Origin of the sequence: Rhodovulum adriaticum (assembly GCF_004345735.1) — a bacterium.
Lineage (GTDB): Bacteria > Pseudomonadota > Alphaproteobacteria > Rhodobacterales > Rhodobacteraceae > Rhodovulum > Rhodovulum adriaticum.
In genome coordinates this window covers 223,927-339,269 of record NZ_SLXL01000002.1, presented here as the reverse complement: position 1 = coordinate 339,269, position 115,343 = coordinate 223,927, and the positions used below count along the sequence as shown (strand labels likewise).

Sequence of the window (115,343 nt, the reverse complement as noted above, 5' to 3'; positions counted from 1 at the left end):
TTTCGATCCGGGCCAGGCGTTTTATCAGCGCCTCGTTGCGGTCCCATGCGGCGCGGCCATGGGTGTCCAGTTCGGTATATAGCATGGGCACCTGCGCGCCGGCGGGCACGCGCATCTGCGCGCGGGCCGAGCGGACCTCCTCGATCAGCGAGATTACCCAGTTCATTTCGCGGTCGGCGTCGGCATCGATCAGTTCCGCGCCATAGGTGGGCCAGTCGGCGTGCACCAGCATCTTGGACCGCTGGCCCAGCGTGCCCCACAATTCCTCGGTGATGTAGGGCATGATCGGGTGCAGCAGGATCAGGCACTGGTCGATGACCCAGGCCATGGTGGCGCGGGTTTCGGCCTGTTGTTCGGGCGTGCCGTCCATCAGCAGGGGTTTCGAGAATTCCACGTACCAGTCGCAGACCTTGCCCCAGACAAAGGCATAAAGCGCGTTCGCCGCGTCATTGAAGCGGTAGGCGGCCAGCGCCTCGTCCACCTCGGCGCGGACACGGGCGGTTTCGCCGATGATCCAGGTGTTCACAGTCTCGGACGGCGTCGGAACGGTGCCATCAGACTTGTCGTTTTCGAACACGCCATTCATTTCGGCAAAGCGCGCGGCATTCCACAGCTTGGTGCCGAAATTGCGATACCCGGCAATGCGTTGCGTGGACAACTTCAGGTCGCGGCCCATCGCGGCCATGGCTGTCAAAGTAAAACGAACCGCATCTGCGCCGTATTCGTCGATCAGTTCCAGCGGGTCCAGCACATTGCCCAGGGATTTGGACATCTTCTTGCCCTTCTCGTCGCGGACAAGAGCGTGAACATAGACCGTGTGGAACGGGATCTGATCGACCACGGCCAGTTGCATCATCATCATCCGGGCAACCCAGAAGAAGATGATGTCGAACCCGGTAATCAGGACATCCGTGGGGAAGTATTTTTCCAGCTCTGGCGTCTTTTCAGGCCAGCCCAGCGTGCCGATGGGCCAGAGGCCGGAGGAGAACCAGGTGTCGAGGACGTCGGGGTCGCGACGCAGTTCAACAAAAAGCGTGCCAGGTTTCCCCGACTTATAATCGGCTACCCAACCAGCCTCGACATTCGAAACGAGCTCGATTTCACGCCCAGCATGATCTCGAACGCTGATATTCCCGCCGTTTTCAACCGCTACTTGAATCTCTTGGTCGGGTCGCTTCGCGGCGTAGCGTGAATGCGCCATTTTGACCGCTTCGCTTTCAGAAGCCGCACAATACTCGTTTCCTTCTTGATCATACCAAACCGGGATCTGATGCCCCCACCACAGCTGGCGGCTGATGCACCAGGGCTCGATATTTTCCAGCCAGTGGAAATAGACCTTGCGGTCGCGTTCGGGCAGGATCTGGGTGCGCCCGTCGCGCACGGCGTCCAGCGCGGGGCCGACGATGGCCGCGGCATCCACGAACCACTGGTCGGTCAGCATCGGCTCGATCACGACCTTGGACCGATCGCCAAAGGGCTGCATGATCGGTTTGTTTTCCACGAAGGGGATCAGGCCCGGTTCGCCCTCTTCGCCCGCCTTGGGGTTGGGCACCATCACGGCCAGCCCTTCGGCGGTGATATCGGCGACCACCTGCTTGCGCGCCTCGAAGCGGTCAAGGCCGCGGTATTTCTCGGGCACCAGGTTCACGGCGGTCGTGTCGATGGAGGACGCGTTTTGATGCCCCTCGGCGATGGCGCGGGCAAGGGCGGCCTCTTCGGCATAGGGTTTGCCGTCGGCGCGCATGTGGCCCTTGGTGTCCATCAGCACGTAAAGCGGGATCTGGTTGCGCAGCGCGACGCCGTAGTCGTTGAAATCATGCGCGCCGGTGATCTTGACCGCGCCGGAGCCGAAATTCGGGTCGGGGTATTCATCGGTGATGATCGGGATCAGGCGGCGGTGTTCCTTGGGGCCCACCGGGATTTCACACAGCTTGCCCACAATGGGCGCGTAACGTTCGTCACTGGGATGCACCGCGACCGCGCCGTCGCCCAGCATGGTTTCGGGCCGCGTCGTGGCGATGGAAATGTAATCGCGTTCCTCTTCGAGGATGACGTTTCCGTCCTCGTCCTTCTCGACGTAGGTGTAGGTTTCCCCCCCCGCCAGCGGGTACTTGAAATGCCACATGTGGCCCGCGACCTCGATATTCTCGACCTCCAGGTCGGAAATCGCGGTTTCGAAATGCGGGTCCCAGTTGACCAGCCGCTTGCCGCGATAGATCAGGCCCTTGTTGTACATCTCGACAAAGACGCGGATCACCGCGTCGTGGAAATTGCCGTCCTCGCCCGCGGGCGCGCCGGGGGCGCCAGACATGGTAAAGGCGTTGCGCGACCAGTCGCAGGACGCGCCCAGCCGTTTCAGCTGGTTGATGATCGTCCCGCCGGACTGCTGCTTCCACTCCCACACCTTTTCCAGGAATTTCTCGCGCCCCATCTCGCGGCGGGTGGCGTTGGATTTGTCCTTGGCCAGTTCCCGTTCCACGACCATCTGCGTGGCGATGCCCGCGTGGTCCTGCCCCGGCTGCCACAGCGTGTCAAAGCCCCGCATCCGGTGCCAGCGCACCAGAATATCCTGCAGCGTGTTGTTGAAGGCGTGCCCCATGTGCAGCGACCCCGTCACGTTGGGCGGCGGGATCATGATGCAGAACGTATCGGCGCCGGGTTTCGCGTTGGCACCGGCGGTAAAGCAGCCGGCGCTTTCCCAGGCGTCGTAAAGGCGCTGTTCGGCCTCGGCGGCGTTGAAGGTCTTTTCCATGGGCATGCGCGGGATCCTCGCGTGGGATGGGCTTGGCCGCTGACTTAGCGAAAGCCCGGGCCAAGGCCAACCCCCGGCGGGGCTGGACAGGGCGGCCAAGCCCGCTACCCTGCGCCGCGTCGGTTAGGGAGGGCGCGATGGAAACGAAATTCGGACAGGGCCAGACGGTCAAGCGGGTGGAGGATCTGCGCCTTTTGACGGGGCAGGGGCGGTACGTGGACGATATCGCGCCCCAGGGGGCGCTGTTCGCGTTGTTCCTGCGCTCGCCCGTGGCCCATGCTGATATCGCCGCACTGGATGTGGCGGCGGCACGGGCCGCGCCGGGGGTGCATCTGGTGCTGACCGCGCAGGATCTGCTGGATGCGGGCGTGGATCTGGACCTGAAGGGTACGCGGGTAAAAAACCGCGATGGCAGCCGGGGCGCAGGGCCCGAACGCCCGCTGCTGGCGCGCGGGCGCGTGCGCCATGTGGGCGAGGCCGTCGCCATGGTGGTGGCCGAGACGCTGGACCAGGCGCGTGACGCGGCCGAGTTGATCGAGTTCGACTTCGACGAGCTTGACCCGCACCTGGACCTGGCCCCCGGCGGCCCGGACCTGCACGCCGAGGCGCCGGAAAACGTCGCCTATGACTATGCCCTGGGGCAGGCCGACGCGGTGCAGGCGGCGTTCGATGCTGCCGCGCATGTCGTGGCGTTGCAGGTGCCCGACCACCGCGTGATGGCCAATTCGATGGAACCCCGCGGCGCCTATGCCGAATGGGACGGCCAGCGCCTGCACCTGTGCGTCAGCGGTCAGGGCGTCTGGGGTGACAAGACGCGGCTGTCGAAAATGCTGGGCCTGGCGCCAGAGGATGTGCGCGTGAGCACGCCCGATGTGGGCGGCGGCTTTGGCATGAAGGGGATGACCTACCCCGAGTATTACGTGATCTCCCACGCGGCGCGCGTGCTGACCCGGCCCGTGCGCTGGATGTCCGAGCGGGGCGAGGGGATGCAATCGGACAATGCCGGGCGCGACCTGACCTCGGCCGTGGAACTGGCATTTGACGGCGATTACCGCGTCACCGGCTACCGCGTCACGACGCTGTCCAACCTGGGTGCCTATAATTCGCAATACGCCCAGCCGATCCAGTCGGACCTGTTTTCCAAGGTGCTGACGGGGGTCTATGACATCCCGGCCGCGCTGTTGCAGGTGCGGGGTATCTACACCAACACAACGCCCGTGGATGCCTATCGCGGCGCCGGTCGGCCCGAGGCGATCTTTGCGCTGGAACGCACGATGGATCACGCCGCCCGCGTGCTGGGGGTCGATCCTTGGGAACTGCGGCGGCGCAATTTCATTTCGGCCGATGCGTTCCCCTATACCACACCCACGGGGCAAACCTATGACGTGGGCGATTTTGCCCGCGTGCTGGACCGGGTGCACCGGGTTGCCGATGTGGGCGGCTTTGCCGCGCGCAAGGCGGCCAGTGCCGCGCAGGGGCGGCTGCGGGGGCTGGGCCTGTGCTGTTACATCGAGTCGATCCTGGGCGACCCGACCGAGGGCGCAGAGGTCGAATTCTGCGCGGATGGCACGGTGAACCTGTATGTCGGGACGCAGTCGAACGGGCAGGGGCATGAAACGGTCTATGCGCAATTCCTGTCGGACCAGACCGGCATTCCCTTCGGCCAGATCCGCGTGGTGCAGGGCGACAGCGACCGCATCGCCAAGGGGGGCGGCACGGGCGGGTCGCGCTCTGTCACGGTGCAATCCAGCGCGACGCTGGCCACGGTAGACAAGATGGTTGCCGCCTTCACCCCCTTCCTGGCCGCCCAGATGGGGGTGGACCCGTCTGCTGTCGCCTTTGACGAGGGGGCGTTTCGCGCACCGGGGTCGAACCTGACCCCGACCTTGATCGAGGCTGCGGAACTGGCCCGGGCAGAGGGGTGCAGCGATCTGCTGCGCCATCACGCGGAATACAAGCTGCCCGCGCGGTCGTTTCCCAACGGCGCCCATGTGGCAGAGGTCGAGGTTGACCCAGAAACCGGGCAGGTGCGCGTGGTCGGCTACGCCGTCACCGACGATTTCGGCAACCTGATGCACCCGCAATTGGCCGAGGGGCAGGTGCATGGCGGCGTGGCCCAGGGGCTGGGCCAGGCGCTGTGTGAACATGTGGGTTATGACGAATACGGCCAGCTGCTGTCGGCCAGCTTCATGGACTATGCCATGCCACGGGCCGATGACATGCCGTTTGTCACCTTCACCACGGAACCCGTGCCCTCGACCGCCAATCCGCTGGGGATGAAGGGCTGTGGCGAGGCCGGCACCGTGGGCGCGATCGCTGCGGTCGCGAACGCGGTGCAGGATGCGCTGTGGGACCGGGGCGTGCGGGTCGCGGACATGCCGTTCACGCCGAACCGGGTGTGGGAGATGCTGCGCGCGGCGGGCTAGGGGTCAGCCGGCCATCCGTGCCTCGGCCCGCTGGCGGGCCAGCGCGCTGTCGCGGTCGTTGATTCCCAGCAGGCTGGCGGTCAGGCGCATCAGCGCATCCTCTTCGTGGTCGCGGATGCCATCGGCCAGAACGACCTCCCACAAGGCCTCCATCACGGCGGCGCGGTCCTCGTAGGGCACCGCGTCCTTGATCGCGCGGGTAAAGCGGACGGTGTCGGGGGCCTCGGCCTCCAGCGCCTCGGCGCGGTGGCGCAGGTCCAGCGCGGCATCTGCGTCCAGGCCATAGCGGGCGGCCAGGATACGGGCGATGCGCTCGGCCTCTTCGTGGGCGTATTCGCCGTCGGTGCGCGCGATGCGCACCAGCAGCGCCCCGAGCGCAAGCCGCGCATCGGCGTCGGGCAATGTCTCGGGCTGCGGCTGGATCAGCCGGTTCAGGAAATCGGCAAACATGTGATGGATATAGCGCCGCGTCAAAGCCATGAAAAGCGGCTGTTGCCCGGCCTGCGGCCACGATTGCGAGAGGCTAGCCCGTCAGCGGTACGCAGCCGAACCGGATGTCGTCCAGCGCGATCCCGCCCTTGTCCAGGTTGGTGACGGTGATCCCTGCAATATCGGCGGTCTGTCCGGCGCGCAGATAGCCATAGCCGGTAATCCCGCCGCCCGGGGCATGGCGCAGGCGGGCCAGTTTGCGCCCGTCGCGGGCGTAAAACGTGACGGTGACATCACCCACATGATCGGCGTTGCGGCCCAGGGCGTCGACATATTCCGTGTGCAACCGCAGGGCCACGGCGCAGGCATCGCGGGCCAGCCAGATCGCCAGCGCGCCCTCGCCCCGGCCCTCGGGCACGGGCCAGCGGCGGGGGCCCAGCGGATAGACGGCGTTGGATCGAAAGGCCCGGTGAAAGGACACGCTCAGCCCCGCATCCGGGGCGCCGGTTTCCAGGGTCAGCGGCGCGGTGGGCCGCCCTGTCACGCCGTCATGCAGGCCGTTTTCGGGGCCGGGCGCCATGCGCAGCGCCTGCCCGGCAAACCGTTCGCCCAGCCGGGCGCCCGCCGTTGCATAGCCGTGGTCCAGGTTGTGGCCCGGTTCGGGCAGGGCGGGCAGGTCGTCGAAATCGGCCCGGCCGCTTAGCAGTGGGGCCAGCGCGTCGTAGGGCAGCGTCTGCACCGCCTGCGCCCCGACCGGGACGGCCAGCGCAAGCCAGGCGATCAGCGCGCCCGCGCCCCTCACACCAACCGCGAGGTATCCACCGCCGCGCGCACGAAATCGGCGAACAGCGGATGCGGCGCGAAGGGTTTGGATTTCAGCTCGGGGTGGAACTGGACGCCGATGAACCAGCGGTGATCCTTCCATTCCACGATTTCGGGCAGGCGCCCGTCCGGGGACATACCGGAAAAGACCAGGCCCTTTTCCTCAAGCGCGTCGCGGTATTTCGTGTCCACCTCATAGCGGTGGCGGTGGCGTTCCTCGATCGTGGTGGTGCCGTAGATCTGCGCCACCTTGGACCCCTCTTTCAGATGGGCGGTGTAGCTGCCCAGGCGCATCGTGCCGCCCTTGTCGTCCTCGACCTTGCGGCGGACGGTGGCATTGCCCTGCACCCATTCCTTCAGGTGGTAAACAACGGGGGTAAAGCGTTTCTGCCCGGCCTCGTGGTCGAACTCCTCGGACCCGGCATCGGATAGTTCGGCAACGTTGCGCGCGGCCTCGATCACGGCCATCTGCATGCCCAGGCAGATGCCCAGGTAGGGCACGTCGCGTTCGCGGGCGAATTTGGCGGCCTTGATCTTGCCTTCGGTTCCGCGTTCGCCGAAACCGCCGGGCACAAGGATCGCGTGGAACCCCTCCAGCCAGGGGGCGGGATCTTCGCGTTCAAAGATTTCGGCGTCGATCCATTCGGATTTGACGCGGACGCGGTTGGCCATGCCGCCATGGGTCAGCGCCTCGGCGATGGATTTATAGGCGTCTTCCAGCTGGGTGTACTTGCCTACGATGGCGACGCGCACCTCGCCCTCGGCGTTGAAGATGCGGTCTGACACGTCCTCCCAGCGGCCGAGGTCGGGCTTGGGCGCGGGGCTGATCTGGAACGCGTCCAGCACCGCCTGGTCCAGCCCCTCGCGGTGATAGGCCAGCGGCACCTCGTAGATGGATTTCAGATCCTGCGCGGCGATCACGCTGTCGGGACGCACGTTGCAGAAGAGCGCCAGCTTTTCGCGCTCCTTCTCGGGGATCGGCCCCTCGGAGCGGCAGACCAGCACGTCGGGGGCAATGCCGATGGAGCGCAATTCCTTGACCGAGTGCTGGGTCGGCTTGGTCTTCAGCTCGCCGCTGGCGCGGATATAGGGCAGCAGGGTCAGGTGCATGAAGATGCACTGACCGCGCGGCTTGTCCTGAGAAAACTGGCGGATCGCCTCGAAGAAGGGCAGGCCCTCGATATCGCCGACGGTGCCGCCGATCTCGCACAGCATGAAATCGACCTCATCTTCGCCAATGGCGATGAAGTCTTTGATTTCATTGGTGACGTGGGGGATCACCTGGATCGTCTTGCCCAGATAGTCGCCGCGGCGTTCCTTTTCCAGCACGGTGGAATAGATGCGCCCCGAACTGACCGAGTCGGTCTGGCGTGCGGCAACCCCGGTAAAGCGTTCGTAATGGCCCAGATCCAGGTCGGTCTCGGCGCCGTCATCGGTGACGAAAACCTCGCCATGTTCAAAGGGGCTCATCGTGCCGGGATCGACGTTCAGGTAAGGGTCCAGCTTGCGCAGCCGCACGGTGAACCCGCGGGCCTGCAACAACGCGCCCAACGCGGCCGAGGCCAGCCCCTTGCCCAGGGACGAAACAACCCCACCCGTGATGAAAATGAACCGTGCCATGTGGCAGACGCCCCCGTGATTATGCGTGGTCTCAGGTCGATCCGGTGCGGGAAAGACCGCAGCATCACGGGATTAGAGATATAGCGGATTCGCCAATCCGCCGCAATATCGCCGCAAGATGCTGAGGCCGTCAGGCAACCGGAATCAAATTCTTGTGGTGATTGGGCCGATCATTCCGCACGCGGCGGCGGCAGCGGCGCATCGCTGGGCGCAACCGGCGCCGGCGGCAACAGGCCCATGGGGTCCTGCTCGGCGGGCTGGGGATCGGCGGGTTCCTCGGCGACAGGTTCGGGCGCGCTGCGGATGCGATCCACGACCGAGGTGCCGGCGGAATTCTTGGCGGCCAGGATGGTCAGGGTGATCGACGTGGCGATGAAGGCCGCGGCAAAGACCCAGGTCAGTTTACCCAGCGGCGTTGTCGGTGCACGGCCGGCGGCGGCACCGCCGCCACCCATGCCAAGGCCACCCCCCTCGTTCCGCTGCAACAGCACAATGCCGATAAGGCAAAGGGCAAGGATCAGATGAACGATGAGGATGACGTTTTCCATAGGGAGCGGCCCAATCTGCGTTTCGGGGCCTACCTAAGCCCAACGGACCGCCCCCGCAACCCCCGTCAGGCGTTCGCGGTCTTGCCGGCCTTGGCAGCCTTGGCGCGGGTTTCCTCTTGCGCGGCCTTGCGGCTGGCCTTGGCCGACTTGCGCCAGCTCATCGCCGCGCCCAGCACGAAGGACACCAGCACCAGACCGGCGTAGATGTTGAAGTCGCTCATCTCCATGATCAGCAGGCCGTTATCCACCAGGATATAGCCGGCAAGTGCGAAGATGATGATCAGCAGCAGCACGCCCAGTTTGCCCAGGGTGCCGAACAGAACCCCCAGCAGCAGCAGGTAGACGATGGCCACAAGCACGCCCAGGCCAATGACCAGTGGCTTTTGCGCATCGTAGTTTTCCTGTGCCCAGGTGACGAAGTTGTAGTCGGTAGTGTTGTAGGTCGCGGCGAGGATGATGAAGGCGATCAGCCAGCGAAAGATAAACCCGGACATATCGGCTCCTCCGTTACGGTTTCAATGATGAGTCGCGGGAAAGTGTAACGCCCTCAGCGGCTCATGCCTGCAAAAATGGCTGGCCTCATCGTCGCAGGGCCATTGCCGCCCCCGCCCGGCGGACGGGGGGCGGCAACGCGCCGCAACCGCGGCGCGGTTCACTCGTCCACGTCGTCAACGTCGGTCTGGCCTGTCAGGCGGCGGCGCACCCGGCTCCAGGACAGGCCGGTGCCCAGAACCAGGGACAGGGCGAACAGCCCGATCCAGGTATTCAGCCCCGGATCGTCCAGCCGCAGGATGCGGTAATCCATCAGCACCCACAGCAGCGCCGCCACCAGCGCGGTCACCAGCAGCATCCCGAACGTCCCGATCGAGCGCAGCGTGGCCCGCAGGTAGATCACGTAGACGGTCAGCAGAACCAGCCCGCACAGAACGATCAGCGGTGTCTGGTCGGCCCAGGCGGTCATCAGCCAATGGGTATAATTCCACTGGGTCGGGTTGAAGGTCAGGGCCAGCAGGGCGAATGCCCCCAGCCAGCGCAGCAGGAAGCCGGACATGTTTCCCTCCGTGTCATCTAGGTCTGAGTCGCGCCCGAGTGTAACGCCGCAGGGGCCGACGCGCGGCCAGTTTTGCCTTGCCTCGTCGTCGCACGTGACTATGAAGACGAGCGTTTGCAGATTGAAGTGAGGAAGGGCCATGGCCAACGTCGTCGTCGTCGGCGCCCAGTGGGGCGACGAAGGAAAAGGCAAGATCGTCGATTGGCTGTCGGAACGCGCCGATGTGGTCGCGCGCTTTCAGGGCGGTCACAATGCCGGGCACACGCTGGTCATCGACGGCAAGGTCTACAAGCTGCACGCGCTGCCCTCGGGTGTGGTGCGCGGCGGCAAGCTGTCGGTCATCGGCAACGGCATGGTGCTGGACCCCTGGCACGTCCTGAAAGAGATCGAGACCCTGCGCGGGCAGGGGGTCGAAATCACACCCGAAACCCTGATGATCGCGGAAAACACGCCGCTGATCCTGCCCTTCCACGGCGAATTGGACCGCGCCCGCGAAGGCCAGACGACGGTGGCCAAGATCGGCACCACCGGGCGCGGCATCGGCCCGTGTTACGAGGACAAGGTCGGCCGACGGGTGATCCGCGTGGCCGATCTGGGCGACCGCGCCACCCTGGAACTGCGCGTCGATCGCGCGCTGATCCACCACAACGCGTTGCGCGCGGGCCTGGGACTGGAGCCGGTGGACCGCGACGCGCTGATCGCAGAACTGGAAAAGATCGCCCCCGAGATCCTGCAATACGCCGCCCCCGTCTGGAAGGTGCTGAACGAAAAGCAGAAATCGGGCAAGCGTATCCTGTTCGAAGGCGCGCAAGGGGCGCTGCTGGATATTGATTTCGGCACCTATCCCTTTGTCACGTCGTCGAACGTGATCGCGGGGCAGGCGGCCACGGGTACCGGGCTGGGCCCGGACGCGGTGGATTTCGTGCTGGGCATCGTCAAGGCCTACACGACCCGCGTGGGCGAGGGGCCGTTCCCCACCGAACTGGACGACGCTGACGGCGAACGCCTGGGCACGCGCGGCCATGAATTCGGCACCACCACCGGCCGCAAGCGCCGCTGTGGGTGGTTCGACGCGGTGCTGGTGCGCCAGACCTGCGCGACCAGCGGCGTGTCGGGCATTGCGCTGACCAAGCTGGACGTGCTGGACGGGTTCGAAACGCTGAAGATCTGCGTCGGCTACGAACTGGACGGCAAGGTGCTGGACCACCTGCCCACCGCCGCCGATCAGCAGGCGCGCTGCACCCCGGTTTACGAGGAAATGCCGGGCTGGACGGAATCGACCGAGGGCGCGCGCAGCTGGGCCGACCTGCCGGCCGGCGCGATCAAGTATGTCCGCCGGGTGGAAGAGTTGATCCAGTGCCCGGTTGCGCTACTGTCCACCTCTCCCGAAAGGGAAGATACAATCCTTGTCACGGACCCGTTCGCAGACTGATGCCCCTGTCCTACAAAGCCCGCCGCCGCTGGTCCCTGGTCATCCTTCTGATCGGGCTGCCCGCCTATATCGTCATCGCGGTGACGATCATGAATCTGTTCGAGCGTCCCCCCTTCTGGGTGGAACTGCTGGTCTATGTGGCGCTGGGGATCGTCTGGGCGCTGCCGTTCAAATTCATCTTTCGCGGCATCGGCAAGGCCGATCCGGACGCAACGCCGCGCGACGGCGGGGAGTAGGCGTTCAGGCCTGGCGGCGTTCCGCGGAATCGTCGCCGCCATCCTCGGCCAGCCGGAAGCGTCCGCGCGCGATCTTTTGCAGCGCGCCCGAGCGGAGCATCTTGCCGATTGACAGCAACAGCTCTTCGCGGGTGGCCGCATCGCCCAGATGGTCCATGGCCAGGCGCATCACCTGCGGACGCGAAAAGTCGCCCTCGTCCTCGACCTCCGTCAGGTAGGCACAGGCCGCCGCGACCACGGTGTCGGCATCGTAGGCGCCGCGCGCCTCGGCAAAGCTGGCAAAGCTGTCCGCGCTGGCGGACTCGACAAAGATGTTGTTGTCCGCTTTCGCCGGTTCGTCCCTTTGCCCGGTGTCCTGGCGTTCGGCATCGCCGCGCATCACCCGGCGCGGGCGTACCGCGCGCGGTTCATCGCCGGGCGCGTGCGCCGGGGTGTCCACGCGCTGTTCCGAGACTAGCATGAGCGGGGCCAGCCGGTCGGACTTGCCCGGCCGCGGGGTGCGCGCGCCGGACGCGCCGCCGCGCACCACCTTGGCCAGCACTTCGCGATAGGGGTGGGTCTGGCGCTCGGCCTCGGTCCCGGCGTCGTTGCTGTCGGGGGCGATCTGGCGATCGGCGACGGTCGCCGCAACGGCCGCCTTGAGGTGCGAGATCGCGGCCAGCCTGCGTTTCTGTTCCGGCCCTTCCAGCTTGGTATTGGTTTCGTCGACCAGGCGCCGCAGGACGTTTTCCTGGGCTTCGCGCTCTTCGGGTGTTTTGGGCGGGCGCACCGCACCGGTAGAATGCGCGGCCTCGGTCGGGCGCTTCGGCACCTCTTGCGTGGCGGCCGCCAGTTCGGCCTGCAGCTCCGCTTCCAGATCGTCGGGCAGGCGCGCGGCCTCGTCCTCGGGCAGCGTGCTGTCCGCGGCGGGTTCGTCTTCGGCGGCAGGTTCTTCTGTGGCGGCGGGCGCGGGGTGCGCGTCCTGCGGTTCGGGCTGTTCGTCCGGCGTTTCCGGTTGTTCTTCCTGCGCTTCGGGCTGCGCGTCCAGAGCTTCCGGCTGCGCCTCTGCCGCGTCCGGTTGCACCAGGTCATCGCGCTTGATCCTCAACACGCGGGCACGGATGGCATCGGCGGTCTCGTTCGCCTCTTCGAGGATCAAGGCGCCCCGCTCGGCCTCTTCGGTGTTGGGGCGGTCGTCCTGCTCCTGCTGGCCGGTGGGGGTGTCCTGATCCGCCTGCTGCGGGGCCTCGGGCTCTTCCACGGGCTCGGGAGTGTCCTCAGCCTCAGCTTGCGCGGCCTCTGCGGTTTCGGTCGGCGTTTCCTCTTGCGGTGCTTCGGGTTCGTCCTCTGCGGTGTCCTCGGGGTGCGCCGCCTCTTCGATTTCAGCGTCTTCGCCGGTCTCGGGGGCAGTTTCGGGCATATCCGCCTGCGCGGGCGGTGTGTCGGGGGTCTCCGACACCGGCACTTCAGGCGTGTCAGCGGTTTCCGGTGCCACCTCTTCTGCCATCGGTTCATCGGCCGAAACGGCGGGCGCCTCGTCCAGTGCGGGGGCCGCATCCGCGTCGTCGCTGTGCGCTGCGTCGTCCTGGGCCGGCCCCTCGGCGCTGTCCGCGTCGATGATGTCGGCGTCGTCCGGTTCGGCGGCGGATTGTTGGACCGTTTGGCCGATGGCGCCCGGGGCCCATGCCGCAGGGGCGGTGTCGCGCGCGGTTTCCACGACCGCACGGATGCGCGCCAGCTTGGCGGCGACGGACTCCGCGCGCGGTGCGGGGGCAGTGTTGCTGCGGGCCGGTTCAGCCTGGCGTTGTTCGGGTTCGGGGCGGTCTTGCGGCACGTCCAGTTCAGCCGGGCGCAGCACGATGCCCTCTGCGCCGACATGGGCATCCACGCGCTTGCGGATCTCACGTTCGGCGATGCGCTGCAGCATCTCGGCGTCAGGCGTCGGCGGTTCGGCCCCGAAATAGCGGTCATCCGCAGCGAGGTCGCGGAAATACTCCGCGATGGCCTTCATCGTGCCAAAGGAATCCTCGAACCCTTCCAGGGTACAGGAAAAGGTCCCATAGGACACGGTCAGGATCTTACTCGTACCAACCATGTGTTCCTCGCTTTCTGCCCGCACCTTTCCACCATCTTTACCATAGGGGGAGGCGCCAAAATGAACAGAAACGGGCCTTTTGAGGGATTTTTCAGGCGAGAGATTGTGGTTAACCCCAGAATGCCGCATGAGGAACACGATGCCGACACAGATTTTGCAAAGTTCCGCCAGCGTCACCCTTCTGGGCGGCGGCGAGGTGTCCGACGCCCAGTTGGCGCGGGCCCTGGCCCATGCGCCCGTTGTGGCGGCGGCGGACGGGGGGGCCGATTCTGCCCTTGCGCGCGGTCACGTACCGCAAGCGGTGATCGGCGATTTCGACTCGATCTCGTCGGCTGCGCGCGCGGCAATTCCGCCAGATCGGCAGCATGTGGTGGCCGAGCAGGAAAGCACCGATTTCGAGAAATGCCTGCGCGCGATTACCGCGCCGCTGGTGCTGGGCCTGGGGTTCCTGGGGCCACGGATCGACCATCAACTGGCAGCGCTGAATACGCTGGTCCGTTTCCCCGACCGGCGTTGCATTCTGCTGGGGGACGAGGATTTGTGTTTCGCCTGTCCGCCTGACCTGGCGCTGGACCTGCCGGTGGGCACGCGGTTGTCGCTGTTTCCGATGGCTGGGCTGCAGGGGCACAGCACCGGGCTGCACTGGCCGATCGAGGGGCTGGATTTCGCGCCTGACGGGCGGGTCGGCACCTCGAACCGGGTTGCGGGGCCGGTGCGGTTGCGAATGGCGCGGGCGGGTATGCTGGTGATCCTGCCGCAACAGCAGCTGGATGCGGCCATCGCCGGGCTGATGGCTGCGCCGCCCCGCGGGTAGGGCGGAACCGGCCGCAGGCGCGCCAGCCCATATTTCGATCTATCCACAACATCTCGTGTACGGCCCGCACGGCGTCACAAAAATTCTGCTTTACAGCTGGTGTCTTTGCCAGCACGATATGTTGTGAGGGCCAAAGGGGGGGCGCCCCGGTCCTAGAGCAGGCACCAAAGCCTAGTGGGCTGCCACCCATTTCAGGCTACAACTCATGAGGCCGGGCATGTCACTTTCCGAAGATTTCCTTCAGACCGAGGAACTGCACCCGATCGACATCGTCGAGCATCTGGCCGAGCATCGGGAATGGGAATTCGACCGGGTCGCCGACGACCAGATCGCCATGGCGGTCGAGGGGCAGTGGCGCACCTACTCCATCACCCTGGCGTGGTCGGGCTATGACGAGATGCTGCGCCTGATCTGTACCTTCGAGATGGAGCCGCCCGAGGACAAGCTGCCCGCGCTTTATGAAACGCTGAACCGCACCAACGACATGTGCTGGGGCGGCGCGTTCACCTATTGGCACGAACAGCGGCTGATGGTCTGGCGCTATGGGCTGATGCTGTCGGGGGGGCAGATGGTCGCGCCCGAGCAGATCGAGCGGCTGATTTCCACGGCTGTCCTGACGGCGGAACGGTTCTACCCGGCGTTCCAACTGGTGTCCTGGGGGGACCATGCGCCGGAAACGGCAATGGATGTCGCCATTGCAGAGGCCTACGGCCGCGCCTAACCTGCCCCCGATCCGACAGGGGGACATATAATGAACATGGATGATCTGGCGGCCCGCGGGCTGGTTCTGCTGGGCTGTGGCAAGATGGGTTCCGCCATGCTGGAGGGCTGGCTGGAGGGGGGCTTGCCGCCCGCCTCGGTCTGGGTGATCGACCCGGGCGCATCGAACTGGCTGGCCGCCCGCGCGGCAGAGGGCCTGCATCTGAACGAAGAACTGCCAGAGGCGCCGGCCGCGGTGCTGTTGGCGGTCAAGCCGCAGATGATGGACCAGGCCTTGCCGCAGGTGGCGGGCTACGCGGACGGGCGCACGGTGTTCCTGTCCGTCGCGGCGGGCAAGACGCTGGCCTATTTCGCCGAACGGCTGGGGGTGGATGCCCCGGTTATCCGCGCCATGCCCAACACACCCGCCGCCGTGGGGCGGGGCATCACCGCGTTGATCGGCAACGCCCATGTGGACGATGCCGCACTGGCCCTGGCCGAACAATTGCTTTCCGCCGTGGGCCAGACCGTCCGGTTGCAGCACGAGGGCCAGATGGACGCGGTCACCGCCGTTTCCGGCTCTGGCCCGGCCTATGTGTTCCATCTGATCGAAACGCTGGCCGCCGCCGGGCAGGCGCAGGGCCTGCCGCCCGAGATGGCGATGAAACTGGCCAAGGCCACCGTTGGGGGGGCCGGGCAACTGGCCGAACAGGCGGATGAGGATCCCGCGCAGTTGCGGGTCAATGTCACCTCGCCGGGTGGCACGACGGCCGCCGCGCTGGCGGTGTTGATGGATGCGGAAACCGGCTTTCCGACCTTGCTGGACCGGGCCGTCACCGCCGCCGCCGAACGTTCGCGGGAGTTGGGGAAATGAGCGAGATCAGCTTTGACGAGTTCCTGAAGGTGGATATTCGCGTGGGTCAGATCACCCGCGCGGAACCCTACCCCGAGGCACGCAAGCCCGCGATCAAGCTGTGGGTGGATTTCGGCCCCGAGATCGGCGAGCGGAAAAGCTCGGCCCAGATCACGGCCCATTATGCGCCAGAGGAACTTCCGGGCAAGCGGGTGCTGGGGGTCGTCAATTTCCCCCCGCGCCAGATCGGCAAGTTTATGTCCGAGGTGCTGGTGCTGGGTCTGCCGGACGAAAACGGCGAGGTCGTGCTGATTACCCCGGACAAGGATGTGCCCCTGGGCGGGCGAATGTTCTGATGCGCCTGCTGATCACCCGCCCGCTGCCCGAGCGCGTGGTTGCCGCCGCCGGGGATCTGGCCCAGGTCGAGCTGCGCACCAGCACCGCGCCGCTGGACGATGCGGAATTGCGCCGTGCCCTGGCCGAATTCGACCTGCTGCTGCCCACGCTGGGGGATCGCTTCACGGCGGATGTGTTTGCCGATGTGCCCGCGCCGCGCGCGCGGCTGCTGGCCAATTTCGGGGTGGGCTACAACCATATCGACGTGGATGCGGCCCGTGCGGCGGGCGTGGCGGTGACGAACACGCCGGGCGCCGTGACCGATGCCACCGCCGATATTGCCCTGACACTGATGCTGATGACCTGCCGCCGCGCGGGCGAGGGCGAGCGGTTGCTGCGCGCGGGCCAGTGGACCGGCTGGCACCCGACCCAGATGCTGGGCCTGCACATGAGCGGCAAGCGCGTGGGCATCATCGGCATGGGCAATATCGGGCAGGCCATCGCGCGGCGCTGCCATTTCGGGTTCGGGATGCAGGTGTCCTATGTCACCCGCACGCCCCGTGATCTGGATTTCCCCGCGCAGGCGCTAAACGGCCTGACGGACCTGGCCGCCGCCGTTGATGTGCTGGTGTGCTGCGTGCCGGGCGGGGCGGAAACGCATCACCTGGTGGGGGCGGGGGTTTTCGCCGCGATGCGCCCGCATGCCCATTTCGTCAACATCTCGCGCGGCGATGTGGTGGACGAGGCCGCCCTGATCGCCGCGCTGAAGGCCGGACGGATCGCGGGCGCCGGGCTGGATGTCTATGAGTTCGAGCCGAAGGTGCCCGCCGCCCTGCGCGCGATGGAAAACGTGGCGCTGCTGCCCCATCTGGGCACCGCGGCGCTGGAGGTGCGCGAGGCGATGGGCATGATGGCGGTGGACAACATCCGCGCCCATCTGGCGGGGCAGACGCCGCCCAACCTGCTGTAGCGGAAATTTTGCCCGCCCCACGCAGAGGGGCGGGCCGGGTCAGCGGGGTTCAGCCTTCGCGGCCCTTGCGCAGGTCGGGGTGCAGCGAGGTGCCCAGGATGTGGTCGGTTTTGTGGATCACGTGTTCTGCCCGGCCCACGATCAGGGGATCGGGGTCACACGCGATCCTGGGGTTCTTGCCCGGATAGTCCAGTGAATGCAGGAAGTGCCGCATGCAGTTCAGCCGCGCGCGTTTCTTGTCGTCCGACTTGATGATCGTCCAGGGCGCATCGGCTGTGTCGGTATAGAAGAACATGGCCTCCTTGGCCTCGGTGTAGTCGTCCCACTTGTCCAAGCTGGCCTTGTCGATGGGCGACAGTTTCCACCGCTTCAGCGGGTCGGTTTCCCGCGCCTTGAACCGGCGTTTCTGTTCCTCTTGCGTGACCGAGAACCAGTATTTGTACAGCCGGATGCCCGAGTTCACCAACATACGCTCCAGCTCTGGTGTCTGGCGCATGAATTCCAGGTATTCGTTCGGCGTGCAGAACCCCATCACCCGTTCCACGCCCGCGCGGTTGTACCAGGAGCGGTCGTAGAAAACCATCTCGCCGACCGTGGGCAGCTCATTGATATAGCGTTGGAAAAACCACTGGCCCTTTTCTTCCCATGTGGGCTTGTTCAGCGCGACGACGCGGGCCAAGCGCGGGTTCAGGTGTTCCATGAACCGCTTGATCGTGCCGCCCTTGCCCGCCGCGTCGCGCCCCTCGAACAGGATCACGAATTTCTGGTCGGTTTCCTGCGCCCACAACTGCACCTTCAGCAGTTCAGCCTGCAACTTGGCCTTTTGCGCCTCGTAAGAGCGGCGGGACATCTTGGTGTCATAGGGGTATTCGCCCGACTCGAAGGCATGGGCGATATTGGCGGGCGACGCCAGCGGCGCGCGGCCCTTGCCGTTCGGTTTGGGCTGCGAGGCGGTGGGCGCGGCGGCGTCCGCCGCGGGCTGGGGATCGGCCATGCAAAAGTCCTTCTGTTTTCTGGAACCAGTCTAAGCCATTCCCGCGCAAGGTGCCTTGAGGGATGTCAATAAACCGTCACAAAGCGTGCTGGCCGCGCCGCAGGCTGGCCCCAGACCTTGCGGCCCATTGCGGTTGCCCCCCAAAACCTGCTCTAATACCGGAAACCACCCACAAGACATGAGCCGCCAATGCCCGCCGACGACCTTCTTTCAGGCGCCGCCCCGTCCGACAGCTACGATGCGTCCTCTATCGAGGTGCTGGAGGGGCTGGAACCCGTCCGCAAGCGCCCCGGCATGTATATCGGCGGCACCGACGAACGTGCACTGCACCACCTGGTCGCCGAGGTGCTGGACAACGCCATGGACGAGGCCGTGGCCGGACACGCCACCCGGATCGAGGTGGAGTTGCACGAGGATCATTCCGTCACGATCCGCGACAACGGCCGCGGCATCCCCGTGGACCCGCACCCCAAGTTTCCCGACAAATCCGCGCTGGAGGTGATCCTGTGTACCCTGCACGCGGGCGGCAAGTTCTCGGGCAAGGCGTACCAGACATCGGGCGGGTTGCACGGGGTGGGCGTGTCCGTGGTCAACGCCCTGTCCGACCGTCTGCGGGTCGAGGTCGCCCGCAACCGCGAACTCTTTGCGCAGGAGTTTTCCCGCGGCATCCCCCAGGGCAAGCTGGAGCGGATCGGCAGCGCCCCCAACCGGCGCGGCACGACTGTCACCTTTCATGCGGATGAACAGATATTTGGCAGCCACCGCTTCAAACCCGCGCGCCTGCTGAAGATGGCCCGCTCCAAGGCCTATCTGTTTTCCGGCGTTGAAATCCGCTGGAAATCGGCGTTGGCCGATGGCGACACCCCGCAAGAGGCCGTGTTCCACTTCCCCGGGGGCCTGTCGGACTACCTGAGCGAGACGCTGGGCGCGGCTGCCACCTATGCCGACCGGCCCTTTGCGGGCAAGGTCAGTTTCCAGGAAAAGTTCGGCCAGCCGGGCAGCGTGGAATGGGCGGTGAACTGGACGCCCGCGCGCGACGGGTTCATCAATTCCTACTGCAACACGGTGCCGACGCCCGAGGGCGGCACCCATGAGGCCGGGTTCTGGGCCGCGATCCTGAAGGGCATCCGCGCCTATGGCGAGCTGGCGAACAACCGCAAGGCCGCGCAGATCACCCGCGACGACCTGATGGGCGGGGCCTGCGCGATGGTGTCCACCTTTATCCGCGAACCCGAATTCGTGGGCCAGACCAAGGACCGCCTGGCCACGACCGAGGCGCAAAGAATGGTCGAGGGCGCGGTGCGCGACCATTTCGACCATTGGCTGGCGTCAGACCCGAAATCGGCGGGTGCGATCCTGGATTTCCTGGTCCTGCGGGCCGAGGAACGGCTGAAACGCCGCGCCGAAAAGGAAACCGCCCGGAAATCGGCCACGAAACGCCTGCGCCTGCCGGGCAAGCTGGTCGATTGCGCCACCACCGCGCGCGAGGGGACGGAACTGTTCATCGTCGAGGGCGACAGCGCGGGCGGGTCCGCGAAAATGGCGCGCGACCGCAAGACACAGGCGCTGCTGCCGCTGCGGGGCAAGATCCTGAACGTGCTGGGGGCGGCCTCGTCGAAACTGGGCAGCAATGCCGAGATCAACGACCTGACCCAGGCCCTGGGCACCGGGCTGGGCACCAAGTTCCGCATCGACGATCTGCGCTATGACAAGGTCATCATCATGACCGACGCGGATGTGGACGGGGCGCATATCGCCAGCCTGCTGATGACGTTCTTTTTCACCCAGATGCGGCCACTGATCGATCAGGGGCATCTGTACCTGGCCTGCCCGCCGCTGTTCCGCCTGACCCAAGGTGCCAAACGCGTCTATGCGCTGGACGAGGCGGAAAAGGCGATGTGGCTGGAAAAGGGACTGGGCGGCAAGGGCAAGATCGATGTCAGCCGGTTCAAGGGCCTGGGCGAAATGGACGCCAAGGATCTGAAGGAAACCACGATGGACCCGGCATCGCGCAAACTGATCCGCGTGTCCATCGACGAGGACGAACCGGGCGAAACGGCGGACCTGGTGGAACGGCTGATGGGTAAGAAACCGGAGTTGCGGTTCCAGTATATTCAGGAGAACGCGAGGTTTGTGGAGGAGGTGGATGTTTAGGGCATCCAATGCTTAAAGATGAGTCGAACTATTGGACAATGCGCTCTAACGCGAAAAAACGGCAAGTTTGTAAAGTGCCACATTATTCCCGAGTCACTAACCCGACCACGCGAAAGGGGCTCTCCGCTATTCCAAACATCGAAGGGAAATGGTCCAAAGCGACGCTGGACAAGCTGGTATGACCCCAAACTCGTTATTCGCGAAGGAGAAGATATACTCTCCGCAATAGATGACAAAGCAATAAAGATTCTGCGAAAACATCTTTTAATTTGGTCGAGCTGGATTGCTTTTAAGCCGCACTTCGAAATCTTGACTCGCGTTGAACCAGTGTGGGGATGCCGGCGAGTGAAAATCGAAGGTGCGCAAGATTTGCATCGTTTCTTCTTGAGTATTGTCTGGAGAGCCGCTGCATCTTCCCTTCCGGACATGTCAGAAGTGGCACTGAATGATGGTGTTCTCGCTCACCTGAGAGAAATCATTTTGGGAGAAAGAGAATTGAGCGTAAATTTTATGCCAGTTACGCTTACGCAGCTTTCCTCAAGGCAACAGCCACACAACATGTCACCAATACTTGATGTGAAAGTGCGACCTCCAATCTCCGGAATGCCTGAGCGTGTAATGCCGATTGTAAGACTATTCATGGATGGCCTTGTTGCACATTGCCACTTGAACAGTTCAGATTTTGACATTCTTGATGGAAATGAACTGCTAGTCGGCGGGGCTGACGAACTGTTCATATCTTCGGTGACATACGAAGGGTCATTCCAAGAGGAAAATCTTTTAATGAATATGTATGAAACCTATCTTGGTCCCCAGCAGCAACCGTAGGGTGGGTGCCAACCCACCACCCATCCTGGAAACCGAACACCACCACAGGGCCGCGACCGGCCGGGCGGTCTAAACCTCATAGGCGACTCCTCAGGCACCCACTGGGTACACGCCACCCACCATCCCGCTAGTCGCCCAACCGGCCCCACAGATCATACGCCCCGGCCTCGTCCACGGTCACGGTCACGATGTCCCCCGGCGCCAGTCCTTCGGCGCCGTCGTCGATGAACAGGCAGCCGTCGATTTCGGGCGCGTCGGCCTGGGTGCGGCAGGTGGCGATGCCGTCTTCGTCTACCTCGTCGACGATCACCAGCAGGCGCTGGCCGACCTTGGCGGCCAGTTTCGCCTCTGATATCGCCTGCGCCTTTTCCATGAAGCGGGTCCAGCGGTCTTGCTTGACCTCCTCCGGCACATGGTCGGGCAGGGCGTTCGACCGGGCGCCGGCGACGTTTTCGTATTGAAAGCATCCCACGCGATCCAGTTGCGCCGCGTCCAGCCAATCCAGCAGGGTCTGGAATTCCGCTTCCGTTTCGCCCGGATACCCCACGATGAAGGTCGAGCGCAGCGCGATATCCGGGCAGTCGCGCCGCCAGGCGGCGATCTCGTCCAGTGTTTTGGCCGCCGCCGCCGGGCGGGCCATGCGCCGCAGGGTGTCGGGGTGGGCGTGCTGGAACGGGATATCCAGATAGGGCAGCACCAGCCCCTCTGCCATCAGGGGGATCAGCTCGCGCACATGGGGGTAGGGATAGACGTAATGCAGCCGCACCCATGCGCCCAACTGCCCCAGGTCGCGCGCCAGGTCGGTGATATGGGCGCGGTGGCCGCGGTCGGTGGCATGTTTCAGGTCCACCCCATAGGCCGAGGTGTCCTGGCTGATGACCAGCAGTTCGCGCACCCCGGCCTCGACCAGCTTTTCGGCCTCTCGCACCACCGCGTGCGCGGGTCGGCTGGCCAGGCGCCCCCGCATGTCGGGAATGATGCAAAAGCGGCACTTGTGGTTACAGCCCTCTGAAATCTTCAGATAGCTGTAATGGCGCGGGGTCAGTTTCACGCCAGAGGCGGGCAACAGGTCCACGAACGGGTCGGGATCGGGGGGCACGACCCCATGCACCGCGTCCAGCACCTGTTCGTATTGATGCGGGCCGGTGACGGCCAGAACCGATGGATGCGCGCCGATGATATAGTCCGGCTCTGCCCCCAGGCAGCCGGTCACGATCACCCGTCCGTTTTCGGCCAACGCCTCGCCGATGGCCTGCAAGCTTTCGGCCTTGGCGCTGTCCAGGAACCCGCAGGTGTTCACGATCACCGCGTTGGCGCCTGCGTAATCGGGGCTGATCGCATAGCCCTCGGCCCGCAGGCGCGTCAGGATGCGTTCGCTGTCCACCAGCGCCTTGGGGCAGCCAAGGCTGACCATGCCGATGGTCGGCTGGCCGGGGCGGGCGGTGTCCGCGATGCGGGCACGCGGGGCGAGGTCGGGGCGCAGGTCGGGCGGGTTGGTGCTCATCCCCGCCATATAGGGCGGGTTGCGCCCCGGCGGAAGCGAAAGCCGCGCTTGGCGGGGGCGCGGCGGGGCCTTACGCTTGGGCCTGTCGAAGGTGAACGCGGGGGGCGCGATGCGCTGGTTGATTCGTCTGGTCCTGACCCTTGGGGTGTTCGTGGTTCTGGCCGTGGGGGCGCTGTTCCTGCTGCCCGCCGACCGCATCGCCGGGCTGGCAGCCGACCAGATCCGTGCCGCGACCGGGCGCGAGTTGACGATGACCGGGCGCCTGCGCCCGGCGATCTGGCCCGATATCGGGATTTCGACCGGGCCGGTGGCGCTGTCCAATGCCGACTGGTCCGATCAGGGGCCGCTGTTGCAGGCCAAGGGGCTGTCGGTCGGGTTGGATCTGCGCGCGCTGATCGGGGGCGACATCGTGATCCGCCAGATCACCGCCGAGGCGCCCCAGATCGTGCTAGAGCGGGCCGCCGACGGCCGGGTGAACTGGGCGTTGGGCGGAGAGGAGGCCACTGGCGGGGCCGCGCCGGGGGATGGCGGGGGCGGTGCGCCGCGTGCCTTTACCCTGGATACGGGGCGGATCACCGGGGCGCGGGTGACCTATATCGACCACGCCACCGGCCAGCGGACCGATCTGTCCGGGCTGGATGCAACGCTGGCCCTGCCGGACTATGCGGGGGCGGCCACGCTGGCCTTGTCGGCTACGCTGAACGGTGCCCCCCTGAGCGCCGATGTCACCATCGGCCAGGTTGCCGCGATGATGGAGGGCCGGGTTTCCACCGTCGCGGTGCAGGCCGCGCTGGCGGGGGCGAAGGCCGGGTTCGAGGGGCGCGCCGGTCTGCGCCCGCTGGCCGCCGAAGGCACGGTGCAGGCCGAGGCCACGGACCTGCCCGCCCTGTTCGCGGCCCTGGGGCAGCCCGCGCCGGACCTGCCGCCGGGCGTGGGCCAGCGTCTGGGCGTGAGCGGGCAACTGACCTACGCGCCCGAAGGGTCCGTTCACCTGCGAGAGGCGACCTTACGACAGGACGACAATGTCCTGAGCGGGGCCGCCGACCTGTTCTTGCAGGAAAAGCCGCGCCTGACCGGGCAGTTCCGGGCCGGGGCGCTGGATCTGTCCGCCTTTACCCTGGAAGAGCCGCAGGCCAACGGCGCGGCGGGCGGTGACACGGCGCGGGGCTGGTCCACCGCGCCCATCGACGTGGGCGCATTGGGTGCGCTGGACGCCGAACTGGCGCTGACCGCAGACAGTGTGAACCTGGGCAAGGGACAGCTTGGTCCGACGCAGATCCGGGCCACGCTGACCGACCGGCGGCTGGTGATCGACCTGCAACGGGTGCAGGGTTATGGCGGCACCGTCACCGGCGCGGTGGTGGTCAATGGCCGCGGGGGGCTGTCGGTGCGGGGCGATCTGGCCGTGGCGGGCATGCAGATGCAGCCGCTGCTGGGCGATCTGGCCGGGTTCGAGCGGCTGATCGGTCAAGGGGATGTCACGCTGTCGGTGCTGGGCTCGGGCGCGTCGCTGGCCGCGATCATGGACAGCCTGGATGGCACTGGCGCGGTCAGCTTTGGCAAGGGGGAAATCCTGGGTCTGGATATCACCGGGATGCTGCGCACGCTGGACACCTCTTATGTCGGCAAGGGGTCCAAGACGATCTTTGACGCGATCACGGCCAGTTTTACCATCGAGGACGGCGTGCTGCGCAACGATGACCTGTCCTTCGTCGCGCCCCTTCTGCGCGCGGTGGGCGAGGGGCGCGTGGGCCTGGGTGGGCAGACGGTGAAATACCGGCTGGTGCCCACCGCGCTGTCGGGAACGGATGGAAAGGGCGGGCTGAAGGTGCCGCTGCTGATCCGGGGGTCGTGGTCCGACCCGAAATTCCAGCTGGACCTGGAGGCGCTGGCCGAAGAAGAACTGGATCTGGAGGGACAGCGCGAGGCGCTGAAAGAGCAGGCCGAGGCAGTGGCGGAGAAGGCGCGTGAGGATCTGCGCACCCGCGCAGCCGAGGAATTGGGGGTCTCCTCGGACGAGGGTGAAAGCCTGGAAGATGCCGCCCGGCGCAAACTGCGCGAAGAGGCCGAGAAGGGGCTGAGGGGCCTCTTCGGGATCAAGTAGGCGGGGGCGCCCCGCCCGCCCGCGATCACGACAAGCGTAGCCGCGGTGGCCGTCAGCCTGACCCCCAACAGGAAGGCGACCATGGTCAGCGCCAGCGGTGATCCGACGCCAGCACACCGTGTGGATTGACAGGATGTCCAGACCCGCAGGCCCACCCGCACCAGCGGGGTGATGCGGGGCTGGCGGGTCAGCCGCCCCAGTGCATCCACAGCAAGGCTTGCCAGCCCCAGCCGCCGAGGGTCAGCATAAGCAGGCCCTCGAACATCGGGCGGCCATCTAGCGCTTGCGGTCGCGGCGCGCGCTCATCGGTTGGAAGGCGACGCCGACATGCGCCTCGCAATAGGGTTTGCCGGGCTGCACGGGCAGGCCGCAGAACCAGAAATCATCCGTTGCCGGGTCACCCACGGGCCATTTGCAGGTCCGCTCGGTCAGCTCCATCAGCGTCAGCTTCTTGGCGTTCTTTTCCACCTCGCGGGCCGAGGCCAGCGACTCGGGGCTGATCTCGTTGGCCGAAGGTTGCGGCGGCAGGGGTTGCCCGGCGGGGGTGACCGGCTTGCGCGTGGCGGGCACCGGGGCCGGTGCGGCGGCGGGCTTGGGCGGCTCGGCCTCGGTGGCCGGGGCCGTGGCGGGCGGCTCTTGCGGGGCGGGCTTGGGGGCCTCTGCTGCGGGTTTGGGCGCGGCTTCGGCCTTGGGGGCGGTCTTTTCCTTGGCCGGGGCGGACTGGGACTTGGCCGCGGCGGTGCCCGCGCGGTTCGACAGCCCCAGCCGGTGCACCTTGCCGATCACTGCGTTGCGGGTCACGCCGCCCAGCTCTTTCGCGATCTGGCTGGCAGACTGGCCCTCGGCCCACATGCGTTTCAGTGTTTCGACGCGCTCTTCGGTCCAGGACATTCGTGTTTCCTTGGCTGACGGCGGGCAGGTGGCGATGATCGTCCGGTCCCGCCGGCTTGAGAATTCCGGTGAGCGGCTATTTTAATCCGGGCATAAACCGGGATACAAGCCACGGACTGGAAGATGGGGACAGGACCGATGAAGGCAAGTGCGATGGGCGTGCGCCGTTTCGGGCGCGTGAACTGGCTGGGGCTCGCCACGCTGAGCAGGCGGGAAATCCAGCGCTTCATGGCGGTCTGGACCCAGACCCTGGCCGCGCCGCTGGTCACGGCGGGGCTGTTCCTGGGGGTCTTTTCGCTGGCCATCGGCCCCACGCGGGGCGAGGTGATGGGCGTGCCCTTCATCCAGTTCCTGGCGCCGGGCATCCTGATGATGACGGTGATCCAGAACGCCTTTGCCAATACCTCGTCCTCGATCCTGATTTCCAAGATCCAGGGCAATATCGTCGACACCCTGATGCCGCCCCTGTCGGCGGCGGAACTGCTGGTCGGCTACACGATCGGCGGGGTGGCGCGCGGTGTGCTGGTGGCGGTTGCCATCGGCGCGCTGATGACGCTGGTTCTGGGTACCGGGGTGGCGCATCCGGTCTGGGCGGCGGTGTTCGTGCTGCTCGGGTCGACCTTCCTGGCGGGGCTGGGGATCGTGGCGGCGATCCTGGCGAACAAGTTCGACCAGATGGCGGCGATCACGAATTTCATCGTCACGCCGCTGAGCTTTCTGTCCGGCACCTTTTATTCCATCGAGCGGCTGCCGTTGGCGATGCAGGTCATCACCCATGTGAACCCTGTTTTCTACCTGATCGACGGGGTGCGATACGGGATGATCGGGAAATCCGACAGCTCGCCCTGGCTGGGGCTGGTCGTCTGCACGATCAGCACCGGGGTCGTGATGGCGCTGTGCTGGCGCTGGCTGAAATCGGGCTATCGGATGAAGGCGTGATCCGCCGGGGCGATCAGCCCCGGTGCGCACCCGCGGCCAGGCCCGCGACGTAATCCAGAATTTCCGGCACCGGGCGGCCCTCTTCGATCTGCTTGACGATGGCAGAGCCGACCACCGCGCCATCGGCCACGCTGGCAATCGCCTGGGCGGTTTCGGGGGTCTTGATGCCAAAGCCCACGATCACCGGTAGGTCGGTCTGGCCCTTGATCCGCGCCACCTCGGGGGCGACATCGGTGGCCTGCGCCTCGGCCGCGCCGGTGATCCCGGTGATCGAGACATAGTAGACGAACCCGCTGGTATTCTGCAGCACACGCGGCAGGCGCTTGTCGTCGGTCGTGGGCGTGGCCAGCCGGATAAAGTTCAGCCCCGCCTTTTGCGCGGGGATGCACAGTTCGTCATCCTCTTCGGGGGGCAGGTCCACGACGATCAGACCATCCACCCCGGCGGCCTTGGTATCGGCCAGGAAGGTGTCCACACCCCGGTTATAGATCGGGTTGTAATAGCCCATCATCACGATCGGCGTGGTGTCATCGGTTTCGCGAAACGCCCGCGCCATGGCCAGGGTCTTTTCCAGGGTCTGGCCCCCCTCCAGCGCGCGCTGCCCGGCCAGCTGGATGGTCGGGCCGTCGGCCATCGGGTCGGTGAACGGAATGCCCAGTTCGATGATGTCCACGCCCGCGCCGGGCAGACCCTTCACGATCTGCAGCGAGGTGTCGTAATCGGGGTCGCCCGCCATGACATAGGCGACGAAGGCCTTGCGGCCTGCGGCTTGCAGTTCTGCGAACTTGGCGTCGATGCGCGTCATGGTGTCCTCCCGGCTGTGGTCCATGGCGGTTTGCGGCAGGGCGCGGGGAAAATCAATGGGCGGTTTGCGCGCTGCCCCGCCTTGACGCCGCGCCCGCCCGCCCCCTACATGCGCGCGGACCAGCCAAGGAGAGGGACATGGGCTTCAAGACCGGCATCGTCGGCCTGCCGAACGTGGGCAAATCGACGCTTTTCAACGCGCTGACCCGCACCGCGGCGGCGCAGGCGGCGAATTTCCCCTTCTGCACCATCGAACCCAACGTGGGCGAGGTGGCCGTGCCCGACCCGCGCCTGGACAAGCTGGCCGAGATTGCTGGTTCCAAACAGATCATCCCCACCCGGATGACCTTTGTCGACATCGCGGGGCTGGTGAAGGGCGCCTCCAAGGGCGAGGGGCTGGGCAACCAGTTCCTGGCCAATATCCGCGAATGCGACGCCATCGCCCATGTCCTGCGCTGTTTCGAGGATGGCGATGTTACCCATGTCGAGGGGCGGGTGAACCCCGTGGCCGATGCAGAGGTGATCGAGACCGAGTTGATGCTGGCCGACATGGAAAGCATCGAAAAGCGCCTGCAGGGGCTGGTCCGCAAGGTGCGCGGCGGCGACAAGGAGGCCGTCCAGCAGGAACGCCTGCTGAAAGAGGCGCTGGCCGCCCTGGAAAACGGCCAACCCGCCCGCACCGTCGAGGTGGCCGAGGATGACGCCAAGGCCTGGGACATGCTGCAACTGCTGACCGCCAAGCCGGTCCTATACGTATGCAACGTGTCCGAGGACGAGGCGGCGCAGGGCAACGCGCATTCCGCCGCCGTGGCCGCGATGGCCGCCGAACAGGGCGCCGCCAGCGTTGTGATTTCCGCCAAGATCGAGGAAGAGATCAGCCAGCTGGACGCCGAAGAGGCCGAGATGTTCCTGTCCGAACTGGGCCTGGAAGAGGCGGGGCTGGATCGCCTTATCAAGGCGGGGCACAAGCTGTTGGGGCTGCAGACCTATTTCACCGTCGGCCCGAAAGAGGCCCGCGCCTGGACCATCCCCGAGGGCACCTCAGCGCCCAAGGCCGCCGGCGTCATCCACGGCGATTTCGAACGCGGCTTTATTCGGGCCGAAACCATCGCCTATGACGATTTCATCGCTTGCGGGGGCGAGCAGGGGGCCAAGGATGCCGGCAAGATGCGGGCCGAGGGCAAGGGATACGTTGTGCAGGACGGCGACGTGATGCACTTCCTGTTCAACACCTGATCGGGCGTCTAGCCGTCCTCGGCCCAGCGGTGGGTGTAGTCGCTTTGTTGCACGCCGCTGCGGGCCTTGGCGCGCTTGGGGCGGTGGACGACATAGGCCAGATAGGTGCGCTGCGCGGGCATCTTGCCTGCGACGCGCACACGGTGGCCGGTTTCGTGCGGATCGAATATCTGCCACGGCTTGTCGCGCGGCCGTTCGGGCAGCACCCAGCATTCCGGCACCTCGCAGCCCATGCCGCGTTTCCAGAAGGAAAACACCAGGTCCGGCGAGAATTGGTAGAACCCGTGGGCAAAGAAATTGTTGCCCGGTGAAATGCCGATGAAACTGCCCCCCGGTGCAAGCAAGTCATAGGCGTTGGTCAGGGCCGTCTTCACGTCGAACACATGCTCCAGCGTGCCGCCATCGAACACCAGATCGTATTTGCGGTGCAGTTTCTTGGGCAGCGGCGTGTTCAGGTCGTGGACCAGCGTCGCGCCCTCGAAATCGGAATAATCCAGGCTGTCCACCTGATCGAACCCCAGCCGCTGGAAAAAGGGTTCGGCATAGCCGCCATTGGCGTTTTCCAGCGCTTCCAGGGTCAGGCCGGGGCAATAGGCATCCAGCAGGCGGTCCGCGCGGTTGCGCAGGCGCGGGATGGCGACATGCAGGCTTTGCCGGCCCAGCATGACCATCCTGTCCTTGCGTTCCAGCGCCGGGACGATCCGCAGCAAGAAGTCGAAAGCGGCAAGATCAATTCCCATGGCGGCCTGTCTTCACTGTTTTTTCTGCCCTTTGCGGGCAGCGTGTCCTGCCCGATCGCCGCTTCACATGGCGCTGTGTATCTCTTACCGTCGGCGGCAACATCCGTGAAGCGTGGAGTCAGGCTGGTTGAAAATCGCCCTCGTTGCAACAGCGAAGGATGAAGGCCCGTTCCTGCTGGAATGGGTCGCGTATCATCGGCTTGCGGGGTTCGACCCGATCATCGTTTTTCAGAACGACAGCACGGATGGCACCGCGGCGATCCTGACCGAGTTGGACCGGATCGGTGCGATTTCCTATTTCGACAACCCGGCCAAGCGCGGGCGCCACCAGATACGCGCCTATACGCGCGCCGCAAAGCTGGACAGCTACCGCGCGGCGGACTGGGCCATGGCGCTGGACCTGGATGAATTCCTGTGCGTGAAATGCGGGGCGGGCCGGGTGCAGGATCTGTTGGCCGCCGTGCCCGATACGGACCAGGTGCTGGTCAACTGGCGGTTCTTCGGCGCGGGGGGCTATGCCTCGCTTTCGGATCGGCTGGTCACGGAACGGTTTACCCTTTGCGACCGGGCCGCCGACATGTCGGGCGAGTTGAAGGCCTACAAGACGCTGTTTCGCACCGCGCTGTTCGAACGTCCGGGCGTGCACAGGGTCCATCCCCGCGATGACGCGGGCGGCCCGTTGCGCACGGTCAATGGCTCGGGCTTGGTCGAGGGGGCGTTCGAGATCAAGAATTTCCGATCGACCGATCCGGGGCTTTTGTCGTTGGCGCAGGTGAACCACTACGTGTTGCGGGATGCCTCCAGCTTTTTGATCAAGGCCACGCGGGGCAGCGCCCACCAGCCCGATCGCGACCTGCGCGAGAATTTTTGGAACCGCCGGCAAAAGCGGGCGAACGTGGACCAGGACAGGACGCTGCACGACCGCGCCGCCGATATCGCGGCCGAGATGGCCGTGCTGGATGACCAAAGCGGCGGGCGGCTGGGGCGGTTGCGGCAAAAGGCGCTGCGCCACTACGCGGCGCGGCTGGAAAGCTTGCTGGAAGATCCCGCCAACCGCGACCTGTTCGTGCATTGCGCGCGCACGGCCTGAGGATCAGCCGCGGAACAACCGCGCCCGGTTGCGGCGTTCGATCCGTCCGATCGCAGCGGCGATCCGTTCCTGCGCCTGGGCATATAGCGCCAGTTCCTCTTGCGGGGGGGGATAGCGGTCGGGCGCGTCTGGCGCGAGATCGGCCATGTCGAACAGCGGCCCGTCATCGTCCTTGATGAAGCGTTTGCAAACGGCGGCGTTCCCGTCGGCGAAATGTGCCATGATCTGCAAGCATTGGCCCTTGGTAAAGACATCGCGCGACCGGCGTGGGGCGCCGTCGGGGTCCAGGATCATTTCGCGTGCCAGTTCGCGCACGTTGATTTTCGTGTGGCGGGCCAGGGCGCCCATCTGCTCGGTCACGGCGCGCGACAGGGTCTGGTTGGCGTCGCGTTCCGGCTGAACGAAATCCGCATCTGCCATGTTCAGCCCCAGCACCCCCAGGAAATCGGCGATGACATCGCCGTTTTTCAGCGCGCGGCGTTCGAATCGGCGCAGGATGACGGCATCGTCGCCGATCACATCGGCAAAGGCCCCCAGGATCGCCCGGTAATCGGCGATCTCGTCGCCGACCTTTGCGACGAAATCCAGGGGGGACAGGTGTTCGCGGCCGTTCTTGGTCTTCTGCTTGTACATCGCTTCCAGGTAGGCGTCCTGCCGTCGGGCATAGGCCACAACCCGGCAGGCGCCGCGCAGCCCGGCGGGCATGTGCCTGGCCATCGCCGCGGCGATGTCGCGGTCGAAGAAATTCTCGCTAGACATGATCGACAGCGTGTCCGGGTGGGCGGCGACCTCGGCTGCGACATCGGCCCATATGGCGGCTGCATCCGGGCCGCGCAGGGGCCGGAACAGGCTGTTATGCGAGATGTTGCGCCGCCCCGTCGCCAGAAAACGCAGGCCGCGCCCGGCCAGGGCCGTTTCGTTCGCGCTGAGAAAGTTCTGCAACGCAGTGCTACCCGTCTTTTGCGAGCCGATATGGATCAACAGGCCGCCGGGGCCAGGGGCGGACGGGTCCGCGCTGTCGGTCATGGGCATGCGCGGCTCCTGCCTGGTTCAGGTTTCATAGTCCAGAACGGCGGGCGGGGCGGCCCGCAGCTTGTTGTCCACCAGCCATTGGCGGAAATCGGTCCAGTCCTCGCGGGCCTTCAATTCGGCGATCTTGGCGCGGTGCCAGCCTACGGCGGCGTCATGCAGCTCTTTCAGGATCGGGTCCGATTTCAACTCGTCCAGCACCGGGCGCATGCGCTCGGCCAGCGGCAGGATTGATCGGTCCTCGGCCTCGTTCACGTTCATGTCGGCCCAGTAATGCTGGCTCTGGTCGCGCTTGATATGGTTGGTGCGCCCGCGCGCGCGCTTGACCAGGAAGCTTTCGATAGAGCGGACCGAGTAGTGATGCAGCCGTGCGTATTCGTGGCTGAACCCGAACCATGACCGCCAGCCGACCTTGTCCATTGCGCGCAGGTTGCCGCCGCAATCGGACCAGCGCACATTCGCGCTGGATTTGCCGGGCATCAGGTTCTTGGGCCGGTGCGGGTTGAAGCGCATGAAGGTGCCGTTGTTGCGAAACATCGTCTTGAACCCGTGCGCCCGCCCCGAGGACGGCTTGTCCTCGTGATCGGCCAGGAAGAACTGTTCCGTGACCGGGCGGTCCTCGTAGAACTCGACCCCGCCGCAGCCGAACAGCTTCCACGTCGGCGATACCGCGTCGACATCGCCGATTGCGTCGATGAAATCGTCCAGCGTCCGGTTGCCGACGCGAATGTTCAGGAATTCGTCCACATCGATCCCGAACAGCCAGTCCGCGTCCTGCACCCAAGGGTGGACCCGGATACGGCCCAGGGCCTTGTGCTGGGGGTTGTCGCCCGGGCGGATGCGGTTGGGGCGGTGGCTGGCGACTCCCAGTTCCTCCAACCGGTCGATGATCAGGTCGGTGCCATCGTCGCAGTCATTGGTGCAAATGACAAAGCCGGTGAACCCCAGCGACAGGTAGTAGGCCACCCATTCAAGGATGAACGGCCCTTCGTTCTTCATCGTGGTAAAGATCACGCGGCTGGGCGTCTGTTGCGAAAGGCTGGCCATGTTCACGCCTCCTCGCGCGTGCGCTGCTGGCGCACGCGCTGAAAGGCCGGGCCGATGCGCGCGGCCAGCCGGTCGTGCCCGCGGGCGATGGCGCGTTCCTCCATCGCCTTGCGATACCAGGCCAGCGCCCGGCGGTCCCGCAACAGCCGGTAATACGATTGTTCCGTCAGGGTTTCGTCTATGACCATCTGGAACAGCGGCTTGATGATGTTGGCCCGCCGGATGAATACTGCGGAGAAATGCCCGGCGAACCAGCATTTCAGCAGGGTGATGTTGTCGCCCTCCAGCCGCTGGATATGGCGCGTGTCAGGCTCGAAGAAGGGGTCGTAGATCACAAAGACCCGTTTCGCCCCCTGGATTTCGAAGGCGGCGTCGGAATGGGGCAGCGCCCAGTTGCGTTCCCGCCCCATGCCAAAGCGATCCTCCCACGGGACCAGATCCTGATCCAGCGTGGTTTGCGGCGAGTAGGCCAGCACGATGCAGCCCGGCACCAGCGAGGCAAAAGCCATCGCCGCGAACCCGCCCATAGAGGTGCCGGCCAGCACGACCTTCTTGTAGCGGGCAAAGACGCCGCGTTCGGTCAGCCGGTGCAATTCGTCGATCAACTGCGTGTCGCGATACCAGTCCTTGCGCCGCGCGATGATGGCGAAATGCGAATACCCGCCCCCGCGCACGAAGCGATAGGCCCATGGCTCGCGCCCGAAAGAGATGTCGTGCACGTTCGAGATGTTGTCGAAGGTGACGATCAACGTGTCGGGCGACCGTTCGATATGCAGCAGCGCATGGTTTTCCAGCTTTACGAACGACCCCTGCCGATCGCCGCCGGGATAGATTTCGGCGAACCAGGCGGGGGGCGGGGCGGTCGCGATGCGGGCAAAGGCGTCGGGAACGTGAGGGTGTTCCTTGACCGGCTTGGCCGGCGCAGGCGCTGCGGCCTGCGGCGCGGCGGTTGGTGCGGGCTTTGCGGCGGGTTTGTCCAGCGGTGCGGTCGGCACCGTCGCGGCGCCGCGCACCGGCGGGTCTGGGGGCAGCGGCGCGCCATCCACATAGCCCAGGATCGCCTTCCACAGCGGGTGGCGTTTCGTCTGGACGGTGATGCGGGCCTCTTCCTCCTCGCACTGGTCGCGATAGGCCTGGGCGACCTCGGGCAGGGCCAGCAGGTGCGCGATCTGTTCGGCGCGAAGCTGTGCGGCGCGTTCAAGCCCATTGTCCGGCAAGTGGTCGTTGGCGCGGGCGGCGTCGATCAGCGGCGCCAGATCGCTGGGCATCGCCTGCGCCTTGCCTGGCTGCACATACGCGGCGCGCAACAGCAGTGTTTCGACACGCGGCACCGGCACCCGCGCGATACAGATCAGCGCGTCCTCGAACGCTGCTGCGTCCCGCTGCCAGGTCCGGTTGCCGCGCGGTGTTGGCATCGGCGCGCCCGCCCCGTTCAGCCACCGCAAGCGGCTGAGATCGCGCTTTACCGGCCCTACGGGATAGCCGGGCAGGCGCGCCGTCCACAGGCCGCGCTTGACCACCGTGCGCCATTCGCGCCCGCCGCTGCCGTCCGCCGGGGCGTCGGGCGCGCGATGGTCGATATCCGCCAGAACCGCCCCGGGCTGGTGGGGGCGTTCCAGCCCGTCGGCGAAGAAGAGGCGCACCGGGGCGGACAGTGCATGCACCCCCTTCAAGGTGCGCATCAGCCCCGCCAGGCTGTCATGGCGGGGCAGCAAAAGGTATTCGTCCTGCGCCAGGAACAGGCCCCAGCCGTTATCCTCGGCTGCCTCCAGCTGTGCGGCGCGGATGGCGGCGTTGCGGATCTGTTCCGCCGCCTCTGCGGCATCGAAGGGGATGGGGGTTATCTCGATCACCCCGGCCCGTTCCAGCGCCGCGGCCAGCGGCGGCGGGCCCTCTTGCGTATCGCGCAGAAAAACGTGAATCCGGTCGATCCCCAGGGCGCGATGATGCGCGACCCATTCCACGAAGGCAGAGGTCGGATGATCCAGCCAGGTCGTCAGCAGGGCTTGCGCGGGTTGGGCCATGGGATGCCGCTATGGTTGCTCGAGGGTTGCTTTCCGGTATGTTCTTGCTTTTTCTCCGAAGTGTAAACGTCAGGGATAGGCATGGCCAGTTCGCACCATCGGGGACGCGGGTTTTTTTTCGGACAGCGGCGCGACCAGTTGGGCGCGCGTCTGTTGATGATGCTGACGGTGATCCGCCTGTCGCGGGATTACCAGACCGACTTTCGCATCAACTGGTTTCCCCCCGGTGCAGAAGCCCCGACGCTGGACAATCCGGCCGAGCTGTTTTCACGATCTTTCATCGACCGGCATTTTATCGACAACGACGCCTTCGCCGATGTTCAGGATCGGGTGGCACCGATCTGGAAATTCCTTGACGATCCGACGCCCGATGCGCTGCAAACGCATCTGGAGGCCGGTGGGCATGTGCTGTTGGACGAAGGTTTCGATATCGTCGCCTTCCCGTGGGAGGATGCCGAAAGCCTGCGCCAGCGTTTCCCCGACCTGATCCGCGAAATCGATTTCGACCCGGCGGTGGCCGCGCAGATCGCGCGTATCGATGCGGTGCTGTCGGGCAAGGGCGGGCGCAGCGTGGCCTATCACATCCGGCGCGGCGACATCCTGAATGCCGATCCCTGGATGCACAAACAGTGGCCCTCCAAGATCGAACCGGACGAGTTGTATTCGGTGCATCTGCAAAAAGAGAACCCCGATGTCGCGCTGGTGTTTTCCGACCAGCCCGAAAGCCGCGCCCGCTTCCAGACGGCGCACCCGGCGGTGCGGGGCCTGGATGAGATTGTCCAGCTTGAGGGTTGCACCGTAGCGCAGCGCGATTTCCTGGAACTGTACGCCATGTCGCGGGCGGACCGGATCGTCGCGCCCGCGATCAGCGCCTTCAGCCGGGCGGCGGCACTTGTCAGCGGGCGCGAGCGGATGCGCTTTGTCGATGTGCTGGACAGCGCGGAACGCGACGCCGCCTACGAGGCGCTGCTGGCCCGTTTCAAGACCGGCATCGACAGTTTCGTTACCCCCAGCGAGGCCGCGCATCTCTATGCCAAGCTGGCCGCCCGCCTGCCCGTGCAGGGGCGCGAGGAGGAAGCCTGGGAAATCGGCCGTATCGTTCTGGACAGTGGGGCAAACAACGCGTTCGTGCCGCTTCTGCACGCGGTCAATTGCCTCTACCTGAAACGCTGGGACGAGGCGAAAGAGAATATCGAGCGGGCGTTGAACGATCCCAACCTCTGGCAGGAATCCCATGCTGCGGCTACCGCGATCCACGCGCTGATTCTGGGCGCGCTTGGCAAGGCGGTCCGCTGTCACCGGACCTATTTGCGCGCCTTCTGGCAGAAACCTTTCCTGCCGGACGTGGCGCTGGTGGGCAGTTTCATGATCAACCGTCGGCGTTTGAAACCCGATCATCCGCTGCCCTTCAGCATGCCGGTCTTGCAGGCCATGCGCGTGCCCTACATGCGGGCGAACATGTTGCTGGTACAGAACAAGCTGATCCGGCGCCGCGCTTTCGATTTTTCCACCATCGTGGTGGAGTGGCCCTATTTCGTGATGGACGGCAAGGCCGAGCGGGTGGTCGAGAACGCCAAGGCGTTGCAGGATATCCACGACGCGGTGATGGCCGCAGGCGATGAGAGCGACCGCGAGGAACGCGCCAGCTATGGCGCGCTGGTGCAGGCCCGCATGGGCGATGCGGCGGGGGCATTGTCCAGCCATGGCGCCAGCCTTGCCGCGCGGCCCGACGATCCGCTGGTCATCAAGCGCCAGGCCGAGATCCTGGCCCTGTCGGGCGACCCCGAGGCAGCGGTCGATCTGATCCGCCCGCTGGCCGAACGCAGCACCAATCAGCCCTATTGGGCCTATCTGCTGGGCTATTTCCTGCGCCAGGCGGGGCAGCTGAATGCAGCCCGCATCGCTTGGGAGGATGCCGCGCGGATCGACACCACCACCGCGCTGATTCACGCCGACCTGGCCGAGTTGTGCCGCGACCTGGGCGATGTGCAGGCTGCGGCCGCGGCACTGGACCGGGCCGCCGAACTGGCGCCCACGCAGCAGAAATTCGTCAACCGCAAGGCGCGCTACCTGGAAAAGGCCCGGTAGCGGCGGGGGTCAGCTGCGCTTGCGCATCACCACCACATGGGCGGGGTAGTCGGGATTGGCCTGGGTGAAATCCAGCGCCTCCATCGGGTCGGCGATCTCGCCGAATTCCGCCCTCAGCAGGCGTTGCAGCCGTCCGCGCTTGATCCCGAAGGCGTCCAGCTGATTGGCCTTGCGTGCGATGTGGCCCTCGGTGTGGTCCAGCAGCAGCAGACCGCCGGGCCGCAGGCTGTCCAGCCAGCTGGCAAAGGCGCGCAGCGGTTCAAAGGCGTGATCCCACGAGTTTGAGTAGACGAAATCCGCCCGTTCGTGCCAATCGGGGTTGGTGTCGTGGAAATCCCATTGCACCGTGTCGGGGATATCCTTGGCGGTGTCCGAAATCTCGGTCCCGATGACCCGCGGCTGGCCGGGCAGCGCCTCGGCAAACCAGCGCTGTTCGGCGCCGGACCGGGTGCCGTGGCAGATGCCGAACCGAACCTGGCCAAGGGTGCGCTCGACAAACCCGGCGCATAGCGCGATATGGCTTTGCGGCACGAACTGCCAGTCGATCTTGCGGCGGTTGCCCTCTTGCTGGATCGCCCGGTAGGTATCGTAATCAGGGTATTGGAACAGGCTGAATCCGTCCCCTTGCAGCCTGTGGATTTCCCCGTCCGATGCAAAGCCCGGTTGGCGCAGCGGATCGTTGGATGTCATGGTGCGGGTTCCCTTGTTCCTGTCTGTGCCGGGGCCAGTGCCCCGCGTGATACCAGCCGTCCGATGACCTCGGTGCCATAGGCTGTCGTGCCGTGAAAGCCGTCCTCTTCGACCCAGTCCCAGGGCAGCAATTCGCCGGGACCGGCGAATTCCGCGTTCGGATCGTAGACCGCCAGGCCCATGTCGCGCATCCGTTCGGCAATGGTGGCGGTCAGGACATCGATGTTGTGACGAAAGCGGATCTTGTGTGCGTTCTTGGGCGCGCGCGGGGGCAGGATGACCGTCAGCGGGCATTTGCGCGCGATGTATTTCAGCAGGGCGAAATGCGGCGCCCGTTGGTTTTCGACAAAGGCCGCGACCAGCGCGCCCGAGGCGAACAGGCTTTCCTGCCGTTCCGCGTCGCTCAGGTCCTCGGGCGGGGGCCAGGCGATGTGGCCCTCGGCCCCGAAGGCACGGGCCAAATGCCCGCAGTGAAACCCGACAGAGGCAATCACCGGCAACCCGCTGTCGAAGATGTCGCTATGCCCCAGGGTCTGTTCCAGCGTCCGAATGTCCGGGGTCAGGGCGGGCAGAACCGGGCTGCGGGCCCGCCGGGGGGCGAAAACGCGGATCTTGCCCGCGTTCCAGTGAATTCCGCCGCTTTTCAGCATGGCCGCCGGAATGCCGTGGGCCATGCAGCCTGCGTGCAGGGCCTTGACGTGGCTGTCGCCAACCAGGATGAGCTGCGGGCCCTGTCCGTCTGGCGGCGCCGTGTTGGACATGCCGTCATGCGCCATCGGATGCCTCCAGGGATTGTTCCTCGCAAACCAGGTCTTCGGCGGCCAGGCTGGCGTCCACTGCGGCGGCGTCCTGCGGGCGGGCCGTTTGCCGACCGCGGGCTGGGGCGGACAGGTCCAGCCCGGCAAAGAAATGCTGCATGACCAGGGTGACGCCCGCCTCCTCGACCGAGCGCAGGTTGGGCGCAAAGAAGGCCGCGCGCGCAGGCGGTGCGGCGATGATCTCGTAGGAGGGGAAGTAATCGACATGCGCTGCGCTGCCGGCCAGATCGCCCGCAACCGCGCGCAGGGTGGATTTGGAATAGGTGGTGGCGGGCAGCACGTGATCGCCCGAGGCGGTGGCCGTCAGCGGCACCGGGGAAACCGTCAGCAGGATGTGCAGGTCGGGATTGGCCGCGCGCATCAGGGCGAAGGCGTTTTCCAGATCCGCCCGGATCGCGGGGTAGGCGGCGTTTTCGAACAGGTGCCGGTCGGCGTCGAACTGGCCTGCGATGGTGCCGGGGCACAGCGCGTAGGGGGCACCGCTGTCGCGGTTCACCCAGCCCTCTGTCAGGCCCAGGGTAAAGACGAACACATCGGTTTCGGTAAACGCCCGGCGAAAGGCACGGGCCGTTCCGGCCAGGGCGCCGCGCGCCTCTGCCTCGGTGGGAAAGCCGTCAGGTTCTATCACCGGGCAAAGCGCGGGCCGGTAGCACGTGCCCTTGCGCGTGACCTCGTCCCAGATTTCCTGCCGGTCGATCAGGGCGGGGTCCAGCGCCAGCCGCGTCCAGTGCAGCAATTGCCGCGCGGTATAGATGTTGCCCGTCCGCGCCGAGAAGACGCCGTAATTGAACATCCGCGCGACCTCGTCCGGCAGGCCGGGCGGTGCCGGTTCGCAGTTCAGCCAGTTGAAGCCCCGGGACCGCAGCGCCCGGCTGATATGCTGGGCAAAGCAGGAACCGAAGGTTGTGAACCGGGCATCCGCCGGCAGCGTCCATGGCGAGCGCCATAGCGCATCCATGCCGTGAATGCCGACATCGGCCACGGCACTGCGCCAGAAGGCCCGGGCCGGAAGGCGCGCATATGGGGAAGCTCTGCTCATGCCCTGGGTCTTTGCGTTTCGTCCAGTATAATGGTGCTGCGGTCGGCTGTCATGCGCCTTGTTCGGCAGCGGGAATCGGGCTAGCGATCTTGCTGTATCGGGATGTGATCCCACCCATCCGGGCCACCACAGGCCCCGGCCAAGGACGCGCAGCGTGAGCCAGGATTTCCAGATTGCCATGCTTTGGGTCGAGGGGCCGCTGTCCTACATGGAACAGCTTTGCGCCGTCTCGTTTCGCGATGCCGGTCACGCGGTGCGGCTGTATCACTACGGCCCCGTCGCCAATGTGCCCGAGGGGATCGAACTGGCCGACGGGCGGCAGGTGCTGGATCCGCAGACCTTCCTGACCCATGGCCGCACCGGCAGCCCGGCGCTGTTTTCCGACGTGTTCCGTTATCACCTGCTGCGGCAGGGCGACAGGGTGATCTGGGCGGATACCGATGCCTATTGCCTGCGCCCCTTTGACAGCGAAACGGGTCATTTTTTCGGCTGGGAATCGGAAAAGCATATCAATGGCGGGGTGCTGGGCCTGCCTGCCGACAGCCCGGCACTGGACGCGCTGTTGCACATGACCCGGGACGAATACGCGATCCCCGACTGGTATACGGCCAAGGAGCGCGCCCCGCTGGAGGCCCGCGCCGCGGCGGGCGATCCGGTGCATGTGGCGGACATGCCCTGGGGTGTTTGGGGCCCGCATGCGATCACCCATTACCTGCAAAAGACCGGCGAGGCGCAATACGCGCTGCCGGTTCACGGTCTTTACCCCGTGCCGTTCCTGCACCGGCGCAAGATGGGCTTTGCCTCGAAACGCGCCCGGATAGAAGGGTTTATCAAGCCCGATACCTACTCGGTCCATTTCTATGGACGGCGGATCAAGCGGTTCCTGGCCGGTATGGGCGGGCTGCCAGAGACGGGCAGCTATATTCATCACTTGCTGGACAAGCACGGGATCGACCCAGCCGCCGCACCGCTGCCCCGCTACGAAGACGCGCCCGGCGCGGACTGATCCGCCGCCCCCAGCCATGCGGGGGGCACCGGGATATCGGGTTGATGCAGCCGGTGCCGTCGGTCCAACGGGTGGGGCAGGGTCGTGACCGGCCCTGTGACGGTTACCCGATCCTTGCGCAGCAGCGTGACCTCGACCACCCGCGGGATCTGGGTGCCGTCCAGTTCGACCGTGCCGGACGCGTTGTTCGTGTGCAGATGCACCGCCTGAAAGCGCGACCGCAGCTTGTCGATCGCGCGCCGGGCCCGCTGGAACGAGATGTCCTTGGACAGGATCGAGGGCAGGCGATGCAGTTCCAGCACGATGATGCGAAAGCGGTCCAGCAGGTCGTCGGGCACGGCCGCCAGCGTGGTGTATTCATCGCCCTCGATATCCATCTGCAACAGCAGGTCGGCGCCGGGCGCGGGGTCGGTCTGGGCCACCCATGTGGCGATCGACATCCGGTCGGGTGTATCCTCGGGGCCGACGAAGCGACGGGTAAAGGTGCTGCCGGGGATGTCGATGGCCGGACCGTCGATGGACCCGTCGGCCATGAAGGACGGGATGCCATGCTTGGCCAGGTCCAGTTCAAACGTCGATTGCCGCGACACACCGGGGGAATAGCAGGCGGCGATACCGTTCAGATCGTTGGGCAGCAGATAACCGCCATCGCCAAAGGCCCCCACGCGGATCAGCGGTGTGGCGATCGCGGCGGGGCGCAGGAAATCGGCGATGTAGCGGGCTTTGGGCGCGGTGTCTGTCATCTGCATTTTCCGTTGTGGCCGGGGGCCTTGCACCGGGGCGCCGACGAAAAAACCGCAGACAATACCCCGCCTGCCAACTATGGTCTCCGGGCGGTGGCATGACAAGAACGGCAGATGCATGGCGGTGCGATCCCCCCCGGATCATTACATCCGGCACGACGATCTGGAATACGGGCGCGCGATCTGCCGCGGTGCCGAGGTGGCGCTGACCCTGGACCTGAGCCTGCCCAAGGCCGTGGCGGGACCGGTCCCGCTGGTGATGTGGATGCATCCGGGCGGGTTTCACGGCGGCGACAAGGGCTGGGCCGGGCATCGCACCGATGCGCGCTGGCTGACCAAGGCGGGCTATGCTTACGCCGTCATCAACTATCGCCTGCGTGCGGTGGCGGACGACCTGTCGCCGCCCGTGGCCCGTCGCATGGGGGCCTTGCAGCGCCACCGCGATCCGGCCTTTCGCAAGAACCTGTCCGGGGCCGCCGCCCTTGCCGCGCTGGAGGATGCGCTGACCGCCCTGAATTGGCTGGCAGGCCAGCGCGAACGGTTCAACCTGTCCGACTGGGTCGCGCTCGGGGGCAATTCCGCCGGTGCGATCACGGCCTTCAATGTGGTGCATCTGGCGGGATTTTTTGGTCTGCCACGCCCGGCGATACGCGCGTTGGTCAGCATTTCGGGCGGCTTTGCCTATCCGGGCCTTTATGCACCGGCGCTGGTGCCGGTCCATGCGCTGCACAGCCCCGCCGACCCGCGCGTGGATATCGCCGCGATCCGTCAGGTGGCGCGGATCGGCGGCGCCGCGGTAGAGTTGATCGAGTCCGAGGCCCAGCAGCACGGGCGCGTGCGCCTGTCGCCGGATGAACCGGCGCGCGACGCCTATCGCCGGATCATCGGGTTCCTGGATCGGGTGCGCGCGAAAGACCCGTGAGCGGCGCGACGCTCAGTGCGGCCGGGCCGGGCGGAACTTCTTGAACAGAACCACCCCGTGGCTCGAGGCCTGCTGGTGGTAGAAAAACCCGTGGCGGTGCATGGCCTCGAACAGGTTGACCACGCCTGCGGGTTTGATCCGGTTGGTGTGCAATTCCACCAGGACGTGGCGAACGGGGCCAAGGTCGAGATCGTCGAACAGCGTACCCTCGCCGCCCTCGATATCACAGATCAGCGCGTCCGCCTGCGCATCGGCCAGCACTTGGTCCAGCGAAACGGTGGCGACATCGACACGTTCGCTGGGCAGATTCTTCGGCGGTTCCATCGCCGAGGACCAGAACGGGTCGGCCACGTAAAAGGGCAGGGTCGCGGGCAGGTCGGATGGCTGGCCGGGCAGGGCGATGGCGTTGATGACCGTGCTGTCGGTCACGCCATTCAGCCGGTGCACCCGGCGGATGTAGTCGCACAAAAGCGGATTTGCCTCGATGCAGGTGACCTTGCGGGCCTTGTGGTGGCGGATTGCGCTGGTCGAGATGAAGCCGATCCCCGCGCCAAGCTCCACGATTGATGAATTGGCCCCGATGAAGGTTTTCAGCGCGCGGGCCTCGCTGTCCTCGTAGTGGCCGCGGGTCAGCAAGGTGCGCAGCCGATCGGTCATGATCGCCGGATCGTCGGGGAAGAGCAGGCCATGGGACTGGATCATGTCCATTTCGGTGTCGTCAGGCATTCGAAGGGCGCCGTTGCGGCGGTTGGGTTGTCATTGGGTCGCTCTCATGCTGTCGGCCATGGGGGCAGGGATCGTTGATCTGTCCACAAGCGGATTGCATGGTCACGTCTCTTGCGCCGGGCTGTCGGCGTCGTGGCGGGCAACGGCCTCTTCGATCTGGGCGCGCCGCCACAGGAAGGACGCGCGGTGGCGCGGCCCGTCGTTTTCCTGGGCCATGTCCTCCAGCGTCAGATCGTCGGCGGTTTCGGGAATGATTTCCACCGGCTTGGGGAAATTGTAGGGGGGCAGCATCGGATTGAACGCGGCAAAGCCACCGTTCTGGCGCAGGTTCCGGTTCCGGGGCGTCTGTACGACCGTTGTCAGCAGGTACTTGTTGCCCGATTTGACGAAGTTGCGGAAAAATTCCCACCGCAGCCACGTCTTGAGGTGGAACAGGCAGTCCCGGCACATGAACAGGTCGCCTTCGGGCAGCGGGTCCGATGTGATGTCGAGATGCAGGAAGGTCCGGTTCGGCCCGGCATGGCGCTGTTGGTTGTCCGCGACGATCTGTTCGGAAATGTCGCCGCCGATATAGGTCACGCGGCTCAGGTCGGTGTGCTGCATCCAGTGCCAGTCGCCGCAGGGGGCATCGACGAAGGTCTTGATCTTGTACCGCCGAAAGATGTCGGGCAACGCGGCGCGCAGCCTTTCGGTGTTTTCCAGCGTGGACCCCCGGCCAGAGACAGGCCATTTCCCCCCGACGGACCAATCCCGGTCTTCGAACGCCTTTTGAACCCTTGCACGCATGACTGCTCTCCTGCCGTGCTGAATGAAGACCGCTTGGCGCGTTTTACCTTGTTTTCTGGGTTCAAAGAATACGCCCTGTTGGCGCGTTGCATCAAGCAGAACCTGCCTGCCAGGCCCGGGCCATGGGGATGGGCCCCGCCACGGCATCGTGTTGGCGCGGGGCGCGGGGGCGGCCTCAGCCGTCCCCTTCGCGCGCCTTGCCGGTTTCTTCGTCGGTCTCTGCCTCGGGGTCCAGGATCTGCGGCGCGGCATCGTCGGTGTGCCGGCGCGGATAGGCCTCACGCAGGGGCGCGCGGGCCAGGGCGTTGGCCAGTTCCTCGTCCAGGGCGCGGCTCAGTTCCATGTATTCGGCGTTGTCCTCAATCGGCACGCCGGGCTTCCACACCTTGGACAGGTCGCGCAGCGCGGCGCGGTCGAATTCAAAGAAGGTCCGCTCTGCGTTCTCGGCCTCGACCGGGGTCAGGCCAGTTTTTTGGATCACGTGGCGGCCCGTGCGCAGGGCGCTGTCGAACAGTTCGCGCGCGATGTCGTTGGCGCCTGCGCGCAGCAGTTCATAGGCATGCACGCGGTCGCGGGCGCGCGCGACGATATGGATGTCGGGCCGCACCCGGCGGGCATGGGCCACCAGCTTGGTCGAGGCGTCGTGATCGCCCAGGCACACCACCAGCACCTCGGCGTTCTCGATTCCGGCAGAGGCCAGCAGTTCGGGCCGCGTGGGATCGCCGTAATAGGTCTTGATCCCCAACTTGCGCATCCGCTGCACCACGCGCAGGTCGTGATCCATCACCGTGGTCGCCGCCCCGGTCATGGTCACGATCCGATGCACCGTCAGGCCGAACCGGCCCATACCCGCGATGATGACCGGGTGGCGTTCTTCGATGCTGTCGTGTTCGGGTTTTTCGCCGGCGGGCCGTGCGCGCCAGCGCACCAGAAGCTCGTGCGTGATGAACAGGGCGGGGGTGATCAGCATAGACAATGCGATCACCAGGTTGGACATGTTGGCGATTTCCTCGGGCAGGATGTTCTGGGACAGCGCAAAGGCGCTGAGCACGAAGCCGAATTCCCCCGCCTGCGCCAACCCCAGTGTGAACAGCCAGCGGTTGTCGCGGTCCAGCTTGAACATGAGTGCCAGTGCATAAAGCACCGCCACCTTGATCAGGACCAGGCCCACGACATAGACCGGTACCAGCACGGGCGCCTCGCGCACATAGGAAAAATCCATGCCCGCGCCGACGGTGATGAAGAATAGGCCCAGCAGCAGGCCCTTGAACGGCTCGATCGAGCTTTCCAATTCGTGCCGGAACTCGGAATTGGCCAGGACCACGCCGGCCAGAAAGGTGCCAAGCGCGGGCGACAGCCCCACCGTCAGCATGACCGAGGCGATGCCTGCCACGATCACCAGCGCCATGGCGGTGTTCAGTTCGCGCAGGCGCGCCGCCTGAACGAAGCGGAACAGCGGCCGCACCAGGAACGACCCGGCCAGCACCGTGCCCACCACGGCCCCCAGCGTGACCAGCGCCACGCCCCAGGCCGGCAGCCCCGCGATCAGGTTGACCGCGCCGTGGTGTCCGGCCTCGGCCCCGTGATCGCCGCCATGGCCGGGCAGCGCCAGGAACGGCATTACCGCCAGCATCGGGATCACCGCGATGTCCTGCATCAAGAGAACCGAAAAGGCGCTGCGCCCGCCGGGGGTGTTTATAAGCTTCTTCTCGGACAGGGTTTGCAGCACGATCGCGGTCGAGGACAGCGCAAAGATCATGCCCATCGCCAGGGCAGGGCGCCATTCCTGCCCAAAGACCATGGCCGCCCCCGTGACCAGGGCCAGGGTGATCGTGACCTGCAAACCGCCCAGCCCGATCAGCTTGTCCCGCATCGCCCACAGCACGCGCGGTTCCAGTTCCAGCCCGATCAGGAACAGCATCATGACCACGCCGATTTCCGCGAAATGGCGCAGGCTGTCCATTTCCGCCCCAGTCAGGCCCAGGACCGGCCCGAACAGGATGCCGATCAGCAGATAGCCCAGCACCGAGCCCAGCCCCAGCCGCGAGGCGATGGGAACGATAAGAACGATCGCGCCCAGATAGAGCGTCGCCTGGAAGAGAAAGCCGTCCATGAATCCAGTCCTTCGGAGGCGGGCCGTCAAGCGAGCGCCGTGCCTTGGGCGCGCAGCCTAGCGATTGACGGCGCGGCGGCAAGGGTAAACCGGGGCAGGGATGTCGCGCCGGTTCGTTCGATTATTCTCGAAGAAATTGGAGCGGGCGATGAGATTCGAACTCACGACCCTTACCTTGGCAAGGTAATGCTCTACCCCTGAGCTACGCCCGCATCCATTGGGTGACGCGGGGTTTATAAACTTGGGCCGGGGGCTGCAAGGGGAAAATTTCAGCCGGTGCGGCGGCCCAGCCCGCAAACGCCCCGCGACGACGCATGACGCGGTTACGCTAGGGTGACTTGTCTGTGTGTTGAGAAATTGGAGCGGGCGATGAGATTCGAACTCACGACCCTTACCTTGGCAAGGTAATGCTCTACCCCTGAGCTACGCCCGCATCCATTGGGTGAGCCGTGATTTATAAAGTCAGGGCGGGGGCTGCAAGGGGAAAATGGGGGCTTTGCCCAAAATCTGCCTGCCCTTTCGGGCGGGGGCAGCCTTCGGCAGGAAAAACCTTCGTAAAGGTTTTTCCTGTGGGTATTTGGACCAAGAAGAAGAGGGCGGCGCCGGGGCGCCGCCCCCCATCACTCGAATTCGATCAGCAGATCCTTGGCGTCGATCTGGGCGCCGGGCGTCACGTGCACCGCCTTGACGGTGCCGTCGCGTTCGGCGTGCAGGCCGGTTTCCATCTTCATCGCCTCGATGGTCAGCAGCAGGTCGCCTTCCTGGACGGTCTGGCCCACGTTGACCACGACCGAGGCCACCGCGCCGGGCATCGGCGCGCCGACATGGGCGGGGTTGCCCAGTTCGGCCTTGGGGCGCTTGGCGACGGACGCCTTGGCCTTGCGGTTGGGCACGCGGATCACGCGGGGCTGGCCGTTCAGTTCGAAAAATACCTTGGCCTCGCCGTCCTCGGTGGTTTCGCCCACTGCCTGCAGGCGAATCTCCAGCGTCTTGCCGGGGTCGATTTCCGCTGTGATCTCTTCGCCCGGTTCCATCCCGTAGAAGAAGGTCCGCGTGGGCAGGGTGCGCACGGGGCCGTATTGCAAGTGCCGCGCCGCATAATCGGTAAAGACCTTGGGATACATCAGGTATCCGTTCAGATCCTCGTCATCCAGTTTCACGTCCTCGAACTGGCTTTCGACCTCGGCGCGGACGGCCTCGAAATCGACGGGGGGCAGGTTCTTGCCGGGGCGCTCCAGCTTGGGGTCCTCGCCCTTCAGCACCTTTTTCTGGATCGCCGGGGGGAAGCCGCCGGGCGGCTGGCCCAGGTTGCCGCGCATCATGTCGATCACTGAATCGGGGAAGGCCACGTCTTTCTCGGGGTCTTCCACATCCGCGCGGGTCAGGCCCTGGCTGACCATCATCAACGCCATGTCGCCGACCACCTTGGACGAGGGGGTGACCTTCACGATGTCGCCGAACATCTGGTTGACGTCGGCATAGGTCTTGGCGACCTCGGGCCAGCGTTCCTCCAGCCCCAGGCTGCGGGCCTGCGCCTTGAGGTTGGTGAACTGCCCGCCGGGCATCTCGTGGAGGTAAACCTCGGAGGCGGGCACCTGCATGCCGGATTCGAAGGCGGCGTATTGGCCCCGCACCTGTCCCCAGTAGTCCGAGATTTCGCGCACGGCCTCGATCTCGATCCCCGTTTCACGTTCGGTGTTGCGCAACGCCTCGACGATGGAGCCCAGGCAGGGCTGCGAGGTGCCACCCGAAAACGCATCCATCGCGGCGTCTACTGCGTCTACGCCCGCCTCGGCGGCGGCCAGGATCGTGGCGCCTGAGATGCCGCTGGTGTCGTGGGTGTGGAAATGGATGGGCAGGCCGACCTCATCCTTCAGGGCCTTGATCAGGATGCTGGCAGAGGCCGGTTTCAGCAGGCCGGCCATGTCCTTCAGCCCCAGGATATGGGCGCCGGCATCGCGCAGCGCCTTGCCCATCTCGACATAGTATTTCAGGTCGTATTTCGCCCGGTCGGGGTCCAGGATGTCGCCGGTATAGCAGATCGCCCCTTCGCAGACCTTGCCGTTGTCGATGACCGCGCCCATCGCGACACGCATGTTTTCCACCCAGTTCAGGCTGTCGAACACGCGGAACACGTCCACGCCGGTTTCAGCGGCCTGTTTGACGAAGCCGCGCACGACGTTGTCGGGGTAGTTCGTGTAGCCCACCCCGTTGGACCCCCGCAGCAGCATCTGGGTCATCAGGTTGGGCATGGCTGCGCGCAGGTCGCGCAGCCGCTGCCACGGGCATTCCTGCAAGAAGCGGTAGGCCACGTCGAAGGTCGCGCCGCCCCAGCATTCCACACTGAAGAGTTGCGACAGGTTGTGCGCATAGGCGGGTGCAACGCGGATCATGTCGATGGACCGCATCCGCGTGGCCAACAGCGACTGGTGCCCGTCGCGCATCGTGGTGTCGGTCAGCAGCAGTTGTTTCTGGTCCGCCAGCCAGTCGGCGACCGCCTGCGGCCCGAACTCGTCCAGGATCTGGCGGGTGCCGGGGACATAGGCCTCGCGCCGGTTTTCCGGCGGGCGGGGCGTTTTCAGTTCCGCCGGCGGGCGGGTGCGGCCCTCGGTCTCGGGGTGGCCGTTCACGGTGACATCGGCGATGTAGGTCAACAGCCGCGTGGCCCGGTCGCGCCGCTTGGCGAACTGGAATAGCTCGGGCGTCTGATCGATGAACTTGGTGTGGTACTCGTTCTTCAGGAAGGTCGGGTGCTTGAGCAGGTTCTCGACGAAGGCGATGTTCGTGCTGACGCCGCGGATACGGAATTCACGCAGGGCGCGGTCCATCCGGGCGATCGCGGCTTCGGGCGTGGGCGCCCAGGCGGTGACCTTTTCCAGAAGCGAGTCGTAATAGCGGGTGATGACCGCGCCGGAATAGGCGGTGCCGCCATCCAGGCGGATGCCCATGCCGGTGGCGCCGCGATAAGCGGTGATGCGGCCGTAATCGGGGATGAAGTTGTTCAGCGGATCCTCGGTCGTGATCCGGCATTGCAGCGCGTGGCCGTTCAACTGCACATCATACTGGGTGGCAACGCCCGTGGCCTCGACCAGGGACTTGCCCTCGGCGATCATGATCTGGGCCTGCACGATGTCGATGCCGGTCACTTCCTCGGTGACGGTGTGTTCGACCTGCACGCGCGGGTTCACCTCGATGAAGTAGAACTCGCCCGTTTCCATATCCATCAGGAATTCGATGGTGCCCGCGCATTCATAGCCGACCTGTTCGGCGATCTTCTTGCCGAGGTTGCACAGGTGTTCGCGCTGCGCCGGGGACAGGTAGGGGGCGGGGGCGCGTTCCACGACCTTCTGGTTGCGCCGCTGCACGGAACAGTCCCGTTCCCACAGGTGGTAGATGTTGCCCTGGCTGTCGCCCAGGATCTGCACTTCGACATGCCGGGCGCGGGTGATCATCTTTTCCAGATACCCCTCGCCATTGCCGAAGGCGGCCTCGGCCTCGCGCCGCCCCTCGCGCACCTTGTCCTCCAGCTCTTCGGGGCCGTTGATGGGGCGCATGCCGCGCCCGCCGCCGCCCCAGGATGCCTTGAGCATCAGGGGATAGCCGATTTCCTCGGCCTCCTTGGCGATGGCGTCCATGTCGTCGCCCAGCACCTCGGTCGCGGGGATGACCGGCACGCCTGCGGCAATCGCCACCTTGCGGGCCGATGCCTTGTCGCCGAGGGCGCGCATGGTTTCGGCCTTGGGGCCGATGAAGGTGATGCCCTCGGCGGCGCAGGCCTCGACGAATTCGGGGTTTTCCGACAGCAGGCCATAACCGGGATGGACCGCGTCCGCGCCCGACATCTTGGCCACGCGAATGATTTCCTCGATCGACAGGTAGGCCTGCACCGGGCCCAGCCCCTCGCCGATCTTGTAGGCCTCGTCCGCCTTGAAGCGGTGCAGGCCCAGCTTGTCCTCTTCGGCGTAGACGGCGACGGTGCGTTTGCCCAACTCGTTGGCCGCCCGCATGATACGGATCGCGATTTCACCGCGGTTGGCGACGAGGATTTTCTTGAATTCGGTCAAGGGCTGGCCCTCCTTGGGGTCTGTCCGGCGGGGCGCGCGCGGGGCGCGGTCCCGTTTCGTTCAAGGTCTACACAGGTATACGGGCGCCCGGGCGGGGCGCAAGTGGGGGATGGTGCTGTTGAATTGCGCGCCTGCGGCGCATTCCTTTTTCCGGCCCGTTCCGGGCCGGGCGGGGGTATTTTGGCCAAGAAGAAGGGCAGGGGCGCGCCTGTCCCCAGCTTTTCAGGGTGGGAAAAGGTGCGGTTCTGGGTGGAACATTGTGCGAACAATTCTTTAACTCCACCGCGAGGCGCGCTAGGTTGCCGCGTATGAGTCCCATCGACGATACCGACGCCTTTGAGGCGGCAGAAAACGTGCCGTTGAGCCAGCGCGCCATGGCGGCGCGGCCTGTCCCCTATCTTGACGGTTTGAACCCCGCGCAGCGGCAGGCGGTGGAGACGTTGGAAGGGCCGGTTCTGATGCTGGCGGGCGCGGGCACCGGCAAGACCCGCGCGTTGACCACCCGGATCGCGCATTTGCTGAACACCGGCAAGGCGCGGCCGAATGAGGTTTTGGCCGTCACCTTTACCAACAAGGCCGCGCGCGAGATGAAGGCGCGCGTTGGCGGCCTGATGGGGCAGACCGTGGAGGGAATGCCCTGGATGGGCACCTTTCATGCGATCTGCGTGAAACTGCTCAGGCGGCATGCGGAACTGGCGGGGTTGAAGTCGAATTTCACGATCCTGGACACTGACGACCAGATCCGGCTGCTGAAGCAGCTGATCGTGGCGGCCAATATCGATGAAAAGCGGTGGCCTGCCCGGCAACTGGCCGGCATCATCGATCATTGGAAGAACCGCGCCTGGACGCCTGACAATGTTCCGGCGAGCGAGGCAGCGGCCTTCGATAATCGCGGGGTGGCGCTTTACGCCGATTACCAGAAACGGCTGCTTGCCCTCAACGCCGTCGATTTCGGCGATCTGTTGCTGCACATGGTCACCATCTTCCAGAGCCACGGGGACGTGCTGGAGCAATACCGCCGCTGGTTCCGCTATATCCTGGTCGACGAGTATCAGGACACCAACGTTGCCCAGTATCTGTGGCTGCGGCTCTTGGCGGGGGGGCACAGGAATATCTGCTGCGTGGGCGATGACGACCAGTCCATCTATGGCTGGCGGGGCGCAGAGGTTGGCAACATCCTGCGGTTCGAGAAGGATTTTCCCGGCGCGCGGGTGATCCGGCTGGAGCAGAACTACCGCTCTACCCCGCATATTCTGGCCGCCGCCAGCGGCGTGATCGCGGCCAACAAGGACCGGCTGGGCAAGACGCTGTGGACCGAGGCCCGCGAGGGCGAAAAGGTTCGCTTGATCGGCCATTGGGACGGAGAGGAAGAGGCCCGCTGGATCGGCGAAGAGGCCGAGGCGGTGGTTGCGGGCACGCGGGGGCTGCGGCCCTATTCGCTGGACGACATGGCGATCCTTGTCCGCGCGTCGCACCAGATGCGCGCCTTTGAGGATCGGTTCCTGACCATCGGCCTGCCCTACCGGGTGATCGGCGGGCCGCGCTTTTACGAGCGGATGGAGATCCGCGACGCGATGGCCTATTTCCGCCTCGCCGTCAGCCCCGACGACGATCTGGCGTTTGAGCGGATCGTGAACACGCCGAAACGCGGGCTGGGCGACAAGGCGCAGCAAAAGATCCAGCAGATGGCGCGCGCCAACGGCGTGCCGCTGGTGGAGGGCGCGCGGCTGTTGCTGGAAAACGGGGGGCTGACCGGCAAGGGGGCCAGGGAACTGGGGCGGTTGCTGGACGGGATTGCGCGCTGGCATGACCTGGCCCGCCGGCCCGCATCGCGGGGCGCGGCGGGTGACGGGCTGTTGATCGAAGACGAGGGGGCCGGCGACCTTTCCGGTGCCGGTATTAGCCACATCGAACTGGCCGAACAGATCCTGGACGAATCTGGCTACACTGCGCATTGGCAGAACGACAAGACGCCAGAGGCGCCGGGGCGGCTGGAAAATCTCAAGGAGCTGGTCAAGGCGCTGGAGGAATTCGAGAACCTGCAAGGGTTTCTGGAGCATGTCGCCCTTATCATGGACAACGAGACCGAGGAGCAGGGCGCCAAGATCACGATCATGACCCTGCACGCCGCCAAGGGCTTGGAATTTCCCGTGGTCTTTCTGCCCGGGTGGGAGGACGGCCTGTTTCCCAGCCAGCGGTCGATGGACGAAAGCGGTTTGAAGGGGTTGGAGGAAGAGCGCCGCCTGGCCTATGTCGGCATCACCCGGGCCGAGGAGGTGTGCACCATCTCCTTTGCTGCCAACCGCCGGGTTTACGGACAGTGGCAATCGGCGCTGCCCTCGCGTTTCATCGATGAATTGCCCGAGGCCCATGTCGAGGTTCTGACGCCCCCCGGTCTTTATGGTGGCGGGTATGGCGCGGCGGCGCCGGTGTCCTCTGGGTTGGAACAGGCTGCGGCGCGGGCGGATGGTTACACCTCACCGGGTTGGCAGCGGCTGCAATCGCGGGCCGGGACGCGGCCGGTCAGCCAGCCGCGAGAAAGCCGGTCCATGGTGATCGATGCCGAGGCGGTCGCGGCCTTTGAGGTCGGGGCGCGCGTGTTCCACAAGAAATTCGGCTATGGCACCGTGACGGGGATCGAGGGTGACAAGCTGGATATCGCCTTTGACAAGGCCGGGTCGAAAAAGGTCGTGGCGCGGTTTGTCGTGCCGGCGGATCAGGCCGGCGACGTGCGGTTCTGAGCGCTGGGGCGGGCCGCGCCCATTCACCAAACTATCCGAGAAAGAAAAACGGCGACGCCAGGGAGGAGGAGGCGCCGCCGCTCTTGGTCACGGTGGCATCAGGGAGGAGGAGATGAACCACCGACCACTGGCCCAGTGGGCCGTTGTAAAAATGCGGCGGCACCCGGGAGGAGGTGAGTGCCGCCGCGAGAATAGGAAACCCAGGGAGGAGGAGGGGTTTCCGAAACTCGGCTCCGGGGACGGTATGAACACCCGCACACCCCGTTGCGTTGGACTTAAGATAACGCGATGCTGCGGGTGCACAATGGCTTGCGGGGTAAATGCCGCTATGCAGAAAATGCATGTGTTTTCCGATGCATGTTGGGGCGGTCCTGCGGCGGTCTGCCGCAGTTTCGGGCAAAGATGAATCGCCCTTGCCGTTTTTTCCCGGGTGTCCAAGTTAAAGGGCAGACCGATTGCCAGAAGGAAGCGCCATGTCACCGTCCCGCGATACCGTCCTTGCCGCCCTGTCCCGAATCGATCTGCCCGACGGGGGCGATCTGGTGTCCCGCGACATGGTGCGCGCGCTGAGCGTGGAGGGCGACACCGTCCGTTTCGTGATCGAGGCGCAGGATGCCGGTCAGGCCGCAGGGCTGGAACCCGTGCGCGCTGCCGCCCAGGCCGTAGTCGCTGCGCTGGAGGGGGTGCAGACCGTTTCGGCGGTGCTGACCGCCCACGGCCCCGCGTCCAAGCCACCGGCGCAGGGCGTCAAGATCGGCCGCCATCCTACCCCTGGCAAGGGGCCGGAAAACCCGACCGGGGTTGACCGGATTCTTGCCGTGGCGTCGGGCAAGGGTGGGGTCGGGAAATCTACCGTGGCCAGCAACCTGGCCGTGGCGCTGGCCCGGCAGGGGCGGCGCGTGGGTTTGTTGGATGCGGATATCTACGGCCCCTCGCAGCCGCGCATGATGGGCGTGAACCGGCGCCCCGCCTCGGGCGATGGGCAGACGATCGAACCGGTTACCGCCCATGGCGTCACGATGATGTCGATCGGCCTGATGCTGGACGACGATCAGGCGGTGATCTGGCGGGGGCCGATGCTGATGGGGGCGTTGCAGCAATTGCTGGGGCAGGTGAACTGGGGCCGGTTGGACGTGCTGATCGTGGACCTGCCGCCGGGCACGGGCGACATCCAACTGACCCTGTGCCAGCGCACGAAGCTGACCGGCGCGCTGGTTGTGTCCACGCCACAGGATGTGGCGCTGCTGGATGCGCGCAAGGCAATCGACATGTTCGCCAAGCTGAAGACGCCCGTTCTGGGCCTGATCGAGAACATGTCCAGCTATGTCTGCCCCAATTGCGGGCACGAGGCGCATATCTTCGGTCACGGTGGGGTCGCGGCCGAGGCCGAAAGGATCGGCGTGCCGTTCCTGGGCGCGCTGCCCCTTGCGCTGGAGGTGCGCGAGGCTGGCGACGGCGGTCAGCCCGTCGCCCTGGGCGATGGACCGGTTGCAGAGGCCTACGGTCAGCTGGCCGCCCGCTTGATCGGCGGCGGGATGGCCTGATCGTCCTACGGGAATTCATGGCCCCGGGCGGGTTGTTCGGGGCGCAATAGGCGAATCACTTGCCCGGATCCCCGTCGAACAGGCGGGGATTTTTGTCTTTCTCGGGGTGCGTGTGGCCCCTGCGGGGCAATATCTGGCGAAATCTTGGGAAATCATGGGCGCCGCTGCTTGGCTGTCGGGCGGCGCTATATGTTGTTCGCAGGGTTGTCTATTTCGCTAAGAATTGTGATCCTGGGCGCCTGCCCCGGTCCAAATCTTGTTCGGACACCCCCTGTCGCACAGCATGTGGTATCGAATTCCCATACAGGAAGCTTGATTTCCATGAATTCCCATGGCATCCCTTATTCATCCGATGAGGACGGGCATACCACAGGGGCACCAAGACCCCGACAAGGCAAAGCAGGTTTCATACAGGCCCCCGCTTTCATCGAAAAACAGAGATCCGGCGCGCGGGCGAGCAGACATCCCCCCCAGGTGGCGCGCGTAGCCGGACACCCCAGAGTGGGACGAGGGCGGCGGATTGGGCAGTGGCAGCAGCTCAGTCCGCCGTTTTCGCAATCGGCGGGCGAAACAATGAAGGAGCGTCGGGGACGGTGGCGCGCAGATTCAGAGGCGAAGGCCGCCACAAGGTGGATGCCAAGGGCAGGGTTTCGATCCCAGCCAACTTTCGCCGTGTGCTCGAATCCTGCGATCCCGACTGGACCGATGGTCTGCGCCCGCAACTGGTGATCGTCTACGGGGATCACCGCCGGAAATTCCTGGAATGCTATACGATCGAGGCCATCGACGAGGTGGACGACAAGATTGCCGCCCTCCCGCGCGGCTCGATCGAGCGGCGCATGCTTGAACGCCTGTTCCATGGCCAGTCCTTCCCGACCGAGGTCGATAATGACGGCCGCCTGGTGCTGCCGCAGAAACTGCGCGACAAGATCGAGCTGGAGAAAGAGGCCTTCTTCATCGCCTCGGGCGATACCTTCCAGATCTGGAAGCCGGAAACCTACGAATCCGAGGAACTGGCCAAGACCGAGGCCTGGCTGGATGCCCAGCCCGACGATTTCGACCCGCTGTCGCTGCTTGACCAACCGGCGGGGGGCTAGGCGATGTCCAGTGCGCAACGCCGGGACGCCGACAATTCCCCGCATATTCCCGTGCTGCTGCGCCCGCTGCTGGAGGCCGTCTCGCCGGTGTCGGGAACGTGGCTGGACGGTACATTCGGGGCAGGGGGGTACGCCCAAGGGCTGCTTGATGCCGGCGCCGAGCGCGTGATCGGGGTGGATCGCGATCCCAGCGTCTTTGCCCTGGCCGAGGGCTGGGCCGCCGCCTATGGCGACCGGCTGGTTCTGGTCGAGGGCACGTTTTCGCGGCTTGACGATCATGCCGGCAGGCCGCTGGATGGCGTGGTGCTGGATCTGGGCGTGTCCTCTATGCAGCTGGATCAGGCCGAGCGCGGCTTTTCCTTTCTGCGCGACGGGCCGCTGGACATGCGCATGGGCACGGACGGCATCTCGGCGGCGGATGTCGTGAACAACGCCGCCGAGGCGGAAATCGCCGATATCCTGTATCATTTCGGGGAAGAGCGCGCCGCGCGCCGCATCGCACGCGCCATCGTTGCTGCGCGCGACGTTGCCCCCATCGTCACGACGGGCCAACTGGCCGAGGTCATTTCCCGGTGCCTGCCCCGTCCCAAGCCGGGGCAAAGCCACCCTGCCACGCGTTCCTTTCAGGCGTTGCGCATCGCCGTGAACGACGAATTCGGCGAACTGGTCGCCGGGCTGGAGGCCGCCGAACGCGCGTTGAAACCGGGCGGAAAGCTGGCGGTCGTGACCTTTCATTCACTGGAGGACCGGGTCGTCAAACGGTTTCTTCAGGCGCGCAGCGCGGGCGGCGGGGGCGGCAGCCGCCATGCGCCCGAAGTCGTGGCCGAGGCCCCCCGCTTTCACCTTGTGCAGCGCCGCGCCATCGCCCCCGATGCGGCAGAGCTGGAGGCTAACCCGCGCGCGCGTTCCGCCAAGCTGCGGGTGGCGATCCGCACCGATGCCCCGGCCGGCCCCGTAGACCGCACCCAGCTGGGCCTGCCCGCCATCATGGAAGGAGCACGCTAGATGCGCACCCTGGTCTATGCCGCGGTGGCCATGGCGGTGATGGTCCTGGCCTTTTGGGCCTACCGCGAAAATTATGCCACGCAGCAGGCGCTGGACGATATCCAGCGTCTGAACCGTGAAATCGGCCATCTGCACGAACGCCGCGCGGTGCTGCGGGCGGAATGGGCCTATCTCAACCGGCCCGACCGGCTGCGCGCGCTGGCAGAGATGAACTATGACCGGCTGCGGCTGATCCCGCTGGAGGCCCCCCGTTTCGCCCGGATCGACCAGGTGGCCTATCCCGCGCCTGACCTGCCCGCGCTGTCGTCCCCGGTGGATCTGCGCGGCCAGTTGCAAACCCCTGCCGCGACGGAGGACGCGCGATGATCCGCACGCCGCTGCGCCCGCTGGCCCGCATTCTGGAGGCCCGCGCCCGGGGCGAAAATCCCGACAGCATCGAGCGCGAGAACCTGCGTCTGCGCCATGAACAGATGCGCGACCAGGCCCGCCTGCGCGCCGAGGGCCGGCTGTTGGTGCTGGCGGGGATGTTCATTGCCGCCTTTGCCACGGTAGGGGTTCGCACGGGCAGCCTTGCCATCGCCGAACCGGCCGAACCCCGCGCGACCGCCGCCACCGTGCCGGCCATCACCGCCCAGCGGGCGGATATCGTGGACCGTAACGGCAATATCCTGGCCACCAACATGGCCACCCACTCGCTGTATGCCCAACCGCGGATCATGATCGACCCAGAGCGGGCGGCGCAGGGTCTGGCGGCGATCTTCCCCGATCTGGATGCGGATGAACTGCACCGCAAGTTCACCGGCGATCGGACCTTCCTGTGGATCAAGCGCCGGATCAGCCCCGAGCAGATGCAGCAAGTGCATGAAATCGGCGATCCCGGCCTTCTGTTCGGCCCGCGTGAGATGCGCCTTTATCCCAACGGCGCACTGGCGGCCCATGTTCTGGGCGGGGCCAGCTTCGGCCGCGAGGGCGTGCGCGCGGCCGAGGTCGTGGGCGTTGCTGGGGTGGAACGCACCTTCGATGCGCGGCTGCGCGACCCGGCCGCGGGCGGTGCGCCCCTGCGTCTGTCGCTGGACCTGTCGGTGCAGTCCACGGTAGAGCAGGTACTTTACGGTGGCATGCGGCTGTTGAATGCCAAGGGCGCGGCGGCAATCCTGATGGACGTGCAAACGGGCGAGGTGGTCTCGCTGGCCTCGCTGCCCGATTTCGACCCCAACGACCGGCCCGCGCCGGTGCCGGGGCGCGACGCGGGCGACAGCCCGCTGTTCAACCGCGCGGTGCAGGGGGTCTATGAGCTGGGTTCCACCTTCAAGGCGCTGACCGTCGCGCAGGCGCTAGAGGACGGTCTTGTCACACCCGATACGATGATCGACACGCGCGGGCCGCTGACCTGGGGCAAGCACAAGATCCGGGATTTCCACGATTACGGCCCGCGGCTGTCGGTGACCGACGTGATGGTCAAAAGCTCCAACATCGGGACGGCGCGCATCGCGATGGAAATCGGCGCCGAGCGGCAGCGCGCCTTCCTTGACGAACTGGGCCTGCTGGAACCGACGCCGCTGGAAATGGCCGAAGCCGCGGGCGGGCGCCCGCTGTTGCCGCCCAACTGGTCGGAAATTTCGACCATGACGATTTCCTATGGACATGGGTTGTCGACGACGCCGATGCACCTGGCCGCGGCCTATGCGACGATTGCCAATGGCGGACGACTGGTAAAGCCCACGCTGATCGCCGGGGGCGGCGCGCCGGGCGAACGGGTGCTGTCCGAGGAAACCGCCGCACAGGTCCGGTCGATGCTGCACGCGGTCGTCGAGCGCGGCACCGCCAGTTTCGCCCGGATCGAGGGCTATGCCGTGGGCGGCAAGACCGGCACCGCAGACAAGCCGAACCCGCAGGGCGGCTATTACGAGGACAAGGTGATCGCCACCTTTGCCGGGCTGTTCCCCGCCGAGGCGCCCCGCTATGTCATCGTCGTCACCCTGGACGAACCCGAGGATCGCACCGGCCCGGAACCGCGCCGCACTGCCGGCTGGACCGCCGTTCCCGTCGCCGCCGAGATCATCCGCCGCACCGCGCCGCTGCTGGGCATCGCGCCCGCGATTGAACAGGCACCGGGCTTCGGGGTAACACTGGCCGCGAACTAGCGGGGCACAAGGCATGACAGGGCAGCAAACGACACTCTCGGCGTTGGGGTTGCAGGCCCGCGGCGGGGCGGACTCCGCGATCACCGGGCTGTCGGTGGACAGCCGCGCGGTCAAGCCGGGCCACCTGTTCGCAGCCCTGCCGGGCAGCCGGGTCCATGGCGGAGAGTTCATTCAATATGCCCTGCGCATGGGCGCCGCTGCGATCCTGACCGACCGCAAGGGGGCAGAGATCGCCGCCGGTGAACTGGCCGCCTCGGATGCCGCGCTGGTCGTGGCCGAGGATCCGCGCCAGGCGCTGGCCGGTGCGGCGGCGCTGTTTTTCGGCGCGCAACCGGGAACTGCCGTTGCGGTCACGGGCACCTCGGGCAAGACCTCGGTCGCCAGTTTCACGCGGCAGATGTGGGACCGTCTGGGCCTGGCCGCGTGCAATATCGGCACGATGGGCGTGCAAGGGGCCTGGACCGCGCCGCTGGCCCATACCACGCCCGAGCCGATCACCCTGCACCGCATGCTGGCCGAGATGACCGCCGCCGGTGTCACCCACGCCGCGATGGAGGCCTCCAGCCACGGGCTGGATCAGCGCCGACTGGATGGCGTGACGCTGAGTGCCGCAGCCTTCACCAATTTCAGCCAGGACCACCTGGATTACCACGCCGGGTTCGACGAATACTTCGCGGCCAAGGCCGGACTTTTCGACCGGGTGTTGCCGCCCGACGCGGTCGCCGTCATCAATATCGACGGCGAACGCGGCATGCAGATGCACGCCATCGCCCAGGCCCGCGGCCAAGAGGTTCTGACCATCGGCAGCGGCGACGGCGCCGATCTGCGCATCCTTGGCCAGCGCTTCGATGCGACCGGGCAGACCCTGCGGTTTTGCTGGAACGACGTGCCGCATCTGACCCGGCTGGACCTGATCGGCGGGTTTCAGGCCGAAAACGTGCTGGCCGCCGCCGGTCTGGTCATCGCCACCGGCACCCCGCCTGCGCAGGTCTTTCCGCTGCTGTCCGAGGTTGTCACCGTGCATGGCCGGATGGAACTGGCCGCAACGCGCGACAATGGGGCGACCGTGTTCGTCGATTACGCGCACAAGCCTGGCGCGCTTTCTGCGGCGCTGGCCTCGCTCCGGCCCCATGTGCTGGGGCGGATCGTGGTGGTGTTCGGCGCCGGGGGCGACCGTGACCGCGGCAAACGCCCGCTGATGGGGCAGGCCGCGGCAGAGGGCGCGGATGTTGTATATGTGACAGACGACAACCCCAGATCCGAAGACCCGACCGAGATTCGTGCAGGAATCCTGCAAGGTTGTCCCGACGCGATCGAAATCGGCGACCGGGCCGAGGCCATCCTGCGCGCCGTCGATACCCTGCAGCCGGGCGATGCGCTGCTGATCGCGGGCAAGGGGCATGAAACCGGCCAGATCGTGGGCGAGGATGTCTTTCCCTTCGATGATCGCGAACAGGCCAGCGTTGCGGTTGCAGCCCTGGACGGGAGAATGACATGAGCACGCTTTGGACCGCGGCCGAGGCCGCCGCCGCGACGGGCGGGCGCGCCACCTGCGACTGGCAGGCCAGCGGGGTTTCAATCGACACGCGCAGCCTGGCCCCCGGCGATTTGTTCGTCGCGCTAAAGGATCGGCGCGACGGCCATGAATTCGTGGCCGCTGCGTTGGCTGCGGGGGCTGCGGCCGCGCTGGTGTCGCGCGTGCCAGAGGGGGTGGCGGACGATGCGCCGCTCTTGATCGTTGACGATGTCCTTCTTGCATTGCAGGCGCTTGGCCGCGCAGGGCGCGACCGCACGGGCGCGCGCGTGGTGGCGGTGACCGGCTCAGTCGGCAAGACCTCGACCAAGGAAATGCTGCGCCACGTGCTGGCCGGGCAGGGCCGCGTGCATGCCGCCGAGGCCAGTTTCAACAACCATTGGGGTGTGCCGCTGACCCTGGCGCGCCTGCCGCGCGATGCCGCCTTTGCCGTGGTCGAGATCGGCATGAACCACCCCGGCGAAATCGCGCCGCTGACCCGGCTGGCCCGGCCCCATGTGGCCCTGATTACCACCATCGCGCCGGCGCATCTGGCGGCGTTCGACGATCTGGCCGGGATCGCGCGGGAAAAGGCGTCGATCTTCGAAGGGCTGGCCGAGGGGGGCGCGGCAATCTACCCCGCCGATCTGGAAACCAGCCCGATCCTGGCCGCCGCCGCCCGCGAATACGCGGCGAAAAGTGTGACCTTCGGTCAGGAAGATGGCTGTGATTTCAGGCTGCTCGGGATCGAAATTCATGCGGCGTCCACGGTCGTGCAGGCCCGCGCGCCGGGGCAGGATCTGCTGTTCAAGATCCAGAGCGCGGGACGGCATTTCGCGATGAACGCGCTGTCCGTCCTCGCCGCGGTCGAAAGCCTCGGGATCGACGGTGCGGTCGCGGCCTGCGACCTGGCCGGCTGGGTTCCGCCCGCCGGGCGCGGTGCGCGGCTGCGCATCGCCCTGGATGTGGTCGAGGACCAGATGATGGTCGAGGTGATCGACGACGCCTTCAATGCCAACCCCGCCTCTGTCGCCGCCGCGCTGGAGGTGCTGGCCGCCGCCCGCCCGCAGGACGGTGTTGGCCGGGTGGCCCGTGGCCGGCGTATCGCGATCTTGGGCGACATGCTGGAACTGGGCCCCGACGAACAAGGCCTGCATGCCGGGCTGGCGGACCTGCCTGCGATGGCGCAGGTGGACCTGGTCCATTGCGTCGGGCCGCGGATGCGGGCGCTCTACTTCGCCCTGCCGTTGAAGAAACGCGGCCAATGGTTCGACGAGGCCGAGCCGCTGGCCGATAAGGTGCATCACATGGTCGATGCCGGCGACGTGGTGCTGGTCAAGGGCTCAAAGGGCAGTCGCGTCTCTGCCGTGGTTGACGCCCTCAAGAAATTGGGACAAGCGGTCCCGGCACCGCAGGAGGATCCCGAATAATGCTGTATTGGCTGGCCGACCTGTCCGATGGGGGCGGGGCCTTCAACCTGTTTCGCTACATCACGTTCCGGGCCGGGGGGGCGTTCCTGACGGCGCTGATCTTCGGCTTTCTGTTCGGGCGTCCGCTGATCAACCTGCTGAAGCGCAAACAGAGAAATGGCCAGCCCATCCGCGAGGACGGCCCGCAGAGCCACCTGGAAACCAAGGCCGGCACGCCCACGATGGGCGGTGTGCTGATCCTGGGCGCACTGATCTTTTCCACCCTGCTTTGGGCGCGTCTGGACACGGCCTATATCTGGATGCTGCTGTTCGTGACCTTGTCCTTCGGCGCTATCGGCTTTGCCGACGACTATGCGAAAGTGTCCCGCAACGACGCCAAGGGGGTGCCGGGCCGGGTCCGGTTCGGCCTGGGTCTGCTGATCGCGGCGCTTGCCGGTTTCTGGGCGGCCTTCGTCCACCCCGACGAGCTGAGCTATCAACTGGCCTTGCCCGTCTTCAAGGATACCCTGATCAATCTGGGCGTCTTCTTTGTGCCCTTCGCCATGTTGGTGATCGTGGGTTCTGCCAACGCGGTGAACCTGACGGACGGGCTGGACGGGCTGGCGATCATGCCGGTGATGATCGCCGCCGGAACGCTGGGCGTGATCGCCTATGCGGTGGGGCGTGTCGATTTCACCGAATACCTGGACGTGCATTACGTGCCCGGCACCGGCGAGATTCTGATCTTTTGCGCCGGTCTGATCGGCGGGGGGCTGGGATTCCTGTGGTATAACGCCCCACCGGCGGCCGTGTTCATGGGCGATACCGGGTCGCTGGCGCTGGGGGGCGCACTGGGGGCGATCGCGGTGGCCACCAAGCACGAAATCGTCCTGGCCATCGTCGGCGGGATCTTCGTTGTCGAGGCGTTGTCGGTCATCATTCAGGTCGCCTATTACAAAGCGACAAAAAAACGCGTGTTCCTGATGGCTCCGATCCATCACCATTTCGAGAAGAAAGGATGGGCGGAACCCCAGATCGTGATTCGGTTCTGGATCATCAGCCTTATCCTCGCCCTGATCGGATTGGCGACGCTCAAGGTCCGCTGAGGGGCAGCGGGAGACAGTGACATGCAGATGAACCTTGCCAGCGACAGCGCAGCCGGGGCAGAGGCGCCGCAGGCCGACAATGCCTGGGTCAGCCCCGAGTTGCACGCGGTCACGCCGGACGTGAAACTCAAATACTGGAGCGGCATTCCGCCCTACGGCGTCTGGGCGTTCTTCGCCTTTCTGATGCTGGAAGCGGTGATGTTCTCCGATCACCTCGTGCCTTATTGCGAGGCGAACTTTGCCCAGCCGCAGAACTGCGCGCCGATCTTCACCCAGATATTCCCGATCCTGATCGGGCTGATCCTGCTGTTCCCGGTGGTCACCGGCGCGGCGCGGCGCATGGGCGGCAACCGGATCACGGCGCAGGCCTTTGTCTTCCTTGCGGCCTTTGTGCCGACGATGATGCTGGCCTGGCACTACTTCCTGTAACGGCGGGCCGCGCGGCCCGGCTTGCATCGGAACGCCCCCGGCGGCATCGTCCCGGCGATGCTGCAAGGGGGCGTACATGATTCCGGTGCACGGATATGACGGGGCGCGCGTGGCCGTGCTGGGGCTGGGGCGGTCGGGCCTGTCGGCGGCGCGCGCGCTGCGTGCCGGCGGGGCCGAGGTTCTGGCCTGGGACGACAACGCCGCCGCGCGGGAACGCGCCGCGGCAGAGGGGATCGCCGTTTCCGACCTGACCCGCCCCGGGGCGTTGGACGGGCTGGCCACGCTGATCGTCAGCCCCGGCATCCCGCATCTCTATCCCGCCCCGAATCCCGTTATCGCGGCCGCCTGGGCCGCCGGTGTGCCGGTGGATAACGACATCGGCCTGTTCTTCCGCTCGTTTGCGACGGCGGGGTGGGACGATTTCGATACGGCCCCGCGGGTGATCGCGGTCACAGGGTCCAACGGGAAATCCACCACCGCCGCGCTGATTGCCCATGTGATCGGCGCCACCGGCCGCGCGGTGCAACTGGCCGGTAATATCGGCCGGGGCGTGCTGGATATCGACCCGCCGGGCGATGGCGGGGTGGTGGTGTTGGAGCTGTCCAGCTATCAGACGGACCTGGCGCGCGCGCTGACCCCCGATATCGCGGTCTTTACCAACCTTTCGCCCGACCACCTGGATCGGCATGGCGGGCAGGGGGGCTATTTCGCGGCCAAGCGGCGCCTGTTTTCCGAGGGGGGGCCGGACCGCGCGATCATCGGCGTGGACGAGGATGAGGGCCGTTTCCTGGCCAACCAGATGGCGATGGGGCCGGGGGATGACCGGGTGATCCGCATTTCGGCTGGGGGCAAGCTGTCGGGGCCGGGCTGGTCGGTCTTTGCCCGCAAGGGGTTCCTGTCGGAATGGCGCAAGGGGCGGCAGATGGCCAGTATCGACCTGCGCACCATCGCGGGCCTGCCCGGCGCCCATAACCACCAGAATGCCTGCGCCGCCTTTGCCGCCGCGCGCTGCCTGGGCTTGGGCCCGAAACAGATCGAGGCGGCGTTTCACAGCTTTGCCGGTCTGCCGCACCGCAGCCAGGTGGTGGCCGAACGGGACGGGGTGCGCTTTGTCAACGATTCCAAGGCGACAAATGCGGCCAGCGCGGCGATGGCCCTGGCCGCCTTTCCGCGCATCCGCTGGATCTGCGGCGGGCTGGAGAAAGAGGGCGGGCTGGGCGCGCTAACCCCGCATCTGGGTCATGTCGCCAAGGCCTATGTCATCGGGCGCGAGGCCGCAGGCTTTGCCCTGCACCTGAAGGACATCCCCCACGAGGTTTGCACCACGATGGCCGCCGCCGTGGCCCGCGCCGCGCAAGAGGCAGAGACGGGCGAGACCGTGCTGCTGGCGCCCGCTGCCGCCAGTTTCGACCAGTATGACAGCTTCGAGGCGCGGGGCGCGGATTTCATCGCCGAGGTCGAGAAGACCTTGGGCGCCTAACGCCGCTCAGATCGCCAACGCGTCAGCCGTTTCGCGCAACAGCCCGGCGCTGGCGGCCAGCGCGGCGGTTTCCTCGGGGTTCAGTTCGGGCACCAGGGTTGCGCCGATCCCCTCGGCGCCCAGAACGCGGGGCAGCGACAGCGCCACGTCGCGCACCCCGGCGATTTCGTCGGTGCACATGGACACCGACAGGACCGCCCGTTCGTCCTGCGCGATGGCGCGCACGATCCGGGCCAGCCCCGCACCGATGCCGTAATTCGTGGCGCTCTTGCCCGCGATGATGCGATAGGCCGCGCGACGCACGCCGTCGTCGATCCGGGCGCGCACCTCGCCGGTGATGGCGGCGCCCAGTTGCGCCGCGACCGAGGCCAGCGGTTCGGATCCCACCCGGGCGCTGGACCAGGCCAGAACCTCGCTGTCGCCATGTTCGCCCAGCACGTAGCCATGCACCGAATGCGGCGCCAGGCCCAGATGCCCGGCCAGCAGGCTGCGAAATCGCGCGGTGTCCAGAATGGTGCCCGATCCGATCACGCGCCCCGGGGCCAGCCCCGACAGGCGCGTGGTGACATGGGTCATCACGTCTACCGGGTTGGTCGCGACCAGCAGGATCGCCTGCGGCGCGGCGGCGCGCACCGCACCGATCACCTGGGCAAAGACCTCGGCGTTGCGGGCCAGCAGGTCCAGCCGGCTTTCGCCCGGTTTCTGGCCCACGCCTGCGGCCAAGATCACCACGCCCGCGTCCTGCAGAACGTCGTAATCGCCAGCCTCAACGGTCGTGGCGGCATGGGCAAAGGGCACGGCATGGGCGATGTCCTGGGCCTGGGCCACCGCAAGATCGCGGTTGCGATCCACGATCGCGATACGGCTGGCCGCCCCGTTCAGGGCCAGCGCGTAGCCCGCGGCGCTGCCCACCATGCCTGCCCCGACGATACCGACCTTCATGGTGTTGCCTCCTTTGTTGGTGTCGCGCCCAGCCTATCACGGCCTTCCCGGTTGAAAGGACGCCGCCATGGGTATTTTTTCCAAGAAGAAGGCCCAACCTGCGCCATGCGCCGGAGTGCTGCGTTTCCGGGCAGGCCGTGGAAAAATTGAACGTTGCCGGGATTTGGTCTTGCACCGACTCAGGTGCGGCCCTATGTGCGCGCACACGGACGCCAACGCACGCGCCTCTGGCCCCTGCGAGGGTTAAGTAGCGACGGTAACGTCTCCCTTGGAACCGGGCCGACCCGCCCGTCAGGTCTATTGGAGATGACCATGTACGCTACGCAAGCCGAGATCCTCGGCCGCACCGATATCCCGTCGCCCGGCCGCGCCGAGGCGTATATCCGCCAGCACCGTTTCGACCAGCCGACCCTGGTGATCGATGCGGGCGAGGTCGTGGCGCGCTTTCACGCGCTGCGCGCAGGCCTGGGGCGGGCGGCGATCCATTATGCGGTCAAGGCCAATCCCGCGCCCGAACTGGTGGCCCGGCTGGCCGCCGAAGGCTGCCGTTTCGACGCCGCCTCGCGCGCCGAGATCGAGCTGTGCCTGGGCGCCGGGGCCGCGCCGTCGGAGATCTCTTTCGGCAACACCATCAAGCGCGCCTCGGACATCGCCTTTGCCCATGCCGCGGGGATCACGCTGTTTGCCGCCGACGCCGAGGAAGAGATCGACAAACTGGCCGAGCATGCGCCGGGCGCCGAGGTCTATATCCGCGTTCTGGCCAGCGCGCCCGAGGCCGATTGGCCGCTGAGCCGCAAGTTCGGCTGCGCCCCGGAAAAGGCCGGCCCGCTGATGGCGCGCGCGTTGCGTGCCGGGCTGCGCCCGGTGGGTCTGTCTTTCCATGTTGGCAGCCAGACGCGCCGGGCGTCCATGTGGGGGCCGGTTCTGGATGACGTGGCCCGCCTGTGGCACGCGCTGCGCGCCGAGGGGTTCGACCTGGACCTGCTGAATATCGGCGGCGGCTTCCCCGCCGGGTATGGCGAGCCGGTCGAGGCGCCTGCCGCCTATGCCGCGCAGGTGATGGCGCAGGTCGATGCGCGGTTCGGCAACGTGCGGCGCCTGATGGCCGAACCGGGCCGTGGCCTGGTGGCCGAGGCGGGCGCGATCGCGGCCGAGGTGGTGCTGGTCTCGCAGAAATCCGACACGGATGCCTATCGCTGGGTCTACCTGGATATCGGCAAGTTTTCCGGCCTGGCCGAAACCATGGACGAGGCGATCCGCTATCCCCTGGTGACCGAGCGCGACCACGAACCGACCGGCCCCTGCATCCTGGCGGGCCCGTCCTGTGACAGCGTGGACGTGCTGTATGAAAAGCGCCCGGTGCAACTGCCGCTGGGCCTGCGCGCGGGTGACCGCGTGGTGATCCGCAACACCGGGGCCTATACCTCGACCTATGCGTCGGTCGGCTTCAACGGCTTCCCGCCGCTGGACGTTCTGGTGATCTGATCCGCAGCCGATCCGCCCGGCGCCGGTCCATCTTGACTGGCGCCGGGGCGGGTTTGGCGTTACACTTTGCCCAGAGACCCGGCAAACGGGCCCAATTTGAGGCAATCGAGCGGAGAGCCCATGACTGAGATGGTCTATGGCACCGCGCCCATACGGGCGGGGGAGCCGGTTCTGCCACGTTGGTGGCGGACCGTGGACAAGTGGTCGATCTCCTGCATTCTGCTGCTTTTCGGGGTGGGGATGCTGCTGGGGCTGGCGGCCTCGCCGCCGCTGGCCGAAAAGAACGGGTTCGATGCCTTTCATTATGTCGAGCGGCAGGCGGTGTTCGGCGTTGCCGCGCTGGTGGCGATGCTGGTGGTGTCGACGATGCCGCCGGACCTGGTGCGCCGGGCGGGCGTGGTCGGGTTCGCCGCCGCCTTTGTGGCGCTGGCGCTGTTGCCCATTCTGGGCACCGATTTCGGCAAGGGTGCGGTGCGCTGGTACAGCTTGGGCTTTGCCAGCGTTCAGCCTTCGGAATTCCTGAAACCCGCCTTCGTGGTGCTGGCTGCCTGGCTGATGGCCGCAGGGCAAGAGGTGAACGGCCCGCCGGGGCGGACGATTTCGCTGGCGGTCGCGCTGGTCGTGGTGGCGTTCCTGGCGATGCAGCCCGATTTCGGGCAGGCCGCTTTGGTGTTGTTTGCCTGGGGCGTGATGTACTTCGTCGCCGGGGCCTCGCTGGTGTTGCTGGTGGGACTGGCGGGTGCGGTGGTGTTCGCAGGCGTGGTTGCCTACCAGAACTCGGAACATTTCGCGCGCCGCATCGACGGTTTCCTCAGCCCCGAGATCGATCCGCGCACCCAGCTGGGCTATGCGGTCAACGCGATCCAGGAGGGCGGGATCTTCGGTGTCGGCGTGGGCGAGGGCCAGGTGAAATGGTCGCTGCCCGACGCGCATACGGATTTCATCATCGCCGTCGCGGCCGAGGAATACGGCCTGATCCTGGTGCTGGCGATCATCGCGTTGTACCTGACGGTGGTGCTGCGCGCGTTGTATCGGTTGACGCGGGAACGCGACGGCTTCATCCGCCTGGCGGGCACGGGGCTGGCCTGCAGTTTCGGGGTGCAGGCGCTGATCAACATGGGCGTCGCGGTCAAGCTGTTGCCGGCCAAGGGCATGACGCTGCCCTTTGTCAGCTATGGCGGGTCGTCCATCATTGCCAGCGGGATCGCCCTGGGGGCGCTGCTGGCGCTGACGCGGACCCGGCCGCAGGGCGAAATCGGCGATCTGTTGCGCCGTGGGGGACGGGCATGAGCGCGCCGCTGCTGGTCATTGCCGCAGGTGGCACCGGCGGGCACATGTTTCCCGCCCAGGCCCTGGCCGAAACCATGCTGGCGCGCGGCTGGCGGGTGACGCTGTCCACGGATGCACGCGGTGCGCGCTATGCGGGCGGCTTTCCCGATGCGGTGGCGATCCAGCGCGTGGCCGCCGAAAGCCCCGCACGCGGGGGTGTGCTGTCGCGCGCGGCGGCGCCGTTCCGGCTGGGCGCTGGTGTGGCGGCGGAAATCCTGCGGCTGCGCCGCGACCGTCCCGCGGTGGTGGCGGGCTTTGGCGGTTATCCGTCCTTCCCGGCGCTGTCGGCGGCCATCGCGCTGCGCATTCCGCGGATGATTCACGAACAGAACGGCGTGCTGGGCAAGGTGAACCGGCTGTACGCCAAGCGGGTGCACGCGCTGGCCTGCGGCACCTGGCCCACCGACCTGCCCGAGGGGGTGGAGGGGATGCATGTCGGCAACCCCGTGCGCGCCGCCGTGCTGGAGCGTTCCGGCGCCCCCTATATCCCGCCGGGCGATTACCCGATGGGGCTGGTGGCCATCGGTGGCAGTCAGGGTGCGCGGGCGCTGTCGGACAACGTGCCGGCCGCCGTCGCGGCCCTGCCCGATGCGATCCGGCGGAACCTGCGGGTGTCGCACCAGGCCCGGGCCGAGGATGTGGATCGCGTGGTGAGTGCCTACGCGCAAGCGGGGGTAGAGGCCGATGTGCGCCCCTTCTTCGACGATATTCCCGCCCGCCTGGCCGAGGCGCAACTTGTCATCAGCCGGGCCGGTGCGTCCTCTATCGCGGATATCTCGGTGATCGGGCGGCCGTCGATCCTGATCCCCTATCCGTATGCGACGCAGGACCACCAGACCGCCAACGCCCGTGGCCTGGTCGAGGCAGGCGCCGCGATCCTGATCCCCGAATCCAGCCTTGACGTGTCCGCGCTTTCGGACCAGATCGCCACGGTTCTGGGCCAGCCCGACGGTGCGTTGCAAATGGCGCGCGCGGCGCTGGACTGCGGGCGCCCGCAGGCGGCCGAATCCCTGGCCCAGATCGTCGAGGCATTGGCAGGACAAGGGGGCGAGGCATGAACGCGGCGACGAAACTTCCCATTGATGTGGGGCCGATCCATTTCGTTGGGATCGGGGGCATCGGCATGTCCGGCATCGCTGAGGTTCTGCTGAATCTGGGTTACACCGTGCAGGGATCGGACCTGAAATCCAGCGCGATCACCAAGCGGCTGGCCGATCTGGGCGCAACGATCTTCGAGGGGCAGCGGGCGGAAAACCTGACCGGCGCCGAGGTGGTGGTGATTTCCTCGGCGATCAAGCCGGGCAACCCGGAACTGGATGCCGCCCGCGCGCACGGCCTGCCGGTGGTCCGCCGGGCCGAGATGCTGGCCGAACTGATGCGCCTGAAATCGAACGTCGCGGTGGCTGGCACCCATGGCAAGACCACGACTACCACCATGGTCGCCACCTTGCTGGATGCAGGCGGGATCGACCCCACGGTCATCAATGGCGGCATCATCCACGCCTACGGGTCCAACGCCCGGATGGGCGAGGGCGAATGGATGGTGGTGGAGGCCGACGAAAGCGACGGCACCTTCAACCGCCTGCCCGCCACCATCGCCATCGTCACCAATATCGACCCCGAGCATATGGAACATTGGGGCAGCTTCGACGCGCTGCGTCAGGGGTTCTACGATTTCGTGTCGAACATCCCCTTCTACGGGCTGGCCGTATGCTGCACCGACCACCCAGAGGTGCAGGCGCTGGTGGGCCGGGTCACCGACCGCAAGGTGGTGACTTTCGGCTTCAACTCGCAGGCGGATGTGCGCGCCACGAACCTGAGCTATGAAAACGGCATCGCCCATTTCGATGTGGCCCTGCAGGCCGAAGGCAAGGTGATCGCGGGCTGCACCCTGCCGATGCCGGGCGATCACAACGTGTCCAACGCCCTGGCCGCCGTCGCCGTGGCCCGGCACCTAGGCATGACCGGGGATGAAATCCGCGCAGCCCTGGCCGGTTTCGGCGGGGTCAACCGCCGCTTTACCCGGGTGGGAGAGGTGAACGGTATCACCATCATCGACGATTACGGCCACCACCCGGTGGAAATCGCCGCCGTCCTGCGTGCCGCACGACAGGCGACCAAGGGGCGCGTCATCGCCGTGCACCAGCCGCACCGCTATACCCGCCTGCATTCCCTGTTCGAAGAGTTCTGCAGTTGTTTCAACGATGCCGACGTGGTGGGCATCGCCGAGGTCTACGCCGCCGGAGAGACCCCGATAGAGGGCGCCAGCCGCGACGACCTGGTCGCAGGCCTGATCCGCCACGGCCACCGCAACGCTCGTGCCCTGCGCTGCGAGGACGACCTGGAGCGGCTGGTCCGCGAACAGGCGGGCCCGGGCGACATGGTGGTCTGCCTGGGTGCGGGCACGATTTCGGCCTGGGCGAACAACCTGCCCAAGCGGCTGGAATAGGCGGGCGGCAGCCATGGCGAAGAAGATCGACATCGCGCAGATCGAGGATCGGGACAGCTTCAAGGCCTGGTTGCAGCAGGAGGCATTGCCGCGTCAGACCATGGTCGCGCTGGCCCACCGCGCGGCGATGCGGGTGCTGCCGGTCTGGTGGGCAGAGGTCGACAGCGCCGCGTGGGCGCGCGAACGTGATTTGACCGCGCTGCCGGTTTGCCGTGCACTGTTGACATCTGCGGCGTTTGCGAACGCAGAGGCCGCAGATGTCAGGAATTGGCTCGCCCGCGCCGCCGCCGCCGCCGCCGCCGCCACCGCCCGCGCCGCCGCCGCCACCGCCTACGCCACCGCCGCCGCCGCCGCCCGCGCCGCCGCCGCCGCCACCGCCGCCCGCGCCGCCGCCGCCACCGCCTACGCCACCGCCGCCACCGCCGCCGCCGCCACCGCCGCATGGGCGGCACTCCGACGGGATTGTGCGCTGGCGGGCGATAGTGCGGCGCTGATGGCCCGACCGTTGTGGCATGACGACCGGCCGCCGCTGGAACACCTCTGGTCCCCCCTGCGCGAAAAATTTCCGCCCGGCGGGGCGCCGCCCTGGGGCTTCTGGAGCGACTGGTATCAACGCGCCCTGAACGGAACAGAGGACCGCTGGCCCCTGCTGCGCCGGATCGCCCTGCTGGACAAGGACGCCGAGGGCAACGACCTGTGGGCCAGCCCGGACCGTATCGCACGCGAAATCGCGCGGTTGCAGGGGGAACAGCGAGCGCAGGACATCATCGACGAAACCCCTTTCGGACTGCGTGTGTTAGCAAGACCGCGAAAGGGTGTTCTGTATTCCGTTCCGGCCGAGGAGGTGGACCTTTCCGAGGTCGTTGGCAGAATCCGGCAAGCACTGAAGGATTTCACTGCCCGCTGCCGTCGTGACAGGTCGGCGAACCGGCTGGGCCAGCAGATGAGCACCGCTCTTGCCCCTGCTGTTGCTGATTTGCGCCGCGATCTGCGTCGCCATGCGACCGATCCGCATCAGCTTTTCGACAGCTTGCGCCACGCCCAGAAAGAGTTTGAACGAACCGCCCACCGAGAGGGGTTCCCGAACGAAGGTGCGGTGGAGCGGCTTATCGACGGTTTGCAAACGCTGCGCGAGGACATTGCGGTGGCCGCGCCCTCGGTCGTGGAGATGGAGCGCAAACGCCTTGCCGTTCGGCTGCAATTGGTGTCGCAGGACCAAAAGCTCGCCGCGCTGCGGCTGTTGGCGGGGCTTGGTGCGGATAGCGAGGGCTTTTTGCAGGTTGCCACGCAGACCGCCTTGTTGACCATTCTGGACGAGGCGGCCGACGACGAGGCCCGGCGCAACGCCTGGTATTTCATGTTGGCGATTGTGCCCCGCGGTGCCCGAGAGATGAGCCGCGCCAAACTTGCCCCAGCAACACCGGAGGAGGCCAAGGGCTTTCTCGACAAGGTAGCGCGGACTGGAGACAAGCTGTCGAGGATCGACAAGGGTGTCGATGCCTTGCAGGAGATGGGTTCTGAAGGGACCAACTGGCTGACGGAGGCCTTTACCCAAATCGGCTCGGGGAACATGTGGGGGCTGGGTGGATGACCGAAGCCCTCAAACGCCGGATCGGCCCATGGTTGCTGACGGCCTATGGTGTGGGCGTGATGGTCGGGGCGGGGATCTACGTTCTGACCGGGGCGGTGGCCGGGGCGGCCGGGGTCTGGGCGCCGGTGGCGTTCCTGCTGGCCGGGCTGATCGCGCTGCCCTCGGCGTTGTCCTATGCGGAACTGTCCACCCGCATCCCCGAGGCCGCGGGCGAGGCCGCCTATATCGCGCAGGGTCTGCGCCTGCACTGGCTGTCGGTCACGGTCGGGCTGGCCATCGTCGCGGCAGGCACGATTTCGGCCGCGGCGGTGTTGCGGGGCGGCACGGGCTATCTGGTGTCGGTGGTGCCGGTGCCCTTTGCCGTGGCGCTGGTCGCGATGGGCGCGGCGCTGGTCGCCGTGGCGGTGCTGGGCGTGCTGGAAAGCTTGGCGCTGGCCGCCGTCTTTACGGTTGTCGAGCTGATCGGGCTGGCGCTGGTCGTCTATGCGGGCTGGCAGGCCGTGCCGGTGGCTGACTGGAGCGCGCCGCCGCCGGTGCCCGCAACGGGGCTGGCATTGGGGGCGTTGCTGGCGTTCTTTGCCTTCATCGGGTTCGAGGACATCGTGAACATGGCCGAAGAGGTTTCCGACCCCGCGCGCACCCTGCCGCGCGCGATCATCGGCGCGCTTGTTCTGACCTCTCTGGTTTATGGGCTGGTGGCCATCGCTGCGGTGCGGGCCGTGCCGGTGGCCGATCTTGCCGCGACCGAACGGCCGCTGGCGCTGGTCTGGGCGCGGGGCACCGGGGGCGACCCGGCCTTCCTGTCGCTGATCGCGGTCTTTGCGGCGTTGAACGGGGTTCTGGCCCAGATCGTGATGGCGGCGCGCGTCCTGTTCGGCGTGGGTCGGCGCGAACCGGCGCTGGCCACCTTTCACCATGCGCATCCGCGGTTCGGCACGCCGGTTCTGGCGACGGTCCTGGTGGGCGCGGTGGTGATCGCGGGGGCGCTGGTGCTGCCGGTGGCGGTTCTGGCCGGGGCCACGTCGGGCCTGTTGCTGGCCGTATTCGCGCTGGTCAACCTGTCGCTGATCCGGCTGAAGCGGCGCGAGGAGCGGGCCCCGTTCCGGGTGCCGATGGCGGTGCCGTGGCTGGGCCTGGTCACCGCCCTGGGCGCGCTGGCCCTGTCCTTGGCGGGGCTGGCATGAGCGCGGCGCTGACAGCGGCGTGCCTGTGGGCGCTGGCGGCCTCGGCGGTGGCGTTCCTGCCGATGCGGCTGCAATACCTGCCCGGCGGGCTGTTGCTGCTGGCCGCGCCTGGGGTGGTGGGCTGGCTGGCGGTGACCCATGGCGCTGTGGTGGCCGCACTGGCCGTGCTGTCGCTGTTTCGCCGGCCCCTTGCGGGCCTTTTGCGCCGTGTCCTGGGAAAGGAGGAAACGCGATGACCCTTTCACTGGTGCTGGCCTGTCTCTGGGCCGTTGTCGCCGCCGCGATCGGCATGATGCCCAGCCGGATTCACTGGCCCGCGGCCTATGGGCTGATCGCGGTGGGCATCCCGCTGCTGGGGTTCGTCACCTACCAGAACGGGCCGTTCTGGGGGCTGGTGGCGCTGGCCGGCGGGGCCTCGGTGCTGCGCTGGCCGCTGATGTATTTCGGCCGTTGGCTCAGGCTGCGGGTGATTGGCGCGCTGCGCCGCGAGACCGAGTGAGCGGGCTGGCTGTTCTGCTGGCCTGGATGCTGTGGGCCGCCGCGCCGCTGGTTGCCTATGCGGCGCTGGATCATGGGCTGCACCGGGCCGGGCGGTCGTTGGCGATGGTGCTGGGCGGCTATTCCGCGGCGGCCTGCCTGGTCTGGGTGGCGCTGCGGGCGCAGGTTGCGGGGCAGGATCATGCCAGCGTGACGCCGGGGGCGGTGCTGCTGTCATGGGCGGGCGTTGCGGTTCTGTCGTTGCTGCTCTATGCGCTTGGGGCATGGATCGGACCCCGGAAATAGCCCAGATGCCGCCCGTGCGCGGCACCCTGACACGCGGCAAGGCGCTGTGCGATTTGACATGGCTGCGCGTCGGCGGCCCGGCCGACTGGCTGTTCCAACCCGCCGATATCGAGGATCTGGCCGATTTCCTGCGGGCGCTGCCCGCGGATGTGCCGGTCTTTCCGATGGGGGTGGGCTCAAACCTGATCGTGCGCGACGGCGGGTTGCGCGGCGTGGTGATCCGGTTGGGCCGCGGGTTCAACGGGATTTCGGTTGCGGATGGTTGCGTGACCGCCGGGGCGGCGGCGCTGGACGCGCATGTGGCGCGTCGCGCGGCGGCGGCGGGCATCGACCTGACCTTTCTGCGCACGATCCCGGGCGCCATTGGCGGGGCGGTGCGGATGAACGCCGGCTGCTATGGGCGTTATGTGTCTGACGCCTTTGTTTCGGCCCGCGCGGTGACGCGGGTGGGGCAGGTGGTGACGTTGACGGCGGACGATCTGGCCTTTCGCTACCGCGAGACCGATCTTGCCCCCGAGACGGTGATTGTAGAGGCCACCTTGCAGGGGCCTGCGGGCGACCCGGCGGTGCTGGAGGCCGTGATGGCCGAGCAACTGGCCAAACGCGACGCCACCCAGCCCACGAAAGAGCGTTCTGCCGGATCGACCTTTCGCAACCCGGCGGGGTTCAGTTCGACGGGGCGGGCCGATGACAGCCATGACCTGAAGGCGTGGAAACTGATCGACGATGCGGGCCTGCGCGGTGCGCGGCAGGGCGGTGCGCAGATGTCCGAAAAGCACTCCAACTTTCTGATCAACGCGGGTGGCGCGACGGCCGCCGACCTGGAGGGACTGGGCGAAGAGGTCCGAAAAAGAGTTTTTCAAGAGACCGGAATACGGCTAGAGTGGGAAATCATGAGGGTCGGCGAACCGGCCCCGAAAGATGATTGATCCCAAGGGGGCCAAACCCCCGACATGAGGCAAGACAGTGGCGGGCGAGTCGAGCAGGACAGCCCCCAGGATTGCGGTTCTGAAAGGCGGACCCTCGACCGAGCGCGAGGTGTCGCTGGTTTCCGGGCGTGAATGCGCGGCCGCACTCAGGGGCGAAGGCTTCGATGTGATCGAGATCGACGCGCAGGCAGACCTGCCCGCGCGCCTGACCGATTGTGCGCCCGACGTGGTGTTCAACGCGCTGCATGGCCGCTGGGGCGAAGATGGCTGCGTGCAGGGGCTGCTGGAATGGCTGGGCCTGCCCTATACCCATTCGGGCGTTCTGGCCTCGGCCCTGGCGATGGACAAGCAGCGCAGCAAACAGGCCTATCGCGATGCGGGCCTGCCCATTGTGGACAGCATTCTGGCCCCCCGCGAAGAGGCCGCCGCACGTCATGTTATGGCGCCCCCCTATGTCGTCAAGCCGAACAACGAGGGCTCCTCGGTCGGAATACATATCGTGCAGGACGCCGCGAACGCGCCGCCGCAGATGGGCGAAGAGATGCCCGACGTGGTGATGGTCGAGGCCTATGCCCCGGGCCGCGAGTTGACGACGACCGTGATGGGCGACCGGGCGCTGACCGTGACCGACATCCTGACCGACGGCTGGTACGATTACGACGCGAAGTACAAGGCGGGCGGCTCGCGCCATGTCGTGCCCGCCGACATTCCCGCCGATGTTTTCGATGCCTGTCTGGATTATGCCGTGCGCGCGCATCGCGCGCTTGGGTGCCGCGGGCTGAGCCGCACGGATTTCCGCTGGGATGAGGCGCGCGGCCTGGACGGGCTGGTGCTGCTGGAAACCAACACACAGCCGGGGATGACGCCGACCTCGCTGTCGCCGGAACAGGCGGCGCAGTGCGGGATGTCCTTTGGGGCACTGTGCCGCTGGATCGTGGAGGATGCCTCATGTGCGCGATGAGCAATCCGGCGCGCGATCCGGCACCTTCCCGTCTGGCGTATCGGGTGCAGCGGCTGTGGCTGACGCCGCTGTTCCGCCGGGCACTGTTTCGGGGGATGCCGCTGGCGTTCTTGGTGGCGCTGCCGGCGGTCTGGTTCGCCGACGACGCGCGCCGCGCCGCGATCGGGACCGAGATTGCCGCCCTGCGCGACCAGATCGTCAGCCGCCCGGAATTCATGGTCGGCATGATGACGATTAAGGGCGGGTCGGACGAGCTGCGCGCAGATATCCGCGAAGTCCTTGCGCTGGATTTCCCGGTGTCGTCCTTTGATCTGGATCTGAAGGCGATGCGCGTGGTGGTGCAAGAGCTGGACGCGGTGAAGGCCGCCGACCTGCGGGTGCGCCCCGGCGGTATCCTGGAGGTGGCGGTGCAGGAACGCGTGCCCGCCGTGGTCTGGCGCGGTGAGGCCGGGCTGGAAATGCTGGATCGTCAGGGCCGCCGCGTCGCGCATCTGGAACAGCGGGCCGCGCGCCCGGATCTGCCGTTGATCGCGGGTAAAGGCGCCGATGCCGCCGTGCCCGAGGCGCTGGCGCTGATCGCGGCCGCGGCGCCCCTGTCGGCGCGGCTGCGCGGACTTGTGCGGGTAGGCGAGCGGCGTTGGGACGTGGTGCTGGATCGCGGCCAGCGCATCCTTTTGCCCGAAACGGGCGCGCTGGTGTCGCTGGAACGCGTGATCGCGCTGGATCATGTGTCCGACATGCTGGCGCGCGACGTGCTGGCGGTGGATATGCGCAACCCCAACCGGCCCACCCTGCGGCTGGCCGAGGGCGCGGTGGACGAATTGAAACGGATAAGAAGACTTCAGGCAGGAGCGAGCGAGGGATGACCGATCTCTACCAGTCGCAGCGGGCGATGCGGAAGATGCGGCAACAGGCGATGGATCGCGGGGTGATCGCGATCCTGGATGTGGGCAGTTCCAAGATTGCCTGCCTTGTGCTGCGTTTCGACGGGGCCGAACCCGCGGGCGTAGAGGGGATCGGCGCGCTGGCCGGGCAGTCGCGGTTCCGGGTGATCGGGGCGGCGACCACGCGTTCGCGCGGGGTGCGTTTCGGCGAGATCCATGCCATGCAAGAGGCCGAGCGCGCGATCCGAACCGCCGTTCAGGGCGCGCAGAAGATGGCCCGCGTGCGGGTGGATCACGTCATCGCCTGCTTCTCCGGGGCAGAGCCGCGCTCTTACGGGTTGGAAGGGGCGATCGATCTGGCCGAGGGGCAGGTGGGGGCCGCGGATGTGGCCCGCGTGCTGGCCGCCTGCGAGATGCCCGAGATCGGCCCGCACCGCGAGGTGCTGCACGCGCAGCCGGTGAATTTCGCGCTGGATCACCGCAGCGGGCTGGGCGATCCGCGCGGGCAGATCGGCAACCGGCTGGCCTGCGACATGCATCTGCTCAGCGTAGATGAAAGCGCGGTGCAGAACCTGGCCCATTGCATCCATCGCTGTGACCTGGAACTGGCCGGGTTGGCCTCCTCTGCCTATGTCGCTGGGATTTCCAGCTTGGTGGAGGACGAGCAGGAACTGGGCGCCGCCTGTATCGACATGGGCGGGGGCGCCACGGGTCTGTCGATCTTTATCAAGAAGCACATGATCTATGCCGACAGCGTGCGGCTGGGCGGCGATCATGTGACCTCGGATATCTCCAAGGGGTTGCAGGTGCCGCTGGCCACCGCCGAGCGGTTGAAGACCCTCTATGGCGGCGTGGTTGCCACCGGCATGGATGACCGCGAGATGATCGGCCTGGGCGGCGACAGCGGCGATTACGAGCGCGACAGCCGCACCGTCAGCCGGGCCGAACTGATCGGCATCATGCGCCCGCGCGTGGAAGAGATCCTGGAAGATGTGCGCGCCCGGCTGGATGCGGCGGGCTTCGAACATCTGCCCGCGCGCCAGATCGTGCTGACCGGCGCGGGCAGCCAGATCCCCGGGCTGGACGCGCTGGCCGCGCGTATCCTGGGCCAGCAGGTGCGCCTGGGCCGGCCCTTGCGCGTGCAGGGGCTGCCGCAATCGGCCACGGGGCCGGGCTTTGCGGCTGCGGTGGGCCTGTGCCTGTTCGCGGCCCATCCGCAGGACGAATGGTGGGACTTCGACATCGCCCCCGAGCGCTACCCGGCGCGATCGCTCAAGCGGGCGGTGCGATGGTTCAAGGATAACTGGTAGACCCAATATGTCGTGTGATCGGCGAAATCCCGCGAAAAGACGGGGGAAACGCGGCAGATTTTGTAGGAATTGGGTGTTTTTTTCGTGACGATCCGGGGGCTGTTGCGTAGGATAACGCAAAATATGGGGAACCCTGGCCGGCGCGCCACAACCGAGACAGCAGGCGGACAAATCGAATGACCTTGAATCTCCAGATGCCCGAGCATGACGAGCTCAAGCCCCGGATCACGGTTTTCGGCGTTGGCGGCGCCGGTGGCAACGCCGTGAACAACATGATCGAAAAGCACCTTGAAGGTGTGGAATTCGTCGTCGCCAACACCGATGCGCAGGCGTTGCAGCAATCCAACGCGCAGGCCCGCATCCAGATCGGCGTGAAGGTGACCGAGGGGCTGGGCGCAGGCGCCCGTCCGCAGGTCGGCGCCGCCGCCGCCGAGGAAACGATCGAGGAAATCGTCGATCACCTTGCCGGTTCTCACATGTGCTTCATCACCGCGGGGATGGGCGGGGGCACCGGCACGGGTGCGGCCCCCATCATCGCGCAGGCCGCGCGCGAACTGGGGGTTCTGACCGTCGGCGTGGTGACCAAGCCCTTCCAGTTCGAGGGCGCAAAACGCATGCGCCAGGCCGAGGCCGGCGTCGAAGCCCTGCAAAAGGTGGTTGATACCCTCATCATCATTCCCAACCAGAACCTGTTCCGGCTGGCTAACGAAAAGACCACCTTTACCGAGGCGTTTTCCATGGCCGACGACGTTCTGTACCAGGGCGTCAAGGGCGTGACCGACCTGATGGTGCGGCCCGGCCTGATCAACCTGGACTTTGCCGACGTGCGCGCGGTGATGGACGAGATGGGCAAGGCCATGATGGGCACCGGCGAGGCAAGCGGCGAAGAGCGCGCCGTGCAGGCCGCCGAGAAGGCGATTGCCAACCCGCTGTTGGATGAGGTCAGCTTGAACGGTGCGCGTGGCGTGCTGATCAACATCACCGGCGGGTACGATCTGACCCTGTTCGAGCTGGACGAGGCCGCGAACCGCATCCGCGACGTGGTCGACCCGGATGCCAATATCATCGTCGGCTCCACCCTCGACCCGGATATGGAGGGGTCGATGCGCGTGTCGGTCGTCGCCACCGGGATCGATGCCCGGGAAATGGCGCAAGACGTGCCGGTGGCCCGCCGCCCCCTGCGCGAGCCGCTGTCGCGTCCCCAGCCCGAGGCCGAAGCCCCCGTCGAAACGCCGGTCGAGCCGGTCGCCGCGGAATTCGCCGCCGACCCCGAACCCGCAATGCAGGAACCCACGCTCTTTGGCGGTTTCGATCCGGCCACCGCCGGCGAGCCCGAGGAAGAGATCTACGGCGCCGCCGGGGACGACCTGCCGCCGCCGGCCTATGCCGCCGACGACATGATGGACCCCGAGCCGGAGCCGGAGACCTTTGTCGCGCCGCGCCCGCGCGCGCCCGGCACGCCCTCGCCCGAGGCGCTGGAGCGGCTGCGCGCTGCCGTGCAAAAGGCGCCCAAGGCATCCGCCGGGGCGCCCGCAGCGGCCCCCGCCGAGGACCGGGCAAGCGAGAAGAAGTTCCGTATCGGCTCGCTCATCAACCGGATGTCCGGGCACGCCGAAACGTCCGAACGCGGCGCCCAGCCGTTGCGCCAGCAACCGCCGCTGCATGGCAGCAGCCGTGCCGCGGTCCAACCGGAAGAGGATGAATACGATCCCGATCAGGAGCGGATCGAGATCCCGGCCTTCCTGCGGCGCCAGGCGAACTAAGCTGCGGCCACGCACGAACAGTGACGGACAAGGGGATCGTAACAGCGGTCCCCTTGTCATTTTAGGCGGCAAAAAACAACATGAAACCAAGGCATTGCAGGCGCGGCGGATTTCCGCCGACATGGCAAGGGCGATGTTTCAGAGCGTTGCAATCTTTGAGTTGAGTGGGCGACCTGCGACATTTAAGTCAAACATGCTGGCACAGTGACGCCGGTCAGACGGGTAGGTGGCATTTGCAGACGACGTTGAAATCCGCGGTTCGATTCCTGGGGCAAGGCCTGCATAGCGGGCGGCCGGTGCGCATGACCGTTCATCCGGCGGCGGCGGAATTCGGCATCTGGTTCCGGCGGACGGATATCGACGGCGATCAGGCGCTGGTGCCGGCCCGTTGGGATGCGGTCGCGCAAACCCCGCTGTGCACCCGGCTCGAAAACGGAACGGTCAGCGTTGCCACCGTGGAACATGTGATGGCGGCACTTGCCGGTTGCGGCATCCACAACGCGCTGATCGAAATCGACGGCCCCGAGGTGCCAATCCTGGACGGCAGCGCCGCGCCTTTCGTCGAGGCGTTTCTTGCCCGTGGCCTGCGCCGTCAGGCCGCGCCGGTTCGGGTGCTGCGGATCTGCGAAACCGTAGAGGTGACCGAAGGTGCGGCGCGGGCCCGACTCAGCCCGGCCGACTCGCTGGAAATCGATTTCGAGATCGACTTTCCGGATGCCGCCATCGGTCATCAGCAAAAACGCCTGACCCTGGCCAACGGAACCTTCGTGCGCGAACTGTGTGACAGCCGCACCTTCTGCCGCAACGCCGATGTGGATGCGATGCGGGCGCAGGGGCTGGCCCTGGGCGGCACGCTGGACAACGCGGTGGTTGTCGAGGGCGCGCAAATTCTGACCCCGGGCGGGCTGCGCCACCCCGATGAGCCGGTCCGCCACAAGATGCTGGACGCCCTGGGCGACCTGGCCCTGGCCGGGGCGCCGATTCTGGGCCGTTACGAAGGCCACCGTGCGGGTCACGCGCTGACCAACCGCCTGTTGCGGGCGCTGTTTGCTACGCCGGGCGCCTTCCGGCTGCAGACCTGCCCGCCGGAACTGGCCTCGCGCCTGCCCGGTGCGGGACTGCGCCCTGCGGACTTGCGGGCCGTGGCCTGACCGGGACCGCGTTAAGGCGTTTTGCCCTCGAAATTTCTGTGATAGGACAGCGCAGGCGCCCGCCCGCAGCGGGTGCGCATAAGACGGGGTAGGGGCACATGGCAACAGGCAGAACGCGTGCGCGGGTGATCGGGTCGGTAGCGGCACTTGTCCTGGTTGCGGCCTGTTCCAGCATCGGCTCCAGGAAGCCGCCGCCGCTGGACAGCTTTACCGCGGCCGAGATCTACACCAAGGCCGAGTTCGAGCTCGAAGAAAAGAAAGACCCCGAAAAGGCCGCCGAGCTGTTCGCCGAGGTGGAACGGCTGTACCCCTATTCGGAATGGGCCAAGCGCGCCCTTATCATGCAGGCCTACGCGCATCACCGCGACCGCAACTACGAGGATGCGCGCGCCGCGGCACAGCGTTATATCGATTTCTACCCGGCGGATCAGGACGCGGCCTATGCCCAGTATCTGCTGGCGCTCAGCTATTACGACCAGATCGACCTGGTGGGCCGCGACCAGGGGCTGACCTTCCAGGCGTTGCAGGCCTTCCGCACCCTGATCGAACGGTATCCGGACAGCGAATACGCGCGCTCGGGCATCCTGAAATTCGACCTGGCCTTCAACCATCTCGCCGCCAAGGAGATGGAGGTCGGGCGCTACTACCTGAAACGGCAGCATTACACCGCGGCCATCAATCGCTTCCGCGTGGTGGTGGAGGATTTCCAGACCACCACCCAGACCGCCGAGGCGCTGTATCGCCTGATCGAATGCTACCTTGCCCTTGGTCTGGACGACGAAGCACAGACCGCCGGCGCGATCCTGGGCCACAACTTCCGCGGCACCGAGTGGTACGAGGACGGCTTCAATCTGCTCAAGGGTCAGGGGCTGTCCCCCGAGGCCAAGGGCAGCGGCTGGCTGCGCGCGGTCTATCGCCAGACGATCAAGGGCGAATGGCTCTGATCTGACCGGGGGACATCGCCGATGCTGCGCAGTCTCGACATCCGGGACATGCTGATCATCGACCGGCTGGACCTGTCGTTCCAGTCCGGCCTGAACGTGCTGACCGGGGAAACCGGCGCCGGCAAATCGATTCTGCTGGATGCGTTGGGATTCGTGCTGGGCTGGCGTGGACGGGCGGAACTGGTGCGCCCCGGTGCGACCCAGGGCGAGGTCACGGCCGTTTTCGATCTGCCCGCCGGCCACGCCGCCCGCACCATCCTGCAAGAGGCCGGCCTGCCCGAGGGTGACGAGCTGATCCTGCGCCGCATCAACAGCGCCGAGGGGCGCAAGACCGCCTGGGTCAACGACCGCCGCGCCAGCGGCGAGGTGCTGCGCGCCCTGTCGGACACGCTGGTCGAACTGCACGGTCAGCAGGATGACCGGGGCCTGCTGAACCCGCGCGGCCATCGGGCATTGCTGGACGCCTTCGGCGGGCTGGACGATCAACTGGCCGCGACCCGCGCCGCCTGGCGCGCCCGCGCCGAGGCCGACAGCGCCCTGGCAGCGGCCGAGGAACGCCTTGCCGCCCTGCGCGCCGAAGAGGATTTTCTGCGCCACGCGGTCGAGGAACTGGACCGCCTGTCCCCCGAGCCGGGCGAAGAGGCCGGACTGGACGCCCGGCGCCGCGAGATGCAGGCCGCAGAGCGCGTGCGAGAGGATATCGTGCGCGCCCACGCCGCCCTGGGGCCGGGTGAGGGCGCCGAGGGCCGCATGGGCGATGCGCTGCGCTGGCTGGAAGGGGCGGCCGAGGGGGTCGGCGGTCGGCTGGACGAGGCCGTCGCGGCCTTGTCCCGTGCGCTGGTCGAACTGGGCGAGGCCACACAGGCGGTCGAGGAGTGCCAGGAGGCGCTGACCTTCGATCCCGGCGCGCTGGAGGCGGCCGAGGAACGCCTGTTCGCGATCCGTGCCCTGGCGCGCAAACATGGCGTGTTGCCCGACGACCTGCCCACGCTGGCCTATGACCTGCGCGGGCGCCTGGACGCGCTGGACGCGGGCGCCCATGATCTGGCCGATCTGCAAAAGGCCCGTGACGCGGCCAGGGTCAGCTATGACGCCGCCGCCGCGGACCTGGGCCAGGCCCGCGCCCAGGCCGCCATGCGCCTGGATGCGGCTATGTCCGGGGAACTGGCCCCGCTGAAAATGGAACGGGCCAGTTTCGCCACGCGGATCACGCCCGCCGAGCCCGGCCCGGGCGGTTGCGACGCGGTGGCCTTTACCGTGGCGACCAATCCCGGCGCCCCCGCCGGCCCGTTGAACAAGATCGCCTCGGGTGGGGAGTTGTCGCGCTTCCTGCTGGCGCTCAAGGTGTGCCTGGCGCGCGGCAGCAGCCCGCTGACGCTGATCTTCGACGAGATCGACCGGGGCGTGGGCGGTGCCACGGCGGATGCGGTGGGTCGGCGGCTGGCCGCGCTCAGCGAAACCGCGCAGGTGCTGGTCGTCACCCATTCGCCCCAGGTCGCGGCCAAGGGGGCGCATCACTGGCGCGTGGAAAAACGTGTGGCGGGCGGGATGACGTTGTCCACGGTAACGCCGCTGGACGCCGCCGCGCGGGTGGACGAAATCGCGCGCATGCTGTCAGGCGATACCATCACCGAAGAGGCCCGCGCCGCGGCCCGTGCCCTGCTCGCGCCCTGACCCAACTTCTTCTTGGGCCAAATACCCATTCGGATTTCCGCAGGAAATCCGCGCGCGCAGCGCGGGAAAAATCTTCGCAAAGATTTTTCAGCCGAAGGATTTTCGTGAAAATCCTTCGGTCCCGGCCTCAGCCCTGGCGTACCATCTTGCCCGGGTTCATCAGGTTGTTGGGATCCAGCGCCTGCTTCAGCGCGCCCATCACGTCCCAGGCCGCCCCGTGCTCTTTGTCCATATAGCCCAGCTTGCCCATGCCGATCCCGTGTTCGCCGGTCGCGGTCCCGCCCATCCGCAGGGCGCGTTCGACCATCCGGTGCGAAAGGGCCTTTGCCTCGTCCAGTTCGGCCGTGTTGCCCGGTTCGACCAGCAGGATCGCGTGGAAATTGCCGTCGCCCACATGACCCAGGATCGGCCCGGGGATGGTGGCCGCGGCGATGTCGGCGCGGGTTTCCTCGACCGCCTCGGCCAGGCGCGAGATCGGCACGCACAGGTCGGTAACCAGCGCCGTGGCGCCCTTGCGCGTGGCGAGGCACGCATAATAGGCGTTGTGCCGCATGGTCCACAGCGCATTGCGATCCTCGGGCCGGGATGACCAGTCGAACCCGTGACCGCCATGTTCGCCCACCAACGCGCCAAAGCTTTCCGCCTGTTCGGCGACGCCTGCCTCTGAGCCGTGGAATTCCACCATCAGGTGCGGCATCTCGGGAAAGCTGGCCCCCGAATAGGCGTTCACCGCCGCTGCGGTCGCGGCATCCACGAACTCGATCCGCGCCATCGGAATGCCCATCTGGATCGTTTCGATCACCGTTTCCACCGCCGGGCCGATTTCGTCGAATGCGCAGACCGCGGCCGAGATCGCCTCGGGCTGGCCCTGCAGTTTCAGCGTCAACTCGGTAATCAGACCCAGCGTGCCCTCGGCGCCTACGAACAGCCCTGTCAGGTCATAACCGGCGGCGGATTTGCGCGCCCGCGTGCCGGTGCGGATCACCCGGCCGTCGGCCAGCACCGCCTCCAGCCCCAGAACGTTGTCCCGCATCGTGCCGTAGCGCACCGCGGTCGTGCCGCTGGCGCGGGTGGAGGCCATGCCGCCCAGGCTGGCATTCGCGCCCGGATCGACCGGGAAGAACAGCCCCGTCGCGCGCAATTCCTGGTTCAGCGCCTCGCGCGTGACGCCCGGCTGCACCACGCAATCCATGTCTTGCGGATTGATCTGCAGCACCCGGTTCATTCGGCTGAAATCCACGCTGATCCCGCCCCGGACGGGCAACGCGTGTCCCTCCAGCGAGGTACCCGCGCCCCAGCCTGTCATCGGGCAGTCATGCTGGGCACAGATGCGCGCGATCGCGGCCACCTCTTCGGTAGTTTCGGGATAGGCAACGGCGTCGGGCGGGGCAAAGGGAAAATAGGTCTCGTTCCGGCCGTGCAGGTCCAGATCGGACTTGGACCGGCTCAGCCGATCGCCTAGGATTTTCGCCAGCGCGGTCAGGGCTTCGGGTACGGGCATCCGGGCCTCCTTGCAGAGCATGTACCGTCGGGCACCCTAGGCGAGAGCAGCCACAGGGGAAAGCCCGATACGGGGGGCCGCCCGGACGAAGAGGCATGTGCGGTGTGACCCCCAGGGCCAAAAGGCAGATAATCGCGGTGATAGACAGGCTTTATGTCCGTTTGCGAAACGGTTGGGGCGTGCTCAAGATGCGCGGGCCCAGCCAGGTTCAATTCTGGTTCATCGCGCTGGTCATCGGGATTGCCGCCGGGGGGGCGGCGCTTGGGTTCCGCATGGCGATCGAGGCGTTGCAAAGCGCGCTCTACGGGGTAGAGGACACCCACCGCCTGCATTCCTATGCCGAAACGCTTGCCTGGTACTGGATCCTGCTGATGCCGGTGCTGGGGGGGCTGATCGTGGGCCTGATCATGCATCGGTTCACCGACGATGGTCGCGTGCGCTCGGTCGCGGACGTGATCGAGGGCGCCGCGCTGAACGAGGGCCGTGTGGAACACAAAGCGGGGCTGGCCTCGGCCATGGCCTCGCTGATCACGCTGTCCTCGGGTGGGTCCACGGGGCGTGAGGGGCCCGTGGTGCACCTGGCGGCAATCATGTCCTCCTGGGTGTCCGAACGGATCAAGGCCAACGGGATCACCGGGCGCGACCTGCTGGGCTGCGCGGTGGCGGGCGCGGTGGCGGCCTCGTTCAACGCGCCGATCGCCGGGGCGCTCTTCGCGCTGGAGGTGGTCTTGCGCCATTTCGCGGTGCATGCCTTCGCGCCGATTACCGTGGCGGCAGTTTCCGGCACGATCATCAACCGTCTGCAATATGGCGGGGTCACCGAATTCAGCCTGCCCGACAGCGGCGGGCTGGCCTTTTACCTGGAAATCCCGTCCTTTCTGATCCTCGGGCTGTTCTGCGGGTTGCTGGCCGTCCTGCTGATGAAGGCCATCTTCTGGTCCGAGGATCTGGCAACCGGGCTGGTCCGGCGCACGGGGATGCCGCGTTGGCTGCGCCCGGCGCTGGCCGGTCTGGGTTTGGGGGGGCTGGCCATCTTCTACCCCCATGTGATCGGCGTGGGGTATGAAACGACCTCGGCCGCGCTGACCGGCAGCCTGCTGCTGCACGAGGCCATCGTTTTCTGTGCCCTGAAATGCGTTGCGGTCGCGATCACGGTTGCGGGCCGGATGGGCGGCGGCATGTTCTCGCCCTCGCTGATGGTAGGGGCGTTGGCCGGGCTGGCCTTCGGCATGGTGGCCACGCTGCTGGTGCCCAGCCTCGCGGGCGAGGAAACGCTATACGCCCTGGCCGGGATGGGCGCGGTCGCGGGGGCTGTGCTGGGGGCGCCGATCTCGACCACGCTGATCGTGTTCGAACTGACTGGCGACTGGCAGACCGGGCTGGCAGTGATGCTGGCGGTGTCGATGTCCACCGCACTGGCCAGCCGGCTGGTGGACCGTTCCTTCTTCCTGACCCAGCTGGAACGGCGGAACAAGCACCTGGCCGCCGGGCCGCAGTCCTACCTGCTATCGGCCTTTTCGGCGGCGGTGCTGATGCGGGGCAAGGACAGCCCCAACGCCGCCTCGCGCGAGGCCTGCCTCGACCTGATCGGCCAGGGCGTGATGCTCAGCCCCGAGGCGACCCTGGAAGAGGCCCTGCCGGAATTCGAGAAATGGGGCCACGCCTTCATCCCCGTGGCCGTGCCGGGCGCCGCCGGGGGCGAGCCGCAATTGCTGGGCGCGCTGTTCCATGTCGACGCGTTGCGCGCCTATTCGCGCGCGCTGGCCATGACCGCGGCAGAGGAACATTCCTGATCCCGCGCGCCTGTCCTTCTTCTTGGTCCAAATACCCCCGCCGGAGGCCCGATTTTTCATAGAAAAATCGTATCCCCGGTTACAGCAGCTCGACCGTCACCTTGTCGGGGTAAAAGGCCAGATACCCCGCGAGCCGCTCGGCGCCGGGCAGCGGCGCCTCGTAGGACCAGGCGGCATCGGCGATCTCGCCGCTTTTGGTGTGCAGGGTGTAATACTGTGCCTCGCCCTTGCGGGGGCAGGCCGTGCGGCTGTCAGAGGCATCCAGGAACGCCATCGCCACATCCTCACGCGGGAAATAGACGACGGGCGCGGTGCCGCCCTCGGTCACCTCCAGCGCGTCCCGGCTCTCGGCGATAACAGCGCCACCGGCGCGGACGACCCATGCCCCGTCGGCCTTGTGAATCTCCAGCTTGTCGGTCATCGGGCGATCTCCTGGGAATTGACGCGACGCAATTTCTGACGCCGCTGTGTGACATGAACGTAATAATCTTGTCCAGCCGTGCGCGCTGCCTAGAGCGGGGCAGTCGCCTTGTGCAGCCAGGCGCGCGCATCGTCGGACACCAGCGGCGCGATGCGGTGCGCAACCTCGGCATGGTAGCGGTCCAGCCAGGCGCGTTCCTCGTCGCTTAGCAACCCGGTGTCGATCAGGCGGCGGTCGATCGGCACCCAGGTCAGGGTCTCGAACGCCAGCATCGCCCGGTCGTCGGCGCCCGCCAGCGCCGGGGCCGCGCGCACCGCGATCAGGTTTTCGATGCGGATGCCAAAGGCGCCCTCGCGGTAATAGCCCGGCTCGTTGGACAGGATCATGCCCGGTTCCAGCGGCACGGTGGACAGGCGCGACAACCGCTGCGGCCCCTCATGCACGCACAGATAGGCCCCCACGCCGTGGCCGGTGCCGTGATCGTAGTCCTGACCCGCCAGCCACAACGGATAGCGCGCCAGCGCGTCCAGATCGCGCCCGGCCAGCCCCTTGGGAAAGCGCGCCCGGGAAATGGCGATCATGCCCTTTAGAACCCGGGTAAAGGGGGCGCGGGCCTCTTCGGGCGGTTGGCCAACGGCGATGGTGCGGGTGATGTCGGTGGTCCCGTCCAGATACTGCCCGCCGGAATCGACCAGCAGCAATTCGCCCGGTTTGACGGGGCGGTTGGTGTCCTCGGTCACGCGGTAATGCACGATGGCGCCGTGGGGGCCGGCCCCCGCGATCGTGTCAAAGCTGATATCGCGCAATTCGCCGGTGGCGCGGCGGAACCCTTCCAGCGCGGTCACCACGTCGATTTCCGTCAGGGCACCGCCGGGCGCCTCGCGGTCCAGCCAGGCCAGGAATTCCACCACCGCCGCGCCGTCCCGCAGGTGGGCCGCGCGGGCGCCGTCCAGTTCCGCCGGGGTCTTGCGTGCCTTGGGCAGGATGCAGGGATCGTCGCCCATCGCGACCTCTACCCCGTTTTCCTGCAACTGCCGCAACACCCACAGCGGCGCCGAGCCAGGATCCAGGCGTACCGGGCCGACCAGACTTTTCAGCCCCGGCGCCAGCGCCTCGACCGGGCGCAGGGTGACCTGATCCCTCAGATGCGCGCGCAGGCTGTCGGTTACCTTGGCCGGATCGGTGAACAGCGTGACATGTCCGTCATCGTGCAGCACGGCAAAGCCATGGGGCACCGGGTTGCGGGGAATGTCCTGGCCCCGGATGTTCAACAGCCAGGCGATGGAGTCGGGCAGGCTCAGGATCGCGGCCCGATGCCCGGCCTCGCGCAGCGTTTCGGCGACAGCCGCGCGTTTTGCCCCGTGGCTGTCGCCGGCCAGCTCCGCAGGGTAGGGGGTGATTTCGCCCGCGGGCGGGGCAGGCTGGTCGGGCCAGACCGCATCGACCAGGTTTTCCACCTCGCGCAGGGCGATGCCGCTGCCCGCCAGCGCGGTTTCCAGCTTTTCCAAGTCATCGGGGGTGTGCAGCCAGGGGTCCAGCCCGACGGTGCCCCCGTCCAGATTGGCGCGCAACCAGTCGGCCAGCTTGGTTTCGGGCCAGTCCACGGGGGTAAAGACCTCGGTGTTGACCTGGTTGCGGGCCTGCACCCGGTAGCGCCCATCGACGAACACGCCCGCCCGGTCCGGCAGCACGCAGGCAAACCCGGCAGAGCCGGTAAACCCCGTCAGCCATGCCAGCCGATCATCCCGCGGGGCGACGTATTCGCCCTGATGGGCATCGGCGCGCGGCACCAGGAATCCGGCCAGTCCGGCCTGCGCCATCGCTTCGCGCAGGGCGGCCAGACGCGGCGGGCCGTCCTGGGGGCGGGTGGGGCTGGCAAAGCTCTGGAACATCTAGACCGCCTTTCGAATGCCGATCATGCGCGCCCGTGCGCGCGGATCCTTGTCGAACAGGGCAGCCAGCTGCTCGGTCATCGCACCGGCCAGTTGTTCCACGTCGCTGATCGTCACGGCCCGCTGGTAATAGCGGGTCACGTCATGGCCGATGCCGATGGCCAGCAGTTCCACCATCTTGCGGCGCTCGACCATCTCGATCACGTCGCGCAGGTGCTTTTCCAGGAACTTGTCGGGATTCACCGACACGGTGGAATCGTCCACCGGCGCCCCGTCCGAGATCACCATCAGGATCTTGCGCGCCTCGGGCCGACCCGCCAGGCGCCGATGCGCCCATTCCAGCGCCTCGCCGTCGATATTTTCCTTCAGCAGGCCCTCTTTCATCATCAGGCCCAGATTTTCGCGCGCCCGCCGCCAGGGCGCATCGGCCGCCTTGTAAATGATGTGGCGCAGGTCGTTCAGCCGCCCCGGCGTCTGCGGCCGACCTTCGGCCAGCCAGGCCTCGCGGCTTTGCCCGCCCTTCCACGCGCGGGTGGTAAAGCCCAGGATTTCCACCTTGACGTCGCAGCGTTCCAGCGTGCGGGCCAGCACATCGGCGCAGATCGCGGCGATGGAAATCGGCCGCCCGCGCATGGACCCCGAATTGTCCAACAGCAGCGTGACCACCGTGTCGCGGAACTCGGTATCCTTCTCGACCTTGAAGCTTAGCGGCGTGGTGGGGTTGGCCACCACACGGGCCAGGCGCCCGGCATCCAGGATACCCTCTTCCAGGTCGAATTCCCAACTGCGGTTCTGCTGGGCCTGCAGGCGGCGCTGCAGCTTGTTGGCCAGCCGCCCGACGGCGCCCTTCAGCGGTTCCAGCTGCTGGTCCAGATAGGCGCGCAGGCGTTCCAGCTCGATCGGTTCGGCCAGATCCTCGGCACGGATTTCCTCGTCGAACTCGGTGCGGAAGACCGCGTAATCGGGGTCGGCCTCGGAAAAGGACGGTGCGGGGGGCTGCGGCGGTGCCTCACCCTCGGGCAACTCGGCCTCGTCGCCCATTTCCGCGTCGGCCATCTCGTCGGGATTGACATGGGCCTGCGCGGCGTCCTGCATCTGGTCCTGGGACTGCTCGGGGCTGGCATCGGCCTGGTCCGTGTCGGGCTGCTCCTCCTCGCCGTAGCTTTCGGGGGGCTCTTCATCGGTTTCGGCGCTGTCTTCCTCGGGCTCTTCCTCGTCCAGATCGGGATCGTCGCCCAGCTGGTCGGCATAGCCCAGATCGGAAATCACCCGCCGCGTCAGCCGGGCAAAGGCCGCCTGATCGTCCAGCGCAGCATCCAGCCCATCAAAGGTGCCCGCCGCCTGCTCCTCGATAAAGCCGCGCCACAGATCCAGCACGTTATCGGCCCCCTCGGGCAGGGGGCGCCCGGTCGCCATCTGCCGCACCATGTAACCGGCGGCCACCGGCAGCGGCACCTCGCCAGCCTCGCGTGCCTGGGCATAGCCCTTTTTCGTGGCCTCGGCGGCGATCATGGCGTCGATATTGGTGGCGGTGCCAGGCATGACGCGCGCGCCCACGGCCTCGCAGCGGGCCACCTCCATCGCCTCGTACAGCTCGCGCGCCATCTGGCCAGAGGGGCGATAGCGCGCATGGGTCTCCGCGTCGTGATACCTGCGCCGCAGCGCAAAGGCATCCGCCGTCCCACGCGCCAGCAGAACCTCGTCGCGGGTCATGCGGCGGCTGATCTGCGGCAGGCGCATCGCGTCCCCGGCCATGCCCGGCGGATCGACCGAGTAGCTGATCCCCAGCTCGGGGTCGTCGGCCATCACCTTCGTCGCTTCGGCCAGCGCCTTCTTGAACGGATCGGCCGGATTGTCGGTCGTCTTGCTCATGCCGCCCGGCGCCCCTCGCGCCCTGTCCTTCTTCTTGGTCCAAATACCCCCGCCGGAGGCGCGCGCCCGTCAAGGGCGCGTTCCCCGTCAGGCTCAGCCCAGGCTGACGCTGGCCGCGCTTTCCGGCAATTCTTCGTCGAAAAGCCGCTGATAGAACTCGGCCACGGTCTGGCGTTCCAGCTCGTCGCATTTGTTCAGGAAGGTCACCCGGAAGGCATAGCCCACATCGCGGAAGATCCCGGCATTCTGCGCCCAGGCGATCACCGTCCGCGGGCTCATCACCGTAGAAAGATCCCCGTTCATGAAGGCCGTGCGCGTCAGGTCCGCGACCGACACCATATGCCCGATGGTCTTGCGGCCCTTCTCGGTGTTGTAATTCGGGCATTTGGCCAGCACGATCGCGGTTTCCGCGTCATGGGACAGATAGTTCAGCGTGGCCACCATCGACCAGCGGTCCATCTGGCCCTGGTTGATCTGCTGGGTGCCGTGATACAGCCCCGTCGTATCGCCCAGGCCCACCGTGTTTGCGGTGGCGAACAGGCGGAAGCTGGGATGCGGGGTGATGACCTCGTTCTGGTCCAGCAGGGTCAGCTTGCCGTCCACCTCCAGCACGCGCTGGATCACGAACATCACGTCCGCGCGGCCCGCATCGTATTCGTCGAACACGATGGCGCAGGGGTTGCGCAGCGCCCAGGGCAGGATGCCCTCCTGAAACTCGGTCACCTGCTTGCCGTCGCGCAGCTTGATCGCGTCCTTGCCGATCAGGTCGATCCGGCTGATATGGCTGTCCAGGTTGACGCGCACGCATTGCCAGTTCAGCCGGGCGGCCACCTGTTCGATATGGGTGGATTTGCCGGTGCCGTGATAGCCCTGGATCATCACCCGGCGGTTATGGGCAAAGCCTGCCAGGATCGCCAGCGTGGTGTCGGGGTCGAACTTGTAGGTGGAATCGAGATCGGGCACCCGGTCGGTCCGCTCTTCGAAGCCCTTGACCGTCATGTCCGTGTCGATTCCGAAGACCTCGCGCACCGAGATGTCTTCGGTGGGTTTGGCTGCGCTTGTCATGCTGCGTCCGTTTCTTGTTCCTGCCGTGGCGCTCTGCGCGGCGGCCGCCACCGGGCGCTGCGCGATCAGCCTTCGTAGTGGAACATATCGCCCCGGGGCGCAAGGGGAAGGCCATGGGGCGCGGTTCAGCCCCTTTGCGGCGGCGCGGCGTTCGATGTGCGTGGCAAATCCGGTTCAACGTCAAAATGCGCAGGTGACAGGCAGGGCGGGGGCCGCTACCACTGCGCGTAGCCGTGCATGCCGCCGTTTTCACCCAGAGGTGGCGTCCGGCCGGGGATGAGGACGAACGGGACATGTCGCCGGTGTACGAGTGCGCTGAGTAATCGGTTCGGTTCGGCGGCATCTGCATGCGCGCCCGGTGATAGGGACGCGGATGCGGGGCCCCGCCCGCCGTGTTTTTGGGCGGGCGGGGTGTCTCTCCCCCCTCTTTCCGGCGGCGATCTCCGCGCGGCCCTACTGGAAGTTGCGGCTGTCCTTGATCTGATCCCAGGCCCAGACGACTTCTTGCAGGCGGTCCTCGTCGGCGCGGTTGCCGCCGTTCATGTCCGGGTGCAGATCCTTGACCAGCGATTTGTATTGCTTGCGGATCGCAGTCTTGGTCATGGTGTCCGCCGCGCCCAGGATTTCCAGCGCCTTGCGCTCGGTGGGCGGCAGGCGCCGCGTACCGGAGGTGCGGCCGGGGTTGCGCGTGGCATTCTCGCCCAGCACCTGGTGGGGGTCGTCGACGCCCAGCCGCGACCAGGCCCGCTGTTCGTCATTCTTGCCAAAGGGTTTGGTTTCCCGCTCCCAGACGCGGTCCTTGTCGATTTGGGCCTCTAGTTCCTCTTCGGTGGCGCCGTTGAAGAAGTTCCACTTCAGATTGTATTCGCGGACATGGTCCTTGCAGAACCACAGGTACTCGTCCAGGTGATCGGGGGATTTGGGGGCGCGGTACTGTCCAGGTTCATTGCAACCGGGATGTTCGCAGACCCGCTGCGAGGTTTCGAACGCCCCGGACATGCCCCGGCGGCCCCGTGTGCGCCGCTTCTTATCTGCCGAAACGGAAATATCGAATCCGAAGGGATCGCTTTTCGTCATGCCTGCCACCTTTTCGACTCGGACCCGGAAGTTTAGAGGTTTGTTCAGGGGAATGAAGGGGAAAGACGGGGAAAATGAAGTTGAGCGACGAAATCCATAGCCGCCTGTTGCAGGCCTTTGCGCCGACGCGGCTGGAGGTGATCGACGACAGCGAACGCCACCGCGGGCATTCGGGCTGGCGCGAAGGGGGACAAACCCATTTCAAGGTGCAGATTTCGGCGCCAGCCTTTGCCGAAATGGCCCCGCTGGCCCGGCACCGGGCGGTGCATGACGCGTTGGGCAAGGAGGTGCTGAACCGCATCCATGCCCTGTCCCTGACGGTGGAGGGGTAAGGGCGCCGCGTTAGCGCGGCTCTTCCCCTTCTGCCGGGCCAAGCGGCCGTTCGGGCGGCGGGGGGATGTCCGGCGCACGCGCGGGGCCCAGTTCGGGCGCCTCGCCCTCGGGCACCTCTGGGTGCAGCGACAGCGCGGCCGTGCGCGCCATCTGTTCGGGGTCGGGCCGTGCAGGGGCGGGCGTTTCCGCGTCGGTGTCATGCACGACATGCGCCCGGCGGAACACCAGCAGGTTTTGATAGACCGTTGTCCGGCTGCGCAGACCCTGGCGTTCCTCGCAGGGCAGGGTGTCCGCGCGCAGGTATTCCCAGCCATCGGCCGCCATCTGGTTCATCAGAACCGTCAGCGCATGGGCAAAGCGATCGGCCGTACCCTTGACCCCCGGCGCACGCTGGCCGCGGGTCGGGGCGGGGACGACCTTGTATTCATACTGCGTCACGCGGTTATCCCAGCTTCTTCGACACGATCTCGTTGACCGCCTTGGGGTTGGCCTTGCCGCCGGTGGCCTTCATCACCTGGCCCACGAACCAGCCCGCCAGTTTTGGGTTGGCCTTGGCCTTTTCCACCTGGGCGGGATTGGCGGCGATGATTTCGTCCACGACCTTTTCGATGGCGCCGGTGTCGGTGACCTGCTTCATGCCGCGCTCTTCCACGATCTGCGCCGGGTCGCCGCCCTCGGTATAGACGATCTCGAACAGATCCTTGGCGATCTTGCCCGAAATGTCGCCGCGGCCGATCAGGTCGATGATGCCGCCCAGTTGCGCCGGGCTGACCGGGCTTTCGGTGATGTCGCGGTCATCCTTCTTCAGCCGGCCGAACAGCTCGTTGATGACCCAGTTCGCGGCCATCTTGCCGTCGCGGCCCTGTGCCACCTCTTCGAAATAGGCGGCGGCCTCGACCTCGGCGGTCAGGACAGAGGCGTCGTATTCGGTCAGCCCGAATTCGGTGACGAAGCGGGCCTTCTTCTCGTCCGGCAGTTCGGGCAGGCTGGCCGCGATATCGTCCACCCAGGCCTGTTCGATCTCCAGCGGCAGCAAGTCGGGGCAGGGGAAGTAGCGGTAGTCATGCGCCTCTTCCTTGGACCGCATCGACCGGGTTTCCCCCTTGTCGGGATCGTAAAGGCGGGTTTCCTGCACGACCCCGCCGCCATCCTCGACAATGGCGATCTGGCGGCGGGCCTCATACTCGATGGCCTGCTGGATGAACCGCATGGAGTTCATGTTCTTGATCTCGCACCGCGTGCCGAGATGCGAGAAATCGCCGGTCTCGCGGTACTTTTCATAGGCGCCGGGTTCGCAGACCGACACGTTCACGTCGGCGCGCAGGTTGCCGTTCTGCATGTTGCCGTCGCAGGTGCCCAGGTAACGCATGATCTGGCGCAGCTTGCCGACATAGGCGGCGGCCTCTTCGGGGCCGCGGATGTCGGGGCGGCTGACGATTTCCATCAGCGCGACGCCGGTGCGGTTGAGATCGACGAAGGACATGTGCGGGTCCATGTCGTGGATCGACTTGCCGGCATCCTGTTCCAGGTGGATCCGCTCGATCCGCACCCGGCGCGCCACGCCCGGCCCCATGTCGACCAGCACTTCGCCCTCGCCCACGATGGGGTGGTACAACTGGCTGATCTGATAGCCCTGCGGCAGGTCGGGGTAGAAGTAGTTCTTGCGGTCGAAGGCCGAAGTCAGGTTGATCCCCGCCTTCAGCCCCAGCCCGGTGCGCACGGCCTGGGCCACGCAGAACGCGTTGATGACGGGCAGCATGCCGGGCATCGCCGCGTCCACGAAGGCGACGTTGGAATTCGGCTCGGCCCCAAAGGTGGTGGAAGCGCCGGAAAACAGCTTGGCGTTGCTGGCCACCTGGGCGTGCACCTCCAGCCCGATCACCAGTTCCCAATCGGCCTTGGCGCCGGAAATCACCTTGGGTTTGGGGGGCTCAAAACTCAGGTCGAGCATCGGTCGCGGCTCCTGTCTGGGGATTGGCTTGCCTTCTAGGCCAGCGGCGGCGGCGGGGCAAGCCCGGGCCGCGCGCCCGCGTCACCTGGCGCCCTTGCCCCGGCGCTGCGCCGGGGGGGCGGCCGTTCGGCCGTGGGTATTTTTACCAAGAAGAAGGCCAAGGCGCGCTGGTGCCTTCTTCTTGGTGAAAATACCCATTGCTCTGGTCGTGCCACGGGCGCGGCGCCGGGGCATCAGCCCATCGCGGTGGACCGGGCCCAACTGGGCAGGCGGGTGTTGTGCAGCAGGCTGACGCGCGGGGCATGTGGCCCGCCAAGGGCCAAGGTGGCCGCGCGCAGCATGGCGATTCCCTCTTCCGACTTGACCGGCAGCGCCGAGGGCGAGATCGGCTCGCCCACCGTCACGCGATAGGGCTGGCGATCCTTGTTCAATGTCTCGTGGAACAGCGTGATGTCGCGCAAGGTCGGGTGCACGAGGTCGAACAGGTAGAACAGCGCCGAGTTGCGCGCCCGGATATTGACCGGGATCACCGGCAGGTCGAACTTGCGCGCGATCATGGCCGCCGAGGCCATCCACGGCCGCTCGTGCAGGGACAGGCCGCGCCGTTTTGCCAGCCGCCCCGAGGGGAAGATCACCCCGACCCGTCCCGCGTCGATCGCCTTGCGGGTATAGGCCATGGTTTCGCGGGTCTTGCCGTGGCTGCGCTTTTCCTCGCGCCATTCCACCGGGGCGATGATGTCGTCCATCTGGGGCAGAACCCGCAGGATGTCGCTGTTGGCATAGAAGAAGAGATCGGGCCTGCTCTGGCGCAAGAGACTCCACAACATGATGCCGTCGGCGATGCCGGTGGGATGGTTGGCCACGACCAGCGCCGGGCCCCTGCGGGGCAGGTTGTCCAACCCGCTGGCCTGCACGTCGCGGGCCAGAAGGCGCGCCATTTCATCCATGATGACCGGGGCGGGGTGATCTTTCAGAACCTCGCCCAGGGCAAGGGTGCGCGGATAGCCCAACAGATCGGTCAGGGTCTTGCGCGCAACCGCGGTTCCCGGCCGGTCGCGGAACAGCCAGGGCGCGCGTTCTTCGATCAGGGGGTCTATTCTGTCCTTCATACGCCCTCAGACCATACCACGATGACGTTCATGTGACAGCAGACCCGATTCGCAGCCCGCCGGTCAAAGGAAAAGCCTTCCGGTTCAACTGTCTCCGGCGGCGCGCAGGCGCGCAACCATCTCGCCCATGTCGCGGCTCAGGCCCGCCTGCGTGGCGATTCGGTCCAGTTCGGCGCGGATCAGGGCCTGCCTTTCGCTGTCATAGCGCGGCCAGGTCTCAAAGGCGGTGGACATGCGTGCGGCGGTCTGCGGGTTGGCCGCGTCCATGCGCAGCAGCCAGTCCGCCACCAGCCGGTAACCCGCGCCAGACGCGTCGTGGAACCCGGCGGCGTTCATCGTCAGCCCGCCGATCACCGCGCGGAAGCGGTTGGGGTTCTTCCAGTTGAACGCCGCATGTTCGGTCAGGCAGCGGGCGGTGTCGACTGCGTTTTCCGGTGCGGCCAGGCTGACCTGCAGGGCGAACCATTTGTCCATGACCAGCCGGTCCTCCGCCCAGCGGGTGGCGAAGCGGTCCAGCTCTTCGGTGCCTGCGCCGATCTCCAGCAGGGCGGTCAGGGCGCCGATCTCGTCGGTCATGTTGTCGGCGGCGGCGAAATGGGCGCGGGCCTGCGCGCCGCCGTCCAGCCGGGCCATGTGGGACAGGGCGGCCAGGCGCAGGGCGCGCCGCCCGGCATCCGCCGCGCCGGGGCTGTAGGGGCCGGGGCAGGCCAACCCGTCGTAAAGCGCGGGCCAGAGCGTTTGCAGGTGGCCGGCCAGCGCATCTTTCAGCGCCTCGCGCGCGGTGTGGATGGTCAGCGGGCCGGGGGTATGCCCAAGCGCATGCAGGTGTTCGGCCATCTGATCCTCGCCCGGCAGGCGCAGGGCCAGCGCGCGAAAAGCGGGGTCCAACGTCGCGTCGCGGGCCACCGCGGCCAGCGCGTCCAGGAAGGCGCCATCGGGGGCGGCGCCGTCGCGGATCATGGCGGTCAGCACGTCGCGGGCCAGCAGGCGCCCGGCCTCCCACTTGTTGAAGGGGTCGGTGTCATGGGCCAGCAGGACGGCGCGTTCCTGGGCGCTGGTTTCACGTTCCAGCACCACCGGCGCCGAGAAGCCGCGCAGGATAGAGGGCACCGGGCGCGCATCCAGCCCGGTGAAGGCAAAGCTCTGCTCGGCCTCGGTCATTTCAAGAACGGTGGTCGGCACCACCTCGTCGCCATTGGGGGCCAGCAGACCCACGGCCAGCGGGATCACCTGTGGGGCCTTGTCCGGCTGGCCGGGCGTGGGCGGCGTTTCCTGCCGGAGGTGCAGCGTGTAGGTGCCATCGGCAAAATCGTCGGTGACGCTCAGGCGCGGGGTGCCGGCCTGGGAATACCAGCGCTTGAACTGGGTCAGGTCGCGGCCTGTGGCATCCTCGAACACCTTCAGCCAATCCTCGATCGTGGCGGCCTGTCCATCGTGGCGCTCGAAATACAGCGCCAGTGCCTTGTCATAGCCTGCGGGTCCGACCAGCCGGCGCAGCATCCCGATCACCTCGGCGCCCTTTTCGTAGACGGTCGCGGTATAGAAGTTGTTGATCTCGGTAAAGCTTTCGGGGCGCACCGGGTGGGCCAGGGGGCCTGCATCCTCGCGGAACTGGCGGGCGCGCAAGGCGATCACGTCCTCGATCCGCTTGACCGCCGCGGACCGTTCATCGGCCGAGAATTGCGAGTCGCGGAATACCGTCAGCCCCTCTTTCAGGCACAGCTGGAACCAGTCGCGGCAGGTGATGCGGTTGCCGGTCCAGTTGTGGAAATACTCATGCGCGATGATGCGTTCGATATTGTCGTAATCGCGGTCGGTCGCGGTCTGGGGGCTGGCCAGAACGTAGCGCGAGTTGAAGATGTTCAGGCCCTTGTTTTCCATCGCGCCCATGTTGAAATCGTCCACCGCGACGATGTTGAACACGTCCAGGTCATAGGCGCGGCCATAGACCTGTTCGTCCCATTTCATCGAGCGGATCAAGCTGTCCAGCGCGTAATCGGCCTTGCCATGGTCTGCGGGGCGGACCCAGATGTTCAGGTCCACCTTGCGCCCCTCGCAGGTGGTGAATGCGCCGCTGGTCGCGACCAGATCGCCGGCCACCAGCGCGAACAGATAGGCGGGTTTCGGCCAGGGGTCGTGCCATTCCGCCCAGCCCGTACCCTGCGCCACCGGGTTGCCGTTGGACAGCAGCACCGGCAGGTCGCTTTCGATGCGCACGGTAAAGGGTGCCATCACGTCGGGGCGGTCGGGGTAATAGGTGATCTTGCGAAAGCCCTCGGCCTCGCACTGGCTGCAATACATGCCGTTCGACATGTACAGGCCTTCCAGCGCGGTGTTTTCCTCCGGCGCGATCTCGACCTCGGCCTCCCAGGTAAAGGGGGCGTCGGGCACGGTGCAGGTCAGCCCCTCGGTGTCGGTCTGGGGGGTGACCTTGGTCCCGTCGATGGCCGCGCGCAGCAGCGTCAGCTCCTCGCCATGCAGAAAGAAGCGGCGATCTTGCGCCGCCGGGTTCGGCCGAAAGGCGATCCGCGAAATCACGCGCGTCTTTGTGGGATGCAGCCGGAACGTCAGGTCCACGCTGTCAACAAGATAGGCGGGGGGCGTGTAATCGCGCAGGAACACGGGCTGCGGCGCGGCGTCTTTCATCGGGCACTCCTCTGATCTGCCCCTAGACCTATCTGTTCGCGGGCGAGGTGCAAGCGGGTGCCTTGGTTGCTGCGAATGTTCGATTTATGTTCTTATCATGGACGTGACGATTCTCTGGTTCAAACGCGACCTGCGGGTGGCCGATCACCCCGCGCTGGCCCATGCCGCGGCGGGCGAGGGGGCGGTTCTGCCGCTTTACATCGTCGAACCGGGCTATTGGGCCTTGCCCGATACCTCGGCCCGGCAATGGCGGTTCACGGCGGAGTGTCTGGGGGCATTGTCCGATGAACTGGTTGCCCTGGGGGCGCCCTTGCAGGTCGAGCTGGGTGAGGCCGTGTCGGTGCTGGACCGGCTGGCCGACCGCTGGCCGGTGACGCGGATCGTCAGTCACGAGGAAACCGGAAACGCCTGGACCTATGCCCGCGACCGGGCGGTGGCGATCTGGGCGCGGGGCCGGGGCATCGCGTGGGTGGAACTGGCGCAATCGGGCGTGGTGCGGCGGCTGGCCGGGCGGGATGGATGGGCAGCGCGGCGCGACCGATTCATGCGCGCCCCGCAGGTCGAGGCCCCCGCTGCGCTGCGCGGGCTGGCCGGAACGATGCCGGGCACGCCCCCCGAGGCGCGCGACCTGCGCCTGGCCTTCGATCCGTGCCCGGGGCGGCAAAAGGGCGGGCGCGCGGCGGGGCTGGATCTGTTGGACAGTTTCCTGACCGCGCGCGGGCAGGATTACCGGCGGGCCATGTCCTCGCCGATGGCGGGGGCCACCGCCTGTTCGCGCCTGTCGCCCCATATCGCACTGGGCAGCCTGTCCCTGCGCGAGGTAGAGCAGGCGACGGCGGCCAGCCGCCGTGCCGTGGCAGGCGCAGGCGATGGCTGGGCGGGCAGCCTGAAGAGTTTCTCTTCTCGCCTCGCCTGGCGCGACCACTTCATGCAAAAGCTGGAGGATGAACCCACCCTCGAACACCGCTGCCTGCATTCCGCCTATGAGGGGTTGCGCCCGCACGCGCCTGACGCGGCGCGGCTGGCGGCATGGCAGCGGGGGGAAACGGGCCTGCCCTTCGTCGATGCCTGCATGCGGTCGCTGATCCACACGGGTTGGCTGAACTTTCGCATGCGGTCGATGCTGGTGGCGGTGGCCTCTTATCACCTGTGGCTGGACTGGCGCGCGACGGGGCCGTACCTGGCGCGGATGTTCACCGATTACGAACCGGGCATCCACTGGCCGCAGATGCAGATGCAATCGGGGACGACGGGGATGAACACGATCCGCATCTACAACCCGGTGAAACAGGGCTATGATCAGGATCCGACCGGCGCGTTCACCCGCAAATGGCTGCCGGAATTGGCAGAGGTTCCGGATGCCTTCTTGCACGAACCCTGGCGATGGCAGGGCGGGCGGCGCCTGCTGGGGCGGCGCTATCCCGCGCCGGTGGTCGATGTTGCCGCCGCCGCCCGGGCGGCCCGCGTGGCTGTCTGGGGCGTGCGCGAGCGGGCCGGTTTCGGGGACGAGGCCGCCCGCGTGATCGCGCGCCATGCCTCGCGCAAGGACCGGGCGGGCCGCTTTGTCAACGACCGCGCGCCGCGCCCGCGCCGGGGCGATGCGCGGCAATTGCGGCTGGACCTGTAGGCATGGCGCGGATGCGCAAGAAGGGCGATCTGCCGACCAAGGTCTGTACCGCGTGCGGCCGGCCCTTTGCGTGGCGCAGAAAATGGGCGCGCGACTGGGAAAACGTGCGTTTCTGCTCGGATCGGTGCCGCCGGGCGGGGCGCGGCTGTTCCTCTGGGGCAAACCGCCCTATATCTGGGGGCAAACCGGAAAGGTGAGGATTCCATGGCGCGCCCCCGTGTCGGCATCATCGGCAACAGCTACCTGATAAACGAAGAATATCCCGCCCATGCCGGGGGCACGATGAATTCCGAGGCGGTGGCCGAGGTGGCGGGCGCCATGCCGTTGCTGATCCCCGCCGATCCGCGATTTGTGTCCGTGCCCGAGTTGCTGGAGTGTTTCGACGGGTTCCTGTTCACCGGGGGGCGGCCCAACGTCCATCCCGAGGAATACGGCGAACCCGCGACCGAGGCCCATGGCGCCTTTGACCGGGCGCGCGACGCGATCGCCCTGCCGCTGATCCGCGCGCTGGTCGAGCGCGGCCAGCCGTTTTTCGGCATCTGCCGCGGGTTCCAAGAGGTGAACGTGGCGATGGGCGGCACGCTTTACCCCGAGATCCGCGAATTGCCGGGCCGGATGAACCACCGCATGCCCCCCGACGGCACGCTGGAGGAAAAATTCGCCCTGCGTCACAAGGTGCAACTGGTCGAGGGTGGGGTATTCCACCGAATCCTGGGCGCGACCGAGGTAATGACCAACACCCTGCACGGGCAGGGGATCAAGACCGCAGGCCCCCGCATTGTGGTCGAGGGACATGCGCCCGACGGCACGCCAGAGGCGCTGCATGTGGCCGATGCGCCCGGTTTTGCGCTGGCCGTGCAATGGCACCCCGAATACCGGGCGGCCTGTGATCCGGTGTCCCGCCCCCTGTTCGAGGCCTTTGGCCAGGCGGTCGCCGCCTGGTCGCGGGGCGAGCGGCAACCGCTGCTGCAAAGCGCCTGACCGCGCGCCCGGCGGCGGGTACGGGATTGCGTGATTTCGCACCAAACCACAGCAAGATACACGGCCTCGTGAATTGAGCCTCCTGTAACTGGAAGCGCGAAGATGGCGCGGAAGTGAAAGGGAGGAATAGATGCGCCTTGTAATCCTTGGTCTTGTTGCCGTCATCGTTGTGGCTGGTGTCGCCGCCGTATCGTGGCTTGGGACTGGCCCGCGCACACAGATTGCGGCCACGTCCGACACCCCGGAGATGGTCGAGGTTTACGTCCCGGACCTAGGTCCGATGGCTGCGACAGGCAGGTCCGTCTTTGCCGAGAATTGCGCCGCTTGCCATGGTCCGAACGCAGGGGGGCGCGATGGGCTGGGGCCGCCGCTGGTGCATCGCATCTACGAACCCGGGCATCACGGGGATATGGCCTTCTTGATGGCGGCCCGTCAGGGGGTGCGCGCCCATCACTGGCGGTTCGGCGACATGGCGCCCGTCCCCGGTGTGAGCGTAGAGGAAATGACCGCCGTGATCGCCTATGTGCGCCGTCTGCAACGCGCGAACGGTATCTACTGAGCGTCTTGCCAATGGCCCCGCCCCCTTACAACAGCCGTTCCATCCGAAAATTCGTCAGCGCGACGCCCTCGCGGATCACACTTTGCCGGGCAATCGTCTGCCAGCCGAGCGCCGTGAAAAAGGGGCGGGCGATCAGGCTGGCCTGGGTGTCCAGCAGGCTCAGCCCCTGCGCCCGGGCGCGGTCCAGGATCGCCGTGTGCAGCGCCCGCCCGATGCCCTGCCCGGCGTGATCGGGGGCGACATAGGCCAGGTCCAGGTGCCCGTCATGGCCCAATGTCATGAACCCCGCCGCCCGTCCCCGGCTTTCCGCAAGGATCGTCACGCCGCCCATCAGCCTGTCGTTCCAGTCGGGCGGCGCCGTCGGCGAGGGCGCCCAGGCATTGCGTTCGCGGGCGGAATAGGCGGTGACCGTTCCCCCGTGCACGGCCGCGAAGAAGACCGCGTATAGCGCCGTGCCGTCGCTGGAGCGGGCCGGGCGCAGGCGGCAGGGCCTGCGAAAGGACGCTTGGGTCGGTGGCACGGGCGGCTCCGTCACGGTGGATGGCACAGCTTTGCGGGGTGCGGCGGGGGATGCAAGGGTGCAGATCCGGCTTGATCGGGGCGGGGCGGGGCGACTAAACCGGCGCCAAGCTGCCGAAGGAGGTCCCATGCCCGTCCTGTTCGCGCCTTGTGCGCCCCTGCCCGGCGAGATGTCCCGGTGAAGGCGTTCGCCGCGTGGCTGATCCACCGGCTGGAATTGCCGCCCGGCTGGATGCTGGCCTTTGCCGCCATCGCCTGGGCGCAGGCGCAGGTGCTGCCTTTCACCGTCCTGGGGGTCGCGGGCGACGTGATCGGGGGCGCGCTGGTGCTGGCGGGATTGGCGGTGTCCGGCTGGGCTGCGCTGCATTTCATCCTGGAACGCACCTCGCTGATCCCGCGGACCCGACCCAACACGCTGGTAACGCGGGGAATGTATCGCTTTTCCCGAAATCCGATCTATCTTTCCGACACCGCAATCCTGCTGGGCCTGATCCTGTACTGGGATGCGTTGCTGTGCTTGCCGCTTGTGCCACTATACATGAAGGTGATCGAATGGCGTTTCATTCACCGCGAAGAGGCTGTGCTACGCGATCATTTCGGTGAGGAGTTCGAGGCTTATGCCGCGCGTGTCCGCCGCTGGCTGTGACGCGCGGATCGGCCACAACACAAAAGCCGCGTGAGCGGCTTGTGAAACAATCTTTCGCAGTGGTATGAGACGGCGACCTGACCCGGCCCATCCACGGCCCAATGCCTGAAAGAGGGGATCAAAGACGTGAAAATCGGGGCACCGAAGGAGATTTTCGAGGGCGAGGCCCGGGTGGCCATGACCCCCGACAGCGCCCTTCAGCTGCAAAAGCTGGGCTATGACTGCCTGATCGAGACCGGCGCGGGCGACCGCGCGGGCTTTACCGACGAGGCCTATAAACAGGCCGGCGTCGAGGTCGTGCATTCGGCCTCTGCGCTTTGGCAGGCCAGCGACATCGTCATCAAGGTGCGCGAGCCCTCGGACGAGGAAGCCGCGCGCCTGCGCAACGGCCAGACGCTCATCAGCTTCTTCTGGCCGGCCCAGAACGAGGCGATGCTGGAAACCTGCAAGTCCAAGGGCGCCAATGTCATCGCAATGGACATGGTCCCGCGGATTTCCCGCGCTCAGAAGATGGACGCGCTGTCGTCCATGGCCAATATTGCCGGCTACCGCGCGGTGATCGAGGCGGGCAACAATTTCGGCCGCTTCTTCACCGGCCAGGTGACGGCGGCGGGCAAGGTGCCCCCGGCCAAGGTGCTGGTGGTCGGCGCCGGTGTGGCGGGCCTTGCCGCGATCGGCACGGCGACCAGCCTGGGCGCGATCACCTACGCCTTTGACGTGCGGCCCGAAGTGGCCGAGCAGATCGAATCGATGGGCGCGGAATTCGTCTATCTCGATTTCGAGGAAGAGACCCAGGACGGCGCGGAAACCGGCGGCTACGCCGCGCCCTCGTCGCCCGAATTCCGGGAAAAGCAGCTGGAGAAATTCCGCGAGCTGGCCCCGGAGATGGACATCGTCATCACCACCGCCCTGATCCCCGGCCGCCCGGCGCCCAAGCTGTGGCTGGAAGACATGGTCGCGGCGATGAAGCCCGGTTCCGTCGTGGTGGACCTGGCCGCCGAAAAGGGTGGCAACTGCGACCTGACCGTGGCCGACCAGAAGGTCGTATCCGACAACGGCGTGACCATCGTCGGCTATACCGACTTCCCCAGCCGGATGGCGACGCAGTCTTCGACGCTGTATTCCACGAATATCCGTCACATGATGACCGACCTGACGCCCGAAAAGGATGGCAAGGTCGTGCACAACATGGAAGACGACGTGATCCGCGGTGCGACGGTCACCTATGAGGGCGAGATTACCTTCCCGCCGCCGCCGCCGAAGGTGAAGGCGATTGCGGCAAAGCCGCAGGCGGAAAAGCCCAAAGAGCTGACGCCCGAAGAGAAGAAGGCCCAGGAAAAGGCTGCCTTCCGCAAGCAGACGATCACCCAGGTCAGCCTGCTGGCCGGCGGTGCGGCGCTGCTGCTGGGCGTGGGCCTGGTGGCCCCGGCCAGCTTCATGCAGCATTTCATCGTCTTCGTGCTGGCGGTCTTCGTCGGCTTCCAGGTGATCTGGAATGTCAGCCACTCGCTGCACACGCCGCTGATGGCGATCACCAACGCGATCTCGTCGATCATCATTCTGGGGGCGTTGATGCAGATCGGGTCGGGGTCGTTCCTGGTGATCGTTCTGGCCGCGCTGGCGGTGTTCATGGCCGGGATCAACATCTTCGGCGGCTTCCTCGTGACACGGCGCATGCTCGCCATGTTCCAGAAATCGTAAAGAGGGGCTGAGACAATGGATTTCGGTTTCACGACAGCGGCCTATGTGGTTTCGGCCGTGCTCTTCATCCTCGCCCTGGGCGGGCTGTCGGGTCAGGAAAGCGCCAAGCGCGCGATCTGGTACGGCATCGTCGGCATGGCGCTGGCGGTGGCGGCGACGCTGACCGGGCCGGGACAGGGGCTGTGGCTCTTGTCGCTGATCATGATCGCTGGCGGCGCCTTTATCGGTTACCAGCTGGCGACCCGCGTGCAGATGACCCAGATGCCCGAGCTTGTGGCGATCATGCATTCGCTGGTGGGTCTGGCGGCGGTTTTCGTCGGCTTCAACGCGGATTTCGAACTGAACCGCGTGCTGGCCATGGACGAAGCCGCGCGCGAAAGCCTGACCGGCTTTGCCGCCATTCTGGCCCACAAGACGCCCGTTGAAATCAACATCCTGCGCGTCGAACTGGTGCTGGGCGTCTGGATTGGTGCGGTGACCTTTACCGGCTCGGTCGTGGCCTATGGCAAGTTGGCGGGCAAGGTGAACTCTGCCGCGAAAAAGCTGCCCGGCGGGCATATCCTGAACGCTGCTGCGGCGATCCTGTCGGTGGTCATGGCGGTGTGGTTCTTCAACGGGGGCGGCTTTGTCGCGCTGTTCCTGCTGACGCTGCTGGCGCTGTTCATCGGCTATCACCTAATCATGGGGATCGGCGGCGCGGACATGCCGGTCGTGGTCTCGATGCTGAACTCCTACTCGGGCTGGGCGGCGGCGGCGATCGGCTTTAGCCTTGGCAATGACCTGCTGATCGTGGTGGGCGCGCTGGTGGGTTCGTCCGGGGCGATCCTCAGCTACATCATGTGTAAGGCGATGAACCGGCATTTCGTCAGCGTGATCCTGGGCGGCTTTGGCGGCACGGGTGGTCCCGCGGCCGAGGTCGAGGGCGAGATGATCGCCATCGACGCCGACGGCGTGGCCAGCGCGCTGGAGGATGCCGACAGCGTCATCATCGTGCCGGGCTACGGCATGGCGGTGGCCCAGGCGCAGAACTCTGTCTCGGTGCTGACCGAACATCTGCGCAAGCAGGGCAAGAGCGTGCGTTTCGCCATCCACCCGGTCGCCGGCCGTCTGCCGGGGCACATGAACGTGCTGCTGGCCGAGGCCAAGGTGCCCTATGACATCGTGCTGGAGATGGACGAGATCAACGACGACTTCCCGTCGACCGACGTTGCCATCGTCATCGGGTCCAACGACATCGTGAACCCGGCCGCGCAAGAAGATCCGAACTCGCCCATCGCCGGGATGCCGGTGCTGGAGGTCTGGAAAGCCAAGCAGGTCTTCGTGATGAAGCGGGGCAAGGGTACTGGCTATTCGGGGATCGAGAATCCGCTGTTCTTCAAGGACAACACGCGGATGTTCTACGGCGATGCCCGCGAAAGCCTGGACAAGTTGCTGGCGCTGATCCGCTGATCCGCCCCACCGTCCGAGACAGGCAGCGCCCCGCCCCCTGGCGGGGCGTTTGCGTTGCGACGGGCAATTCAATTGCGCGCCTGCGGCGCATTCCTTTTTCCGGCCCGTTCCGGGCCGGTGGATGGGTATTTCTGCCAAGAAGAAGGGCAGGGGGCGCCTGCCCGCGTTCAGGCGCGCCACGCCGCGTTTACAATCTGGGCGTTTGCGCTAGGGATTGGACAACACCGTAACAGAAGGTGCCGCCATGAGCCCGATCGAAGACCACCCGTTGCGCTATGCGCTAACGAACGAGTTGCACGCGCGTCCCTTTCCGTCGCTGGAGACGCCCTGCCATGCGGCCTTTCTGGCGGTCAAGCCGCCCCGGGATGCGGTGACCCGGGATCGAGACGCGGACCGGGCGCATATCATCGACCTGCTGGACCGCTTTGGCGCGCAGCACCCCAAGCCGGGGGATACGCATTTTTTCGGTGACATGGGGCGCCACAAGATCAAGTGGGAAAGCCATGCGGAGTTCGTGACCTACACGATCTTTACCCCCGGCGTGGCCGAGCGGCCGTTCGATCCCGACGCGTTCGATGTCTTCCCCGAGGATTGGCAGGCGGCCGCGCCGGGGGCGCGGCTGACCTCGGCGTTGATCCGCGTGGAACAGCTGCGCGACGGGCGCGAGGATATTGACGACCGTCTGGCCGAGTGGTTCGTGCCCGACAGTCTGACCGCCTCGTCGATCCTGGATGACGCGGGGATCATGGCGACGGATTTCCGCATCGACAGCGCGGGCCACATGCGGTTCGCCGTCTTTGTGCGGCCGGGCACCGGGCAGCGCCGGGTGGGGCGGATCGTCCAGCGCCTGACCGAGATCGAGACCTACAAGGCCATGTCGATGCTGGGTCTGCCCAGGGCGCGGCAATTGTCCATGCGCCTGGGCGAGATGGACCCGCAACTGACCGAGCTGGTGGGCGAGATGCGCACCGGCCACCGCCAGCCCGAGGAAACGCTGAAGGCGTTGCTGGCGGTTTCTGCCGAACTGGAGGGTCTGCTGGCGCAATCGGCCTTTCGTTTCTCGGCCACGCAGGCCTATGAGGCATTGGTGCATCAGCGTGTCGATGTCTTGCGCGAACAGCGTTTCGGGTATCGGCAGACCTTTCGTGAATTCATGATGCGCCGGTATGAGCCGTCGATGCGGACGATCAAGGCCGCCGAGACGCACCTGCATTCCATGGTGGATCGGGCGGCGCGGGCGGCGAACCTGTTGCGGACGCAGGTGGATGTCGAACGCTCGGCGCAGAACCAGAAGTTGCTGGAGAGCATGGATCGCCGCGCCGATCTGCAACTGCGCCTGCAGCGCACGGTCGAGGGATTGTCGGTTGTGGCGATCAGCTATTACGCGGTCAGCCTGGTGTCCTACATCGTCTACCCCCTGGCCGAGCGCGTGGCGCTGTCCAAGGGGATGCTGACCGCGTTGCTGACGCCAGCTGTCGTGCTGGCGGTCTGGCTCATGTTGCGGCGGATACGCCGCTCGATGGGGCACTGAGCAGGGCCTGGGTGGCCCGAGCGCCCACGGCGATCGCCGCCAGGGCCAGGACGGCCGCCAGGCTGAGTGTCGGAATACCGGCAAGTCCGGCGCCCACGGTGCAGCCGCCCGCCAGCACCCCGCCGATGCCCATCAGCACCGCGCCGCCCATGTAGCGGCCCGTCTGCGCGGGGCTGTCGAAGCTTTGCCAGCGGAACCGCCCCGACAGGCGGGCCGAGATGGCCGCCCCGGCCAGAACGCCGCCCAGCAGACCGACGCCAAAGGTCGGCTTGATCGCGGTCGCGGCGACGCCCCAGAACAGGGTTTCGGCGGCCGGAGCGGTAAAGGACAGGCCGGTCAGCGGCACCGGGTCGAAATCGTCGTACAGCACGAAGCCGGTGCCGACCCAGGCCGCGGGCACCAGCAGGCCCAGCAGGGCGGCCAGGGCCAGCCGCCCGCGCGGCGCGCCAGAGCAGCAGGCCAGCGCCGCCGCCCCGGCGGCCAGGACCAGCGCCCAGCCGAAGGCCGGGCCGGGCAGGGCGGCCAGGCTGGCATAATCGCCAACGGGCAGGGTCCAGGCGCCCAAGGCGGTGCGCAGGGGCGCCAGCACCCCCTTCAGCGTGGCATGGGCCACGATGGCAAAGACCACCAGCACCAGCAGCGCGCGCAGGTTGCCGCTGCCGCCCAACACGGTCAGCCGCGAGATGCAGCCGCGGGTCAGGACCATGCCCGCGCCGAACAGCACGCCCCCGGTCAGGAGCGCGGCCAGCGCCAGGTCGGGGCTGTGCAGGCGGTGCCCCTCGAATGCGATCAGCCCGGCCGCCGCAGCGGCCTGCGTGCCCAGGATCGCGGTGGCCAGCGCGGCCATCCAGATGCCCAGGGCGGGGCGGCGCGTTTCGGCCGGGCCAGTCACGGCGCGGCGAAAGCAAAAGCCGGTGATCTCGGCCAAGGCGCCGAAGGCCAGGCCGATGGCGAGGCCGAGATAGGGAACAAGATCGGGGGCGGTCAGCGTATCGAAGCCGAAATCGGCAAACATGGTGGCGGTCCTTTCGCGGGCGGTTTGCGGTCCTTTCGCGGGCGGTTTCCCGTGGACTGCGCGTTTCGCATCCCCCGGTCAACGCCGGGCGCCGGTCTGCGGGGGGGCGCCGGGCGGACAGGGTTTTCGCATGGTTTTCAGCGCGTGGACGGCATCGCGCGGTCCGGGGTCGGGGCGAACCGCGTTCCGGGCCGCGCGGCTGGGATGGGACGGCTGTTCTTTTTCGTTCGCGGCGTGGATCAGGCCGCGGGCAGGCGCCGTTCGACGAGTTCGGCAAACCAGGAGCAGCCATAGGGAATCGCCGCATCGTCGAAATTGTAGGCCGGGTGGTGCACGGCGGCCGTGTCGCCATTGCCGAGGAAGATATAGGCGCCGGGGCGCGCGTTCAGCATGTAGCTGAAATCCTCGCCCCCCATCAGCGGCGCGGTATCCTCGACCCCGCCAGCCACGGCGCGGGCCACCTCGGCGGCAAAGGCGGCGCAGTCGGGGTCGTTTTCCGTGACCGGATAGCCGCGCTGATAGTCGATCGCCGCCGTGGCGCCGAAGGCGGCGGCGGTGTTTTCGACTAGCGCCTTCAGCCGGGTTTCGGCCAGGTCGCGCACGTCTTCCTCCATCGTGCGGACGGTGCCGCGCAGGCGGACGGTCTGGGGGATGACGTTGGTCGCGTCGGATTCGGTGCGGAAGCTGCACACAGACACCACCACCTGTTTCAGCGGGTCCACGCTGCGCGCGGCGATGGATTGCAGGGCGATCACGACATGGCTGGCCGCCAGCACCGGGTCGATGCATTTGTGCGGCTTGGCCGCGTGGCCGCCGATGCCGGTGAGGGTGATGTCGAAATCGTCGGTCGCGGCCATCATCGGGCCGGGGCGGATCGCGAAGCTGCCCAGCGGGATGCCGGGCATGTTGTGCATGCCGTAGACCTCGTCGATGCCGAAACGGTCCATCAGGCCATCGTCCACCATCGCCTTGCCGCCAGCGCCGCCCTCTTCGGCGGGTTGAAAGATCACCACCGCGCTGCCGTCGAAATTGCGGGTTTCGGCCAGGTATTGCGCGGCGCCCAGCAGCATGGCGGTGTGCCCGTCATGGCCGCCGGCATGCATCCTGCCGGGGGTTTTTGAGGTATAGGGCAGGCCCGTCGCCTCTTTGATCGGCAGGGCGTCCATGTCGGCACGCAGGCCGACGGCGCGGCCCGTGCTGTTGCTGCGCCCCCGGATCACGCCCACGACGCCGGAACGCCCGATGCCCTCGACCACCTCGTCGCAGCCGAAGGCGCGCAGCTTTTCCGCCACGAAGGCCGACGTGCGCGGCAGGTCGTACATCAGCTCGGGGTGGGCGTGCAGGTCGCGGCGCCATTCGGTGATCTGGTCGTGCATCTCGGCCAGGCGGTTCTTCACGGGCATGGTCTACTCCTGAAGGTGGGTCAGCAGGCGGTCCATGAAGGCCTGCCCCTGCCGGAACTGATCCAGCGCGATGTATTCGTTTGGCTGGTGGGCCTGTGAAATGTCGCCGGGGCCACAGATCACGGTGGAATACCCCGCCTGCTGGAATTGCCCGGCCTCGGTTGCATAGCTGACAACATGGGGGGCGTTGTCGCCGGTCAGGCGGCGGGCCAGCGCCTCGGCGGGGTTGTCGGCCTCTGGGCGCAGGGGCGGCACGTCGAAATGGGGCGTGCTTTCGACCCGCGCCTCGGGGCGGATGGCCTGCATGCGGGCCTCGACCCGGGCGCGTTCGTCTTCCCAGGCCGCGCGCCAGCGTTCCGTGCCCTCGCCCGGCAGGCAGCGCATGTCCAACCCAAAGGCGCAATGGGCGGCAGTGATGTTATGCGCGGTGCCGCCCGCGATCTGGCCCACATGCAGGGTGGTCCAGGGCGGATCGAACAGCGCATCATCGCCCTGCGGGGGGCGGGCGCGGTTTTCGGCGTTGCGGTCATTGGCCCAGTCGATCAGGGCCGCTGCCTCCATCACGGCCGAAACGCCCGTGTGCATCAGCGAGGAGTGCACCTCGAACCCGGTCACGCGCACGTCGAACCCGATGGTGCCCTTGTGGCCCGTGACGACCTGCATGCGCGAGGGTTCGCCCACGATCACGGCGTGCGCCTTGGGAAAGCCGCTGGCCTGCATGTTGTCGATCATCGGCGGCGCGCCCAGGCAGCCCACCTCTTCGTCGTGGGACAGGGCCAGTTGCAGGGGGTGTTTCACGCCCTGGGCCTGCGCGCGGACCAGCGCCCAGATCGCCAGCGCGTTGAACCCCTTCATGTCGCAGGTGCCCCGCCCGTACAGGCGGCCGTTTCGTTCCACCACCGCCCAGGGGTCGGTATCCCAATCCTGCCCCTCGACCGGGACCACGTCCGTATGCCCCGACAACAGCACGCCGCCCTGGGCCTGCGGCCCGGCATGGGCATACAGGCTGGCCTTGTCGCGGGCGGCGTTCCAGACGCGGGTGACGGGGATGCCGTGGCCGGTCAGATAATCCTGAACCCAGTCGACAAGGGCCAGGTTGCTGTCGCAACTGACCGTCGGGAAGGACACCAGTTTTTCAAGCAACTCGCGCGGGCTGAGCGGGGTGGCCATGGATGGCTCCGGTTCTAGGGTGGGCGCAGGGTGGGCCCTGTGGCCCCGGGCGGTCAAGGCGGTTCAGCCGCCCGTATGGCTCATGTGGCGGCTGACCTGCCCATCGGCGCGCTGGCGGGAATAGTCGAAATCGTGGCCCTTGGGCTTGGCGGCGATGGCCTCGCGGATCGCGGCGACCAGGGGTGCGTCGTCGTCTGGCGCGGCGCGCAGCGGCGCGCGCAGGTCGGCGCGGTCCTCTTGCCCCAGGCAGGTATAGATCTCGCCGGTGCAGGTGACGCGGACGCGGTTGCAGCTTTCGCAGAAATTGTGGGACAGCGGCGTGATAAAGCCGATCTTTTGCCCTGTCTCGGTCAGCTTGACATAGCGCGCGGGTCCGCCCGTGCGCTCGGCCAAGTCCAGCAGGGCGTAGCGTTCGGCCAGCTGTGCGCGCACATCCTTTAGCGACCAGTATTGATCGATGCGCTGTTCGTTGCCCAGGTCGCCCATCGGCATGACCTCGATAAAGGTCAGGTCCATGTCGCGGTCCGCGCACCACGCCACAAGGTCGAACAACTCGTCCTCGTTGAAACCTTTCAGCGCGACGGCGTTGATCTTGATCCGCAGCCCGGCCGCCTGTGCCGCGTCCAGCCCGGCAAGCACCTGCTCCAGCCGGCCCCAGCGGGTGACACGGGCGAATTTTTCGGGGTCCAGTGTGTCCAGGCTGACATTCACCCGCCGCACGCCCGCCGCGTACAGCGCATCGGCGTATTTCGCCAGTTGCGAGCCGTTGGTGGTCAGCGTCAACTCGTCCAGCGCGCCGCTATCCAGATGCCGGCCCATCGCGTCGAAAAAGGTCATGATGTCCCGGCGCACCAGCGGCTCGCCCCCGGTGATGCGCAGCTTGCGCACCCCCAGTCCGATGAAGGCGGTGCACAGGCGGTCCAGTTCCTCCAGCGTCAGAAGATCCCGCTTGGGCAAGAAGGTCATGTTTTCCTTCATGCAATAGACGCAGCGGAAATCGCAGCGGTCGGTGACCGAAACGCGCAGATAGGTGATCGCGCGGGCGAAGGGGTCGATCAGGGGCGGCTGCTGCATCATGTCGCAGAGCCTAAGCGCCGCCTGCGCCGCCGGCAAGGGGGATCGCCTCATGTTGAACCGGGCGTGGCCCGGGTCTAGGCTGATCCCAACCGGGCAGGGAGGACGGGCGGATGAAACACGCGATCGGGCTGATGGCCGTTCTGGCCCTGGCATTGCCGGGCTGCACCGGGCTGAAGATCCCCTTTTTCGGCGGAGACCGGGACCGGCCAGTGGCGCAAACCCCCGGCGCGGACACCCCGCGCCCCGCGGCCCGGCCCGGGTCCACACCGCCGCCGCCGGGCGCCGACAGCGCCGAGGCCTTCGATACCACCAGCAGCGCAGAACGTTCGGCTGCCGCGGCCACGCCCACCGCGCCCGATCGGCTGCTGGGCAAGACGGTCGCCAGCCTGGGCGATCCGGCCGATCCCGGGTTCTGGGCGCTGACGCCGCTGGTGGATCGCCCGCAGCCCGGCCGGCTGGTCTATGCCGCGACCGGCAAGGGCGTGCTGGTCGATCTGCGCCCCCGCGCGGCCGCAGCAGGGGCGGGTACGCAGGTATCGCTGGCCGCCCTGCGGGTGCTGGGTGTGCCCCTGACCGCGCTGACGGAACTGACGGTCTATGCCCGCGCGCCCTGACGCGCATTGACCCCCCGGCACGCTTGACAAGCTGGCGCGGGCGCGCGTTACTGAACGAGCGTTCAATTCAGGCCGGGAGGAGGGCATGAAGGACCGCAGGCTGATCCCTGACCAGCGCGATTGGGATGCGATGCGCGCCAGCTTTCGCTGGGACATCCCCGACCGTTTCAACATCGCGGCGGCCTGTTGCGATGACTGGGCCGCCGAGGCGCCGGAGCGCGTGGCGGTGATCGACGCCAGCGATGGCGACCGGGGCTGGACCTACGGCGCGTTGCGCGATGCCTCGGACCGGCTGGCCAGCGTGTTCGCGGCGGCGGGCGTGGGGACGGGCGACCGGGTGGCGGTGCTGCTGCCGCAGGCGCCCGCGGTGCTGATCGCCCATTTCGCCGCGATGAAGCTGGGGGCCGTGGGCCTGCCGCTCTTTACCCTGTTCGGCCCCGACGCGTTGGAATACCGGTTGGCCGACAGCGGCACGAAACTGGTCGTGACGGACGCCGAGGGCGCGGCCAAGCTGGCGGGCCTGCGCGACCGCCTGCCCGCCCTGCGCGACGTGCTGTCGGTGGATGGCGGCCCGGCGCGGGATTTCTGGGCGGAAATCGCCGCTGCCGACCCGACCCCCGCCCCCCGCGACACCGGGGCCGAGGATCCGGCGGTGCTGATCTATACATCTGGCACCACCGGCCCGCCCAAGGGGGTCTTGCATGCCCACCGCTTCCTGATCGGGCATCTGCCGTCCTTCGAATTGCATCATCGCGGCACGCCCCGGCCCGGCGATTGCGGCTGGACCCCGGCCGACTGGGCCTGGATCGGTGGGCTGATGGACATGGCGATGCCCTGCCTTTACTACGGCATCCCGCTGGTTGCCTGCCGGATGCGCAAGTTCGATGCCGGGCAGGCCTGGGCGCTGATCGACCGGCTGCAGGTCCGCAACCTGTTCCTGCCACCCACCGCGCTGAAGCTGATGCGCGAGGTGCCGGTGCCCCCCGGCGTGTCCTTGCGCAGCGTCGGGTCGGGCGGGGAAAGCCTGGGGGCCGATCTGCTGGACTGGGGGCGGCAGGCGCTGGGGCTGAACATCTGCGAATTCTACGGCCAGACCGAATGCAACCTGGTCGTCACCTGCGTTCCCGAACTGATGGACGCGCCGCCCGGTGCGATGGGGCGGGCAACGCCCGGTTTTGATGTGGCGGTGATCGGGCCGGACGGCACCCCCCTGCCGCCCGGCGAGGTGGGCGAGATTGCAGTGCGCCGCGGCGCGGCCCCGATGTTCCTGGAATACCTTGGCCTGCCCGACAAGACCGCCGACAAGTTCGCGGGCGATTGGATGCGCACGGGCGATCTGGGGGTCTGCGATGCGGCGGGGCACTTCACCTATGTCGCGCGCGACGACGATGTCATCACCTCGGCTGGCTACCGGATCGGCCCGACCGAGATCGAGAATTGCCTGGCCGCCCATCCCGACGTGCTGATGGCCGCAGTGGTGGGCGAACCCGACCCCGTGCGCACCCAGATCGTCGTGGCCCACGTGGTGCTGCGCGACGGTGCGGCGTGGGAGGGGCTGGAGCCCACCCTGATCCAGCGCGTGCGCGATCACGTCAGCCCCCACGTCGCCCCCCGCAAGGTGATCCGCGCCGACAGCCTGCCGATGACCGCAACGGGCAAGATCATGCGACGGGAATTGCGGGGCGGGTGAGGGGTGGAGCTGTCGTTTGTCCCGTGGGAGGTGAGGAGGGTAGGTGAAGCGGTGGGCGAATGGGTATTTTTCAGGTTGGGTGGGGAGCGGGAGTTCGCTGCACCCGCGAGCTAAATGCAGCGTGACTGCCTTGTTGACATTTCGAAATATGGGAAAACGAGCGCTGCGCTGCCATAATGTTTCTCGGATTTGGCCTCTTGGTTCACTTGCGCCGACTGTACGGTGCTGCTATTTTTTAAACAATACCTGCCTGTGCGGAATTAATGAGATGATTGCCAATAATCTAGCGAAAGAGAACGTCATTTGGACAGCGAAATCTGGAAATCTATAAGTGAACTCTTTTCCTTGTTAAGTCAACCCAACCTTCCCGAGAAAGAGTATCAAGCGTTTTTTGAAAGAAATCCTTTCGTTTT

97 protein-coding genes and 2 tRNA genes (1 of these 99 running past the window's edge) are annotated in these 115,343 nt (G+C 66.6%); 57 read left to right on the top strand and 42 right to left on the bottom strand.

The genetic code is table 11. From position 1 onward, the window contains the following. Positions 1–2,758, bottom strand: the 5' portion of a protein-coding gene (locus tag EV656_RS05020) for a valine--tRNA ligase (protein ID WP_132600258.1). 299 nt of this gene lie to the left of the window's left edge; only the first 2,758 of its 3,057 coding nucleotides appear in the window; it begins with the start codon at positions 2,756–2,758; the stop codon falls past the left edge of the window. A gap of 131 nt (positions 2,759–2,889) precedes the next feature. Between EV656_RS05020 and EV656_RS05015 the strand changes: the two genes are divergently transcribed. Next, on the top strand, positions 2,890–5,178 hold the full coding sequence (locus EV656_RS05015; RefSeq protein WP_132600255.1) for a xanthine dehydrogenase family protein molybdopterin-binding subunit: 2,289 nt from the start codon (positions 2,890–2,892) through the stop codon (positions 5,176–5,178). 3 nt (positions 5,179–5,181) lie between these two features. On the opposite strand, the gene EV656_RS05010 is transcribed toward EV656_RS05015, so the two are convergent. From EV656_RS05010 to EV656_RS04985, 6 genes are all read right to left on the bottom strand, one after another. After that, positions 5,182–5,628 (bottom strand): tellurite resistance TerB family protein, encoded by a 447-nt coding sequence (locus tag EV656_RS05010; protein ID WP_132600925.1) that lies wholly within the window; start codon positions 5,626–5,628, stop codon positions 5,182–5,184. Between the two features lie 73 nt (positions 5,629–5,701). After that, positions 5,702–6,409, bottom strand: a complete 708-nt coding sequence (locus EV656_RS05005; RefSeq protein WP_132600252.1) for a hypothetical protein — start codon at positions 6,407–6,409, stop codon at positions 5,702–5,704. Continuing rightward, positions 6,406–8,049 (bottom strand): CTP synthase, encoded by a 1,644-nt coding sequence (locus tag EV656_RS05000; RefSeq protein WP_132600249.1) that lies wholly within the window; start codon positions 8,047–8,049, stop codon positions 6,406–6,408. The genes EV656_RS05005 and EV656_RS05000 overlap by 4 nt, the downstream gene beginning before the upstream one ends. A gap of 170 nt (positions 8,050–8,219) precedes the next feature. Beyond that, positions 8,220–8,597 (bottom strand): preprotein translocase subunit SecG, encoded by a 378-nt coding sequence (gene secG, locus EV656_RS04995; RefSeq protein ID WP_132600246.1) that lies wholly within the window; start codon positions 8,595–8,597, stop codon positions 8,220–8,222. Between the two features lie 65 nt (positions 8,598–8,662). Beyond that, the gene (locus tag EV656_RS04990; protein ID WP_132600243.1) at positions 8,663–9,091 is read right to left on the bottom strand and encodes a DUF6524 family protein; all 429 of its coding nucleotides are present in this window, start codon (positions 9,089–9,091) and stop codon (positions 8,663–8,665) included. A gap of 158 nt (positions 9,092–9,249) precedes the next feature. Then, a complete protein-coding gene (locus EV656_RS04985) occupies positions 9,250–9,648 on the bottom strand; it encodes a DUF6524 family protein (protein ID WP_132600240.1) in 399 nt (132 codons plus the stop codon). Between the two features lie 139 nt (positions 9,649–9,787). On the opposite strand from EV656_RS04985, the gene EV656_RS04980 reads away from it, so the two are divergent. Together EV656_RS04980 and EV656_RS04975 are read left to right on the top strand one after the other, a co-directional pair. Next, on the top strand, positions 9,788–11,080 hold the full coding sequence (locus EV656_RS04980; RefSeq protein ID WP_132600237.1) for an adenylosuccinate synthase: 1,293 nt from the start codon (positions 9,788–9,790) through the stop codon (positions 11,078–11,080). Beyond that, complete coding sequence (locus EV656_RS04975) at positions 11,080–11,316, top strand: DUF2842 domain-containing protein (protein WP_132600234.1); 237 nt, start codon at positions 11,080–11,082, stop codon at positions 11,314–11,316. Before EV656_RS04980 ends, EV656_RS04975 begins: the two co-directional genes overlap by 1 nt. Before the next feature lie 4 nt (positions 11,317–11,320). On the opposite strand, the gene EV656_RS04970 is transcribed toward EV656_RS04975, so the two are convergent. Further along, a complete protein-coding gene (locus tag EV656_RS04970; RefSeq protein WP_132600231.1) occupies positions 11,321–13,390 on the bottom strand; it encodes a hypothetical protein in 2,070 nt (689 codons plus the stop codon). A 139-nt stretch (positions 13,391–13,529) separates the two neighbouring features. Here EV656_RS04970 and EV656_RS04965 point away from each other — a divergent pair, with 139 nt between their 5' ends. The 5 genes from EV656_RS04965 to EV656_RS04945 all read left to right on the top strand — a co-directional run bounded on the left by EV656_RS04965 (position 13,530) and on the right by EV656_RS04945 (position 17,062). Beyond that, a complete protein-coding gene (locus tag EV656_RS04965; RefSeq protein WP_132600228.1) occupies positions 13,530–14,204 on the top strand; it encodes a thiamine diphosphokinase in 675 nt (224 codons plus the stop codon). Between the two features lie 217 nt (positions 14,205–14,421). Next, complete coding sequence (locus tag EV656_RS04960; protein WP_132600225.1) at positions 14,422–14,925, top strand: type III secretion system chaperone family protein; 504 nt, start codon at positions 14,422–14,424, stop codon at positions 14,923–14,925. Positions 14,926–14,955: 30 nt separating this feature from the next. Further along, the gene (gene proC / locus EV656_RS04955) at positions 14,956–15,777 is read left to right on the top strand and encodes a pyrroline-5-carboxylate reductase (RefSeq protein ID WP_132600222.1); all 822 of its coding nucleotides are present in this window, start codon (positions 14,956–14,958) and stop codon (positions 15,775–15,777) included. Next, on the top strand, positions 15,774–16,112 hold the full coding sequence (locus EV656_RS04950) for a tRNA-binding protein (protein WP_132600219.1): 339 nt from the start codon (positions 15,774–15,776) through the stop codon (positions 16,110–16,112). Before proC ends, EV656_RS04950 begins: the two co-directional genes overlap by 4 nt. Then, positions 16,112–17,062, top strand: a complete 951-nt coding sequence (locus EV656_RS04945) for a 2-hydroxyacid dehydrogenase (RefSeq protein ID WP_132600216.1) — start codon at positions 16,112–16,114, stop codon at positions 17,060–17,062. Before EV656_RS04950 ends, EV656_RS04945 begins: the two co-directional genes overlap by 1 nt. A gap of 49 nt (positions 17,063–17,111) precedes the next feature. On the opposite strand, the gene ppk2 is transcribed toward EV656_RS04945, so the two are convergent. Beyond that, positions 17,112–18,056: a polyphosphate kinase 2 gene (gene ppk2 / locus EV656_RS04940; protein WP_132600213.1), complete on the bottom strand. Its 945-nt coding sequence runs from the start codon at positions 18,054–18,056 to the stop codon at positions 17,112–17,114. A gap of 189 nt (positions 18,057–18,245) precedes the next feature. Here ppk2 and parE point away from each other — a divergent pair, with 189 nt between their 5' ends. Together parE and EV656_RS04930 are read left to right on the top strand one after the other, a co-directional pair. After that, positions 18,246–20,210, top strand: a complete 1,965-nt coding sequence (gene parE, locus EV656_RS04935) for a DNA topoisomerase IV subunit B (RefSeq protein ID WP_132600210.1) — start codon at positions 18,246–18,248, stop codon at positions 20,208–20,210. Between the two features lie 345 nt (positions 20,211–20,555). Beyond that, positions 20,556–21,038 carry a hypothetical protein gene (locus EV656_RS04930; protein ID WP_132600207.1) on the top strand — a complete coding sequence of 161 codons (483 nt, stop codon included), beginning with the start codon at positions 20,556–20,558 and terminating at the stop codon, positions 21,036–21,038. 127 nt (positions 21,039–21,165) lie between these two features. Here the strand turns inward: EV656_RS04930 and rimO are convergent, their stop codons facing one another. Further along, a complete protein-coding gene (gene rimO / locus EV656_RS04925; protein ID WP_165918936.1) occupies positions 21,166–22,542 on the bottom strand; it encodes a 30S ribosomal protein S12 methylthiotransferase RimO in 1,377 nt (458 codons plus the stop codon). 109 nt (positions 22,543–22,651) lie between these two features. On the opposite strand from rimO, the gene EV656_RS04920 reads away from it, so the two are divergent. Beyond that, positions 22,652–24,646 carry an AsmA family protein gene (locus tag EV656_RS04920; protein ID WP_132600201.1) on the top strand — a complete coding sequence of 665 codons (1,995 nt, stop codon included), beginning with the start codon at positions 22,652–22,654 and terminating at the stop codon, positions 24,644–24,646. A gap of 276 nt (positions 24,647–24,922) precedes the next feature. Here EV656_RS04920 and EV656_RS04915 read toward each other — a convergent pair whose 3' ends face one another. Further along, a complete protein-coding gene (locus EV656_RS04915; RefSeq protein WP_132600198.1) occupies positions 24,923–25,537 on the bottom strand; it encodes a GcrA family cell cycle regulator in 615 nt (204 codons plus the stop codon). A 138-nt stretch (positions 25,538–25,675) separates the two neighbouring features. Here EV656_RS04915 and EV656_RS04910 point away from each other — a divergent pair, with 138 nt between their 5' ends. Beyond that, positions 25,676–26,476: an ABC transporter permease gene (locus EV656_RS04910; RefSeq protein ID WP_243695676.1), complete on the top strand. Its 801-nt coding sequence runs from the start codon at positions 25,676–25,678 to the stop codon at positions 26,474–26,476. A 13-nt stretch (positions 26,477–26,489) separates the two neighbouring features. On the opposite strand, the gene trpA is transcribed toward EV656_RS04910, so the two are convergent. After that, positions 26,490–27,281: a tryptophan synthase subunit alpha gene (gene trpA / locus EV656_RS04905; RefSeq protein WP_132600919.1), complete on the bottom strand. Its 792-nt coding sequence runs from the start codon at positions 27,279–27,281 to the stop codon at positions 26,490–26,492. Positions 27,282–27,418: 137 nt separating this feature from the next. Between trpA and ychF the strand changes: the two genes are divergently transcribed. After that, positions 27,419–28,516 carry a redox-regulated ATPase YchF gene (gene ychF / locus EV656_RS04900; protein WP_132600195.1) on the top strand — a complete coding sequence of 366 codons (1,098 nt, stop codon included), beginning with the start codon at positions 27,419–27,421 and terminating at the stop codon, positions 28,514–28,516. Between the two features lie 8 nt (positions 28,517–28,524). Here ychF and EV656_RS04895 read toward each other — a convergent pair whose 3' ends face one another. Then, entirely contained in the window at positions 28,525–29,256 is a 732-nt protein-coding gene (locus EV656_RS04895; RefSeq protein ID WP_132600192.1) for a class I SAM-dependent methyltransferase, read from the bottom strand. A gap of 127 nt (positions 29,257–29,383) precedes the next feature. On the opposite strand from EV656_RS04895, the gene EV656_RS04890 reads away from it, so the two are divergent. After that, on the top strand, positions 29,384–30,346 hold the full coding sequence (locus EV656_RS04890; RefSeq protein ID WP_165918935.1) for a glycosyltransferase family 2 protein: 963 nt from the start codon (positions 29,384–29,386) through the stop codon (positions 30,344–30,346). Between the two features lie 3 nt (positions 30,347–30,349). Here EV656_RS04890 and EV656_RS04885 read toward each other — a convergent pair whose 3' ends face one another. Genes EV656_RS04885 through EV656_RS04875 form a run of 3 tightly spaced genes read right to left on the bottom strand, consistent with a single transcriptional unit; the run spans position 30,350 to position 34,446 of the window. After that, positions 30,350–31,372: a hypothetical protein gene (locus EV656_RS04885; RefSeq protein WP_132600186.1), complete on the bottom strand. Its 1,023-nt coding sequence runs from the start codon at positions 31,370–31,372 to the stop codon at positions 30,350–30,352. A gap of 24 nt (positions 31,373–31,396) precedes the next feature. Further along, complete coding sequence (locus tag EV656_RS04880; RefSeq protein ID WP_242469087.1) at positions 31,397–32,422, bottom strand: glycosyltransferase family 2 protein; 1,026 nt, start codon at positions 32,420–32,422, stop codon at positions 31,397–31,399. A gap of 2 nt (positions 32,423–32,424) precedes the next feature. Then, positions 32,425–34,446: a glycosyltransferase family 2 protein gene (locus EV656_RS04875; RefSeq protein WP_132600183.1), complete on the bottom strand. Its 2,022-nt coding sequence runs from the start codon at positions 34,444–34,446 to the stop codon at positions 32,425–32,427. Between the two features lie 81 nt (positions 34,447–34,527). On the opposite strand from EV656_RS04875, the gene EV656_RS04870 reads away from it, so the two are divergent. Further along, a complete protein-coding gene (locus EV656_RS04870) occupies positions 34,528–36,534 on the top strand; it encodes a hypothetical protein (RefSeq protein ID WP_132600180.1) in 2,007 nt (668 codons plus the stop codon). 9 nt (positions 36,535–36,543) lie between these two features. Here the strand turns inward: EV656_RS04870 and EV656_RS04865 are convergent, their stop codons facing one another. Genes EV656_RS04865 through EV656_RS04855 form a run of 3 tightly spaced genes read right to left on the bottom strand, consistent with a single transcriptional unit; the run spans position 36,544 to position 39,081 of the window. After that, complete coding sequence (locus EV656_RS04865; protein WP_132600177.1) at positions 36,544–37,224, bottom strand: class I SAM-dependent methyltransferase; 681 nt, start codon at positions 37,222–37,224, stop codon at positions 36,544–36,546. Beyond that, positions 37,221–38,000, bottom strand: a complete 780-nt coding sequence (locus EV656_RS04860) for a hypothetical protein (protein WP_132600174.1) — start codon at positions 37,998–38,000, stop codon at positions 37,221–37,223. Before EV656_RS04860 ends, EV656_RS04865 begins: the two co-directional genes overlap by 4 nt. Then, positions 37,990–39,081: a GSCFA domain-containing protein gene (locus EV656_RS04855; protein ID WP_132600171.1), complete on the bottom strand. Its 1,092-nt coding sequence runs from the start codon at positions 39,079–39,081 to the stop codon at positions 37,990–37,992. Before EV656_RS04855 ends, EV656_RS04860 begins: the two co-directional genes overlap by 11 nt. Positions 39,082–39,235: 154 nt before the next feature. Between EV656_RS04855 and EV656_RS04850 the strand changes: the two genes are divergently transcribed. Beyond that, complete coding sequence (locus tag EV656_RS04850; RefSeq protein WP_243695675.1) at positions 39,236–40,087, top strand: glycosyltransferase family 32 protein; 852 nt, start codon at positions 39,236–39,238, stop codon at positions 40,085–40,087. Here the strand turns inward: EV656_RS04850 and EV656_RS04845 are convergent. Beyond that, positions 40,060–40,830 (bottom strand): hypothetical protein, encoded by a 771-nt coding sequence (locus EV656_RS04845; RefSeq protein WP_132600168.1) that lies wholly within the window; start codon positions 40,828–40,830, stop codon positions 40,060–40,062. The two genes, EV656_RS04850 and EV656_RS04845, sit on opposite strands and share 28 nt — an antisense overlap. A 118-nt stretch (positions 40,831–40,948) precedes the next feature. Here EV656_RS04845 and EV656_RS04840 point away from each other — a divergent pair, with 118 nt between their 5' ends. Further along, a complete protein-coding gene (locus tag EV656_RS04840; protein ID WP_132600165.1) occupies positions 40,949–41,752 on the top strand; it encodes an alpha/beta hydrolase in 804 nt (267 codons plus the stop codon). Positions 41,753–41,764: 12 nt separating this feature from the next. Here the strand turns inward: EV656_RS04840 and EV656_RS04835 are convergent, their stop codons facing one another. From EV656_RS04835 to EV656_RS04810, 6 genes are all read right to left on the bottom strand, one after another. Further along, positions 41,765–42,478, bottom strand: a complete 714-nt coding sequence (locus tag EV656_RS04835) for an FkbM family methyltransferase (protein WP_132600162.1) — start codon at positions 42,476–42,478, stop codon at positions 41,765–41,767. A 102-nt stretch (positions 42,479–42,580) separates the two neighbouring features. Continuing rightward, entirely contained in the window at positions 42,581–43,264 is a 684-nt protein-coding gene (locus tag EV656_RS04830) for a class I SAM-dependent methyltransferase (protein ID WP_132600159.1), read from the bottom strand. Between the two features lie 175 nt (positions 43,265–43,439). Then, entirely contained in the window at positions 43,440–45,377 is a 1,938-nt protein-coding gene (locus EV656_RS04825) for a cation:proton antiporter domain-containing protein (protein WP_132600156.1), read from the bottom strand. 137 nt (positions 45,378–45,514) lie between these two features. Next, a tRNA-Gly gene (locus EV656_RS04820) sits at positions 45,515–45,589 on the bottom strand. A 146-nt stretch (positions 45,590–45,735) separates the two neighbouring features. Further along, positions 45,736–45,810 (bottom strand) — tRNA-Gly (locus tag EV656_RS04815). Positions 45,811–45,997: 187 nt separating this feature from the next. Further along, complete coding sequence (locus EV656_RS04810; protein WP_132600153.1) at positions 45,998–49,441, bottom strand: pyruvate carboxylase; 3,444 nt, start codon at positions 49,439–49,441, stop codon at positions 45,998–46,000. 308 nt (positions 49,442–49,749) lie between these two features. Here EV656_RS04810 and EV656_RS04805 point away from each other — a divergent pair, with 308 nt between their 5' ends. The 11 genes from EV656_RS04805 to murD all read left to right on the top strand — a co-directional run bounded on the left by EV656_RS04805 (position 49,750) and on the right by murD (position 63,909). Next, positions 49,750–52,182 (top strand): ATP-dependent helicase, encoded by a 2,433-nt coding sequence (locus EV656_RS04805; protein WP_132600150.1) that lies wholly within the window; start codon positions 49,750–49,752, stop codon positions 52,180–52,182. Between the two features lie 473 nt (positions 52,183–52,655). Next, positions 52,656–53,726, top strand: coding sequence for an Mrp/NBP35 family ATP-binding protein (locus EV656_RS04800; protein ID WP_132600147.1), 1,071 nt, complete (start codon positions 52,656–52,658; stop codon positions 53,724–53,726). A gap of 593 nt (positions 53,727–54,319) precedes the next feature. Then, positions 54,320–54,823: a division/cell wall cluster transcriptional repressor MraZ gene (mraZ, locus tag EV656_RS04795; RefSeq protein ID WP_132600143.1), complete on the top strand. Its 504-nt coding sequence runs from the start codon at positions 54,320–54,322 to the stop codon at positions 54,821–54,823. A 3-nt stretch (positions 54,824–54,826) separates the two neighbouring features. Next, entirely contained in the window at positions 54,827–55,828 is a 1,002-nt protein-coding gene (rsmH, locus tag EV656_RS04790) for a 16S rRNA (cytosine(1402)-N(4))-methyltransferase RsmH (protein WP_132600140.1), read from the top strand. After that, a complete protein-coding gene (gene ftsL, locus EV656_RS04785; protein ID WP_132600137.1) occupies positions 55,829–56,194 on the top strand; it encodes a cell division protein FtsL in 366 nt (121 codons plus the stop codon). Beyond that, positions 56,191–57,972, top strand: coding sequence for a peptidoglycan D,D-transpeptidase FtsI family protein (locus EV656_RS04780; RefSeq protein ID WP_132600134.1), 1,782 nt, complete (start codon positions 56,191–56,193; stop codon positions 57,970–57,972). The genes ftsL and EV656_RS04780 overlap by 4 nt, the downstream gene beginning before the upstream one ends. A 13-nt stretch (positions 57,973–57,985) precedes the next feature. After that, entirely contained in the window at positions 57,986–59,470 is a 1,485-nt protein-coding gene (locus EV656_RS04775) for a UDP-N-acetylmuramoyl-L-alanyl-D-glutamate--2,6-diaminopimelate ligase (protein WP_132600131.1), read from the top strand. Further along, positions 59,467–60,915, top strand: a complete 1,449-nt coding sequence (locus EV656_RS04770) for a UDP-N-acetylmuramoyl-tripeptide--D-alanyl-D-alanine ligase (protein WP_132600128.1) — start codon at positions 59,467–59,469, stop codon at positions 60,913–60,915. The genes EV656_RS04775 and EV656_RS04770 overlap by 4 nt, the downstream gene beginning before the upstream one ends. Continuing rightward, positions 60,915–62,000: a phospho-N-acetylmuramoyl-pentapeptide-transferase gene (mraY, locus tag EV656_RS04765; RefSeq protein ID WP_132600125.1), complete on the top strand. Its 1,086-nt coding sequence runs from the start codon at positions 60,915–60,917 to the stop codon at positions 61,998–62,000. Before EV656_RS04770 ends, mraY begins: the two co-directional genes overlap by 1 nt. Positions 62,001–62,021: 21 nt before the next feature. Then, positions 62,022–62,429: a hypothetical protein gene (locus EV656_RS04760; RefSeq protein WP_132600122.1), complete on the top strand. Its 408-nt coding sequence runs from the start codon at positions 62,022–62,024 to the stop codon at positions 62,427–62,429. A gap of 76 nt (positions 62,430–62,505) precedes the next feature. Further along, the gene (gene murD, locus EV656_RS04755; protein WP_132600119.1) at positions 62,506–63,909 is read left to right on the top strand and encodes a UDP-N-acetylmuramoyl-L-alanine--D-glutamate ligase; all 1,404 of its coding nucleotides are present in this window, start codon (positions 62,506–62,508) and stop codon (positions 63,907–63,909) included. Between the two features lie 6 nt (positions 63,910–63,915). Here murD and EV656_RS04750 read toward each other — a convergent pair whose 3' ends face one another. Continuing rightward, positions 63,916–64,851 (bottom strand): L-lactate dehydrogenase, encoded by a 936-nt coding sequence (locus tag EV656_RS04750; protein ID WP_132600116.1) that lies wholly within the window; start codon positions 64,849–64,851, stop codon positions 63,916–63,918. A gap of 306 nt (positions 64,852–65,157) precedes the next feature. On the opposite strand from EV656_RS04750, the gene EV656_RS04745 reads away from it, so the two are divergent. The 17 genes from EV656_RS04745 to recN all read left to right on the top strand — a co-directional run bounded on the left by EV656_RS04745 (position 65,158) and on the right by recN (position 83,288). Then, a complete protein-coding gene (locus EV656_RS04745) occupies positions 65,158–66,336 on the top strand; it encodes a type III PLP-dependent enzyme (RefSeq protein WP_132600113.1) in 1,179 nt (392 codons plus the stop codon). 120 nt (positions 66,337–66,456) lie between these two features. After that, a complete protein-coding gene (gene ftsW, locus EV656_RS04740; RefSeq protein ID WP_132600110.1) occupies positions 66,457–67,626 on the top strand; it encodes a putative lipid II flippase FtsW in 1,170 nt (389 codons plus the stop codon). After that, a complete protein-coding gene (locus EV656_RS04735; RefSeq protein WP_132600107.1) occupies positions 67,623–68,723 on the top strand; it encodes a UDP-N-acetylglucosamine--N-acetylmuramyl-(pentapeptide) pyrophosphoryl-undecaprenol N-acetylglucosamine transferase in 1,101 nt (366 codons plus the stop codon). The genes ftsW and EV656_RS04735 overlap by 4 nt, the downstream gene beginning before the upstream one ends. Continuing rightward, positions 68,720–70,114 (top strand): UDP-N-acetylmuramate--L-alanine ligase, encoded by a 1,395-nt coding sequence (gene murC / locus EV656_RS04730; RefSeq protein WP_132600104.1) that lies wholly within the window; start codon positions 68,720–68,722, stop codon positions 70,112–70,114. The genes EV656_RS04735 and murC overlap by 4 nt, the downstream gene beginning before the upstream one ends. A gap of 13 nt (positions 70,115–70,127) precedes the next feature. After that, complete coding sequence (locus EV656_RS16715) at positions 70,128–71,705, top strand: hypothetical protein (RefSeq protein ID WP_207899544.1); 1,578 nt, start codon at positions 70,128–70,130, stop codon at positions 71,703–71,705. Continuing rightward, entirely contained in the window at positions 71,702–72,889 is a 1,188-nt protein-coding gene (locus EV656_RS04715) for an APC family permease (protein ID WP_132600098.1), read from the top strand. The genes EV656_RS16715 and EV656_RS04715 overlap by 4 nt, the downstream gene beginning before the upstream one ends. Beyond that, positions 72,886–73,125: a DUF2484 family protein gene (locus EV656_RS04710; RefSeq protein ID WP_132600095.1), complete on the top strand. Its 240-nt coding sequence runs from the start codon at positions 72,886–72,888 to the stop codon at positions 73,123–73,125. Before EV656_RS04715 ends, EV656_RS04710 begins: the two co-directional genes overlap by 4 nt. Further along, complete coding sequence (locus tag EV656_RS04705) at positions 73,122–73,388, top strand: DUF2484 family protein (protein WP_132600092.1); 267 nt, start codon at positions 73,122–73,124, stop codon at positions 73,386–73,388. Before EV656_RS04710 ends, EV656_RS04705 begins: the two co-directional genes overlap by 4 nt. Beyond that, positions 73,385–73,672 carry a hypothetical protein gene (locus EV656_RS04700; protein WP_132600089.1) on the top strand — a complete coding sequence of 96 codons (288 nt, stop codon included), beginning with the start codon at positions 73,385–73,387 and terminating at the stop codon, positions 73,670–73,672. The genes EV656_RS04705 and EV656_RS04700 overlap by 4 nt, the downstream gene beginning before the upstream one ends. A gap of 5 nt (positions 73,673–73,677) precedes the next feature. Next, positions 73,678–74,601 (top strand): UDP-N-acetylmuramate dehydrogenase, encoded by a 924-nt coding sequence (murB, locus tag EV656_RS04695; RefSeq protein WP_132600086.1) that lies wholly within the window; start codon positions 73,678–73,680, stop codon positions 74,599–74,601. Between the two features lie 70 nt (positions 74,602–74,671). Then, positions 74,672–75,562 (top strand): D-alanine--D-alanine ligase, encoded by an 891-nt coding sequence (locus EV656_RS04690; RefSeq protein ID WP_132600910.1) that lies wholly within the window; start codon positions 74,672–74,674, stop codon positions 75,560–75,562. Next, positions 75,559–76,428, top strand: coding sequence for a cell division protein FtsQ/DivIB (locus EV656_RS04685; RefSeq protein WP_306666787.1), 870 nt, complete (start codon positions 75,559–75,561; stop codon positions 76,426–76,428). The genes EV656_RS04690 and EV656_RS04685 overlap by 4 nt, the downstream gene beginning before the upstream one ends. Then, entirely contained in the window at positions 76,425–77,756 is a 1,332-nt protein-coding gene (gene ftsA / locus EV656_RS04680; protein WP_132600080.1) for a cell division protein FtsA, read from the top strand. The genes EV656_RS04685 and ftsA overlap by 4 nt, the downstream gene beginning before the upstream one ends. 176 nt (positions 77,757–77,932) lie before the next feature. Beyond that, the gene (gene ftsZ / locus EV656_RS04675) at positions 77,933–79,519 is read left to right on the top strand and encodes a cell division protein FtsZ (protein WP_132600077.1); all 1,587 of its coding nucleotides are present in this window, start codon (positions 77,933–77,935) and stop codon (positions 79,517–79,519) included. A 233-nt stretch (positions 79,520–79,752) separates the two neighbouring features. After that, the gene (gene lpxC / locus EV656_RS04670; protein WP_132600074.1) at positions 79,753–80,670 is read left to right on the top strand and encodes a UDP-3-O-acyl-N-acetylglucosamine deacetylase; all 918 of its coding nucleotides are present in this window, start codon (positions 79,753–79,755) and stop codon (positions 80,668–80,670) included. Between the two features lie 98 nt (positions 80,671–80,768). Next, complete coding sequence (locus EV656_RS04665) at positions 80,769–81,614, top strand: outer membrane protein assembly factor BamD (RefSeq protein WP_132600071.1); 846 nt, start codon at positions 80,769–80,771, stop codon at positions 81,612–81,614. Between the two features lie 21 nt (positions 81,615–81,635). Next, positions 81,636–83,288 carry a DNA repair protein RecN gene (gene recN / locus EV656_RS04660; protein ID WP_132600068.1) on the top strand — a complete coding sequence of 551 codons (1,653 nt, stop codon included), beginning with the start codon at positions 81,636–81,638 and terminating at the stop codon, positions 83,286–83,288. Between the two features lie 127 nt (positions 83,289–83,415). On the opposite strand, the gene EV656_RS04655 is transcribed toward recN, so the two are convergent. After that, positions 83,416–84,789 carry an FAD-binding oxidoreductase gene (locus EV656_RS04655; RefSeq protein WP_132600065.1) on the bottom strand — a complete coding sequence of 458 codons (1,374 nt, stop codon included), beginning with the start codon at positions 84,787–84,789 and terminating at the stop codon, positions 83,416–83,418. Positions 84,790–84,977: 188 nt separating this feature from the next. On the opposite strand from EV656_RS04655, the gene EV656_RS04650 reads away from it, so the two are divergent. Further along, positions 84,978–86,582, top strand: coding sequence for a chloride channel protein (locus EV656_RS04650; RefSeq protein WP_242469083.1), 1,605 nt, complete (start codon positions 84,978–84,980; stop codon positions 86,580–86,582). Between the two features lie 79 nt (positions 86,583–86,661). On the opposite strand, the gene EV656_RS04645 is transcribed toward EV656_RS04650, so the two are convergent. From EV656_RS04645 to EV656_RS04625, 5 genes are all read right to left on the bottom strand, one after another. After that, positions 86,662–87,003: a DUF427 domain-containing protein gene (locus tag EV656_RS04645; protein WP_132600059.1), complete on the bottom strand. Its 342-nt coding sequence runs from the start codon at positions 87,001–87,003 to the stop codon at positions 86,662–86,664. Between the two features lie 89 nt (positions 87,004–87,092). Beyond that, a complete protein-coding gene (locus EV656_RS04640; RefSeq protein ID WP_132600056.1) occupies positions 87,093–88,895 on the bottom strand; it encodes an aminopeptidase P family protein in 1,803 nt (600 codons plus the stop codon). Further along, positions 88,896–90,767 (bottom strand): cobaltochelatase subunit CobT, encoded by a 1,872-nt coding sequence (gene cobT / locus EV656_RS04635; protein ID WP_132600053.1) that lies wholly within the window; start codon positions 90,765–90,767, stop codon positions 88,896–88,898. A 93-nt stretch (positions 90,768–90,860) separates the two neighbouring features. Further along, positions 90,861–91,832: a cobaltochelatase subunit CobS gene (gene cobS / locus EV656_RS04630; protein ID WP_132600050.1), complete on the bottom strand. Its 972-nt coding sequence runs from the start codon at positions 91,830–91,832 to the stop codon at positions 90,861–90,863. Positions 91,833–92,285: 453 nt separating this feature from the next. After that, on the bottom strand, positions 92,286–92,909 hold the full coding sequence (locus tag EV656_RS04625; protein ID WP_132600047.1) for a J domain-containing protein: 624 nt from the start codon (positions 92,907–92,909) through the stop codon (positions 92,286–92,288). A 74-nt stretch (positions 92,910–92,983) separates the two neighbouring features. Here EV656_RS04625 and EV656_RS04620 point away from each other — a divergent pair, with 74 nt between their 5' ends. After that, entirely contained in the window at positions 92,984–93,241 is a 258-nt protein-coding gene (locus EV656_RS04620) for a BolA family protein (RefSeq protein WP_132600044.1), read from the top strand. A gap of 10 nt (positions 93,242–93,251) precedes the next feature. On the opposite strand, the gene EV656_RS16760 is transcribed toward EV656_RS04620, so the two are convergent. The 4 genes from EV656_RS16760 to pepN all read right to left on the bottom strand — a co-directional run bounded on the left by EV656_RS16760 (position 93,252) and on the right by pepN (position 98,948). Next, entirely contained in the window at positions 93,252–93,680 is a 429-nt protein-coding gene (locus EV656_RS16760; RefSeq protein ID WP_243695674.1) for a DUF4177 domain-containing protein, read from the bottom strand. A 4-nt stretch (positions 93,681–93,684) separates the two neighbouring features. Continuing rightward, on the bottom strand, positions 93,685–95,193 hold the full coding sequence (gene gatB, locus EV656_RS04610; protein ID WP_132600041.1) for an Asp-tRNA(Asn)/Glu-tRNA(Gln) amidotransferase subunit GatB: 1,509 nt from the start codon (positions 95,191–95,193) through the stop codon (positions 93,685–93,687). A gap of 233 nt (positions 95,194–95,426) precedes the next feature. Continuing rightward, the gene (locus EV656_RS04605; RefSeq protein ID WP_132600038.1) at positions 95,427–96,302 is read right to left on the bottom strand and encodes a lysophospholipid acyltransferase family protein; all 876 of its coding nucleotides are present in this window, start codon (positions 96,300–96,302) and stop codon (positions 95,427–95,429) included. An 84-nt stretch (positions 96,303–96,386) separates the two neighbouring features. Then, complete coding sequence (gene pepN, locus EV656_RS04600) at positions 96,387–98,948, bottom strand: aminopeptidase N (protein WP_132600035.1); 2,562 nt, start codon at positions 98,946–98,948, stop codon at positions 96,387–96,389. A 97-nt stretch (positions 98,949–99,045) separates the two neighbouring features. Here pepN and EV656_RS04595 point away from each other — a divergent pair, with 97 nt between their 5' ends. The 4 genes from EV656_RS04595 (at position 99,046) to EV656_RS04580 (ending at position 102,115) form a co-directional block, all read left to right on the top strand. Then, positions 99,046–100,575 carry an FAD-binding domain-containing protein gene (locus EV656_RS04595; protein ID WP_132600032.1) on the top strand — a complete coding sequence of 510 codons (1,530 nt, stop codon included), beginning with the start codon at positions 99,046–99,048 and terminating at the stop codon, positions 100,573–100,575. A 2-nt stretch (positions 100,576–100,577) separates the two neighbouring features. Continuing rightward, positions 100,578–100,772 (top strand): DUF2256 domain-containing protein, encoded by a 195-nt coding sequence (locus EV656_RS04590; protein WP_132600029.1) that lies wholly within the window; start codon positions 100,578–100,580, stop codon positions 100,770–100,772. A gap of 7 nt (positions 100,773–100,779) precedes the next feature. After that, complete coding sequence (locus EV656_RS04585; RefSeq protein ID WP_132600026.1) at positions 100,780–101,556, top strand: gamma-glutamyl-gamma-aminobutyrate hydrolase family protein; 777 nt, start codon at positions 100,780–100,782, stop codon at positions 101,554–101,556. Between the two features lie 130 nt (positions 101,557–101,686). After that, the gene (locus tag EV656_RS04580) at positions 101,687–102,115 is read left to right on the top strand and encodes a c-type cytochrome (protein ID WP_132600023.1); all 429 of its coding nucleotides are present in this window, start codon (positions 101,687–101,689) and stop codon (positions 102,113–102,115) included. 25 nt (positions 102,116–102,140) lie between these two features. On the opposite strand, the gene EV656_RS04575 is transcribed toward EV656_RS04580, so the two are convergent. Continuing rightward, a complete protein-coding gene (locus EV656_RS04575; protein ID WP_165918934.1) occupies positions 102,141–102,635 on the bottom strand; it encodes a GNAT family N-acetyltransferase in 495 nt (164 codons plus the stop codon). 177 nt (positions 102,636–102,812) lie between these two features. Here EV656_RS04575 and EV656_RS04570 point away from each other — a divergent pair, with 177 nt between their 5' ends. From EV656_RS04570 to EV656_RS04555, 4 genes are all read left to right on the top strand, one after another. Beyond that, the gene (locus EV656_RS04570) at positions 102,813–103,280 is read left to right on the top strand and encodes a methyltransferase family protein (protein WP_243695673.1); all 468 of its coding nucleotides are present in this window, start codon (positions 102,813–102,815) and stop codon (positions 103,278–103,280) included. 126 nt (positions 103,281–103,406) lie between these two features. Then, positions 103,407–104,981, top strand: coding sequence for a Re/Si-specific NAD(P)(+) transhydrogenase subunit alpha (locus EV656_RS04565; RefSeq protein WP_132600017.1), 1,575 nt, complete (start codon positions 103,407–103,409; stop codon positions 104,979–104,981). A gap of 15 nt (positions 104,982–104,996) precedes the next feature. Further along, positions 104,997–106,430 carry an NAD(P)(+) transhydrogenase (Re/Si-specific) subunit beta gene (locus tag EV656_RS04560; protein WP_132600014.1) on the top strand — a complete coding sequence of 478 codons (1,434 nt, stop codon included), beginning with the start codon at positions 104,997–104,999 and terminating at the stop codon, positions 106,428–106,430. Between the two features lie 244 nt (positions 106,431–106,674). Then, complete coding sequence (locus tag EV656_RS04555; RefSeq protein WP_132600011.1) at positions 106,675–107,961, top strand: DUF3422 family protein; 1,287 nt, start codon at positions 106,675–106,677, stop codon at positions 107,959–107,961. Here EV656_RS04555 and EV656_RS04550 read toward each other — a convergent pair. The 4 genes from EV656_RS04550 to moaA all read right to left on the bottom strand — a co-directional run bounded on the left by EV656_RS04550 (position 107,924) and on the right by moaA (position 112,623). Next, positions 107,924–108,976 carry a YeeE/YedE family protein gene (locus tag EV656_RS04550; protein WP_132600008.1) on the bottom strand — a complete coding sequence of 351 codons (1,053 nt, stop codon included), beginning with the start codon at positions 108,974–108,976 and terminating at the stop codon, positions 107,924–107,926. The two genes, EV656_RS04555 and EV656_RS04550, sit on opposite strands and share 38 nt — an antisense overlap. 239 nt (positions 108,977–109,215) lie before the next feature. Beyond that, positions 109,216–110,379, bottom strand: a complete 1,164-nt coding sequence (locus EV656_RS04545) for a M20 aminoacylase family protein (protein WP_132600005.1) — start codon at positions 110,377–110,379, stop codon at positions 109,216–109,218. Positions 110,380–110,382: 3 nt separating this feature from the next. Continuing rightward, positions 110,383–111,549, bottom strand: coding sequence for an acetylornithine deacetylase (gene argE / locus EV656_RS04540; RefSeq protein ID WP_132600002.1), 1,167 nt, complete (start codon positions 111,547–111,549; stop codon positions 110,383–110,385). A gap of 63 nt (positions 111,550–111,612) precedes the next feature. After that, positions 111,613–112,623, bottom strand: a complete 1,011-nt coding sequence (moaA, locus tag EV656_RS04535) for a GTP 3',8-cyclase MoaA (RefSeq protein ID WP_132600904.1) — start codon at positions 112,621–112,623, stop codon at positions 111,613–111,615. 113 nt (positions 112,624–112,736) lie between these two features. On the opposite strand from moaA, the gene EV656_RS04530 reads away from it, so the two are divergent. Both EV656_RS04530 and EV656_RS04525 read left to right on the top strand, forming a co-directional pair. Then, on the top strand, positions 112,737–113,240 hold the full coding sequence (locus tag EV656_RS04530) for a hypothetical protein (RefSeq protein WP_132599999.1): 504 nt from the start codon (positions 112,737–112,739) through the stop codon (positions 113,238–113,240). Between the two features lie 85 nt (positions 113,241–113,325). Beyond that, positions 113,326–114,930, top strand: coding sequence for an AMP-binding protein (locus tag EV656_RS04525; RefSeq protein ID WP_242469082.1), 1,605 nt, complete (start codon positions 113,326–113,328; stop codon positions 114,928–114,930). The last annotated feature ends 413 nt before the right edge of the window (positions 114,931–115,343 follow it).

Coding starts and splice junctions, on each gene's coding strand:
- EV656_RS05015 (WP_132600255.1), top strand. CDS start 2,890: ATGGAAACGAAATTCGGACAGGGCCAGACGGTCAAGCGGGTGGAGGAT.
- EV656_RS05010 (WP_132600925.1), bottom strand. CDS start 5,628: ATGTTTGCCGATTTCCTGAACCGGCTGATCCAGCCGCAGCCCGAGACA.
- EV656_RS05000 (WP_132600249.1), bottom strand. CDS start 8,049: ATGGCACGGTTCATTTTCATCACGGGTGGGGTTGTTTCGTCCCTGGGC.
- secG (WP_132600246.1), bottom strand. CDS start 8,597: ATGGAAAACGTCATCCTCATCGTTCATCTGATCCTTGCCCTTTGCCTT.
- EV656_RS04990 (WP_132600243.1), bottom strand. CDS start 9,091: ATGTCCGGGTTTATCTTTCGCTGGCTGATCGCCTTCATCATCCTCGCC.
- EV656_RS04985 (WP_132600240.1), bottom strand. CDS start 9,648: ATGTCCGGCTTCCTGCTGCGCTGGCTGGGGGCATTCGCCCTGCTGGCC.
- EV656_RS04980 (WP_132600237.1), top strand. CDS start 9,788: ATGGCCAACGTCGTCGTCGTCGGCGCCCAGTGGGGCGACGAAGGAAAA.
- EV656_RS04975 (WP_132600234.1), top strand. CDS start 11,080: ATGCCCCTGTCCTACAAAGCCCGCCGCCGCTGGTCCCTGGTCATCCTT.
- EV656_RS04970 (WP_132600231.1), bottom strand. CDS start 13,390: ATGGTTGGTACGAGTAAGATCCTGACCGTGTCCTATGGGACCTTTTCC.
- EV656_RS04965 (WP_132600228.1), top strand. CDS start 13,530: ATGCCGACACAGATTTTGCAAAGTTCCGCCAGCGTCACCCTTCTGGGC.
- EV656_RS04960 (WP_132600225.1), top strand. CDS start 14,422: ATGTCACTTTCCGAAGATTTCCTTCAGACCGAGGAACTGCACCCGATC.
- proC (WP_132600222.1), top strand. CDS start 14,956: ATGAACATGGATGATCTGGCGGCCCGCGGGCTGGTTCTGCTGGGCTGT.
- EV656_RS04950 (WP_132600219.1), top strand. CDS start 15,774: ATGAGCGAGATCAGCTTTGACGAGTTCCTGAAGGTGGATATTCGCGTG.
- EV656_RS04945 (WP_132600216.1), top strand. CDS start 16,112: ATGCGCCTGCTGATCACCCGCCCGCTGCCCGAGCGCGTGGTTGCCGCC.
- ppk2 (WP_132600213.1), bottom strand. CDS start 18,056: ATGGCCGATCCCCAGCCCGCGGCGGACGCCGCCGCGCCCACCGCCTCG.
- parE (WP_132600210.1), top strand. CDS start 18,246: ATGCCCGCCGACGACCTTCTTTCAGGCGCCGCCCCGTCCGACAGCTAC.
- rimO (WP_165918936.1), bottom strand. CDS start 22,542: ATGAGCACCAACCCGCCCGACCTGCGCCCCGACCTCGCCCCGCGTGCC.
- EV656_RS04920 (WP_132600201.1), top strand. CDS start 22,652: ATGCGCTGGTTGATTCGTCTGGTCCTGACCCTTGGGGTGTTCGTGGTT.
- EV656_RS04915 (WP_132600198.1), bottom strand. CDS start 25,537: ATGTCCTGGACCGAAGAGCGCGTCGAAACACTGAAACGCATGTGGGCC.
- EV656_RS04910 (WP_243695676.1), top strand. CDS start 25,676: ATGAAGGCAAGTGCGATGGGCGTGCGCCGTTTCGGGCGCGTGAACTGG.
- trpA (WP_132600919.1), bottom strand. CDS start 27,281: ATGACGCGCATCGACGCCAAGTTCGCAGAACTGCAAGCCGCAGGCCGC.
- ychF (WP_132600195.1), top strand. CDS start 27,419: ATGGGCTTCAAGACCGGCATCGTCGGCCTGCCGAACGTGGGCAAATCG.
- EV656_RS04895 (WP_132600192.1), bottom strand. CDS start 29,256: ATGGGAATTGATCTTGCCGCTTTCGACTTCTTGCTGCGGATCGTCCCG.
- EV656_RS04885 (WP_132600186.1), bottom strand. CDS start 31,372: ATGACCGACAGCGCGGACCCGTCCGCCCCTGGCCCCGGCGGCCTGTTG.
- EV656_RS04880 (WP_242469087.1), bottom strand. CDS start 32,422: ATGGCCAGCCTTTCGCAACAGACGCCCAGCCGCGTGATCTTTACCACG.
- EV656_RS04875 (WP_132600183.1), bottom strand. CDS start 34,446: ATGGCCCAACCCGCGCAAGCCCTGCTGACGACCTGGCTGGATCATCCG.
- EV656_RS04870 (WP_132600180.1), top strand. CDS start 34,528: ATGGCCAGTTCGCACCATCGGGGACGCGGGTTTTTTTTCGGACAGCGG.
- EV656_RS04865 (WP_132600177.1), bottom strand. CDS start 37,224: ATGACATCCAACGATCCGCTGCGCCAACCGGGCTTTGCATCGGACGGG.
- EV656_RS04860 (WP_132600174.1), bottom strand. CDS start 38,000: ATGGCGCATGACGGCATGTCCAACACGGCGCCGCCAGACGGACAGGGC.
- EV656_RS04855 (WP_132600171.1), bottom strand. CDS start 39,081: ATGAGCAGAGCTTCCCCATATGCGCGCCTTCCGGCCCGGGCCTTCTGG.
- EV656_RS04845 (WP_132600168.1), bottom strand. CDS start 40,830: ATGACAGACACCGCGCCCAAAGCCCGCTACATCGCCGATTTCCTGCGC.
- EV656_RS04840 (WP_132600165.1), top strand. CDS start 40,949: ATGGCGGTGCGATCCCCCCCGGATCATTACATCCGGCACGACGATCTG.
- EV656_RS04835 (WP_132600162.1), bottom strand. CDS start 42,478: ATGCCTGACGACACCGAAATGGACATGATCCAGTCCCATGGCCTGCTC.
- EV656_RS04830 (WP_132600159.1), bottom strand. CDS start 43,264: ATGCGTGCAAGGGTTCAAAAGGCGTTCGAAGACCGGGATTGGTCCGTC.
- EV656_RS04825 (WP_132600156.1), bottom strand. CDS start 45,377: ATGGACGGCTTTCTCTTCCAGGCGACGCTCTATCTGGGCGCGATCGTT.
- EV656_RS04805 (WP_132600150.1), top strand. CDS start 49,750: ATGAGTCCCATCGACGATACCGACGCCTTTGAGGCGGCAGAAAACGTG.
- EV656_RS04800 (WP_132600147.1), top strand. CDS start 52,656: ATGTCACCGTCCCGCGATACCGTCCTTGCCGCCCTGTCCCGAATCGAT.
- rsmH (WP_132600140.1), top strand. CDS start 54,827: ATGTCCAGTGCGCAACGCCGGGACGCCGACAATTCCCCGCATATTCCC.
- ftsL (WP_132600137.1), top strand. CDS start 55,829: ATGCGCACCCTGGTCTATGCCGCGGTGGCCATGGCGGTGATGGTCCTG.
- EV656_RS04780 (WP_132600134.1), top strand. CDS start 56,191: ATGATCCGCACGCCGCTGCGCCCGCTGGCCCGCATTCTGGAGGCCCGC.
- EV656_RS04775 (WP_132600131.1), top strand. CDS start 57,986: ATGACAGGGCAGCAAACGACACTCTCGGCGTTGGGGTTGCAGGCCCGC.
- EV656_RS04770 (WP_132600128.1), top strand. CDS start 59,467: ATGAGCACGCTTTGGACCGCGGCCGAGGCCGCCGCCGCGACGGGCGGG.
- mraY (WP_132600125.1), top strand. CDS start 60,915: ATGCTGTATTGGCTGGCCGACCTGTCCGATGGGGGCGGGGCCTTCAAC.
- EV656_RS04760 (WP_132600122.1), top strand. CDS start 62,022: ATGCAGATGAACCTTGCCAGCGACAGCGCAGCCGGGGCAGAGGCGCCG.
- murD (WP_132600119.1), top strand. CDS start 62,506: ATGATTCCGGTGCACGGATATGACGGGGCGCGCGTGGCCGTGCTGGGG.
- EV656_RS04750 (WP_132600116.1), bottom strand. CDS start 64,851: ATGAAGGTCGGTATCGTCGGGGCAGGCATGGTGGGCAGCGCCGCGGGC.
- EV656_RS04745 (WP_132600113.1), top strand. CDS start 65,158: ATGACCATGTACGCTACGCAAGCCGAGATCCTCGGCCGCACCGATATC.
- ftsW (WP_132600110.1), top strand. CDS start 66,457: ATGACTGAGATGGTCTATGGCACCGCGCCCATACGGGCGGGGGAGCCG.
- EV656_RS04735 (WP_132600107.1), top strand. CDS start 67,623: ATGAGCGCGCCGCTGCTGGTCATTGCCGCAGGTGGCACCGGCGGGCAC.
- murC (WP_132600104.1), top strand. CDS start 68,720: ATGAACGCGGCGACGAAACTTCCCATTGATGTGGGGCCGATCCATTTC.
- EV656_RS16715 (WP_207899544.1), top strand. CDS start 70,128: ATGGCGAAGAAGATCGACATCGCGCAGATCGAGGATCGGGACAGCTTC.
- EV656_RS04715 (WP_132600098.1), top strand. CDS start 71,702: ATGACCGAAGCCCTCAAACGCCGGATCGGCCCATGGTTGCTGACGGCC.
- EV656_RS04710 (WP_132600095.1), top strand. CDS start 72,886: ATGAGCGCGGCGCTGACAGCGGCGTGCCTGTGGGCGCTGGCGGCCTCG.
- EV656_RS04705 (WP_132600092.1), top strand. CDS start 73,122: ATGACCCTTTCACTGGTGCTGGCCTGTCTCTGGGCCGTTGTCGCCGCC.
- murB (WP_132600086.1), top strand. CDS start 73,678: ATGCCGCCCGTGCGCGGCACCCTGACACGCGGCAAGGCGCTGTGCGAT.
- EV656_RS04685 (WP_306666787.1), top strand. CDS start 75,559: ATGAGCAATCCGGCGCGCGATCCGGCACCTTCCCGTCTGGCGTATCGG.
- ftsA (WP_132600080.1), top strand. CDS start 76,425: ATGACCGATCTCTACCAGTCGCAGCGGGCGATGCGGAAGATGCGGCAA.
- ftsZ (WP_132600077.1), top strand. CDS start 77,933: ATGACCTTGAATCTCCAGATGCCCGAGCATGACGAGCTCAAGCCCCGG.
- EV656_RS04665 (WP_132600071.1), top strand. CDS start 80,769: ATGGCAACAGGCAGAACGCGTGCGCGGGTGATCGGGTCGGTAGCGGCA.
- recN (WP_132600068.1), top strand. CDS start 81,636: ATGCTGCGCAGTCTCGACATCCGGGACATGCTGATCATCGACCGGCTG.
- EV656_RS04655 (WP_132600065.1), bottom strand. CDS start 84,789: ATGCCCGTACCCGAAGCCCTGACCGCGCTGGCGAAAATCCTAGGCGAT.
- EV656_RS04650 (WP_242469083.1), top strand. CDS start 84,978: ATGCGCGGGCCCAGCCAGGTTCAATTCTGGTTCATCGCGCTGGTCATC.
- EV656_RS04645 (WP_132600059.1), bottom strand. CDS start 87,003: ATGACCGACAAGCTGGAGATTCACAAGGCCGACGGGGCATGGGTCGTC.
- EV656_RS04640 (WP_132600056.1), bottom strand. CDS start 88,895: ATGTTCCAGAGCTTTGCCAGCCCCACCCGCCCCCAGGACGGCCCGCCG.
- cobT (WP_132600053.1), bottom strand. CDS start 90,767: ATGAGCAAGACGACCGACAATCCGGCCGATCCGTTCAAGAAGGCGCTG.
- cobS (WP_132600050.1), bottom strand. CDS start 91,832: ATGACAAGCGCAGCCAAACCCACCGAAGACATCTCGGTGCGCGAGGTC.
- EV656_RS04625 (WP_132600047.1), bottom strand. CDS start 92,909: ATGACGAAAAGCGATCCCTTCGGATTCGATATTTCCGTTTCGGCAGAT.
- EV656_RS04620 (WP_132600044.1), top strand. CDS start 92,984: ATGAAGTTGAGCGACGAAATCCATAGCCGCCTGTTGCAGGCCTTTGCG.
- gatB (WP_132600041.1), bottom strand. CDS start 95,193: ATGCTCGACCTGAGTTTTGAGCCCCCCAAACCCAAGGTGATTTCCGGC.
- EV656_RS04605 (WP_132600038.1), bottom strand. CDS start 96,302: ATGAAGGACAGAATAGACCCCCTGATCGAAGAACGCGCGCCCTGGCTG.
- pepN (WP_132600035.1), bottom strand. CDS start 98,948: ATGAAAGACGCCGCGCCGCAGCCCGTGTTCCTGCGCGATTACACGCCC.
- EV656_RS04595 (WP_132600032.1), top strand. CDS start 99,046: ATGGACGTGACGATTCTCTGGTTCAAACGCGACCTGCGGGTGGCCGAT.
- EV656_RS04590 (WP_132600029.1), top strand. CDS start 100,578: ATGGCGCGGATGCGCAAGAAGGGCGATCTGCCGACCAAGGTCTGTACC.
- EV656_RS04585 (WP_132600026.1), top strand. CDS start 100,780: ATGGCGCGCCCCCGTGTCGGCATCATCGGCAACAGCTACCTGATAAAC.
- EV656_RS04580 (WP_132600023.1), top strand. CDS start 101,687: ATGCGCCTTGTAATCCTTGGTCTTGTTGCCGTCATCGTTGTGGCTGGT.
- EV656_RS04560 (WP_132600014.1), top strand. CDS start 104,997: ATGGATTTCGGTTTCACGACAGCGGCCTATGTGGTTTCGGCCGTGCTC.
- EV656_RS04555 (WP_132600011.1), top strand. CDS start 106,675: ATGAGCCCGATCGAAGACCACCCGTTGCGCTATGCGCTAACGAACGAG.
- EV656_RS04550 (WP_132600008.1), bottom strand. CDS start 108,976: ATGTTTGCCGATTTCGGCTTCGATACGCTGACCGCCCCCGATCTTGTT.
- EV656_RS04545 (WP_132600005.1), bottom strand. CDS start 110,379: ATGCCCGTGAAGAACCGCCTGGCCGAGATGCACGACCAGATCACCGAA.
- argE (WP_132600002.1), bottom strand. CDS start 111,549: ATGGCCACCCCGCTCAGCCCGCGCGAGTTGCTTGAAAAACTGGTGTCC.
- moaA (WP_132600904.1), bottom strand. CDS start 112,623: ATGCAGCAGCCGCCCCTGATCGACCCCTTCGCCCGCGCGATCACCTAT.
- EV656_RS04530 (WP_132599999.1), top strand. CDS start 112,737: ATGAAACACGCGATCGGGCTGATGGCCGTTCTGGCCCTGGCATTGCCG.
- EV656_RS04525 (WP_242469082.1), top strand. CDS start 113,326: ATGAAGGACCGCAGGCTGATCCCTGACCAGCGCGATTGGGATGCGATG.